At 69.0% G+C, this 115,343-nt stretch carries 91 protein-coding genes; 39 read left to right on the top strand and 52 right to left on the bottom strand.

All coding sequences use genetic code 11. The features are described from left to right. Window positions 1–109: 109 nt before the first annotated feature. The 7 genes from H623_RS0105260 to H623_RS0105230 form a co-directional block, all read right to left on the bottom strand. Entirely contained in the window at window positions 110–874 is a 765-nt protein-coding gene (locus H623_RS0105260; RefSeq protein WP_026939943.1) for an ABC transporter permease, read from the bottom strand. A 10-nt stretch (window positions 875–884) separates the two neighbouring features. After that, the gene (locus H623_RS17955) at window positions 885–1,760 is read right to left on the bottom strand and encodes an ABC transporter ATP-binding protein (protein WP_084485745.1); all 876 of its coding nucleotides are present in this window, start codon (window positions 1,758–1,760) and stop codon (window positions 885–887) included. Window positions 1,761–1,877: 117 nt separating this feature from the next. After that, window positions 1,878–2,726 carry a DUF4097 family beta strand repeat-containing protein gene (locus tag H623_RS0105250; protein ID WP_022899900.1) on the bottom strand — a complete coding sequence of 283 codons (849 nt, stop codon included), beginning with the start codon at window positions 2,724–2,726 and terminating at the stop codon, window positions 1,878–1,880. Window positions 2,727–2,858: 132 nt separating this feature from the next. Next, entirely contained in the window at window positions 2,859–3,377 is a 519-nt protein-coding gene (locus H623_RS0105245; RefSeq protein ID WP_022899899.1) for a toxin-antitoxin system HicB family antitoxin, read from the bottom strand. A 231-nt stretch (window positions 3,378–3,608) separates the two neighbouring features. Then, window positions 3,609–4,259 carry an amidase domain-containing protein gene (locus tag H623_RS17950; protein WP_084485653.1) on the bottom strand — a complete coding sequence of 217 codons (651 nt, stop codon included), beginning with the start codon at window positions 4,257–4,259 and terminating at the stop codon, window positions 3,609–3,611. A 120-nt stretch (window positions 4,260–4,379) separates the two neighbouring features. After that, entirely contained in the window at window positions 4,380–5,210 is an 831-nt protein-coding gene (locus H623_RS0105235) for a M15 family metallopeptidase (RefSeq protein WP_033371432.1), read from the bottom strand. A gap of 157 nt (window positions 5,211–5,367) precedes the next feature. Next, window positions 5,368–6,342: an amidase domain-containing protein gene (locus tag H623_RS0105230; protein ID WP_084485651.1), complete on the bottom strand. Its 975-nt coding sequence runs from the start codon at window positions 6,340–6,342 to the stop codon at window positions 5,368–5,370. 254 nt (window positions 6,343–6,596) lie between these two features. Here H623_RS0105230 and H623_RS17945 point away from each other — a divergent pair, with 254 nt between their 5' ends. Next, window positions 6,597–8,861 (top strand): MDR family MFS transporter, encoded by a 2,265-nt coding sequence (locus tag H623_RS17945; protein WP_022899895.1) that lies wholly within the window; start codon window positions 6,597–6,599, stop codon window positions 8,859–8,861. 75 nt (window positions 8,862–8,936) lie between these two features. After that, on the top strand, window positions 8,937–9,950 hold the full coding sequence (locus H623_RS0105220; protein ID WP_022899894.1) for a LacI family DNA-binding transcriptional regulator: 1,014 nt from the start codon (window positions 8,937–8,939) through the stop codon (window positions 9,948–9,950). 156 nt (window positions 9,951–10,106) lie between these two features. Here the strand turns inward: H623_RS0105220 and H623_RS0105215 are convergent, their stop codons facing one another. Continuing rightward, the gene (locus tag H623_RS0105215; RefSeq protein WP_051143118.1) at window positions 10,107–10,910 is read right to left on the bottom strand and encodes a DNA-methyltransferase; all 804 of its coding nucleotides are present in this window, start codon (window positions 10,908–10,910) and stop codon (window positions 10,107–10,109) included. A gap of 84 nt (window positions 10,911–10,994) precedes the next feature. Between H623_RS0105215 and H623_RS22315 the strand changes: the two genes are divergently transcribed. Further along, window positions 10,995–11,489 (top strand): GNAT family N-acetyltransferase, encoded by a 495-nt coding sequence (locus H623_RS22315; RefSeq protein ID WP_342664577.1) that lies wholly within the window; start codon window positions 10,995–10,997, stop codon window positions 11,487–11,489. An 83-nt stretch (window positions 11,490–11,572) separates the two neighbouring features. Here H623_RS22315 and H623_RS17940 read toward each other — a convergent pair whose 3' ends face one another. Further along, window positions 11,573–11,962 carry a hypothetical protein gene (locus tag H623_RS17940; RefSeq protein WP_022899891.1) on the bottom strand — a complete coding sequence of 130 codons (390 nt, stop codon included), beginning with the start codon at window positions 11,960–11,962 and terminating at the stop codon, window positions 11,573–11,575. A 102-nt stretch (window positions 11,963–12,064) separates the two neighbouring features. Here H623_RS17940 and H623_RS17935 point away from each other — a divergent pair, with 102 nt between their 5' ends. From H623_RS17935 to H623_RS0105190, 3 genes are read left to right on the top strand one after another with little or no spacing between them, the layout of a single operon-like run. Next, window positions 12,065–12,775: a TetR/AcrR family transcriptional regulator gene (locus tag H623_RS17935; protein ID WP_022899890.1), complete on the top strand. Its 711-nt coding sequence runs from the start codon at window positions 12,065–12,067 to the stop codon at window positions 12,773–12,775. Beyond that, window positions 12,772–15,009, top strand: a complete 2,238-nt coding sequence (gene bglX, locus H623_RS17930) for a beta-glucosidase BglX (RefSeq protein WP_022899889.1) — start codon at window positions 12,772–12,774, stop codon at window positions 15,007–15,009. Before H623_RS17935 ends, bglX begins: the two co-directional genes overlap by 4 nt. 39 nt (window positions 15,010–15,048) lie before the next feature. After that, window positions 15,049–15,858, top strand: a complete 810-nt coding sequence (locus H623_RS0105190) for a sugar phosphate isomerase/epimerase family protein (protein WP_022899888.1) — start codon at window positions 15,049–15,051, stop codon at window positions 15,856–15,858. A gap of 167 nt (window positions 15,859–16,025) precedes the next feature. Here the strand turns inward: H623_RS0105190 and lplAB are convergent, their stop codons facing one another. Beyond that, the gene (gene lplAB, locus H623_RS0105185) at window positions 16,026–17,075 is read right to left on the bottom strand and encodes a lipoate-protein ligase LplAB (RefSeq protein ID WP_022899887.1); all 1,050 of its coding nucleotides are present in this window, start codon (window positions 17,073–17,075) and stop codon (window positions 16,026–16,028) included. 194 nt (window positions 17,076–17,269) lie between these two features. Further along, window positions 17,270–18,115 (bottom strand): alpha/beta fold hydrolase, encoded by an 846-nt coding sequence (locus H623_RS0105180; RefSeq protein WP_026939941.1) that lies wholly within the window; start codon window positions 18,113–18,115, stop codon window positions 17,270–17,272. Window positions 18,116–18,208: 93 nt separating this feature from the next. Here H623_RS0105180 and H623_RS0105175 point away from each other — a divergent pair, with 93 nt between their 5' ends. The 4 genes from H623_RS0105175 to H623_RS17915 all read left to right on the top strand — a co-directional run bounded on the left by H623_RS0105175 (window position 18,209) and on the right by H623_RS17915 (window position 23,571). After that, complete coding sequence (locus tag H623_RS0105175; protein ID WP_022899885.1) at window positions 18,209–18,766, top strand: MarR family winged helix-turn-helix transcriptional regulator; 558 nt, start codon at window positions 18,209–18,211, stop codon at window positions 18,764–18,766. Further along, window positions 18,763–20,073: an MFS transporter gene (locus tag H623_RS17925; RefSeq protein ID WP_022899884.1), complete on the top strand. Its 1,311-nt coding sequence runs from the start codon at window positions 18,763–18,765 to the stop codon at window positions 20,071–20,073. Before H623_RS0105175 ends, H623_RS17925 begins: the two co-directional genes overlap by 4 nt. Window positions 20,074–20,292: 219 nt before the next feature. Continuing rightward, window positions 20,293–22,371: a DUF6807 family protein gene (locus H623_RS17920; RefSeq protein WP_245558899.1), complete on the top strand. Its 2,079-nt coding sequence runs from the start codon at window positions 20,293–20,295 to the stop codon at window positions 22,369–22,371. A gap of 30 nt (window positions 22,372–22,401) precedes the next feature. Beyond that, entirely contained in the window at window positions 22,402–23,571 is a 1,170-nt protein-coding gene (locus H623_RS17915; protein WP_022899882.1) for a M24 family metallopeptidase, read from the top strand. 51 nt (window positions 23,572–23,622) lie between these two features. Here H623_RS17915 and H623_RS0105155 read toward each other — a convergent pair whose 3' ends face one another. From H623_RS0105155 to H623_RS17905, 5 genes are read right to left on the bottom strand one after another with little or no spacing between them, the layout of a single operon-like run. Then, window positions 23,623–25,074, bottom strand: coding sequence for an aldehyde dehydrogenase (NADP(+)) (locus H623_RS0105155; RefSeq protein WP_026939939.1), 1,452 nt, complete (start codon window positions 25,072–25,074; stop codon window positions 23,623–23,625). After that, on the bottom strand, window positions 25,074–26,183 hold the full coding sequence (locus tag H623_RS17910; protein ID WP_022899880.1) for a mandelate racemase/muconate lactonizing enzyme family protein: 1,110 nt from the start codon (window positions 26,181–26,183) through the stop codon (window positions 25,074–25,076). The genes H623_RS0105155 and H623_RS17910 overlap by 1 nt, the downstream gene beginning before the upstream one ends. Further along, window positions 26,183–27,106 carry a 5-dehydro-4-deoxyglucarate dehydratase gene (locus H623_RS0105145; protein WP_022899879.1) on the bottom strand — a complete coding sequence of 308 codons (924 nt, stop codon included), beginning with the start codon at window positions 27,104–27,106 and terminating at the stop codon, window positions 26,183–26,185. The genes H623_RS17910 and H623_RS0105145 overlap by 1 nt, the downstream gene beginning before the upstream one ends. Further along, window positions 27,106–28,041, bottom strand: coding sequence for an NAD-dependent epimerase/dehydratase family protein (locus H623_RS0105140; protein WP_022899878.1), 936 nt, complete (start codon window positions 28,039–28,041; stop codon window positions 27,106–27,108). Before H623_RS0105140 ends, H623_RS0105145 begins: the two co-directional genes overlap by 1 nt. Continuing rightward, window positions 28,038–29,474 (bottom strand): Gfo/Idh/MocA family protein, encoded by a 1,437-nt coding sequence (locus tag H623_RS17905; RefSeq protein WP_022899877.1) that lies wholly within the window; start codon window positions 29,472–29,474, stop codon window positions 28,038–28,040. Before H623_RS17905 ends, H623_RS0105140 begins: the two co-directional genes overlap by 4 nt. Window positions 29,475–29,611: 137 nt before the next feature. Between H623_RS17905 and H623_RS0105130 the strand changes: the two genes are divergently transcribed. The 5 genes from H623_RS0105130 (at window position 29,612) to H623_RS17895 (ending at window position 35,142) form a co-directional block, all read left to right on the top strand. Then, the gene (locus H623_RS0105130; RefSeq protein ID WP_022899876.1) at window positions 29,612–30,634 is read left to right on the top strand and encodes a LacI family DNA-binding transcriptional regulator; all 1,023 of its coding nucleotides are present in this window, start codon (window positions 29,612–29,614) and stop codon (window positions 30,632–30,634) included. Window positions 30,635–30,674: 40 nt separating this feature from the next. Further along, window positions 30,675–31,550 (top strand): alpha/beta hydrolase, encoded by an 876-nt coding sequence (locus H623_RS0105125; protein ID WP_022899875.1) that lies wholly within the window; start codon window positions 30,675–30,677, stop codon window positions 31,548–31,550. A 45-nt stretch (window positions 31,551–31,595) separates the two neighbouring features. Further along, window positions 31,596–32,525, top strand: a complete 930-nt coding sequence (locus H623_RS0105120; protein WP_022899874.1) for a 2-hydroxyacid dehydrogenase — start codon at window positions 31,596–31,598, stop codon at window positions 32,523–32,525. A gap of 233 nt (window positions 32,526–32,758) precedes the next feature. After that, on the top strand, window positions 32,759–33,598 hold the full coding sequence (locus H623_RS17900; RefSeq protein ID WP_342664576.1) for a FadR/GntR family transcriptional regulator: 840 nt from the start codon (window positions 32,759–32,761) through the stop codon (window positions 33,596–33,598). A 182-nt stretch (window positions 33,599–33,780) separates the two neighbouring features. Further along, on the top strand, window positions 33,781–35,142 hold the full coding sequence (locus H623_RS17895; RefSeq protein ID WP_022899872.1) for an alpha-hydroxy acid oxidase: 1,362 nt from the start codon (window positions 33,781–33,783) through the stop codon (window positions 35,140–35,142). Window positions 35,143–35,229: 87 nt separating this feature from the next. On the opposite strand, the gene H623_RS0105105 is transcribed toward H623_RS17895, so the two are convergent. The 3 genes from H623_RS0105105 to H623_RS0105095 form a co-directional block, all read right to left on the bottom strand. After that, window positions 35,230–35,721, bottom strand: a complete 492-nt coding sequence (locus tag H623_RS0105105) for a hypothetical protein (protein WP_022899871.1) — start codon at window positions 35,719–35,721, stop codon at window positions 35,230–35,232. A gap of 146 nt (window positions 35,722–35,867) precedes the next feature. Next, window positions 35,868–36,830 (bottom strand): acetylxylan esterase, encoded by a 963-nt coding sequence (locus tag H623_RS0105100; RefSeq protein WP_022899870.1) that lies wholly within the window; start codon window positions 36,828–36,830, stop codon window positions 35,868–35,870. Window positions 36,831–36,926: 96 nt separating this feature from the next. Continuing rightward, window positions 36,927–38,228, bottom strand: a complete 1,302-nt coding sequence (locus tag H623_RS0105095; protein ID WP_026939936.1) for a UDP-glucose dehydrogenase family protein — start codon at window positions 38,226–38,228, stop codon at window positions 36,927–36,929. A 171-nt stretch (window positions 38,229–38,399) separates the two neighbouring features. Between H623_RS0105095 and H623_RS0105090 the strand changes: the two genes are divergently transcribed. Beyond that, window positions 38,400–39,287, top strand: coding sequence for a hypothetical protein (locus H623_RS0105090; protein WP_022899868.1), 888 nt, complete (start codon window positions 38,400–38,402; stop codon window positions 39,285–39,287). A gap of 117 nt (window positions 39,288–39,404) precedes the next feature. Here the strand turns inward: H623_RS0105090 and H623_RS0105085 are convergent, their stop codons facing one another. After that, window positions 39,405–40,880: a peptide MFS transporter gene (locus H623_RS0105085; protein WP_033371411.1), complete on the bottom strand. Its 1,476-nt coding sequence runs from the start codon at window positions 40,878–40,880 to the stop codon at window positions 39,405–39,407. A 351-nt stretch (window positions 40,881–41,231) separates the two neighbouring features. Between H623_RS0105085 and H623_RS17890 the strand changes: the two genes are divergently transcribed. Beyond that, on the top strand, window positions 41,232–42,149 hold the full coding sequence (locus H623_RS17890) for a PDDEXK family nuclease (protein WP_051143086.1): 918 nt from the start codon (window positions 41,232–41,234) through the stop codon (window positions 42,147–42,149). Between the two features lie 168 nt (window positions 42,150–42,317). On the opposite strand, the gene H623_RS0105070 is transcribed toward H623_RS17890, so the two are convergent. Then, complete coding sequence (locus H623_RS0105070) at window positions 42,318–44,591, bottom strand: glycoside hydrolase family 3 C-terminal domain-containing protein (protein ID WP_022899865.1); 2,274 nt, start codon at window positions 44,589–44,591, stop codon at window positions 42,318–42,320. 67 nt (window positions 44,592–44,658) lie between these two features. Between H623_RS0105070 and H623_RS0105065 the strand changes: the two genes are divergently transcribed. Further along, on the top strand, window positions 44,659–45,738 hold the full coding sequence (locus H623_RS0105065; RefSeq protein ID WP_026939935.1) for a DNA glycosylase AlkZ-like family protein: 1,080 nt from the start codon (window positions 44,659–44,661) through the stop codon (window positions 45,736–45,738). 44 nt (window positions 45,739–45,782) lie between these two features. On the opposite strand, the gene rocD is transcribed toward H623_RS0105065, so the two are convergent. Further along, window positions 45,783–47,069, bottom strand: coding sequence for an ornithine--oxo-acid transaminase (gene rocD / locus H623_RS0105060; RefSeq protein ID WP_022899863.1), 1,287 nt, complete (start codon window positions 47,067–47,069; stop codon window positions 45,783–45,785). Further along, on the bottom strand, window positions 47,042–47,905 hold the full coding sequence (gene ddaH, locus H623_RS0105055) for a dimethylargininase (protein ID WP_026939933.1): 864 nt from the start codon (window positions 47,903–47,905) through the stop codon (window positions 47,042–47,044). Before ddaH ends, rocD begins: the two co-directional genes overlap by 28 nt. Window positions 47,906–48,081: 176 nt before the next feature. Here ddaH and H623_RS0105050 point away from each other — a divergent pair, with 176 nt between their 5' ends. The 3 genes from H623_RS0105050 to H623_RS0105040 all read left to right on the top strand — a co-directional run bounded on the left by H623_RS0105050 (window position 48,082) and on the right by H623_RS0105040 (window position 50,831). After that, the gene (locus H623_RS0105050; protein ID WP_022899861.1) at window positions 48,082–48,519 is read left to right on the top strand and encodes an Lrp/AsnC family transcriptional regulator; all 438 of its coding nucleotides are present in this window, start codon (window positions 48,082–48,084) and stop codon (window positions 48,517–48,519) included. Window positions 48,520–48,600: 81 nt separating this feature from the next. Continuing rightward, window positions 48,601–49,323 carry a response regulator transcription factor gene (locus H623_RS17885; RefSeq protein ID WP_022899860.1) on the top strand — a complete coding sequence of 241 codons (723 nt, stop codon included), beginning with the start codon at window positions 48,601–48,603 and terminating at the stop codon, window positions 49,321–49,323. Continuing rightward, window positions 49,320–50,831, top strand: coding sequence for a sensor histidine kinase (locus H623_RS0105040; protein ID WP_022899859.1), 1,512 nt, complete (start codon window positions 49,320–49,322; stop codon window positions 50,829–50,831). The genes H623_RS17885 and H623_RS0105040 overlap by 4 nt, the downstream gene beginning before the upstream one ends. Window positions 50,832–50,986: 155 nt before the next feature. Here H623_RS0105040 and H623_RS0105035 read toward each other — a convergent pair whose 3' ends face one another. The 4 genes from H623_RS0105035 to H623_RS20885 all read right to left on the bottom strand — a co-directional run bounded on the left by H623_RS0105035 (window position 50,987) and on the right by H623_RS20885 (window position 59,514). Then, a complete protein-coding gene (locus H623_RS0105035; RefSeq protein WP_022899858.1) occupies window positions 50,987–51,580 on the bottom strand; it encodes a C40 family peptidase in 594 nt (197 codons plus the stop codon). A gap of 1,224 nt (window positions 51,581–52,804) precedes the next feature. Then, window positions 52,805–53,563 (bottom strand): C40 family peptidase, encoded by a 759-nt coding sequence (locus H623_RS21370; protein WP_022899857.1) that lies wholly within the window; start codon window positions 53,561–53,563, stop codon window positions 52,805–52,807. A 596-nt stretch (window positions 53,564–54,159) separates the two neighbouring features. Then, the gene (locus H623_RS0105025) at window positions 54,160–58,020 is read right to left on the bottom strand and encodes a proline dehydrogenase family protein (RefSeq protein ID WP_022899856.1); all 3,861 of its coding nucleotides are present in this window, start codon (window positions 58,018–58,020) and stop codon (window positions 54,160–54,162) included. A gap of 162 nt (window positions 58,021–58,182) precedes the next feature. Next, entirely contained in the window at window positions 58,183–59,514 is a 1,332-nt protein-coding gene (locus H623_RS20885) for an MFS transporter (RefSeq protein WP_051143085.1), read from the bottom strand. A gap of 238 nt (window positions 59,515–59,752) precedes the next feature. Here H623_RS20885 and H623_RS0105015 point away from each other — a divergent pair, with 238 nt between their 5' ends. Next, the gene (locus tag H623_RS0105015) at window positions 59,753–60,700 is read left to right on the top strand and encodes a GlxA family transcriptional regulator (RefSeq protein ID WP_022899854.1); all 948 of its coding nucleotides are present in this window, start codon (window positions 59,753–59,755) and stop codon (window positions 60,698–60,700) included. A gap of 382 nt (window positions 60,701–61,082) precedes the next feature. Here H623_RS0105015 and H623_RS0105010 read toward each other — a convergent pair whose 3' ends face one another. From H623_RS0105010 to H623_RS0104995, 4 genes are read right to left on the bottom strand one after another with little or no spacing between them, the layout of a single operon-like run. Continuing rightward, window positions 61,083–61,805, bottom strand: a complete 723-nt coding sequence (locus H623_RS0105010; protein ID WP_022899853.1) for an ABC transporter ATP-binding protein — start codon at window positions 61,803–61,805, stop codon at window positions 61,083–61,085. Next, window positions 61,802–62,872, bottom strand: a complete 1,071-nt coding sequence (locus H623_RS17875; RefSeq protein WP_084485645.1) for an ABC transporter ATP-binding protein — start codon at window positions 62,870–62,872, stop codon at window positions 61,802–61,804. Before H623_RS17875 ends, H623_RS0105010 begins: the two co-directional genes overlap by 4 nt. Beyond that, window positions 62,869–65,652 carry an ABC transporter permease gene (locus H623_RS0105000; RefSeq protein ID WP_022899851.1) on the bottom strand — a complete coding sequence of 928 codons (2,784 nt, stop codon included), beginning with the start codon at window positions 65,650–65,652 and terminating at the stop codon, window positions 62,869–62,871. The genes H623_RS17875 and H623_RS0105000 overlap by 4 nt, the downstream gene beginning before the upstream one ends. Next, window positions 65,649–68,570 carry an FtsX-like permease family protein gene (locus tag H623_RS0104995; protein ID WP_022899850.1) on the bottom strand — a complete coding sequence of 974 codons (2,922 nt, stop codon included), beginning with the start codon at window positions 68,568–68,570 and terminating at the stop codon, window positions 65,649–65,651. Before H623_RS0104995 ends, H623_RS0105000 begins: the two co-directional genes overlap by 4 nt. A gap of 346 nt (window positions 68,571–68,916) precedes the next feature. Here H623_RS0104995 and H623_RS0104990 point away from each other — a divergent pair, with 346 nt between their 5' ends. The 3 genes from H623_RS0104990 (at window position 68,917) to H623_RS0104980 (ending at window position 70,050) form a co-directional block, all read left to right on the top strand. Beyond that, entirely contained in the window at window positions 68,917–69,171 is a 255-nt protein-coding gene (locus H623_RS0104990; RefSeq protein ID WP_022899849.1) for a mycoredoxin, read from the top strand. A gap of 66 nt (window positions 69,172–69,237) precedes the next feature. Next, window positions 69,238–69,606 carry a nuclear transport factor 2 family protein gene (locus tag H623_RS0104985; RefSeq protein ID WP_022899848.1) on the top strand — a complete coding sequence of 123 codons (369 nt, stop codon included), beginning with the start codon at window positions 69,238–69,240 and terminating at the stop codon, window positions 69,604–69,606. Between the two features lie 51 nt (window positions 69,607–69,657). Further along, window positions 69,658–70,050, top strand: coding sequence for a VOC family protein (locus tag H623_RS0104980; RefSeq protein WP_022899847.1), 393 nt, complete (start codon window positions 69,658–69,660; stop codon window positions 70,048–70,050). Between the two features lie 15 nt (window positions 70,051–70,065). On the opposite strand, the gene H623_RS0104975 is transcribed toward H623_RS0104980, so the two are convergent. Continuing rightward, window positions 70,066–70,626, bottom strand: a complete 561-nt coding sequence (locus tag H623_RS0104975; protein ID WP_022899846.1) for a TetR family transcriptional regulator — start codon at window positions 70,624–70,626, stop codon at window positions 70,066–70,068. A gap of 241 nt (window positions 70,627–70,867) precedes the next feature. On the opposite strand from H623_RS0104975, the gene H623_RS0104970 reads away from it, so the two are divergent. Continuing rightward, window positions 70,868–71,779, top strand: coding sequence for an SDR family oxidoreductase (locus tag H623_RS0104970; protein WP_026939930.1), 912 nt, complete (start codon window positions 70,868–70,870; stop codon window positions 71,777–71,779). 156 nt (window positions 71,780–71,935) lie between these two features. After that, window positions 71,936–72,793: a siderophore-interacting protein gene (locus tag H623_RS0104965; RefSeq protein WP_022899844.1), complete on the top strand. Its 858-nt coding sequence runs from the start codon at window positions 71,936–71,938 to the stop codon at window positions 72,791–72,793. Between the two features lie 341 nt (window positions 72,794–73,134). On the opposite strand, the gene H623_RS0104960 is transcribed toward H623_RS0104965, so the two are convergent. Next, window positions 73,135–73,494, bottom strand: a complete 360-nt coding sequence (locus H623_RS0104960; protein ID WP_022899843.1) for a hypothetical protein — start codon at window positions 73,492–73,494, stop codon at window positions 73,135–73,137. An 806-nt stretch (window positions 73,495–74,300) separates the two neighbouring features. On the opposite strand from H623_RS0104960, the gene H623_RS0104955 reads away from it, so the two are divergent. Beyond that, window positions 74,301–75,704 carry an HNH endonuclease gene (locus tag H623_RS0104955; RefSeq protein ID WP_022899841.1) on the top strand — a complete coding sequence of 468 codons (1,404 nt, stop codon included), beginning with the start codon at window positions 74,301–74,303 and terminating at the stop codon, window positions 75,702–75,704. Window positions 75,705–75,858: 154 nt separating this feature from the next. Here the strand turns inward: H623_RS0104955 and H623_RS0104950 are convergent, their stop codons facing one another. The 7 genes from H623_RS0104950 to H623_RS17860 all read right to left on the bottom strand — a co-directional run bounded on the left by H623_RS0104950 (window position 75,859) and on the right by H623_RS17860 (window position 82,735). Then, window positions 75,859–76,704 (bottom strand): DNA-3-methyladenine glycosylase family protein, encoded by an 846-nt coding sequence (locus H623_RS0104950; RefSeq protein ID WP_245558898.1) that lies wholly within the window; start codon window positions 76,702–76,704, stop codon window positions 75,859–75,861. Window positions 76,705–76,922: 218 nt separating this feature from the next. Next, the gene (locus tag H623_RS21900) at window positions 76,923–77,108 is read right to left on the bottom strand and encodes a hypothetical protein (RefSeq protein WP_169514892.1); all 186 of its coding nucleotides are present in this window, start codon (window positions 77,106–77,108) and stop codon (window positions 76,923–76,925) included. Window positions 77,109–77,271: 163 nt separating this feature from the next. Next, window positions 77,272–78,978, bottom strand: a complete 1,707-nt coding sequence (locus H623_RS17865; protein ID WP_211217970.1) for an MFS transporter — start codon at window positions 78,976–78,978, stop codon at window positions 77,272–77,274. Next, entirely contained in the window at window positions 78,971–79,492 is a 522-nt protein-coding gene (locus tag H623_RS0104940; protein ID WP_022899838.1) for a MarR family winged helix-turn-helix transcriptional regulator, read from the bottom strand. The genes H623_RS17865 and H623_RS0104940 overlap by 8 nt, the downstream gene beginning before the upstream one ends. A gap of 275 nt (window positions 79,493–79,767) precedes the next feature. Beyond that, complete coding sequence (locus tag H623_RS0104935; RefSeq protein ID WP_022899837.1) at window positions 79,768–80,316, bottom strand: acyl-CoA thioesterase; 549 nt, start codon at window positions 80,314–80,316, stop codon at window positions 79,768–79,770. Between the two features lie 135 nt (window positions 80,317–80,451). Continuing rightward, window positions 80,452–81,594: a bifunctional 2-methylcitrate synthase/citrate synthase gene (locus H623_RS0104930; RefSeq protein WP_022899836.1), complete on the bottom strand. Its 1,143-nt coding sequence runs from the start codon at window positions 81,592–81,594 to the stop codon at window positions 80,452–80,454. A gap of 451 nt (window positions 81,595–82,045) precedes the next feature. Continuing rightward, entirely contained in the window at window positions 82,046–82,735 is a 690-nt protein-coding gene (locus H623_RS17860; RefSeq protein ID WP_022899835.1) for an IclR family transcriptional regulator, read from the bottom strand. Between the two features lie 127 nt (window positions 82,736–82,862). Here H623_RS17860 and H623_RS17855 point away from each other — a divergent pair, with 127 nt between their 5' ends. Continuing rightward, window positions 82,863–84,836, top strand: a complete 1,974-nt coding sequence (locus H623_RS17855) for an FAD-dependent monooxygenase (RefSeq protein ID WP_022899834.1) — start codon at window positions 82,863–82,865, stop codon at window positions 84,834–84,836. Between the two features lie 38 nt (window positions 84,837–84,874). Here the strand turns inward: H623_RS17855 and H623_RS0104915 are convergent, their stop codons facing one another. The 4 genes from H623_RS0104915 to H623_RS17850 all read right to left on the bottom strand — a co-directional run bounded on the left by H623_RS0104915 (window position 84,875) and on the right by H623_RS17850 (window position 89,712). Then, window positions 84,875–86,413 carry an MmgE/PrpD family protein gene (locus tag H623_RS0104915; RefSeq protein ID WP_022899833.1) on the bottom strand — a complete coding sequence of 513 codons (1,539 nt, stop codon included), beginning with the start codon at window positions 86,411–86,413 and terminating at the stop codon, window positions 84,875–84,877. 67 nt (window positions 86,414–86,480) lie between these two features. Continuing rightward, the gene (locus H623_RS0104910) at window positions 86,481–86,999 is read right to left on the bottom strand and encodes a YbhB/YbcL family Raf kinase inhibitor-like protein (protein WP_026939927.1); all 519 of its coding nucleotides are present in this window, start codon (window positions 86,997–86,999) and stop codon (window positions 86,481–86,483) included. A gap of 176 nt (window positions 87,000–87,175) precedes the next feature. Beyond that, window positions 87,176–87,934, bottom strand: a complete 759-nt coding sequence (locus H623_RS0104905) for a polyprenol monophosphomannose synthase (RefSeq protein ID WP_022899831.1) — start codon at window positions 87,932–87,934, stop codon at window positions 87,176–87,178. Further along, entirely contained in the window at window positions 87,931–89,712 is a 1,782-nt protein-coding gene (locus H623_RS17850; RefSeq protein ID WP_022899830.1) for a glycosyltransferase family 39 protein, read from the bottom strand. The genes H623_RS0104905 and H623_RS17850 overlap by 4 nt, the downstream gene beginning before the upstream one ends. A 178-nt stretch (window positions 89,713–89,890) precedes the next feature. Here H623_RS17850 and H623_RS0104895 point away from each other — a divergent pair, with 178 nt between their 5' ends. Beyond that, a complete protein-coding gene (locus tag H623_RS0104895; protein WP_022899829.1) occupies window positions 89,891–90,814 on the top strand; it encodes an aldose 1-epimerase family protein in 924 nt (307 codons plus the stop codon). A 109-nt stretch (window positions 90,815–90,923) separates the two neighbouring features. Here the strand turns inward: H623_RS0104895 and H623_RS17845 are convergent, their stop codons facing one another. Beyond that, window positions 90,924–92,486, bottom strand: a complete 1,563-nt coding sequence (locus H623_RS17845; RefSeq protein ID WP_084485732.1) for an LssY C-terminal domain-containing protein — start codon at window positions 92,484–92,486, stop codon at window positions 90,924–90,926. A 192-nt stretch (window positions 92,487–92,678) separates the two neighbouring features. Between H623_RS17845 and H623_RS0104880 the strand changes: the two genes are divergently transcribed. After that, window positions 92,679–93,125: a hypothetical protein gene (locus H623_RS0104880; RefSeq protein ID WP_033371352.1), complete on the top strand. Its 447-nt coding sequence runs from the start codon at window positions 92,679–92,681 to the stop codon at window positions 93,123–93,125. A 73-nt stretch (window positions 93,126–93,198) separates the two neighbouring features. On the opposite strand, the gene H623_RS21660 is transcribed toward H623_RS0104880, so the two are convergent. From H623_RS21660 to H623_RS22130, 6 genes are all read right to left on the bottom strand, one after another. Continuing rightward, window positions 93,199–93,489, bottom strand: coding sequence for a hypothetical protein (locus H623_RS21660; RefSeq protein WP_157560882.1), 291 nt, complete (start codon window positions 93,487–93,489; stop codon window positions 93,199–93,201). Between the two features lie 145 nt (window positions 93,490–93,634). Beyond that, the gene (locus H623_RS0104870; protein ID WP_022899825.1) at window positions 93,635–97,975 is read right to left on the bottom strand and encodes a DUF7507 domain-containing protein; all 4,341 of its coding nucleotides are present in this window, start codon (window positions 97,973–97,975) and stop codon (window positions 93,635–93,637) included. 455 nt (window positions 97,976–98,430) lie between these two features. Next, complete coding sequence (locus H623_RS0104865; RefSeq protein ID WP_022899824.1) at window positions 98,431–100,056, bottom strand: helix-turn-helix transcriptional regulator; 1,626 nt, start codon at window positions 100,054–100,056, stop codon at window positions 98,431–98,433. 92 nt (window positions 100,057–100,148) lie between these two features. Then, on the bottom strand, window positions 100,149–100,544 hold the full coding sequence (locus tag H623_RS0104860; protein WP_022899823.1) for a DUF1304 domain-containing protein: 396 nt from the start codon (window positions 100,542–100,544) through the stop codon (window positions 100,149–100,151). 91 nt (window positions 100,545–100,635) lie between these two features. Beyond that, the gene (locus tag H623_RS0104855; RefSeq protein WP_022899822.1) at window positions 100,636–101,682 is read right to left on the bottom strand and encodes an MDR family oxidoreductase; all 1,047 of its coding nucleotides are present in this window, start codon (window positions 101,680–101,682) and stop codon (window positions 100,636–100,638) included. Window positions 101,683–101,820: 138 nt separating this feature from the next. Next, a complete protein-coding gene (locus H623_RS22130) occupies window positions 101,821–102,360 on the bottom strand; it encodes a hypothetical protein (protein ID WP_245558897.1) in 540 nt (179 codons plus the stop codon). A 190-nt stretch (window positions 102,361–102,550) separates the two neighbouring features. On the opposite strand from H623_RS22130, the gene H623_RS17830 reads away from it, so the two are divergent. The 7 genes from H623_RS17830 to H623_RS0104815 all read left to right on the top strand — a co-directional run bounded on the left by H623_RS17830 (window position 102,551) and on the right by H623_RS0104815 (window position 111,389). Then, window positions 102,551–103,813, top strand: coding sequence for an ROK family transcriptional regulator (locus H623_RS17830; RefSeq protein ID WP_051143084.1), 1,263 nt, complete (start codon window positions 102,551–102,553; stop codon window positions 103,811–103,813). Then, a complete protein-coding gene (locus H623_RS0104840; protein ID WP_022899820.1) occupies window positions 103,810–104,907 on the top strand; it encodes a substrate-binding domain-containing protein in 1,098 nt (365 codons plus the stop codon). The genes H623_RS17830 and H623_RS0104840 overlap by 4 nt, the downstream gene beginning before the upstream one ends. Further along, window positions 104,904–105,731 carry an ATP-binding cassette domain-containing protein gene (locus H623_RS0104835; RefSeq protein ID WP_022899819.1) on the top strand — a complete coding sequence of 276 codons (828 nt, stop codon included), beginning with the start codon at window positions 104,904–104,906 and terminating at the stop codon, window positions 105,729–105,731. The genes H623_RS0104840 and H623_RS0104835 overlap by 4 nt, the downstream gene beginning before the upstream one ends. Continuing rightward, window positions 105,728–106,951: a sugar ABC transporter permease gene (locus H623_RS0104830; protein ID WP_022899818.1), complete on the top strand. Its 1,224-nt coding sequence runs from the start codon at window positions 105,728–105,730 to the stop codon at window positions 106,949–106,951. The genes H623_RS0104835 and H623_RS0104830 overlap by 4 nt, the downstream gene beginning before the upstream one ends. 382 nt (window positions 106,952–107,333) lie before the next feature. Beyond that, window positions 107,334–108,857 carry a multiple monosaccharide ABC transporter ATP-binding protein gene (mmsA, locus tag H623_RS0104825; protein WP_051143112.1) on the top strand — a complete coding sequence of 508 codons (1,524 nt, stop codon included), beginning with the start codon at window positions 107,334–107,336 and terminating at the stop codon, window positions 108,855–108,857. Then, window positions 108,854–110,173, top strand: coding sequence for a multiple monosaccharide ABC transporter permease (gene mmsB, locus H623_RS0104820; RefSeq protein ID WP_022899816.1), 1,320 nt, complete (start codon window positions 108,854–108,856; stop codon window positions 110,171–110,173). The genes mmsA and mmsB overlap by 4 nt, the downstream gene beginning before the upstream one ends. 103 nt (window positions 110,174–110,276) lie before the next feature. Then, window positions 110,277–111,389 (top strand): substrate-binding domain-containing protein, encoded by a 1,113-nt coding sequence (locus H623_RS0104815; protein ID WP_022899815.1) that lies wholly within the window; start codon window positions 110,277–110,279, stop codon window positions 111,387–111,389. Window positions 111,390–111,459: 70 nt separating this feature from the next. Here H623_RS0104815 and H623_RS17825 read toward each other — a convergent pair whose 3' ends face one another. Then, complete coding sequence (locus tag H623_RS17825; RefSeq protein ID WP_022899814.1) at window positions 111,460–113,571, bottom strand: phosphatase PAP2 family protein; 2,112 nt, start codon at window positions 113,569–113,571, stop codon at window positions 111,460–111,462. A gap of 447 nt (window positions 113,572–114,018) precedes the next feature. Here H623_RS17825 and H623_RS0104805 point away from each other — a divergent pair, with 447 nt between their 5' ends. Next, entirely contained in the window at window positions 114,019–115,287 is a 1,269-nt protein-coding gene (locus tag H623_RS0104805; protein ID WP_022899078.1) for an IS256 family transposase, read from the top strand. Window positions 115,288–115,343 lie beyond the last annotated feature (56 nt).

Raw genomic sequence — 115,343 nt, 5'->3', positions numbered from 1 at the left:
GCAGCGCCCTTCGACTCGCCCCGCTCGCTCAGGGAGCACAGGGAGCACAGGGAGCACAGGGAGCACCGCGCCCTTCGACTCGCTTCGCTCGCTCAGGGAGCACAACACGCTACGAAACCTTGCGGCGATAGATCACCTGGGCCACCGCGTACGCCACGACCAGAACACCCATGAGCCAGGCAAGCGCGATCCAGATGTCGCCACCCACGGGCTGCCCCGTGAGCAGCGCGCGGACCGAGTTCACGATCGGCGTCACCGGCTGGTACTGCGCGAACCACGCCACAGGCCCTGGCATGGATGCCGTGGGTACGAACGCCGAGCTGATGAACGGCAGGAAGATCAGCGGGTACGAGAACGCGCTCGCACCGTCCGGCGATTTGGCCACGAGCCCCGGAATCACCGCGATCCAGGTGAGCGCCAGCGTGAACAGCAGCAGGATGCCCGCCACCCCCAGCCAGTCGAGCACGTTCGCGCCCGACCGGAACCCCATAGCGAAAGCGACGCCCACCACGACCACCAGCGAGAGCGCGTTGGCGACGAGCGAGGTGAGCACGTGCGCCCAGAGTGTGGACGAGCGGGCGATCGGCATCGACTGGAACCGCTCGACGATGCCGCCCTGCATGTCTTGGAACAGTCGGTAGGCGGTGTACGAGATTCCGGTGGCGATGGTGATGAGCAGGATGCCGGGCAGCAGATAGTCGATGTAGGAGACATCCGTTCCCGTCTCGATGGCCCCGCCGAAGACGTAGACGAAGAGCAGCAGGAACGCGATCGGCATGACGCACGTCGTGATGATGGTGTCGAGGCTGCGCGTGACGTGCTTGAGCGAACGACCGGTCAATGTGGCCGTATCGCCGATGAAGTGGGTGGTCATGGTGGTCTCCTCAGTCATTCCGGCGCTCATGCGCCTCGGCGGCGTTGTCTGCGTGGTCAACGGCCGCGTCTTCGGCGGCGGCCTGGCCGGTCAGCGCGAGGAACACGTCCTCGAGCGTCGGCTGTTTCTCGACGTACTCGACCTTCGCCGGCGGCAGCAGGCCCTTGAGCTCGGCGAGCGTGCCGTTCACGAGGATGCGGCCCTGATGCAGGATCGCGATCCGATCTGCCAGGCGCTCCGCTTCGTCGAGATACTGCGTGGTGAGCAGCACGGTCGTGCCGCCCGCGGCGAGTCCGTCAATGGCGTTCCACACGTCGATGCGCGCCTGCGGGTCGAGCCCTGTGGTCGGCTCATCCAGGAAGATCACGGGCGGTTCGCCGATGAGGCTCATCGCGATGTCGAGCCGCCGCCGCATCCCGCCGGAATACGTCGAGGCCCTGCGGCCGCTCGCCTCCGCCAGCGAGAACCGCGCGAGCAGCTCATCCGCCACGGCGGCGGGGTGCGCGACATGCCGTAGCCGTGCCACGAGCATCAGGTTCTCGCGCCCGCTCAACAGTTCGTCGACCGCGGCGAACTGGCCGGTCAGGCTGATGGATGCCCGCGCCTTCGCCGCCTGCCGAGTCACGTCGAACCCGTCAACGCTCGCGCTTCCGGCGTCGGGCTTCAGCAGCGTGGCGAGGATCTTGACGAGCGTCGTCTTGCCCGCCCCGTTGGAGCCGAGCAGCGCGAAGATGCTGCCACGGGCGACGTCGAAGTCGACGCCGCGGAGCACCTGGACATCCTTGAACGACTTGGTGATGCTGCGAACCCGGATCGCGGGGCTTGGCGGAGCGAGCTGCCGCGTGGACGGGGCGACGGCATCCGGCGATGGTTGTGACGTGGTCATGAGAATCTCCTTGATTGCGGGCGCGACGAACATCGCCCTGCCGCGGGCGATCGCACCGTGGGTGGGGAATCGCCCGAGTGGCGGCGATCTGTGTGACGACCTGGGTGGCGGTCCGACTCAGGTCAGTGGGCGTCGGATCACGATCGACCCCCAGTTGTTGTGCGCGATGATCTGCGCGGTGCGGTCGGTGTCGGCGGGCGAGGCGACGGCGTCGAGCTCATTGGTCACCGGGCCGTGCTGCGACGACACGTCGAGCCAGGCCGCGACGCCCTCGGGAACGCCGATCTCGATGGGGCCGTAGCCGTTCTCCAGGTGCACCTCACCACCCTCGACGCGATCGATGCGGATGCCTGCGTATCCGCTTCGCACGTCGGCACGGTCTACAACGCGGTCGATCACGATGTCGCCGTGGCCGCCTTTGACGGTGAGGCTTCCGGTCACGGTTCCGAGCGTCGTGGAACCCGTGACGTTCTTGATCTCGGCGTCGCCGTCGAGCGTGCCGACGCGAATGGATCCCGCACCGGTGCCGATGGTCGCCTCCCCCACGGCATGGCCCACCGTGATCGAGCCGGCGCCGGTGTACAGGGCGAGCCGTCCCGTGGCATCCAAGCGGATGTCGCCGGCACCGACCCGGAACGAGCACCCGCCGATCCTGCCGTCCACGGTGAGGCTTCCGGCGGAGATCTTGCCGCGCAGGTCGCTGCCCGAAGGCAGCGAGATCTCGACGTCGATCTGGTGATCGCCGGGCCCGATGAACCGCCAGGTCTTGGTGGCCACCAACGAGAGCACGCCGGCCGCGAAGTCCACGCGCACGTCGCGCGCGGCGCGGAGATCGCCCGGGCGATCGGAGTCACCCGGCGCCACGCTGACCGTGGCTTCGTCGCGCTCCGAGGCCACGATGTGCACCCGTCCGACGGCGAGGTCGAGGTCGAGAGTGATGGGTTCCGGGGTCGCGAAAACAGGCATGATGACTCCTCGATGGGTGGGTGCCCGTCCGGTCGGACGGTATGGATGCCGGTGCGCTCAGCGCCGCCCGGCCTGCGTGTTCTGCGGCTCGGCTCGAGTCGCGGTGAACTGGACTGCGGAAGCGGCTGGTCCTCAGCGGACCCAGCCGGTGAGCCTGTCGTTGCGCGCCTCACGGGACGCGCGCCTGGACTTGGGAGGTTCGAGCGCCGCGGCGACGGCACGGACGAGCCAGGTGTTCACGGAGACGCCGTCGTGCGCGGCGGCATGCTCGACCCGTGCTTTGAGCTCGTCGGGCAGTCGGAGGGTGGTGCGGGTGGTGGCCCGGTCGTCGCCGTCGATGGCGGCAGAGGGAGCGGAGGCGGACACGACAGACTCCGTCGGCCCGTCTCCGCCATCCTCCGCCACCAGTGCCGGCGCCGTGACGACGAACTCCGGCTCATGTCCCCGCAGGCGCACGTCGACCGACCCTGGGGCGAGCTCGGTGGTGATCTCGCCGGCCGCGTCGGACAGCGCGTTGAGCAGCACGAGGCGCGCGGCGGCATCCAATGAAGCCGTCAGCCGCTGTGCGAGGTCGCGCGCTTGCTCGCCGCCCGCTGACGCGGCGGTGGCGAGTTGACGCTGAAGGTCGTCGACATACGTCGTGAGTTGCATGACACCACTATGACACCATCGTGGTGTCACGTCAAGGAATCCGCTCGCCGCCGTCCATAATTCGGGCTGAAGCCGCAGTTCCGCGTCGCTTTCGGCGATGCCGCGTGCGCCTCACGGTCCGGTCCTGAGTTATGAACATGGTTCTGCCCCCAGTCACGACCGACGACACGTCCGACAGGGACGGGTGGCGCCGCGACGGGCGGCCGCGCGGCATGCGGCGCCGCGCCCGGATCAGCTCGTGGGCGTCGCCGTCGAGGTGGCGGGCAGCGAGATGTGCCAGAAGTGTCCGGTGGCGTTGTCGTACTCCTTGTCGAGCACGTAGTCGAGGTCCCGGTACTTGGTGTCCTTGTTGTGCCCGGCCATCTTGATGTCGACGTGCTTCTTGCCGTCCACCGTGGTGTCGACCACCTTGCTGACGATCTCGACATGATCGAAGGAACCGTCGTCATCCCAGTCGAACATCACGATGTCGCCGACGGCGATCTTCGACCGCTTGTTCAACGGATATTCGGTGAGCCCGAGGCTCTTCGCGTTCGCCGTGAAGTAGTCGTTCATGGCCGGCACGTAGCCCCAGGCCGGGCTCCAGGATGCCGCCGCATCGTGGTTGTACCAGGTGTCGTTCATCTTCCAGCCGCGCGCGATGAGCGTCTGGCTCACGAAGTTGGCGCAGTCGCCGCCCACCGGGTTCAGGTCGCCATAGATCTTGGTGTTGTAATGGTTCCAGTGCTTCATCGCGTAGCTCAGCTGCTTCTGGATCGGCGCGGGCAGCGCGGGTTCGCCGGCGGAGCATCCGGTCAGCACGAGTGCTGTCGAGACCGACAAGACGGCCGCCGCCCACCACCCGCGCTTCATCCGCCCGCTCTTGCCTGCTCGCCCCGCCATGGGTTAAGACGCTAACGACGGATGCTGTGCCTCACCCCGGCCACGCCCGCGCTCGGTGTGATATTCAGTCGCTCCTCAGGTCGACGCTCGCGCAGCTTCGGCCCCCGGTTCGCTACGACTTCAGCCCGGATACGTCTCGCCGCCGGGAACGCCGAAGTACTCCTCGAGCGTGGTGACCCCCGTGTCGTGCAGTTCGGTGGCCAGCGGCAGCCCGATGTAGCGGAAATGCCAGGGCTCGTACGTGAAGCCCGTCACCGGCACCTTGTCGGAGGGGTAGCGCAGCAGAAAGCCGAAGCGCCAGGCGTTGGCGGCAAGCCACCGGCCCTCCGCAGTCTGGCCGAAACAGGCATTCAGCGTGCACTCGCCGGATGCCGCGCTGATGTCGACGGAGAGACCGGTCTGGTGTTCGCTGTGCCCGGGTCGCGCGGTGTCGGTGTCGGCATACGCCTGACCGTTGGCCGCCACGTCTTGGTCGTAGACGGAGACCTGCGTCTGATAGGAGCGGTAGCCGCTCTGCAGCGTAAGGCTCAACCCCGCCTCGGACTTCGCCGCGGCGAACATGGTGGCGAGAGGGCCGGAGACGATCTGGCGCACCGGCTGCCCGTTGATGTTCGGCACGGGCGGCTGCACGAGATCCGGCGGAACGTAGTCGACGGGATTCAGCGCTCGCGACTTGTTGACGACGACCCAGATACTGCGCGGGTCGTCGATCGAGTTCGCCGCCTTGTCGAACGTGGGCGTCGGCGTGGGCGACGGCGTCTGCACGGCGACGGCCACGGGCGCCGGCGAAGCCGTCGGTGACGGCCTGACGGCGATTCCCGACCGGGCCGAGGCTGCGTCCTCGTGCGGAAACACGGCGGCACCCAGCGCCCAGGCCCCCGAGCCGAGCACGAGCACCCCTGCGGTCAGAGCCGCGACGAGTGCGCCGACTCTGGCGCGATGGGATGCCACGCCCACCAGCGTAGAGTCCGCCGAGACCTGAGAAGCCCGCTCAGCGGCCCCCGTTCGGGGCAACACTGTTCGAGCGGCCCGTGGCTGTGATGGCCGGCGCTCTCAGCGCCGCCGCCCGTGAACTCGCCGCGGCATCGCCCGTGAATCGCCGCGCGTCCTACCTCGTGAGGTGCCAGAAGTGTCCGGTCGAACCCGGATGCTGCGTCGTGATCGTCGTGTCGAGGTCGCGGTACTCGTAGTCGTCGTTGTGGCTGGCCATCAGGATCTTGTACGCACCATCGACGACGTCGATCCGGTCCACGACCTGCGTGTGGTCGGGCGAGGTGTCATCGCCCCAGTAGAAGATGGCGATGTCGCCGAGCGCCACCTTCGATCGGTCCGCCTGGTCGAAGCTCACCTTCTCGAGCCCGAGCGCCGCCGCGTTGTCGGACAGATACTCGTCGAACGACGGCACGTAGCCCCACGCCGAGCTCCAGTCCGCCGCCGCGTCGTGGTTGTACCACTCGTCGTTCATGGTCCAGCCGCGTGCGATGAGGGTCTGGCTGACGAAATTGGCGCAGTCACCGCCCACCGGGTTCAGATCTCCGTACTGCGCCGTGTTGTAGTTCTGCCAGTGGGCGAGTGCGTACTGCATCTGGGCGCCGACGCCAGCAGTCGCGACGTACTGCAGGGCGTCCGGCTTCGTCGCGAGCACCTGGCCGCCACCCGAGAGAACGCTGACGCTCACCACCGCCGGCTGATAGTTCGTGGAAGCCGGAGCCGTCGCCACGATCTTGTCCGCCGAGACCCGCTTGGCCTCGACCGCTGTGTCTCCGAACGACACCGTCTTCACGTGCTGCAGACCGGTCCCCGTGATGGTGACGGGCTGGCCCGCCACGGATGCCTGTGCCGGCGACACCGACGCCACTCGCGCCCGCGCCGCCGTCGCCGTTCCGCTCGAACGCGAGGCGGTCTTCGCCAGGTCGGCGGAGCATCCCGCCAGCAGAAGGGCGGACGTGGCGACGAAGCCGCCGAGGGCCGCGCGGCGGGTCAGCCCGCCTTCGTGCACGGGCGGAACAGCCCCATCGACGGGCTCGTCGGCGGCGCGACGAAGGGAACGGGCGCGGGGCGGTGTGGCGTGGGACTGGAACATGACCGTGCAGAACCTACGTCATCACGCTTGGAATTCTCGGTGTACCTCGTAAGGGGGCGCCGCGGGAACACCGGAACCTGTACGTGCTCACATCGATCCGGCTCGGCTCGGTTGTTCCGATGTCGGTCCCGCGGTGTAAATTTGTGCACTCACCGCAACTTTCTCAATGGGGCCGACGTCAGCGGACTCGATTCGTTGCGCTCTTCTCGCCGTTCGGCCCATCACACGCACTTCCACTAGAACCCCGGGGACCTATGTCACAAGCCGCCACTCCCGCGCAGGCGCCCGCGACTCCCGCGCCGATCATGTCCCATCGCCAGATCATGTTCGTGATCTTCGGTCTGATGGCGGGCATGTTCCTCTCCGCACTCGATCAGACCGTCGTCGGGACCGCCATCCGCACGATCGGCGATGACCTGCACGGCCTCAGCCTGCAGGCCTGGGTGACCACCGCCTACCTGATCGTCTCCACGATCGCCACGCCCATCTACGGCAAGCTGTCCGACATCTTCGGACGGCGACCGCTGTTCATTCTCGCGATCGTCATCTTCGTGATCGGGTCGATCCTGTCGTCGTTCTCGACCTCGATGATCGAGCTCGCGTTCTTCCGCGCCGTGCAGGGCCTCGGTGCCGGCGGCCTGATGTCGATGCCGTTGGCCATCATGGGCGACATCCTCGCTCCGCGCGAGCGCGCCAAGTATCAGGGCTACTTCCTGGCCGTCTTCGGCATTTCGAGCGTCGCGGGCCCGCTGATCGGCGGCCTGTTCGCCGGAGCGAACCAGATCCTCTGGATCGCCGGCTGGCGCTGGGTGTTCCTGATCAACGTGCCGATCGGCATCATCGCCCTGTTCATCGTGCTGGCCTTCCTGCACATCCCGCACCACAACCACCACTCCGTGCGCATCGACTGGTGGGGTGCCGTCGGCGTGATCGTCGCCCTCGTGCCGCTGCTGCTCGTGGCGGAGCAGGGCCGCGACTGGGGCTGGGGCAGCGTCGCCTCGATCCTCTGCTACGTGATCGGCGCCGTCGGCGTGCTCGGCTTCATCATCGTCGAGATGCTGATGAAAGATGACGCGCTCATCCCGCTCAAGCTGTTCCGCTCGAACACGTTCTCGATGGCGACGATCATCGGCGTGCTCGTCGGTTTCGGGATGTTCGGGGCCATGCTGACCATCCCGCTCTACCTTCAGCTCGTGCTCGGTTCGACCCCGACCGAGAGCGGTCTTCAGCTGCTGCCGATGATCCTCGGTCTGATGATCGCCTCGATCGCGAGCGGGCAGATCATCGCCCGCACCGGCCACTATCGGCAGTTCCCGATTCTCGGCACCCTGCTGCTCGCGGGCGGATTCTTCTGGCTGACGTTCGTGAAGTACGACACGTCGTACTGGATCATCGCGTGCGCGATGCTTCTCATCGGTCTCGGTCTCGGCCAGATGATGCAGACGCTCACCATCGCGAGCCAGAACGCGGTCACGCTGCGCGACATGGGGGTCGCCACGAGCGCCTCCACGTTCTTCCGGCAGATCGGTGGAACGCTCGGCACCGCCGTGCTCATCTCACTGTTGTTCGCTGTGATGCCCACGAACATCCAGTCGTCGCTGAGCGACAAGCCGACGCTGACAGCCGCGCTGAACGCCGCCTTCGATCCTGCGGTGGCGGACGCGCCGGAGAACAAGGCGATCATGAAGACCGTCTACGACCCGATCGTCGACAACGTGACGAAGAACACGACGAATCAGCTGCAGACCAAGGTCGACTCGGCCAAGGCCGAGGGCAGCACCAAGGGCAAGGACGCCGCGATCGCGGCCGTGCAGAAGCAGGTCGACGCCGGACTCATCCCGCAGAACGAAGCCGCTGCGGCCAAGGCGTCGGCGGGCGAGGCGGGTGCCGCCGCAGGCGAGAAGGCCGCGCTCAAGGCGGCGACCGCCGGCATCGAGAAGGCTGTCCCCGTCGCCCGGGTCTCCGCCGACGGCACGGTCACGCTCGACTTCTCGAAGGCGAGCGAGCGCAGCGACTTCGTCGACACGCTGGTGCCGACCATCCAGAAGCAGCTGACGAAGTCGGGCGGCTCGACGAAGGTCGACTCGAGCACCATCAACGACACCTCGTTCCTGAAGAGCGCCGACGAGCGTCTGGCCAAGCCGTTCCTGGTGGGCTTCAACTCGTCCGCGGTCACCGTGTACTGGGTGGCGATGTTCGTGGTGCTGCTCGCGTTCGTGCTCACGCTGTTCTTCAAGACTCCACCGCTGCGGGCGAAGTCGGCGCTGCAGGAAGCCGCGGACGACGAGGCCATGCGGGCCGTGTCCGCTGCCGAGGAGACGGGTGCGCTGACGCTCCCGCGCGTCGCCGCCGACGACGATGACGACGAGACGACGACGGGTGCGGAGCCGCCCGTCGAGCACGGGAGGCACGCGGATGCGCAACACGGGCATCCGTCGACCCAGGACCATGACGATACGTCGGGCGAACGCGGCCATCATGGCCGCCACCTCGGCGGTGGCAAGGTCGCGACGCCGTAGCCGCGGGTCCGTGCCGGCCCGAGTCGCCAGGCGACCGCGAATAGCGATAAGTTCGCAGTCGGAGAGGGACAGTCCATGGGCGTGAAAGCCGCGGCACAGGCGCCGACGCTAGAGATGGTGGCCGCACGGGCCGGCGTCTCGCGCGCCACCGTGTCCCGCGTCGTCAACGGCTCGCCCAAGGTGAAGCCCGACCTGATCGCCGCGGTCAACCGGGCGATCGCGGAGCTGAACTACGTGCCCAACCGGGCCGCGCGATCGCTGGCGAGCCGGCGCACCGAGTCCATCGCACTGGTGATCCCCGAGTCCACCTCACGCGTGTTCACCGATCCGTTCTTCGCGCTCATCATCCAGGGCGTGGCCATGCACCTGGCGACGACGGACTACACACTGGGCATCGTGGTCGCCTCCGAGGCGAACCCCGACAAGACGAGGCGGTTCCTCACCGGCGGCAACGTCGACGGCGCGCTCGTGGTGTCGCACCACTCCGGCGACCACTCCTACGCCCGACTCGGCCACACCGTGCCCATCGTGTTCGGCGGCCGACCGCTGCACGACGACCATGACAGCTACTACGTCGACGTCGACAACATCGCCGGATCGCTCACGGCCACCCAGCACCTGATCGAGCGAGGTCGCACGCACATCGCGACCATCGCAGGCCCGGCCGACATGCCCGCCGGGTTCGACCGCGAGCTCGGCTGGCGCCGGGCCATGACGGAGGCAGGGCTCGACACCTCGCTCGTGGAGTGGGGCGACTTCTCGCCGGCATCCGGAGCCATGGCGATGCGGCGTCTGCTGGCGCGCAAGCTGCCGATCGACGCGGTCTTCGCCGCGAACGACCAAATGGCGCTCGGAGCGTACGCGGTCATCGCGGAACACGGTCTGAGCATCCCGAACGACATCGCCGTCGTCGGCTACGACGACGACGCGCTCGGCTCGGCCGCAGCGCCCGCGCTCACCACGATGCACCAGTCGATGACAGAGCTCGGCGCCACCATGGCCGAGAAGCTCGTGACCATGGTCGAGGGCGGGCCTGTCGATCACGCGACCATCCTCGAGACGCGCCTGATCGTGCGCGGCTCGAGCTGACGCGAGCGTTCCGCGCTACACGGCGCCGACGCAAACCCATCAAGTGCCGCTTCCGCTGCCGCACGATGCGGGTTCTGCCGACCGGTCGCGCAATTCGCGACAGCGCAGTCGTGGCAGTTCTCGCCAGGCCTGCATCGTTCAGGGAAGGTGGGGCGCTCAGCGGAAGGCGACAGACGGCATGCGCGCGAACCGTCTGCGCATCACGCCGATGGCATCCGGGTTGCTGTCCACGAGCACGAACCGGCGGCCCAGTGCCGCGGCGACCGCTCCCGTCGTACCGCTGCCGGCGAAGAAGTCGAGCACCCAGTCGCCCTCGCGGGTGGATGCCTGCACCATGCGCCGCAGAATCCCCTCCGGTTTCTGAGTCGGATACCCGGTCTTCTCGCGTCCAGCGGTCGCCACGATGGTGTGCCACCACACGTCGGTCGGCAGCTTGCCGCGCGACGCCTTCTCGGGCGTGACCAGCCCCGGCGCCATGTAGGGCTCTCGGTCGACGGCGGTCGAGTCGAAGTGATAGCCGCGCGGATTCTTCACGTAGACGAGGATCGTGTCGTGCTTCGCCGGCCAGCGATGCTTCGCCTTGCCGCCGTAGTCGTAGGCCCAGATGATCTCGTTGAGGAACGAGTCCCGGCCGAAGAGCGCATCGAGCAGCACCTTGGCGTAGTGCGCCTCGCGGTAGTCCAGGTGCAGGTAGAGGGTGCCGTCGTCGGCCAGCAGGCGCCACGCCTCGGCGAGCCGCGGCTCGAGGAACTCCCAGTAGTCGTCGAACCGGTCGTCGTAGTGCAGCAGATCGCCGCGGATGCGTCGGTAGCTGCGCCCTTGGAACCCCGCGGCCGACCCGCCCTCGTCGCTGCGCACGGCCGTCACGGTGCGGCGCTCCTGTCTCCGTCCGGTGTTGAACGGCGGGTCGAGGTAGACAAGGGTGAACGCCGCGTCGGGAAGCGATGGCAACACTGTCATGTTGTCGGCCCGGAAAACGGTGTCGGGGCCCTCCGGCGACCAGTCGAGGCGCGGCGCTCCGGGTGCCGCCTGCGCTTCCCCGGGGTGCGACGCGGGGAGCTCGCGCGGCGCATCCGCCTCCGCTCCGGCCCCGGCGACCGGGCTGTCACCGAACTCGGGCGATTCGGCGGTGGAGGAGTCGGACATGCGTCCATTCTGACCGCTCCGAGGAGTCCGGCCCGATGCGACCGGTCCGCGGCGACGCCGATCCGCCTCGCCTGCCCTGAGGAACAGGCGGTCTATGTTGAGGCCATGAGCGCACAGGTACGAGACGAATCGGATGCTTCCCGCTACGTCATCGAGATCGACGGCGCCGTCGTGGGTGCCGCGTACTACAACCGGTTCGACGATCACATCGTGTTCACACACACCGAGGTCGACGAAGGGCACCAGGGCGAGGGTCTCGCGGGAACGTTGGTCGAAGCGGCACTGAACGACGCGCGCACGGCGAACCTGCGGGTGGTGGCGCTGTGTCCGTATGTGCGGGGATGGCTGCAGCGGCATCCCGACTTTCAGAACCCGCAGGGAACGCCGGCCTGAGAAGCGGTCGCACTAACGTCGGCCGAGCATCGCTGTCATCGTTGCGTCGTACCCCATCGCCGTGTCTGCAAACTAGTCACGCCTCATAGCGTCCCGTCGCGCCGGCGGACCTCCGGGCGCGGCGACGTGCCACGGCGAGACGCGTCGACCGGCGAGGATGCGTCGACCGGCTGTGGCTTGCCGGAGGCGTCCAGATGGATGCGCACCGGCCCGTCCCCGAAGATGCCCTTGTCTCCATCACCGGGGATCGGAGCCGGGATCGGCAGCCTGGCCTGCTTGTCGAGTTCGAGCTGCGCCTCGTACTTGGCCGGCGCGAACACTTCGTCGCCGATCATGAGCACACTTCCGCCACCGCGCGAGCCGCCCTCCGGGGATGCGCGGCTCTTGTCACTGAGATCGATCCAGCCGAGCCTGTGGGCACCCCAGAGCAGCACGCCGACAGCGACGATCCCGCCGAGCACCCACCAACCCACGCGGACACTGTACACGAACGTCTAGGTATCTTCACAGGAACGGGGTGACCCGCAAACGCGAAACGCAAACACGATTCGGCTTTGGGGCTACGCTTCTGGGATATGCGCACGCGCGGGTCCTATGCCAAAGGGGTGGCCAAGCGGGAGGAGATCCTCTCCAAGGCGCTCGACGTCGTCGCCGAGTCCGGCTATCACGGACCCTCGGTGCGAGACCTCGCCGACGCCGTCGGCCTGAGCCAGGCCGGCCTCCTTCACTACTTCGACAGCAAAGAAGAGCTGTTCACGGCCATCCTGCGCACGCGCGACGAGCATGATCTGCAGATGCTCGACGACGGCGTGCTGCGGCCCCCTCGCGACGACGAGACTCCCCCGTCGTTCAACGCGGCCCGCGACGCCATGCTGCGCATCGTGCGCCACAACGCGCAGGTGCCGGGCGTGGTCGAGCTGTTCTCCCGGGTGGCGGTCGACGCAGCCGACCCGGGGCATCCCGCGCACGCGTTCTTCGCCGAGCGCAGCTCTGGCCTTCGCGACACGTTCGCGCAAGCCCTGCGCGCCGAGCAAGAGGCGGGCCGCATCGACGACCGCCTCGATCCGGATGCCCTCAGCCGGCTCGTGCAAGCCGTCGCCGACGGTCTGCAGCTGCAATGGCTGCTCGACCCGAAGGTCGACATGGCTACCACGCTGGAGGCCTTCTTCGATCTGATCGAGCCCGCTCCGAGATCGTCACCCGCATCGGCCGCAGAGGCGGACGTCCCGTCCGCAACACGGCGATCCGCGGACAGCACGACGAATTCCAGGAAGGAACCCGCATGAACACCTCACCCGCGACCTCCGCCCGCGTGACGGAACTCCTGGCGCAACTGACAGTGCCGGAGAAGGTCGGACAGCTGATCCAGTATTTCTACTTCGGCATCCCGGCTGCTCTGGCCGGCGAGGAGTCCGAGATCGCGCAGCAACCGCGCGCAGTCGAAGACGCCCTCGCCCGTGGTGCCGTGGGCTCGCTCCTGTTCGTGACCGACCCGGCGGAGAACAACCGCCTGCAGAAGCTGGCGATCGAGGGCAACCGGCACGGCATTCCCGTGCTGTTCGGCTTCGACGTGATCCACGGCCTGCGCACCATCTTCCCGGTGCCGATCGCGCTGGCCGCCAGCTGGGATGCCGGCACCATCGAGGAGGCGCAGGCCGTCGCCGCGCGGGAGGCACGCGCCGTGGGCATCCACTGGGCGTTCGCCCCCATGGTCGACATCGCCCGCGACCCGCGCTGGGGTCGCATGATCGAGGGCGCCGGCGAGGACCCGTTCCTCGGCTCGGTCGTGGCTGCCGCGCAGGTGCGCGGCTTTCAAGGCGACCACGTCGGTGCGCCGGGCCATCTGGTCGCGGGCCCCAAGCACTTCGCGGGTTACGGTGCCGCCCTCGGCGGCCGCGACTACGACGAGGTCGACCTCTCCGACCAGGAGTTCTGGAACACCTACCTGCCGCCCTTCGCGGCGGCGATCGATGCCGGGGCGGGCAACATCATGTCGGCATACATGGATCTCAACGGCGTGCCCGCCAGCGGCAACCACTGGCTGCTGACCGAGGTGCTCCGCGACGCGCTCGGCTTCGACGGTTTCGTCGTGACCGACGCCAACGCGGCCAAAGACCTCGAGACCCATCACTTCGCGTCCGACGCCGCCGACGCGGCGGTGCGTGCGCTCAACGCGGGCGTGGACATGGAGATGGCGATCGCGCAGCCCGCATTCGAGAACCTCGTCGCGGCCGTGGAGAACGGGCTGGTCGACACGGCCCGGCTCGACGACGCGGTGCGCCGCGTGCTCGAGATCAAGGAGAAGCTGGGCCTGTTCGACGATCCCTACGTGGATGCCGCGGCATCCGAGGCCGTGCTCGCCGACCCCGCGCACCGCGAGACCGCACGACGCGCCGCGGAGCGTTCCGCCGTACTGCTGCACAACGACGGTTCGGTGCTGCCGCTGGACGCCGACGCGCTCGGCACGGTCGCGGTGATCGGCCCGCTCGCCGACTCGAAGCGCGACACCATCGGCCCGTGGGTCTTCGACCACGATCTCGACGAGACCGTCACCGTGCTGGACGGCATCCGCGCGTTCGTCGGAGACCGGGCACAGGTCGTGCACGAGCAGGGCGTGGCGTATCCGAAGCGCACGTTCCCGTCGATGTTCGACATGTGGGGCGACACGAGTCCGACCTCGGCGCCGGACTTCGACGCGGAGGCCGCTCTGGAAGCCGCGGTGAACGCCGCCTCCGCTGCCGACGTCGCGATCCTCGTGCTCGGTGAGCAGCAGGACATGATCGGCGAGAACGCGTCGCGCTCCGACCTCTCACTGCCCGGCGACCAGCAGACGCTCCTCGAATCCGTCGCCGCGACCGGGACCCCGGTCGTGCTCGTGCTGATGAGCGGGCGCCCGCTCGATCTGCGCTGGGCCGCCTCGCACGCGCCGGCGATCCTCGAGGTCTGGTACCCGGGAACACGCGGCGGTGAGGCCGTCGCGAACCTCCTCTTCGGTGCAGCGGCGCCGTCCGGCAGGCTGCCGTTCACCTGGCCGCGCTCCGTCGGCCAGGTGCCCCTGCACCACGCCGTCACGCGCTCGCACGCACCGCAGGACCAGGTGCACCGCTACTGGAACGAGGAGAGCACACCGCTGTTCCCATTCGGTCATGGACTCACCTACACGAGCTTCAGCTACGGCGAGCCCCGGGTGGATGCCGAGCGCATCGGCCGCGACGGCACCGTGACGGTGTCCGTCGACGTGACCAACACCGGCGCCCGGGACGGCGTCGAGACGGTGCAGCTCTACCTCCACCAGCGGTTCGGAACCTCGTCGCGTCCGCTTCGGCAGCTGAAGGGCTTCCGGCAGGTGACCATCGGCGCTGGAGCGACGACCACCGTCGACATCGAGCTCGGCCCCGACCAGCGCCGCTACTGGAGCGCGGCGACGCGCGACTGGATGCTCGACGCGAGCACGTTCGACGTGTGGGTCGGAGCCGATGCGCACGCTGCGGCCCACACCGAGTTCACCGTCACCGACTGACACGACCCACTCGACACGACCCACGCAAGGAGCATCCTCATGTCCACTCCGTCCGTTCAGCTCTACTCCGTACGCGATGCCATCGACGAGAATCTCGACGCCGCCGTTGCGCGCGTGGCCGAGATCGGCCTGACCCAGGTCGAGCCCTACGCATTCCATCTGCGCACCGCCGAGTTCGCGCGTGCGTTCGCCGCGTCCGGCATCACCGCGCCGTCCGGCCACGCACCCGTCATCGACGCCGACGACCCGGCGGTCATCTTCGATGCCGCCGCCGAGCTCGGCATGACCACGGTGATCGACCCGTTCATCCCCACCGACCGCTGGCAGACCGCGGATGACGCGCGTCGCCTCGCCGAGGCCGTCAACGCTCTCGCCGAGCAGGCGGCGAACCGTGGCCTGCAGTTCGGCTACCACAACCACCAGTGGGAGTTCACGAAGAAGGTCGACGGCCGCCCGATCTACGAGCTGTTCGTCGAACAGCTCGAGCCGGGCGTCAAGTTGGAGGTGGACACGTTCTGGGCCACCGTCGGCGGCGCCGACACCCCGGCCGTGCTCCGCTCTCTCGGCGATCGCGACGCGGCCATCCACGTCAAGGACGGCCGGATCACCGGAGACATCGCCACCGTGCTGCCCAGCAGCGAGAGCGCGCTCGTCGTGCCGGAAGCGCTGAAGGCGGCCTTCGAGAACCAGACGCCGGCCGGACAGGGCGACATCGATGTGCAGGCGATTCTTCGGGCGGCGCCGCAGGCATTGCGTGTGATCGAGTTCGACGCCTACAAGGGTGACGTGTTCGACGGCATCGCGCAGTCGTTCGCCTGGCTGAACGAGAACGACACCGCCGCTTCCTGAAGGCTCGGGCGGCGGCCCGCCGCCACCCCATCGTCGTCGAGCCACCCCTTTGTCATCCGGCCTCCCCGGAATTCGCGTGAACAACCGGGTTGCCCGATGATTCGGGGCTGGCTCGGCCATTCTTCAGGCGGAGCGATGGCTGAGAGCGAGGATGCGCGTCGCGGCGCTCAGGGCACGCGGTAGAGCCAGTCGTCGGTCGCGAACTTCTCGGCCACCAGACGCTCGGCCTCGGCGTACTCCTCGTCGCTGATGTCGCCAGGGGTCGCGCCGTAGAGCTCGGTGAAGGTCTGCTTCATCGAAGCGATGATCTCGGCACGGGTCTTGCCGCTCTGCGCCTTCAGCGGGTCCACGCGCTTGGCCGCCGAGGTGATGCCCTTGTCGCTGATCTTCTCGCGGCCGATGCGCAGCACCTGCGTCATCTTCTCGCCGTCCATGTCGTAGCTCATCGTGACGTGATGCAGCACCGCCCCGTTCTTGAAGCGCTTCTGCGCGGCGCCGCCGATCTTGCCCTGCGGGCTCGCGATGTCGTTAAGGGGCTTGTACGTGGCATCCACTCCGAGAGAGCGCAGGGCGACGAGGGCCCAGTCGTCGAGGTAGGCGTAGCTGTCGGCGAAGCTCATGCCCGAGACGAGTTCGGCCGGCACATAGAGCGAGTAGGTGACGACGTTGCCCTTCTCCATCATCATGGCGCCGCCACCGGTGATGCGGCGCACCACGTCGAAGCCGTGCTCACGGGCGCCGTCCGGGTCCACTTCGTTCTTGACCGACTGGAAGCTGCCGATGACGACGGCGGACTCGTCCCATTCCCAGATGCGGAGCGTCGGACCGCGACGTCCGGCCGCCAGGGAGTTGCTGAGCACCTCATCGAGAGCCAGGTGCAACCGGGGCGGTACCGCCTTGGCGTGCACGATCTGCCAGTCGTAGTCGCGCCAGGTGGAGGCGTTCGACAGGGAGCGGCGCACGGCGACGGCGACCGCCTCCGGCGAGAAGCCGAGCAGGGCGGCATCCGCAGGGAGCGCACGGCGCACCGCTTCGGCGATGGCAGCCGAATCGGACTCGGCACTCAGGCCGGTCACGGCGGCGTCGATGGCCTCCAGCGCGGCGTCGGGTTCGAGGAAGAAATCGCCTGCGAGATGGAAATTCGCGATCGCGCCGTTCACCACGTCGAAATCGACGACGACGAGTTTGCCGCCGGGAACCTTGTACTCACCGTGCATGGCACCAGCCTATGGCGGGCGCCCGCTGAGCTCCGGCGGAGGTCGCGCTTCGGCCCCGGGACGCGGAGCACCGCTGAAACATGCCATTCGGGCCGAGACGTACCGCGAGGAGCTATGTCTCGGCCCGAATGGGATGTCTCAGCGACACGGCGCAGGGCACCGCAGGCGACCGCCGCCGCCGCCCGCGCCGGCCGCTACACGAGGTGCGGGAACCGGGCGTCCAGCCACCGCACGAGGTCGCCGATCACCTCGTCGCGGTTCGTCTCGTTGAACACCTCGTGCCTCGCGCCCGGATAGATGCGCAAGGTGGTGTCGGTGAAGCCGGAGCGCGCGCGGTAGGCCTGCACGAGCATCCGCGCGCTCGTCGCACCGCCGAGCGAGTCCTCCTCGCCGATCATGACCAGCAGCGGCAGCGGACGGATGCCCCGCGCCGGCCGCCCGTACAGCCGCAGCCCGTCGGCGACCCCGAACAGCTTCAGCACCTTGGCGTCGAACGTGAGCGGATCGGCGGCGAACTCGGCGGCGACTCGCTCGTCGCGGCTGAGCCACTCGTATCCGGTGTTGCCGAGGTGTTTGTGGTGCTTGTTCAGATCGCCCGCCTCCATGTGCCGCGGCGTGCGGTAGGCGGTGCCCGTGAGCACGAGTGCGTCGACCTCGTCGGAGTGCTCGTTGACGAGCATCTGCGCCATCAGCGACCCCCAGCTGTGCCCCAGCAGCACCACGGGGACACCGGGGTTCTCGTCCCGAATGGTGCGCGTAAGCATCCGGATGTCTTCCACGGCACCCCGCAGCCCGCCCGGTCCCAGCCGACCGAGCTTCGCGTGGTCGCCGTCCCACTGCTCGAGCCCGGTCTGCCCGTGACCGCGCTGATCGGCCGCGTAGACGGAATAGCCGGACTCGTTCAGCACCGTCACGAGCGGCTCGTACCGCGCGGCGTACTCGCCGAGCCCGTGCACGAGGTGGATGACGGCGCGCGGATGCTCCACCCGCCACACGTAGTAGGTGACCCGCACGCCCTGTTCATCGTCGAAGCTCGGCACGCGCCGATTCTCGCACGCGGCGGCGGCCATCGCCTGTTCCACATCGCAGTCGCCGGAACTAATTAGCGAGGCTAATTTGTTATGCTAAAGACCATGGCATCTTCGGCATCCGTCTCCGCATCCCCGATCCCGACGCCCGCCGACGACGCCGATACGCGAGGCGACGTGCGCGACGGCGGCGCACCAGCGGCCAAGGAGACGACGCAGTCGAATACCGGGCGCCCCAAGCGCGTGACCACGCACGAGCTGTCGACGAGCCTGCGCATCGCCTCGGCACGGCTGGCCCGCCGTCTGCGTGCGGAGAAGCCCGACGGCGATCTCAGCGACGGCCAGTACAGCGTGCTCGCGTTCGTCTGCCGTGAGGGAGCGCAGACGCTCGGTGCGCTCAGCGCCTACGAGCGCGTGACTCCCCCGTCGATGAACCGCACCGTGAACAAGCTCGAGGCGGCGGGATACGTCGTGCGGCAGGGCTCGGCGGACGACGGGCGCAAGGTGCTCTTCGTGCCCACGGATGCCGGCCGCGAGCTCGTGCGCGAGACCCGGCGTCGCCGAGACGCCTGGCTCGACCGCCGCATTGCGAAGCTGCCGACCGAGACGCGCGCGTTGCTGGCACAGGCATCCGATGTGATCCGCGAGCTGGCCGATTCATGAACGCGATGTTCCGCTCTCTGAGCTCGACGAACTACCGCATCTGGTTCGCCGGCGCTCTCATCTCGAACGTCGGAACCTGGATGCAACGCACGGCCCAGGACTGGATCGTGCTGACCCAGCTCACCCACAACGACGCGTTCGCCGTGGGCATCGTGATGGCGCTGCAGTTCGGCCCACAGCTCCTGCTGCTGCCGATCACCGGTCTCGCGGCGGACCACTTCGATCGGCGCAAGCTTCTGATGGCCACGCAGGGAGCGATGGGACTGCTCGGACTCGGTCTCGGCATCCTCACGGTGACCGGTCTGGTGCAGCTCTGGCACGTGTATCTGTTCGCCCTGCTGCTCGGCGTGGTCGCCGCCTTCGACTCGCCGGCCCGACAGACGTTCGTCGGCGACCTCGTCGGCACCAAGATGCTCGGGAACGCGGTCGCACTGAACTCGGCGTCGTTCAACGCGGCCCGGCTGATCGGCCCGGCGGTCGCGGGCTTGCTCACGGCGGCGGTCGGCGCGGGCTGGGTCTTCCTCATCAACGCGATCAGCTTCGCGGCGGTGCTCATCTCGTTGAACTTCATGCACCGTGAACAGCTGCACGTGATGAAGCATCCACCGAGGGCGCGCGGCAACCTCGTCGAGGGGTTCCGCTACGTGCGGCACCGTCCCGACCTGATCACGATCTTCATCATGGTCTTCCTGATCGGCACGTTCGGTCTGAACTTCCCCATCTTCGTGGCGAGCATGGCGAGCACCGTATTCCACAAGGGAGCCGGCGAGTACGGCATCCTGTCCTCCGTCATGGCGGTCGGATCCGTCGTGGGCGCCCTGCTCGCGGCGCGGCGCGAGACCCCGCGGGCGACGCTCCTCTCGGTGGCCGCGGTCATCTTCGCGATCGGCAGCATCGGGGCGGCGGCGGCACCGAGCTACTGGGTCTTCGGAGCGACGCTCGCGGTCGTGGGCGTGGCATCCCAGACGTTCAACACCACGGCGAACGGCGTGGTGCAGCTCTCCACTGATCCGGCGGTGCGCGGCAGGGTGATGGCCATCTACATGGCCATCTTCATGGGCGGCACGCCCATCGGCGCCCCGATCGTCGGGTGGGTGGCCGACGCGTTCGGGCCGCGGTGGGCTCTCGTGGTGGGCGGGGCATCCGGCATCGCGGCCGCCGCTGTCGGCGTCTACTACATGACCCGGTACCGCGGGATGCGCCTGGCCATCACCGAGCGACGCTTGCGCGTGACGTTCCGTCACCCGAGCCGCACGCTGGCCATCACAGAGATGGAGGGCGACGAGGCGGCGGCGCAGAAGGCGTAGCCGGTGCACAAGGCGCAGCCGGCGCAGAAGGCACAGGGAGCGCGGCCGCGCGACGCGGCGGTCCGCGTCGCAACGTCCGCTCATCGACCTTCGTATAGTCTTGGTCGAGAAAACGCTTTCCGGCATAATAGAACTCGGCTGCTCGCCGGAGCGGAGGTCGCGCCCCGAGAGCAGCCGTCGAACGATGCCGTTCCCGAACCGAAAAGCCAGGTGATGATCTTGTCTCCATCCCGCCCACGCCTGATCGTCACCGGAATCGGTGGCTACGGACGCATCCACCTCGCGAACGCCCAGCGCCTCGCGGCGGCGGGACGAGTGGAGATCGTGGCGCTGGTCGATCCGGCGATCGCGGAGAACGAGCGTGACGGCATCCCTCTGCACGCAACTCTGGAGCAAGCCCTCGCCGCGCACCCGGCCGACGTCGTGATCGTCGCCACGCCGCTCGACACCCATGCGACGCTGTGCGAGCAGGCGATGCGTGCGGGAGCCGATGTGCTGCTCGAGAAGCCTCCCGTGCCCACCGCAGACGAGTTCGAGCGCCTCCTTGTCGTGCAGCGCGAGACCGGCCGTGTCGTGCAGGTCGGCTTCCAGAGCCTCGGATCCGAGGCCACCCCGGCCCTCGCCGACGACCGCCTCGGGCTCGGCCGTGCACTCGCCGTGAGCGCGACAGGCCTCTGGAGCCGCCGGCTCTCGTACTGGAAACGCGCCCGCTGGGCCGGGCGGCGCTCGCTCGACGGCCGCTGGGTCGTCGACGGCGTGGCCACGAACCCGCTCGCGCACGCGGTGGCCACCGCGCTGCGCATCGCGGGCTACGACACGGCCGACTCGGTGGCGCACGTCGAGACCGATCTCTACCGCGTCAACGCTATCGACGCCGACGACACCTCCGTGATCCGCATCACCGGTGACGGCTTGCCCACCGTCACCTGTGCGCTCACGCTGTGCGCTCCGCCGCAGCTGCACGACGAGCCGAACAAGGGCGCGAGCGTCGTCATCACCGGAGAACGGGCATCCGCGTCGTTCTCGTATCAGACGGATGCCGTCACCATCGCCGACGAGACGACCAGCTTCGGCCGGGTGGATCTTCTGGAGAATCTACTGGCCCATCGCCGTGACGGCGTTCCGCTCATCGTGCCGCTCGAGTCCACGGGCGCCTTCGTGCGGGTCGTCGAGGCGATCAGACTCGCCCCGGAGCCGATGAAGATCGACCCGTCCGCGGTGACCTGGCACGACGAAGGCGACGACGCCTACCCGGTCGTGGAGGGCATCGAGGATGCCGTGCTCCGCGCAGCGCAGACCGGCTCGACCTTCACGGAATCAGGACTTCCCTGGGCGCACGACGGGCGCGACGGTGTGATCGCGACAGGCTCCGTTCGTGACATCGTCGTCGCGCAAGAGGTGGACGGGGTCGGCACCATCCCCTTCTCCAGCCCGCATCCGTACCTGCATCCGGTACGCACACTCGGCGGCGTGACGGTGACCGCCACGCATCCCGCCGACCACGACTGGCACACGGGGATCGGGTTCGCCGTGCAGGATGCCGGCGGCATCAATTTCTGGGGCGGCCGCACCTATGTGCGCGGCGAGGGATACCAGCGACTCGACGACCACGGCACGACCGACGTGACGGCTACCCGAGAGCTGGCCGACGGCGTCGAGCACGAGCTCGCCTGGCGCGGGCCCGACGGTGCACTCGTGCTCAACGAGAGGCGTCGTCTGCGCTGGGCCCCGTTCGCTCTGCCGCTGAAGAACACCGACGACGACGGCCCCTCCTCGGCCTGGCTGCTCGAGTTCGAGACGCGACTGGTTCCCGCATCCGACGGACTTCTGCTCGGCAGCCCCGGCAGCAAGGGCCGCGATCACGCCGGCTACGGCGGATTCTTCTGGCGGTTCCCGACGTGCTCCGACGTTCGCGTCTTCACGACGGATGCCTCCGGCGAAGACGCCGTCAACGGCTCGGTCGCTCCGTGGCTGGCCTGGGCGGCACGTTTCGACGCCGATCCCGAGCACCGGGGCGAGGCATCCATCGTGCTGACGCCCGCCGACGCCGAGACGGCGCGCGACCCCTGGTTCGTGCGCGTACGCGACTATCCCGGCATCGGGTCTGCGATCGCCTGGGATACGCCGACCGCGGTGCCCGAGCAGGGCTTGACCCGGCGCTTCCGCGCCGCCGTGATCGATGGATGCCTCGAGCCGGCCGATGCCACCGCCGCCGCCTCGGCCCTGGCCGGGCTGGCCACCGGTGCCGGCCCCGCCACCACCGACCGCGCTGCCGCCGCCACAGCCGACGCCTCCTGATCACTGGCGTCCCATCGAAACGAGCACCACATGACCCACACCCAGCTCGGCGCGGAGGCGACCACACTGCCCGCCGACCCCGCAACGCCCGCCGGCCCCGCAACGCCCGTCGACCCCGCAACGCCCGTCGGAACCGCCGACGAGCAGCGAGTCCACGACCGCGCAGTCAAGCGCGCGCGGGTGCGGGAGATCCTGGATGAGACGGGCGAGGCATCCGTTCTGCTCACGAGTGCTGCGGCAGTCGCCTGGTACCTGGACGGCGGGCGGCCGAACGTGAGCCTCGCGGCCGACCCGATCGTGGCGGTACACGTGAGCCAGGACGCGGAGGAGGTGCTCGTCACCTCGAACGAGTCCGCCCGGCTGGTCGCCGAGGAGCTGCCTGCCGGCGTCGTACTGCGGGAGCGCCCGTGGTACGAGCCGCTGCCACCGGCGGAAGGGTTGGGCGCGGTGCACGAGAGCCGCCTCGACGACAGGCTGCGAGCCGCCCGCGCGGAGCTGCTGCCGGGTGAGCTGGCTCGGTTCCGCACCCTGTGCTCCGACGCGGCGCACATCGTCACAAACACCCTGCTGGCAGCGGAACCGAGTTGGACGGAGCGGCGCGTCGCCGCGGAGCTGGCCGGCCGCCTGGTCGCGGCAGGGGCGGATCCGCTCGTGCTGATGGTCTCCGGAGAGTCGCGATCCGCCCTGCCCCATCCGCTGCCGACGGATGCCCCGCTCGGTCGCCGCGCACTGGTCGTGGCGTGTGCGCGCCGCGACGGCATGATCGCCAATCTGAGCCGGTGGGTGTCGTTCGGCGCTCTCACCGAGGGCGAAGCGGATGCCGAGCGGCGCATCCTTCAGGTCGAGTCCGACGTTTTCGAGGCCACTCGGCCCGGTGCCGAACTGCGCTCCGTTCTGGATGCCTTCGCCTCCGCCTACGCGACCCACGGCTTCGCGCCGGATCAGTGGCGCCGGCATCATCAGGGCGGGGCGGCGGGGTACGCGGGCCGCGACCCGCGCGCCGTACCGTCGACGACGGACATCGTGCGACTGGGCCAGGCGTTCACGTGGAACCCGTGGTCGCCCGGCGCGAAGGTCGAGGACACCGTGCTCGTCACCGGAACGGAGCAGGCGCGGCTGATCGAGCCGCTCACTGTCGACGAGCGCTGGCCGACGGCGCTCGTGAACGGCGTCGCCCGGCCCGTCACGCTGCAGCGCTGAGGTTGGCGGTGGTTCGCGCCTGCGCGAACCACCCACCCGATCGTGCTACCGCTACGCCACCTGCAGCACGCCGTCGACGCGACGCGGGATGCCCAGCGGGTTCTCCTCGCGCAACTCGGCGGGCAGCACCTCGGCCGGGGCATCCTGAAAAGCGATCGGCCGCTGGAACCGGCGCATCGCCGTCACGCCCACGGAGGTGTGCGCCGATGTGGTGGCCGGCCACGGTCCGCCGTGCTGCTGCGACCAGGTCACGGCCACGCCGGTCGGCCAGCCGGCGAACAGCAGTCGCCCGACCCGATCGGAGAGCACGCCCACCAGGCCGTTGATGTCGTCTTGCGGCTGCGCGTGCACGGTGCCGGTCAGACTGCCAGGCACCTGCTGCAGCGCGGTGACGAGCTCCTCGTCGCTGCCATAGCGCAGCAGCAGCGTGACGGGACCGAAGCACTCCTCGAAGTAGACCTCGGGATGCTCCGCCGCGACCGCCGCGTCGACGGCCAGCAGCACGGGCGTGTGCTCGTCGCCCGCGCCGTCCTGCTCCGCGCGACCGCTGAGCACCTCGACGCCGCCGGCTTCGGCGAGTGCGCCCAGGCCTGCTCCGAACGCGGACGCGATGCCGTCGGTGAGCATGCGGCCTCCGGAGGCTCCGTTGGCGCGCTGCGCGACGGCATCCTCGAATCCGCTGCCGGAAGGCACGAACACCAGGCCCGGCTTGGTGCAGTACTGCCCGACGCCGAGGGTGAACGAGCCGACGAGACCGGCTGCCAGCTCGTCGCCGCGTTCTTCCGCCGCGGCGCGCGTGACGACCACGGGGTTCACGCTGCCGAGTTCGCCGTAGAACGGGATGGGATCGGGACGGCCAGAGGCGAGGTCGTAGAGTGCCCGGCCGCCGGCCACCGATCCGGTGAAGCCCGCCGCCTTGATCGCGGGGTGCTGCACCAGTTGCTGGCCGGCCTGCCGCCCGTACACGATGCCGAAGATGCCCTCCGGTGCCCCCGCCTCGCGCAGAGCGTCACTCACGAGCTCGGCGGTGCGGGCGGAGAGCTGTTCGTGCGCGGAGTGCGCCTTGACGACCACGGGCGAGCCGACGGCGAGTGCCGAGGCAGTGTCGCCGCCGGCGACCGAGAACGCGAACGGGAAGTTGGAGGCCGAGAACACGGCGACGGGCCCGATCGAACGCAGAACGCGGCGAAGGTCCGGCCGAGGCGGAGTCGCCTCGGGCGCGGCGTGGTCGATGATCGCCTCGGCGTACGAGCCCTCTTCGATCGCATCGGCGAAGAGCCGCAGCTGGCCCGTGGTGCGGCCGACCTCGCCCGTGAGACGGCCCTCGCCGAGGTGAGTCTCCTCATCGGCGATCGCGACCAGCTCGTCGCGGTGCGCGTCAAGCTCATCGGCGACCGCGCGCAGCCAGCGCGCCCGTGTGGCGGCGGGAGCCGATGCCGTCTCTGCGGCCGCGCCGGCGGCCGCCTTCGCTGCGCGGTCGACGTCCTGTTCGGAGGAGTTCATCATTGTGTCGGATCCTTTGCGATTGCGTCCTGTACCGAGTCTTGCAGCACGATCCCGATTCCGGGGCGGCCGGTGATGGTCAGCTCGGTGCCGGCGATCGAGATCGGCGACGGTTCGGCGAGCATTCCCAGCCTGTCGAATCCGGCATCTTCGACCTCCTCGACCATCGTCTGCCGCTTCAGCGCGAGCGCGAGCTGCCCCGACAGTTCGGGCAGCAGGTGGGGATGGAGCTCCACGCCGGCGGCGTCGGCGACGTCGGCGATGCCGAGGAACGGCGTGATGCCGCCGACCCGCACGACGTTCGGCTGCACGATATCGGCTGCACCGCCCTCGATCGCCTCCCGGAACCGGTGGACGGTGTGCAGGTTCTCACCGAGCGCGACCGGCACGTCGATGCGCGACCGCAGCGCGGCACAGCCGAGCAGGTCATCGGCACGCAGCGGCTCCTCGATCCAGCGCAACGAGAAGCGGCTCAGCTCGCCGATCGCGCGCTCGGCTTCGTCGAGCGACCAGAGCTGGTTCGCGTCGATGGCGAGCTCGACGTGCGGACCGATCGCGTCTCGCACGGCGGCGACGCGGTCGACATCTTCTTTCAGCTCCCGTCCGCCGACCTTGATCTTCACCATCGGATAGCCGACGTCCGACCACCGCCGCGCCTGCGCGACGAGCTCATCGAGCGAGTAGTGCCGGTTGACACCACTGCCGTAGACCCCGACGGATGTCCGCACCCGGCCGAGCTGGTCGGCGAGCGTCTCGTCTGCGGCCCGGCCCGCGGCATCCCACAGCGCCAGGTCAAGACCCGCCATCGCGATGGTCGTGATGCCGCCGGAGCCCGCCTCGTTCAGGTGCTCCCAGAGCGGTGTCCACAGCTCGCGGGCATCCGCCTCGCGGCCGAGCACGAATTCACGAATGTCGTTCTCGAGCATCGCCTGCACGGAGCGCGCCCCGATCGACGGCGTCCAGCTCAGGCCGTGGCCGGTCACTCCGCTGGAGGTCTCCACGAGCACCTCGATGACGTGCCACTGCGTGACATCCAGGCCCCACGGCCTCGCCAGCGGTACGTCGATCAGCCGCGTGCGCAGCGCGGTGATGCGCCCGAGGCCCGCCATCAGGCCGCGCCGACCAGCTCGTCGCCGATGGCCAGAATGCGACGGAGCTCGGCGAGCTGCCGCTCGTCGGGGTCGATGAGCGGAGGCCGAACACCGCCGACCTCGAAGCCGTCCACACCCTGGCAGCCGAGGCGCACGCCGGCCTTCACGAGCGAGACCGCGAAGCCGGGCACCTCGTCGCGTAGGCGCACGAGAGGAAGGTAGAAGGCGTCCAGAATCTCGAGACGGCGTGCATCGTCACCGCTCGCGTACGCCTCGTAGAAGGCTTTCGCGACGCGCGGCGCCATGGCGAACGCCGCAGACGAGTAGAGCGGAACGCCGATCGCGCGGTACGCCTGCTGCGTCAACTCCGCGGTGGGAAGACCGTTGAAGAACGCGAAGTCGTCGCGACCCGTCGCCGCCACAGTGCGCACGAGCTGCTGCGCCACCCCGAGGTCTCCCACGCCGTCCTTGAAGCCGAGCACGCGCGAGTCGGAGGCGAGCCGCGCCGCGGCCGCCTCGTCGAGTTTCGCCGATCCGCGGTGGTACACGATGACCGGCAGCGAGGATGCCTGCAGCAGCGCCTCGACGTACGCGACCGTTCCCGACATCGGTCCCGCCACCAGGTACGGGGGCAGCACGAGCAGCGCGTCGGCGCCGGCGTCTTCGGCGCGCTTCGCGCACTCGATCGCATGCCCGAGCGGTCCGCCCGCACCGGCGACCACGGGCACGCTGCCGCCGACCGCACCGACCGCGGCGCCCACGACCTCGCCGGCCTCAGCGGCGCTCAGCGCGTGGAACTCACCGGTCCCGCAGGCGGGGAACACGCCGCCCGGGCCGTAAGGCAGGCGCGAGGCGACGTGCTCGGCGGTGCGTGCGACATCCACCGAACCATCGGCCGCGAAGGCCGTCACGGGAAAGAAAAGGACACCGTCGAAACGCATCAGGCACCTCCGGCCAGCGTGTGTGTGGAGACTTCGGAGAGCACGCTGCGCCAGTCGTGCTCGGGCTCCCAGCCGAGCAGGCGACGCGCCTTCTCGATCGAGAACGCCGGCTGCGTACCGGTCAGACCGGCGGCGAGCGACTCGGTGCCGGGGATGAACTGCGGCAACAGTTCCGCGAGCGGACGGCGGGCGAGCGCGTCGGCGGCACCGACCATGAAGGTCTGCGCGTTCGGAATGTCGCCGATCCCGGCGAGCAGCGTGTCGAGGAACACGCCCACGTCGCGGGCGTCGACATAGTTGAACAACGCGGGAGCCGAGAGCGCCGGGTCGTCCAGGCGCTCGAGGATGGTGTGCCCCTGCTGCGTCGGTGCCCCCTCCCACTCCTCCGGCGCGATCACGTAGCACGGCCGGAACGCCGCAAGCCGCACCCGGTCGCCGCACTGCGCCGCGAACATCTGCGCGGTGCGCTCGGCGACCAGCTTCGAAAGCGCGTAGGCGTTCCACGGGCGCGGCGCGACATCCTCATCGAGCGGCAGCCTTTCGGGAAGCCAACCCTCCGGCGCCCCGTAACCGAACACCGTCGGAGACGACGCGGTCACGATCTTGCGCACGCCGGCGTCCACGGCGGCCTGCATCACGTTGTACGCGAGCGAGGCGTTCGTGCGCAGAATGTGCTGCTCGGGCGCGCTGAACGGCACGGCAATGGCGGCGAGATGGATGACGGCATCCGGCTTCGTCTGTTCGAGAACAGCGGATGCCTGCGTCGCGTCGGTCAGGTCCGCCGCGATCTGCTGCGCGCTCGTCCCGGCGCCCGCCGACTCGGCGTTCGGCACCGTGAGGTCGACCTCGATGACCTCGTGGCCCCGCTGCCCGAGCACGGCCACGACGCTGCGGCCGAGGCGCCCGGAGCTGCCGGTGACGAGAATGCGGCTCACGCGCGCGCTCCCTCGTCGGCAGGGATCGCTCCGCCGGCTTCGGCAGGGGCCGCTTCGCCAGCAGGGACTTCGGCGGCAGGCACGGTTGCGGCGCCGGGGACCGCGCGCTCGACATCGATCCCGAGGTCGAGGTCCTCGACCTTCACCGGAAGCCCCGTCTGCAGCGAGCGATTGCCCGAGATGCCGACCGCGATCGCCCGCACCCCGTCCACGTAATCGGCAGCACGTCCCAGCGGGTCGTCGTGCGCTCCGACGAACACGTCGCGCAGCAGAATGGCGTCGCCGCCGCCGTGGCTGCCCTCCCCCTGCGGGATCTCGACCTCCTGCGCCGGCTCCCAGTGCCGCTGCAGCAGAATGCGCTCCCCTTGCGAACGCAGGCCTGCGGCGGCCGTCGTGTCGGCGACCGCCGACGGGTCGACGATGGTGTGCCCGTCGGCGTTCAGCCGCACTTCACCGCGCTCGATCACGTCGAGCTCAACCCGCCCCTGCGTGCCGTTGACCGCGATGCGGTAGCCCTCCCACGGCGAGTGGGCGTTGAGGGAATAGCTCATGCTCGCACCGCCGGCGTAATCGACGACCAGCGAGAGGTTGTCTTCGATGGTGATGCCGGGCGCGAAGACGCTCTGGTCGCGCCGGTAGCCGTCGTAGGACTCGTTGTCGTAGTAGAGCCGCTTCAGCTTCTCGTCGTGGCGCAGGTCGAGCGCGAACGGATCGGCGACGTCGTCGCTGGTGCCTCGCTCATAGCCGGCGACCCTGCCGTCGCGGCGGGCGTTGTCGGGGCCGTAGAAGCGCAGGCCGCCCGAGGCGAATACGCGGCGAGGCACGTCGCCGAGCCACCAGTTCACGAGGTCGAAGTGGTGGGATGCCTTGTGCACGAGCAGACCGCCCGAGTTCGCCTTGTCGCGGTGCCAGCGGCGGAAGTAGTCGGCGCCGTGCGCCGTATCGAGCAGCCACTCGAAGTGCACGGAGAGCGGCTTTCCGATCGCACCGGATGCGATCACCCGTTTGAACGCGCTGTTGCGGGGCGAGTACCGGTAATTGAAGGTCATCACGACGCTGCGGCCCGTCTCGCGCACCGCCTCCGCGATCTCGCGGCTGCCCTCCTCGTTCACCGTGAGGGGCTTCTCCACGACGACGTCTGCGCCTGCGCGCAGGGCCCTGGCGACATAGCGCGCATGCGTGAAGTCCGGTGAGGTGACGATCACCCGGTCGACACGCTCGCGCTCGATCGCCTTCTCGAGGTCGTCCGGCGCGTAGTGCACAGGATGCGCACGCTCACCGATCACTTCGTCGTAATAGTCCAGACGTCCCGGGTTCACGTCGACGGTCGCCACCAGTTCGGCGACATCGGCGTGGTCGCCGGTGATCGCCCCGATGTACATGCCCGCCCTCGAGCCGGTTCCGACGATCGCGTAGCGGCGTCGTTGCACCACGTTCGCCTCCTGTGGTCTCGACGATCGGCCCTGGAGAGCCGTCGTGCTGTAGGGTTGAGAAAACGCTTTCTCTCACCATACACGATAGTGTTTGCAACGTATTCGAGCGTCGACGACAGCCGGGACTAGGGGGTCACGTGGGCAAGGCCAAGACCGGCGTGGATCGCCGCACTCCGACGATCGCCGACGTGGCCGCGCGCGCTGAAGTCTCGCTCTCCACGGTGTCCCGCGTGATGAACGGCAGCACGACCGTCGACGCGGCACTCGCGGAACGCGTGCGAGAGGCGGCACTCGCTCTCGGCTACTCGGCCAGCCCGCTCGCCCGCAGCCTGGTGCTCGGCAAGACCCAGACGCTGGCAGTGGTCGTGCCCGACCTGGGCAACCCCACGTTCCAAGGCGCGCTGCGCGGCCTCAGCGACGGAGCATCCGAGAAGGGCTATCACGTGCTCGTCGCCGATTCCCACGAGAGGGCGGCCGACGAGCGCGAGCTTGCGATCGAGGCGCGTCGACGCTGCGACGGCATCGTGCTCTGCGCTCCGCGCATGCCGGCGGAAGAGCTGGACGAGATCCTGCCGCTGCTCGCGCCCGTCGTCGTGATCAACCGCGATCCGGGGCGGGCGGATGTGCCATCGGTCTTCGCGGACTACAGGTCCGGGCTGACCCAGATGCTCCAGCATGTCTATGACCTGGGACACCGGCACCTCGTCTATCTCGAGGGCAGCGAGAACGCGGCCTCGAACCGTAATCGGCTCGCAGCCATCCACGAGTTCGGGGCAACGCACGACGACGTGCGTATCGACGTCGTGCCGGGCGGGGTCGGGTTCGAAGACGGGTACAGTGCGGCGCAGAGCGTGGTCGGCACCGGGGCCACCGCCGCCATCGCCTTCAACGACCTGGCCGCGATGGGACTGCTCAACGCGCTCACCGAGCAAGGCGTTCGCGTGCCGCAGGATGTCTCGATCACCGGATTCGATGACATCCCGTTCGCGCGCTACACGACTCCGCCGCTGACCACGGCGGCCGTGCCGGTCGAAGAGCTCGGTGCGCAAGCCTGGGAGCGCGTCTGGGCGCTGCTGAACGGCCGAACGCCCGCGTACAATCTGTCGTTCGGACCGCTGGTGGTCGCACGCGGCTCGACGGGGCCGGCGCCGGCTGCCTGAACGAAGCACGGAACGCCAACGGCGGGCAGGATGGAGTGTCATGAGCACCCACGCCCCCGACATCGCCGTCGACGACCAGCTCCTCGACGGACCCCACGGCTCGCTCCGGATCCGGATATACCGCCCGTCAGCGCCGACCGGCCCCGGCCTTCTCTGGCTGCACGGCGGAGGTTTCGCCGCGGGCGACATCGACATGCCAGAGGGCGACAGCGTGGCGCGCGGCTTCGCGGCACGCGGCGTTACGGTCGCCTCGCTCGACTACCGACTGGCGCCCACGCCACCGGAGCGCGCCGAACTGCTCGGACGCGAAGCCGTGCCGGAAGGCGTGCACTACCCGGTGCCCGTAGACGAGGCCGTCTTCGCGTTCCGCTGGGCCCGGGACTCCTCGCTCGCGTCGGGTCCGTGGGCGATCGGCGGCGCCAGCGCCGGCGGCAACATCGCGACCGGTGCGGCCTTGCGGCTCTCGCACGAAGGAGACGCTCCGGCCCTCGCCGTGCTCGCCTATCCCACCCTGCTCGCCGTGCAGCCGTCACCGGACGCCGCCCTCCGCGCTGCGCTCGACGCCCGCCCCGAGGCCGACACGTTCGGCCCCCGCGCCGTCGCGCAGATGTACCAGAACTACCTTGGCGAACCGCTGGATGCCGCGCCCTCCCCGGACGCGCCGGTCTACGCCGTTCCCGGGCTCGCCGCCGCCGAGCAGCTCACAGGGTTCCCGCCGACGATCATGATCAACGACGAGACGGACGAGCTGCGGGTCTCCGGTGAGGCGTTCGCGGCATCCCTGCGCGCTGCCGGCGTCCACATCGACGTCTCGACCGAGCCGGGCACCACGCACGGCCACCTCAACCGGCCGGAAGAGCCCGGATGGGCCGCGTCACTCGAGCGATTCGCCGCGCGCGTCAACGCACTGGCGTGACCGACGGCGCGGAGCGGGTGCGGGCATCCGAATAGGCTCGATCGCGTGAGCATCGTCGTCAGCCTCCCCGGAACCGCTCTTCTCGACGCCTACAACGCGCTGCCCGGCGCTGCGCCCGAGGGCGTGGAGTTCGTCACGTGGGACCTGAAGTCCGCGCCGCCGCGTGACGAGTTCGACATCGTCGTGCCGCCGTACATGGGCGGGATCGGGGTGCTCGGCGCGCTCGGCCAGGTGAAGAGCCGCCTCGTGCAGAGCCAGTCGATCGGATACGACGGGGTCGATGCCATCATCCCCACGGGCATCACCTACGCCAACGCGGCCAGCGTGCACGAGACATCCACCGCTGAGCTCACGCTCGCGCTGATCCTGGCGTCGCAGCGCGGCATCCCCGAGTTCGTGCGCGCCGCCGAGCGCGGCGAGTGGGCGCCGGAGCGCCGGCCCAGCGTGGCCGACCGCCGCGTTCTGCTCATCGGGTACGGCGGCGTCGGCAAAGCGATCGACGAGCGCCTCGCCGCGTTCGAGGTGGAGGTCACGCGGGTCGCCACCCGCGCCCGCGACGAGGGCAACGTGCACGTGCACGGTATCGACGAACTGCCCGCGCTGCTGCCCGACGCCGAGATCGTCGTGATCGGAACACCGCTCACGGATGCCACGCGTCACCTCGTCGACGACGCCTTCCTCTCCGCGCTTCCCGACGGCGCGCTCGTCGTGAACATCGCCCGTGGCGCAGTCGCCGACACGGATGCCGTGCTGAAGCACGCCAGGGCCGGCCGGCTGCGGTTCGCGCTCGACGTGAGCGATCCCGAGCCGCTGCCGCAGGGGCATCCGCTCTTCACACTGCCGAACGTGCTCATCTCGCCGCACATCGGCGGCGCATCGACGGCGATGATGCCGCGCATGGCGCGGCTGCTTCGTCGGCAGATCGAGCGGATGCTCGCGGGCGAGCCGCCGCTCAACGTCGTGTTGCGCTCGTAGCCGCCAGGCTCTGCGCCGCGCGCTATGCCGGGTCGAAGTCATCTCGAACCGGCCGCCGAAACAGCAGATGTCGCCGAGAACAGCAGCGCTTGTGCTGTTCTCGACGAGAGAGCGTGGCCAGCGCTGTTTCCGGGACGGGCGCCGTGTCACCGGAGCGGGGTCTCTGCTGTTTTCGCGCTCGCAGGAATCCTCCCGCCGCAGTGGTCCGACCACACGTGTTAGCCTCGTGGACTGTGACGGGCATTGTGGTCGGACCACAGACGACGGCTGAGAGCGGCGACGCCTCCGCCGCGCCCTCGCGCGCGTGGCGCGTCGCGCTCGAGCACATCGAGTCGCAACTCCTCAGCGGCGACCTCAGGCCCGGCGAGCACCTTGCTCCCGAGCGCACGCTCGCCGCCGATCTGGGCGTGGCGCGCTCGTCGGTGCGTGAGGCGATCCGCGTGCTCGAGGTGCTCGGGCTCGTGCGCACCGCTACCGGCAGCGGTCCGAAGGCCGGCGCGATCATCGTCGCCTCGCCGGCCGGCGGCCTGAGCGAGGTCATGCGGCTGCACGTCGCCGCGCAGGGGTTCCCGGTGGCCGATGTCGTCGAGGCGCGCCTGGTGGTGGAGCCGGCGATCGCGGCTCACCTCGCCCGCGCCCACGGGCGCAAGGCGGGCGACGCGCCCGACCTCGGGCAGGCATCCGCTCTGCTCGACGCGATGGACGCCCTAGACCTCTCGCCCGCCGAGTTCCTCGCGCTGGACACGAGGTTCCACGTGGCGCTCGCGGAGGCGTCCGGAAACACCGTGCTCGCGGCGACCATGGCGGGGCTGCGCGACTCGATCGAGGGCTACGTGCTGCAGGCCGTGCCGAACCTCTCGTCATGGGCGGCGACCTCCGCTCGGCTGCGCGCCGAGCACCGCGGCATCGTGCGCGCGATCGAGGCAGGAAACGACACGGATGCCGCCGCTCGCGTGCACGCGCACGTCGCCGGCTATCACGCCGAGTCCCGCACCGCCGCCGTGGCGGCACCTGCGCCATCGGTTCCCAACTCAGGACGCGACGGCGCCGCTGATCCGGGAAGCGCACCATGACGCGGGCACACCGGCGGACCCGCGGCTCGCAGCCTGAATGATGAACCGTGACAACCCGCCACCCACCGCCGAACGCACCACGAACCCCGAGACCACCGGCATCTCAGACACCGCGAACCCAGACATCACCACCGCAGACCGCACCACCGCCCCAGACCGCACCACGAACCCAGGAGGAACACATGGTCGAGCGACAGCTCCCGAACGTGCGCGAACTCGCCACGCTGATGCAGTTCAAGAAGCCGCAGCTGAACGCGAAGAAGCGCCGGCTCGACAAGGCGCTCACCATCGGCGATCTTCGCGCGATCGCGAAGCGTCGCACACCGAAGGCGGCGTTCGACTACACCGATGGATCCGCCGAGGGCGAGATCAGCCTCTCGCGCGCCCGGCAGGCGTTCGAGGACGTGGAGTTCCATCCCGGGATCCTCAAGCCGGCGGTCGACGTCGACACGTCGGTCGAGATCTTGGGCGGGCCGTCAGCGTTGCCGTTCGGCATCGCTCCCACCGGGTTCACGCGGCTGATGCAGACCGAGGGCGAGGTCGCGGGAGCGAGCGCGGCGGCAGCGGCGGGCATCCCGTTCACGCTCTCCACGCTCGGCACCACGTCGATCGAGGGCGTCAAGGCGGCGAACCCGAACGGCCGCAACTGGTTCCAGCTCTACGTGATGCGCGACCGCGAGATCTCGTACGGGTTGGCCCGCCGCGCCGCCGACGCCGGATTCGACACGCTCATGTTCACCGTGGACACCCCCATCGCCGGAGCGCGTCTTCGCGACAAGCGCAACGGCTTCTCCATCCCGCCTCAGCTCACGCTCAACACCATCATCAACGCCATCCCGCGCCCGTGGTGGTGGATCGACTTTCTCACGACCCCGCCGCTCGAGTTCGCGTCGCTCTCCTCGACCGGGGGCACCGTCGGCGACCTGCTCGACGCGGCCATGGACCCGACCATCAGCTACGACGATCTCGCGACCATTCGGAGCATGTGGCCGGGCAAGATCATCATCAAGGGCGTGCAGAACGTCGAGGACTCCAAGCGCCTCATCGATCTCGGCGTCGACGGCATCGTGCTCTCCAACCACGGCGGCCGCCAGCTCGACCGGGCACCGGTGCCGTTCTGGCTGCTTCCGGATGTCGTGCGCGAGGTCGGCAAGGACGCCACGGTCATGGTCGACACCGGCATCATGAACGGCGCCGACATCGTGGCCTCCATCGCGCTCGGCGCGAAGTTCACGCTGATCGGCCGGGCCTACCTGTACGGTCTGATGGCCGGCGGTCGCGAGGGTGTCGACAAGACCATCGAGATCCTCTCCACCCAGCTGGTGCGCACCATGCGCCTGCTCGGCGTCTCCTCGCTCGAGGAGCTGAATCCGTCGCACGTCACGCAGCTCGCGCGTCTGCAGCCGGTGCACCGCGCAGCGACACAGGCAGCGGATGCCTCACCCGCCCGCCCGTCGGCCTCGCGTTCGCGCTCGACCGCGTCCCCGAAGACCGCCACCGCGAAGGTCGCCCCCGCGAAGAAGGCACCCGCGGCGAAGAAGTAGCGGCACCGCGAGACTCGCTCGGCACCGACGGGGGCTGCCCGCGCCGACGCCGGAGGGCGACCCGCTCGCCGACCAGGGGCGGCTCGCTCAACCGCCGAGACCGAGGTGCCCCCACACGGCGCGAGCACCGGCATCCCCGATCAGGACGACGTCGATCACCGATCCCACGGCGACGACGATCGCCGCGATCCCGATCAGCAGCCGGATGCCCAGCACGGCGGTCGGCGTCATGCGTGCGGCGAGTGCGTGCTCGGCGAACCGCGTCCAGCACCACACGGCCACCGCCACGATGAAGAGCGGGATCACCCAGCCGAGCAGAGTGTTCCCGAGATCCGCGTGCTGCTGCACCGCGGCCGTCACCGGGACCTCGGTCTCCAGCGCCTGGCCTGCGTTCACGGTGATCGGCGTCAGCACGAGAACGACGAGCGCGGCGAGCGGTGTCACGATCCCGAGTCGGCGCGCGGCTGCCGGCCACAGCCCGTGCAGCACGACGGCGAGGGCAGTCAGCGGCACGAGCACCACCACCGCGTGCACGAGCAGGATGTGCAGCGGCAGCCCGAGAAACGTGTACGTGTCCATCGCCGTGAAACGTACCCGAGCCGCTGAGGGATCCGCTGACGGATCGTTCGGCCCGGCTGAAGGGGCTGAGAGGTTGACGCCGACGCCGGCACCAGAACCGTAGCGCCGGTGCCAGAACCGTAGCGTCGGTGCCGACACCGCCGCGGTCAGAGCAGCCCGCGCACCACCTGCAGGAACCACAGCTCGTCTTCGAGACCGCCGCCCTCGTGGCCGTTGTAGGGCCAGACCTTGATCTCCTTCGAGGCGCCGGCGTAGGCGTTGAACGCGGCGAAGACCGTGGAAGGCGGGCAGGTGGCATCCATCAGCGCGGCCGACACCCACAGCGGAGCCTTGGCGCGCTTGGAGAAGTTGACCCCGTCGAAATAGCTCAGCACGTTGTGCACTGCCGCGACGCGGTCGCGGTGCACGGCCAGGTAGCTGCCGATCTCTTTGTAGGGGTGTGCGTCGGTGATGACGGATGCCCGCGGGAAGTCGCAGAGGAACGGCACGCGCGCGAACGCCCCGGCAAGGTCGGGCACGAGGCCGGCCACCGCGAGGGTGATGCCGCCGCCCTGGCTGCCTCCCGTCACGATCACGCGGCCGGAGTCGACGATGTCGAGCGAGCGAGCGGCCTCGACCGCACGCACGGCATCCGTGAACACGCGACGGTAGTAGTAGGTGTCGGGGCTCTCGATGCCGCGGGTCATGACGCCGGGGAACGCGGGACCGCTGCCTTCGGGGTCGGCCGTGTCACCGAGACCCCAGCCCGAACCCTGGCCGCGGATGTCCATGAACAGGTGCGCATAGCCCGCGGATGCCCACATCAGGTTCTCGAGAACGTGTCCGCGGCCGCCGCCGTAGCCCTGGTATTGCACCACAGTGGGCAGCGGGCCACTCGCACCGGCCGGCAGGCGCAGCCATGCCTTGATCGGCTGGCCGTGGAAGCCCGGGAACGTCACATCGAAGGTGTCGATCGTGGTCAGGCCGGTCTCGACGGGCGCCAGAACGACGTCGAGGGGAAAGGAGCGGGCGTCGTCGAGCGTCTTGGCCCAGAACTCGTCGAAGTCGTCGGGGTCGCGCTGGTCGCTGGTGTACTGAACAAGCTCGTGTTCGGGCAGATCGGTGAACATCGCACCAGCCTATTGACTGCACGCGAAGACATCCGACCATTCGTCACGTGCTGTCACGCGCACGCCGTCTCAGAGCACCGACGGCCCTGCCTCCAGTCAGCGACGCCCCATGCCGCGGTAACGCCACCCGGCGGCCGTCCACGCGTCGGGATCGAGCGCGTTGCGCCCATCGATGATCACGGCGCCCGCCACCGACTCCCACGTCGCCGCCGGGTCGAGACCGGTGTACTCGGGCCACTCGGTGACGAGGATCACGAGATCGGCTCCGCGCAGAGCATCCTCGAGGTTCTCCACGTAGTCGAGCTGCGGATGCCGTGCCCTCGCGTTCTCGATCCCCTTCGGGTCGGTCGCCACCACGTTCGCACCGAGTCCCTTGAGCGACACGGCCACGTCGAGCGCCGGGGAGTCGCGCACGTCGTCGGAGTGCGGTTTGAATGTGACGCCGAGCACGGCGATCTTGCGCCCCACGACCGATCCGCCGAGCTCGTCCACCGCGAGCTCGACGACGTGCTGACGGCGGCGCAGGTTGATCGCGTCGACCTCCTTGAGGAACGCGACCGACTCGCCACGGCCGAGTTCCTCGGCACGGGCGGTGAAGGCGCGGATGTCTTTGGGCAGGCACCCGCCGCCGAAACCGACGCCGGCACTCAGGAAGCGGCGGCCGATGCGCGCGTCGTGACCGATGGCATCCGCGAGCTGCGTCACGTCGGCGCCGGCGGCCTCCGCGATCTCGGACATGGCGTTGATGAACGAGATCTTGGTCGCGAGGAACGCGTTCGCCGACACCTTCACGAGCTCGGCCGTGGCGAAGTCGGTGACGATGCGGGGCGTGCCGAGCTCGAGCGCGTGGGCGAAGACGGTGTCGAGCACCGCGACGGATGCCTCGTCGCCGTTCTCGACGCCGTACACCAGCCGGTCGGGCTCGATGGTGTCGTGAACGGCGTAGCCCTCGCGCAGGAACTCCGGGTTCCATGCCAGGCGGGCACCGGTGGTGCGCACCCGCTCCGCGAGCTGCGCGGCCGTGCCGACGGGGACGGTGCTCTTGCCCACGACGGTGTCGCCCGGGCTCAGATGCGGGAAGAGCGAGTCGATCGCGGCGTTCACGTAGCGCAGGTCTGCGGCATGGCCGTCACGGGTCTGCGGTGTGCCGACGGCGACGAAGTGCACCTCGGCGGCTGCGGCGGCGGCCGGGTCGGTCGTGAACCTAAGACGCCCGGACGCGATCGAGGCGGTCAGCAGTTCGGCGAGCCCGGGCTCGAAGAACGGCGGTTCTCCGGCCGAGAGCCGCGCGACCTTCGCCCCGTCGACATCGATGCCGACCACGTCGTGCCCGAGCTTCGCCATCGCCGAGGCGTGCACGGCTCCGAGGTAGCCGCATCCGATCACGGAAATCTTCATGGTGTCCTCGCTCTGCATGCCACGTCCGACGGCGAAGCAGCAGATGCGGCGTCGACGGATCGTCCACGGACTCACCAACGTACAGCGCTCGGCTTCGCGTTCGTCCGGTGGCGCGGGCTCCGAACGTTCCTGTCCCCTCTGCGGGGCACGACAGACGTTAGGATTCCTCGCATGACGGCAGAGATCCCCGCGGGCTGGTACCCGAACCCGTGGAACGACGCGGAAGAGCTCTACTGGTCGGGAACCGAGTGGACCGGCATCTCGCGCGTCGTGCACCACGAGAGCCCTGCCGCGTTCGACGCGTCCGTGTCGGTGCCGTCGTCGGCATCGGACATCGAGGATGCCACCATCATGCGTCCCGCAAGCACCTCGCCGTTGCCCAGCGCCTCCGATCCGGCATACGGCGGCAGGGCCGCGGCGAGCGATGGCGCCCAGGTCATCGGTGCGCCGCCCGTCTCTTCGTCGTCGCAGGCCCCGTACGGGGCGCCGCAACCCGCGGTCGCCGAACAGTCGGCTCCTGATGCCACACGGTCGACCTCGTACGACCCGCCCCAGCCCTTCTATGCCGCCCCTGCGGCACCGTACGCCGCGCCCGGATACGGTGCGCCGTACGCGACACCGCAGGCAGCGCCGTCCGCCACGCCTGAGGCACCGCAGTCCACTCCCGCTCCGCCCGTCGGCTACACGATGCCGTTCGGGCAAGGCGGGGCGCCGGCCCAGACCCAGGGACAGACGCAGGGACAGGGACAATCGCCGGCGCCGGACGCGGCGAGCATCCGCTGGGCGCTCGGCAACTCCGCCCCAGGGCAGCCGGTCGGCAACCCGCGCGCGAAGTTCGGCCTGATCGCCATGATCATCGGCATCGTCGCCGTCGTGTTCGCCATCATCCCGGGGCTCAGCCTCGCGGCCTGGTTGCCCGCGTTCGTCGCAATAGGCCTCGGGATCGTCGGTTACCTCGGCGGTCGTCCGCGCACCTTCGCATTGGTCGGCATCGTCACCGGCGGTGTCGCGCTCGCGGTCGGTACCGGCGTCTCCATCTGGTTCCTCACCAGGCTCTAGCCGGCTGCCCGGCGGCGCTTCGCTCGGCGCCCGTCCATCCACCGGGCGCGGCGATCAGTACGCGCTGCGAACGTTGTCGGCGAGCGAGGGCATGCCGGTGGGCGTCGACGGCGCCGCCTAACGCACTCCGCGCATGATCCGCCGCAGCCACGGAGTCATCGCCCCGAGCACGATGCCGATCGCGATGGCGATCGCTCCCAGCACACCGAAATAGACGCCCTCCGTCTTCGTCGAGTAGAGCTCGGCGAGCTGCCCGCTCAACGCGGTGCCGAGGGCGACCGAGAGGAAGAACAGCGCCACCATCTGCGCGTGGAACCGTGCCGGCGCCAGCTTGGTCGACACCGAGAGTCCCACGGGTGACAGCAGCAGTTCCGCGATGGTGAAGACGAAAAGGATGCCCACCATCGCCAGCAGGGGAGTGCTGTTCGCGCCCCCGCCGGCGAACGGCAGGAACAACAGGAACGCGACGCCCATCACGGCCGTGCCGAGCGCGAACTTCATCGGGGTGGACGGCTGCCGCTCGCCCATCTTCGTCCAGATGGCAGCGAACACACCGCTCAGGATGATGATGAAGATCGGGTTGATCGACTGCACCCACGAGATCGGGAACTCCCAGCCGAACAGGTCGCGATCGAGGCGCTCGTCCGAATAGATCGTCACCACGGTGAACTGCTGCTGATAGAGGGACCAGAACGCCGCGCTCGCGATGAACAACGGGATGAACGCGAAGACTCGGCTGCGCTCGACATCCGTCAGCCTGCTGCTCAGGATGACCGCGAAGTACGCGACGGCCGCAGCGATGGTCACGATGATGACGACCAGGGACAGGTTGGTCGCGCTGATGACGCCGACCAGCACGAGCGCCACGATCACGACGACGCCAGCGCAGGCGATCCCGACCCAGAGCCCGTAGCGCGAACGCGGCAGCGGGTTCGGCACGATGCCGGCTTCCTTCGGCAGCCGCTTGCGGCCGAACGAGTACTGCACCAGGCCGATGGCCATGCCGAGTGCGGCGAGCCCGAATCCGTAGTGGAAGCCGATCGTCGACTGCAGCAGTCCGGTCAGGAGCGGACCGAAGAACGCGCCGAGGTTGATGCCCAGATAGAAGACGGAGAAACCGGCATCCCGTCGCGGGTCGTCGTCGGAATAGAGCGTGCCGACGACCGTCGTGGCGTTGGCCTTCAGCCCGCCCGAGCCCACCGCGATGAGGATGAGCCCCACTCCGAGGCCCGCGTAGCCGGGCAGGATCGCCAGCGACAGGTGACCGCACATGATGACGATCGCGCTGTAGAACAGCACGCGTTCCGAGCCCGCGAGACGATCGGCGACCCACGCGCCCAGGATGGTGGAGAGGTAGACGGCACCGCCGTACGCGCCCACGATCCCGGATGCCATGGGTTTCGGCATCGCGAGACCGCCGTCGGCCACCGAGAAATAGAGATAGAGCAGCAGGATGCCCTGCATGCCGTAGAAGGAGAACCGCTCCCACATCTCCACCCCGAAGATGTTGGCGAGCGACCTGGGCTGCCCCAGGAAGGTCTTCTCGTGCTTGTCACGCGTCGTGTCGGTCGGCGCCCCCGCGTCCGCACTCATGCCCACAGGCTAAACCCGTCCGCGACGGATGCCGCAGGCACCATCGCCCCCTGTTCGCCTCACTTCACCCGCTTCGCGTCGAGCCACCCCTTTGTCGTCGAACCCGCGTCCGGCTCGCTTCGGTCAGCCGCCACTTCCAGGTCGCCCCCCGGCCAAGGTCGAGATGCCGTTTCGCGGTCAAAAATCGCGAATTGTGGGACGGTATCGTGCATTCTTTGACTTTCAGCCGATCGACAGCCGATCGATCACCCGAAGGCGTCGATGGCTCACGGCGTCGAAGCGCAGGCGCCCGAGAGGCCGGCCTGTGGAGAGGCCGAGCGGGATGGCATCCCGAGACGCCACACTCTTCGCATGCCGCGACGCACCCGAATTCCGCCCACCCTGCGCGGGACGTCGTTCCATGTCTCGGAACGTGACTTCCACGAACTCTCGCCGGGCGAGCTGCGCTCTTCCGCCCTGGATGCGCCGTACCACGGGGTGCGCAGCGTCGGCCTCCGCTTTGACGATGCCTTCGACCGAGTGCGGATGTATGCACCCCGCTTGCGCAGTGATCAACTGTTCTGCGGCCCGACAGCCGCGCAGTTGCTGGGCATCCCGCTCCCGCTCGAGCTCGAGCGCTCGACGGTGATCCACGTCGCGACGGTGGGCGGAACCCGCCCGCGCACACGGGGAGTCATCGGGCACGTGATGCGAAGCGCGACGCCGTATGCGGTCGGCGAGGTGCTCGTCACCTCACCGGCGGAAACGTGGTGCCAGATCGCGGCGGTGCTCTCTCGAGAAGATCTGGTCGCGGCCGGCGACTATCTCATCTCTGGCCGGAGACTTCCGGGCAACAGGAGAACACCCCCGCTCAACACACGACAGGAGCTCGCGGTTGCGGGCGAACGATTTGGTCGTCAACCGGGGGCCGTGGCGATCCGGTGGGCGCTTCTCCGGATCCGCACCGGCGTCGATTCTCCGCGCGAATCGCAGTTGCGCCTGGTGATCTTGGCCGCGAGGCTGCCCGAGCCCGTCATCGGGTATGCCGTGACGGTGGCAGGCGGCTTGTCGTTGCATCCCGATCTCAGCTACCCGAAAGCCAAGATCGCTATCGAATACGAGGGCGACGGGCATCGCCAGAGTAAACGTCGATGGCGGTCGGATCTTCGTCGCATCACACTGCTCGAAGACGCAGGCTGGCGGGTGATCCGCGTGACGGACGACGACTTGCGCGACCCGACGGTGTTCATCGGGGTGCTTCACCGGGCTCTCCGCGAACGTCTGACCTGAGCCGCCGCCGATGGAGCCGTCAGGTCGGCCGAGTCGCCCGGATCACGAGCGGCACTCCGGTCGAAGTGCCGTTTCGAAGTCAAATAATGCAGAGGCGCGTCATTCATTTCGCACTTTTTGACTTCGAACCGGGACGGCGGTTTTGGGGGCCGACGACCGGCCGGCGGTCTAGCCCGCCGCGTTCGCCTGCGCGATCAAGCCGTCGACCATGTCGTCGGTGAGCCCGATGCCCGGGAAGCGGCCGATTCTGCGCAGCGGCATCGAGCCCATCATCGCGATCATCTCCTCGCTCTCGAACAGGGCCGCGGCCTCCGGGTTGTCGGCGGCCGCCTGCTGCACCAGCCCGGCGATCACTTGCTTGCCGGCCGGATGCCTCAGCCACTCCGCCAGCGACGACTGGCGGTCGAGCGGCGCCACGGCCTCGTGCACCCGCAACTCCACGCTGCCCGTCTCGCGGATGTCCCGCGAGCTCGCCCCGACCAGGATCTCCACCGGCCCGCTCTCCACGTGCCACCGCTTCAGCGTCGGGTGGAAGTAGGCGAAGTCGCGATAGGCGAGCGTGAGGTCGACCTCCTGGCTCTCCCCCGGCTCGAGCGTGACAACACGAAAGCCGCGCAGCTCCTTCGCGGGCCGGCGCACGTGCTCGCTCGGCGCGGCCACGTACACCTGCACCACCTCACGCCCGGTCACCGAGCCGGTGTTCGTGACGGTGACGGACACGTGGACGGCGAGGTCGGCATCCTCCGAATCCACGCTCATCGACAGGCCCGAGTACTCGAACGTCGTGTACGACAGGCCGTGCCCGAACGGGTAGTCGACCGGCAGCTCGCGCGCGTCGTACCAGCGGTAGCCGACGAACACGCCATCGCCGTACTCGAGGCGGCCGCCGCGTGCCGGGTAGTCGAGGAACGCGGAGTTGTCCTCGAGCTTCACCGGGATCGTCTCGGCGAGCCGGCCCGACGGGTTCGTGACGCCGAACAGGATGTCCGCGATCGCCGCACCGCCCGCCTGGCCGAGCAACCAGCCTTCGAGAATGGCGCGGGCGCCGCCCTCCCAGTCCGAGATGCGCACTGCCGAGCCGTTCGACAGCACCACCACGACGTTCGGGTTCGCCTGTGCGACCTGCGCCAGCAGTGCGACCTGGTTCGCCGGCAAATCGATGCGCTCGCGGTCGTATCCCTCCGACTCGGCCGCCGACGGGAGCCCGAGGAACACGACGACGACCTCCGCGTCGGATGCCACGGCCACCGCCTCGTGCGCCAGCTCGGCAGCATCTGCGCTCCCGTCGAGCGTGAAGCCCCGGGCGAACGTGACTCCCGCCGCCATGGACCGGATGCCGGTGAGCGCGTCGTCGAGTCGGGTCGGCTCGATCTGCGAGCTGCCCGCGCCCTGGTACCGGGGGTTCCGCGCGAACTCGCCGATCACCGCGATGCGCGACCCGGCGTTCAGCGGCAGGATGTCGTCCTCGTTCTTCAGCAGCACCGCCGCTCGCGACGCGGCCTCCTTCGCGAGCTCGTGGTGGGCATTGACCATGTCGTCGGGCACCTTGAGCGCGTGCGAGCCGTCGGCGACGAGGTGGGCGTGATCGAAGACGAGCCTCAGCACGTTGCGGACCGCGGCATCCAGAGCCGTCTCGTCCAGGGACCCGGAGCGCACCGCGGCGACGATCGCCTCCGGGCCTGCCTGCGACTCGGGCATCTCGAGGTCGAGGCCCGCGGCGACTCCGGCATCCCGGTCGTTCACCGCACCCCAGTCGGAGACGACGACGCCGTCGAAGCCCCACTCGTCGCGCAGCACCTCGGTGAGCAGCCAGTGGTCTTCGGTGGCGTACACGCCGTTGATCTTGTTGTAGGCGGCCATGACCGTGGCGGGTGAGGCATCCTTCACCGCGCGTTCGAAGCCGGCGAGGTAGATCTCGCGGAGCGTGCGCTCGTCCAGCTCGGCGCTCACCCGGAAGCGATCGGTCTCCTGGCTGTTGGCGGCGTAGTGCTTGAGCGACGTTCCAACACCCTGCGACTGGATGCCGCGGATCAGCGCCGCACCGAGCGAGCCGGCGATCAGCGGGTCCTCGGAGAAGTACTCGAAGTTGCGGCCGCACAGCGGGGAGCGCTTGATGTTGATGCCCGGACCGAGCAGCACCTGCACGTCGAGCGCGTTGGACTCCTCGCCGAGCGCCTCGCCGACGCGGGTGACGAGGTCGGCGTCCCACGTGGATGCCAGCCCGACCGCGGGCGGGAAGCAGGTGGCCGGGTAGCTGCCGCCGATGCCGTTCTCCTGCTCTGGCGGCTGCCGCCGCACACCGTGCGGCCCGTCGGCGAGCGTGATGGCCGGGATGCCCAGCCGCTCGATCGCACGCGTGTGCCAGAATCCGTCGCCCGTGACGAGCGCGGCCTTCTCTTCGAGTGTCAGTTGCGAAACCAGAGCGTCGACGTCGTTGGCCATGCGCCCATTGTTGCCCTCATCCCTGAACAAGCGCAGCCTGTCAGTGCTCGCGACTAGCCTCGGTCACGTGGTTCACGCCCTCACCCGCGACGAGGCGCGGCGCATCGCGGTGCGCGCCCAGCTGCTCGACGCCGAGCGGCCGAGCGATGTCGTCGAGGTGGCGGAGCAGCTGCTGGCCATCAAGATCGACCCGACCGCGGTGATCGCCCCGTGCCAGCACACCACGTTGTGGTCCCGCATCGGCTGGTCGTACGAGCCGGGCCAGCTGACGAAGGCCGTCGAGCTCGACCGGGCCATGTTCGAGCTCGACGGCACTTTTCGCCCGATGAGCATGCTTCCCCTCCTGATGCCCTCGATGCGCACGTGGCCGAAGCGCGCGAGCAGCAGGCAGTGGCTGGAGGCGAACACGAAGTTCCGCGCGGATGTCCTCGCCCGCCTCCGCGCGGAAGGCCCGCTGCTCGCCGCGCAGATCCCGGACACCGCCGAGGTCGCGCGCAACAACGACGGCGGCTGGTACGGACCCAATCAGGTTCCGCACATGCTCGACTTCCTCGCGCATCAGGGGGAGGTCGCGATCGTCGGGCGGGCGGGCCGCCACCGCATCTGGGATCTCGCCGAGCGGGTCTACCCGCAGGACGTTCCGGAATATACGGAAGACGAGGCATCCGTCATGCTCGCCGAGCGCCGGCTGCAGGCGGCCGGAATCGCGAAGCAGAAGTCGCCCTGGACGCCCGTCGGCCAGGCCGGCGAGCCGGCGAGTGTCGAAGGGTCGAGCTGGAAGTTCCGCGTCGACCCGCAGGCGATCGCGGCGCTCGACGACGAGAGCGACGGACGGGTCGCCATCCTGAATCCGTACGACGGCGCGCTCTTCGATCGGCCGCGGTTGCGCGAGATCTTCGACTTCGAGTACGTGCTCGAGCAGTTCAAGCCGAAGGCGCAGCGCAAGTACGGGTTCTTCGCGCACCCGATCCTGATCGGCGACATGTTCATGGGGCTGCTGGATGCCGCGGTCGACAGGGAGAACGCCGTGCTGCGGGTGAACGCCGTACACCAGCTCATCCCGTTCGAGCCCGAAGAGGACGAGATGGTGCGGGCCGAGATCGCCGACCTCGCCGAGTGGTTGGGCGTGCGCCTCGTGGATTTCTGAGCTGACACTGTGCTCACTGAGCGAGGGCAGGGGCGCAGGGCGCGTTACTCGGCGAGCGCGGCCGCGAGCTCGGTGACCGCCCAGTCGAGGTCGGCGGGCTCCACCACGAGCGGCGGTGCGAAGCGGATCGTCACGCCGTGCGTGTCCTTCACCAGGATGCCGCGGCGCATCAGCCGCTCGGAGAGCTCCCGTCCCGTACCGATCGCGGGGTCGACGTCGACGCCCGCCCACAGTCCGGCACCGCGCACGGCGGTGACGCCCCGTCCGATCAGCCGTTCGAGCGCGCCGCGCAGGCGCTCGCCCAGCTCGCGAGCGCGACGCTGCGGGTCGCCGGTGGCGAGCATCCGGATCACTTCGAGCCCGACGGCGCAGGCCAGCGGATTGCCGCCGAAGGTGGAGCCGTGCTCGCCCGGGCGGATCACCTCGAGGATGTCGCGGTCCGCGACCACAGCCGAGACGGGCATGATGCCGCCGCCGAGCGCCTTGCCGAGCAGGTACACATCGGGCACCACACCCCACAGCGAGCAGGCGAACGTCTCGCCGACGCGGCCCAGCCCGGACTGCACCTCGTCGGCGACGAGCAGCACGTCGTTCTCGGTGCAGAGCTGGCGCACCTCCGGCAGGAAGTCGTCCGGCGGCACGATCACGCCGGCCTCGCCCTGGATCGGCTCGACGAGCACGGCCACAGTGTTCTCGTCGATGGCCTCCGCCACGGCCGCGGCGTCGCCGTAGGCAACCGAACGGAAGCCCGGCGTGAACGGACCGAAGCCGTCGCGCGCATCCGGGTCGTCGCTGAACCCCACGATGGTGGTCGTGCGGCCGTGGAAGTTGCCGTGGAAGACGACGATGTTCGCCTCGTCGGGCGCCACGCCCTTCACTCGGTAACCCCATGCGCGTGCGACCTTGATGCCGGTTTCCACCGCCTCGGCGCCCGTGTTCATGGGCAGCACCATCTCCTTGCCGCACAACTCCGCCAGTTCGGTGACGAACGGCCCGAGCAGATCGTGGTGGAACGCCCGGCTGGTCAGCGTGATGCGATCCAGCTGCGCCTTCGCGGCCGCCACGAGTCGCGGGTTCGAATGGCCGAAGTTCACCGCAGAGTACGCGGCGAGGCAGTCCAGGTAGCGCGCGCCGTCGACGTCCGTCACCCAGGCGCCCTCGCCCGAGGCGATCACGACCGGCAGCGGTGCGTAGTTATGCGCAGCGTGCTCGTCTTCGAGTCGTAGCAGTCCCGGGGCGTTGGGCTCGCCCGCGGATGCCTCGGCCGGCACCCCGGCGGCGGTCCCGTCGAGTGCGCCCGATGTCAGCGGCGAAGTTCCAGAGTGCAGCATTTCACGCCGCCTCCTCCCAGGAGAAGTTCGGACAGGTCGACGCCGATCGGGTTGTAGCCGCGCTCGCGCAGCTGCTTCTCGAACCCGACAGCGCGCTTGGCGATGACGATGTTGTAACCGTCTGAGATGGAATTGAGCCCCAGGATGCCCGCATCCTCTTCGCTCACGATGATCGCGTCGGGGTAGAGCCGCTCGAGCGTGCGGCGGCTCTTCTCGTCGAACGCGGCGGGCACGTACGCGATGTTCGCGTGCTCGTCGTCCTTCAGCGGGTCGAGCACGGCCAGCGCGGTGTCGAGGTGGTAAAAGCGCGGGTCGACCAGTGTGAGGCTCACGACCTCGCGGTCGAAGACGCGACGCAGCTCGTCGTGGCTCTCGATGCTGCTGCGAAAACCGGTGCCGGCCAGAATGCGTGAGCCGACCAGCAGGATGTCGCCCTCGCCCTCGTTCACGCGCTCCGGCTCTACGACGCGGAAGTCGTGCTCGGCGAACCAGCGCATGAACGCCGGCCCCTCCGGTGCGCGCTGCGGGTAGGTGAAGAGTGCGCCGTACGCGACGCCGTCGATAGCGAAGCCCCCGTTCGCGGTATAGACCATGTCGGGGAGGCCGGCGATAGGGTCGATCAGGTGCACGTCGTGGCCGAGCCCCACGAAGGTCTCGTACAACGTGTTCCACTGCCGCACCGCGAGGTTTGTATCCGTCGGATCCTGCGGGTGCATCCACGGGTTGATCCGGTACGACACCGTGAAGTGTTCGGGCCGGCACATCAGATAGGTGCGGTGAGACGGCGCACGGTGAGGCGCGGCATCCGCCTGCACCGAAGCATCCGTCGCGCTCATCGCTGCGGAATCGGATGCCCGTTCCGCCGTTGCCGAGCGAAGGCGTGCGTCAGTGGAGTCGATAGCCGTCATGCTTTCCAGTCTCGCATCGGGATCTTGCGTGGTGTCTGCCACAGACCGCATGATTCGTGCGCAAATGGTCGCACTCACGCAATGTTTCCACCTAGAATGACCGCGTGGACAACCTGGATCGCAGCATCATCGACCTCCTGCGTGAGAACTCCCGCGCCTCCTACGGTGACATCGGCTCGCGTGTCGGACTGTCCGCCTCGGCGGTGAAGCGTCGCATCGACCGGCTCGTCGCCGACGGCGTGATCCGCTCGTTCACGGTGAACGTCGATCCGACGATCGACGGCATGAGCACCGAGGCGTACGTCGAGCTGTTCTGCCGGGGCACCGTCGCGCCGAGCGAGTTGCAGCGCATCCTTTCCGCCGTGCCCGAGGTGGCCGAGGCGTGCACCGTCTCGGGAAGCGCCGACGCGATGCTCCGCATTCGCTCCCGCGACATCCCGAGCCTCGAGGCCGCCCTCGAACGCGTGCGCGTCGCGCCCAGCGTCGACCACACGCGCAGCGCGATCGTGCTGTCGTGGCTCGTGCACCGGGATGCGGATTGACCGTGCCGTACGACCGCCTGCCTGAACGGATCCATAGGAGACGCTCTCGACCTGCTCAGCGGATTCTGTGACGATGGGGCCGTGGACGAAGTGACCGCACACCTTCTGGTGGTGGAGGACGACCCCGACATGGCCCGGCTGCTGCGACGCGGCCTGATCGCCGAGGGGTACGACGTGATCGCCGTGGACAACGGCGTGGATGCCCTGATCACCCTGCGCGACAACACCATCGACGCACTCGCGGTCGACGTGATGCTGCCGGGAATGAGCGGATTCGAGCTGTGCCGGCGGGTGCGCGAGTCCGGACGCACCATGCCGATCCTGCTGCTCACCGCGCGCGACGCGGTCGAGGACCGGGTCTTCGGGCTCGATTCCGGTGCCGACGACTACCTGACGAAGCCGTTCGCGTTCGCGGAGCTCGCCGCGCGGCTGCGCGCGCTGCTTCGACGCGATGCCTCGGCCAAGCCGACCCTGCGCGTCGGCAACCTCACGATCGACTCGCTCGAGCACAAGGCGAGCGTGAACGGCAAGCAGGTGGCGTTCAGCCCGCGCGAGTTCTCGCTCGTGCGCCTGCTGGCGACGCACGCCGGCGACATGGTGACGCGCAACGACATCCTCGACGAGATCTGGGGAGGCCACGAGCACATCGACCAGAACGTGCTCGACCAGTACGTCTCATACGTGCGGCGCAAGCTGGACGCGTCGACCACGGGCATCCGCATCGCCACCGTGCGCGGCCTGGGGTATCGGCTCGAGACGCTCGATGCGCCTGAGCACACCCTGTCGGCCGAACCGGGCCGGTGAACTGGCTGCGCTCCATCTCCGGCCGCCTCTCCATCACGGCCCGCATCACGGTGGGCAGTTTCGTGGTCGCCGTTCTGATCGGCGTGATCGCGGTGATCGGCATCCGGCTCGGCGTGAGCGCCATCCTCGATGACGCGACGGTGACGCTTCTGCGGCACGACGCGGAACCGTTCGAGCAGCAGCTGCGCAATCATCCGACCGACATCGACGCCGCGCCCGGCGAGGGCCAGTACGTGGCGATAGTCTCCCCCTCCGGCGACGTGCGCATGTCGAGCCTGCCGAAATCGTTGCGTCCCGACGGCCGCGTGGATTTCACGGGCGTCGAGGCGATCACGGAGGTCACCTCCGACGGCCGGCGCTACATCGTGCGCGCCTCGCCCGTGGCGACCTCGGCGGGCACGTTCCACGTCGTGAGTGCTCGCAACGAAGACGCCAACGCGCTCGTGCTCACCCGGCTCAGCGTGGCGCTGATCATCGGGGCCGCCGTGCTCGTGGCCTGCTTCACGCTGGCGTCGTTCATCCTGGCTCGCACGGCGCTGCGGCCGGTGAACGTGATGCGCCGGCAGGCCGACGAGCTCGCCCGGCGCCAGTCGCGCGCCGAGGCGAACTCGATGCGACGCGGCGATCCGCCCGGTGCTCGGGCGTCGGGCAGGGCCTCCGCTGCGATGGGTTACGGCGTGGCGGGTTCCGACGTCGGTCCGGCCGGTGAGCTGCTCGAGGTGCCGCCCGTGCGCGACGAGCTGGCCGCGCTGGCCGTGACGTTGAACGGTCTGATCGACGCGCTGCGGGCATCCGCCGACCGCGAGAAGCAGCTGGTGTCGGATGCCAGCCACGAGTTGCGCACGCCGCTGGCCGTGCTGCGAGGCGAGCTCGAGCTCGCGGAGCTGGATGCCGGCGACGCCGGCGCTCTGCTCGCGGACGTGCGGCAGGCCCAGCAGACGGTGCTGCGACTGTCGACGCTGGCCACGAATCTTCTGGAGCTCTCCCGCATCGATGCGCACGGCCACCGCGGATCCGCGACGTGGGCCGAGCTCGAGGGCGAGATCGCGGCGGCGATCGACCGCATGCGGCAGGCGTCGGCGATGCGCGGCATCCAGTGCGTGATCGACTTCGACGTCGCGGCCGACGTGCCCGCCGCCGACACCATCGCGCTCTCCGCGCAGGAGTTCGGCCGGGTGGTCGACAACCTCATCTCGAACTCGATCACGGCGATCGGCGTCGCCAAGGGCGCCGGAACGATAACGGCGCGGCTGGATCGCTCCGGCGACACCGTGAGGCTCACCATCGTCGACGACGGACCGGGTATGCCGGCGGACTTCGTGCCGATCGCGCTGGACCGCTTCACGCGCGTCGACGCCGCACGCAACACGACGACCGGCAGCGGGCTGGGCCTGGCGATCGTAGCGGCGCTGGTGGATGCCTCGCGCGGCGACATCCGCTTCTCGCCGAGCCCCACGGGCGGACTGACGGTCGTGGTGGAGTGGCCGGTCGGGTCGGCGACGGCGTAGCTCAGGCGCCGCGCTCGACCGCCGACTCGGTTGCACGGCTCAGTGTTTGCCTCGGTCGCGTGCCTCGGTGGCACGGTTGAGTCGCGTGCCTCAGTGGCACGGTTGAGTCGCGTGCCTCGGTGGCGCGGCTGAGTCGCGTGCCTCAGTCGCTCGGCTCAGTCGTTGAGAATCCGACCGAAGTGATAGCCGATGCCAGACCAGGTATCGAGTGACACGATGCGCACGGGGATGCCGTAGTCCGGAGCCTCGATGATCATGCCCGCGCCGAGGTAGAGCGCGACGTGCTCGTCGTCGTTGAAGAACACGAGGTCGCCGGGCTGGGCGTCGGCTTCGCCGATAGGGGTGGCGACCGCGTCTTGCGACGGCACGTAGTGCACGAGTGACACCCCCGCGGTCGCGTACGCGACCATGGTGAGGCCCGAGCAATCGATGCCGGAGTGGGATGCACCGCCGAGCTCATACGGGTCGCCCAGGTAGGTCAGCGCCTTCTCGACGATCCGCTCGCGAGCACCCCCGTTCTTGAAGGCCGCCGCGAGTGCCAGCGCGACGTTGGCGCCGTCCGGACCGGACTCCGCGGCGACGATGCCCGCGAGCGCGCCCGCGGCGTAGTTCTCGGTCTGCACGCTGTTGCCGGCGACCGAGGAAGAAACCGTGAGCTTCTGCGCGAGGATCTTCGAGTTGCTGGCGATCGTGTCCTTGAGCTGCTGCGGAGTGAGCGGCTCGGCGGCGTTCGCCGGCGCGGCGAACATGAGTCCGGGGATGAGGGCAACGGCGGCGCTCCCCGCGATGAGCGCCGGACGGCGAGACTTCGGCGCCCGGTGTGTGCGGGGGTGAGCGGATGCGCGGGGCTCGGCCGGCTGCTCTGCGCGCCGACTGAAGGCGGTGGCGCCGTCGGCCCGTCCGACGCTCGGCCGGACAGGCTCAGCATTCTGTGGAGCGGGCGCAACGCTCGGCGGCGTGGGCGCTCCACTCGGAGCCTGCACAGCGCTCGGGGCCCGCGGAGCAGCCGGCTGAGGTGTCGATGCCGACTCGGGCGAGAGCCTCGACCCCGTCCGAAGCGCGGCGTCGGGCGAAAGCGCAGCGTCGGGCGAAGGCCCAGCGGTCGACGGGCGCTCTGCCGTGAATGCTTCGCCGCGGGTGTGCGCCGCCTCGCGCAACGCGCGCCGAGACGGATACGGCCCCGAAGCCGAAGCCGAAGCCGGGGCCGAGGCATCGCGGTGCGGCTGCGCTTCACCGGAGGTGCGTTCTCGTTCGCGTTCGCGGGCGGCGCGGCGCGAGAGTGGTGCGGGCGCAGGCCCGGAGGTCGGAATTGCCGGCGGGGCCGCGGGCGCCGGCAGGGCCGCGGCCGCAGGCAGGACCGGGGTAGCACTGTCCACCACAGGAGCTGGCGCGCGAGTGCTCGCGGGGGCCGCGGGGCCCGGGGCGGCGGCACGCTGAGACGAGACGGGCGCGGCGGCACGCCGAGACGAGGCGGGCTGAGGCGCGGCGGACTCGGGAGAGGGTGTGGGGGCATCCTCGGAGAAGAGACTCGCGAAAGCGTCGAGGGCTTCATCGCCGGAGGAGTCGGGCACGCGATCGGCGTTCGACGCCGTGCCGCGGACCGATGCCGCGACCGCTGCTCTCCGACCCATGTGCTCCCAGCCTGACTACTCCGCACACGGGGTACGGGCAATGGACTACCGTGTCCCCCAAAATGCGGACGGCTGAGCCGACCGAGTTCCACGATAACGGAATGATCACTTTCCGCAACTGAGAGCGCTCGGAGGTTCGTGGTTTATGTCTCCACGGACGCCGAATCGCCGCCGAGCCTGCTGCTTCGCACCGACCTCGCAATTGACGCGAATTACGCATTCGCGACGAGCTCGTGGGCCAAAACCCATCGCCCGCTGTACAACGGGGACTGCACGCGTGCGCGCCGGCGGTTGCGCCGCCAACGTTGCACGCCACAGCGGATAGAGGCCGCGTCGACCGCCTCAGACGATGCGGGTGAAGTGGTAGCCCTCGCCCGACCAATCCGTCAGGGGGTCGAGCTCGACATCGCGACCTTCGGTCGGCGCATGCAGCACCATGCCATTGCCCATGTAGAGGCCGATGTGCTCTTCGCTGTCGAACACGACCAGGTCGCCCGGCTGGGCGGCGGACGCGGAGATCTGCGTGCCGACGGCATCCTGGGCGGGAACGTAATGCGCGAGGCTGATGCCCGCGGCCGCGTAGGCCACCATCGTGAGCCCTGAGCAGTCGATGCCGCTGTGCGAAGCACCGCCCAGAACGTAGGGCGTGCCGAGATAGGTCAGCGCCGTGGAAACGATCGCCGCGCGTGCGTTCGGGTTGTCGCTGGGGACGAGCAGGCTCGCCATCGCCGCTGTGACGCCGTACTTCTGCTGCAGGATGGCTCGCACGTCCACGGTCGCGAACGTGTCCGCGGTGACGGCGGGCGTCGCGACGTTCGCCGAGACATCCAGGTTCTGGACGTCACCGTGAGAGGCGGCGGCCAGGATCGCGGTGTGCAGAGCCGCGCGCTGCGCTTGCACCGTGGACTCGGTGCCGGACACGTGCTTGCTCGACGACACGTTCGTTGTCGCCGCCCGATGGGGCTCTGCGTGCGCCGCGTAGGACGGAAGAGCGGTCGTCAGGCTCGCGATGAGTCCGAACGAGGTGCCGGCGATGGCCAGCGTCAGGTGATGGCCCGTGCGGCGACGGCGTTGGGCGGCGAGGGCGTGACCACCGTGCACGCGCGGGATCCCCGGGGTCCGGGGTTCGGTGGCTCGGGGTTCGGTGGCTCGGGCTTCGGTGGTTCGGGCTTCGGGGTTCGGGGACTTGTCGTACGTCGAGAAGGGTAAGCGCATGAGTAATGACCTGCTGGGACAGTCCGCACGTACGTACGACCGCCCACGAACGTTCGGGGGCAAAAGAAAAGCCGGTCTCAGCCGGCCGCCGTCCACCGTAGGTCAATCGCCGCGAATGCTTGCCAGCGGTCGTTCAGGTTCTCCACTCCCGATCAGGCGCTATTTCGGGCACCCCTGAACACCCTCGAGAACAGGAGGCTGCCTCAGCCGGCCGCTCGCAGGCATCCGCGTTCTGCCGCATGCTGACGCGGATCTCGGTCGATCGAGCCCGTCTGGGATGCCCGCCACTAGTTGGTCAGTTGACCCACTCTTGCGCCCGTTGTGTGCGTACGTATCGACCGGGGTCGCCACCGACCCATTGCCAGGGAACGGTCAGCCGCTCTTGCGGCACGTGCCAGTTTCGCAGCGATTCCTGAGTGCCCGTTCCAACCGAGTGAGTGCCGTCGCGGAGCCGAGCACGGGCCGGGAAGAGGCGACGGCGCTCAGATCACGTCGTCGGTGAGGCGGGTGGGGCTGCCGAAGCGGTGATTCGTGATCGAGATCGCCTGCTCGCGCACGAACGGGAGCAGCTCGACCCGGCCCGAGGCGGTCACAGGACCCGAGTACACGGCCACGTCGATGCGATCGCCGAGCGCCCGGGCGAGCGACACGGGGTCGCCGCCGATGAGGCGGATGCGGTCGGACGCCTCGCCATCCGGATCCACTGCGGCACCGGAGGTCGCCACGCGCTGCAACCAGCCGGCATCCGACTCGACGACGTCGTCCGCGGCCACCTCGGCGAGCGCCTCGCGCAGCGGTCGCGGAAGCTGGGTAGGCGTGCTCACGTCGAAACGTCCGCGCACCAGTGCTGCGGCGGCGAGCACGCGAAGGAGCGCCGGAAGCCCAGCGCCCTCGGCGAGCCGGATGCTCACCTTCGTCGGTCGATACCGGAACAGGTTGCGCTCCACGCCGAGATTCGCATCGTCGTGCACCACCCCGAACTCGCTCGCCCACGCGATCGCGTCGCTGAGCGCGGAACGGCGCACCAGGTCGAACTCCTCATAGCTCATCGACGGCTGGCCCGACTCGATCAGCCGCGAGACGCGGGAGTCCAGACCACGCAGGTGGAGGCTCTTGCTGGACGCACCGGCATCCGGAGCCCACGACCCGAGCCCGAACAGGTAGTTCGGCCCGCCCGCCTTGTGTCCGGCGCCCACCGACGACCGTTTCCACCCGCCGAACGGCTGCCGCTGCACGATCGCGCCCGTGATGCCGCGGTTCACGTACAGGTTGCCCGCCTCGACGCTCGCCAGCCAGTACTCGATCTCGTCGGAATCCAGCGAATGGATGCCCGCCGTCAGCCCGTAGTCCACTCCGTTCTGCCACTCCACCGCCTGCTCGAGCGTGCGCGCGTGCATGACACCGAGCACAGGCCCGAAGAACTCCGTCTGGTGGAAGTACGAGCCCGGCTGCACGCCGGAGCGGATGCCCGGGGACCAGAGCCGCCCGGAATCGTCCAGCCTGCGCGGGGCCACCAGCCACTCCTCGCCGGGAGCGAGCTCGGTGAGCGCGGAGAGGAGCTTGCCCTCCGCCGGCTCGACGAGCGGTCCCATCCAGCTCACCGGCTGCTCGGGCCAGCCGACGTAGATGCTCTCCGCGGCGTCGGCGAGCTGGTCGAGGAACCGGCGCGACGTGCCCATCGACCCCACCAGGATGACCAGGCTCGCCGCGGAGCACTTCTGCCCGACGTTGCCGAACGCGCTCTTCACGATGTCGGCGACGGCGAGGTCGACGTCGGCACTCGGTGTGACGATGATGGCGTTCTTGCCGCTCGTCTCCGCGAGCAACGGCAGGTCGGGCCGCCAGCTCGTGAACAGCTTCGCCGTGTCGTACGCGCCGGTGAGAATCACACGATCGACGCGCGGATCCGCGATGAGCGCCTGCCCGAGCGGCCCCTCCTCCACGTCGGCCAGCGCCATCAGATCGCGCGGGATCCCCGCCTCCCAGAGGCACTCCGCGAGCACGGCCGCGCAGCGCCTGGCCTGCGGCGCCGGCTTCAGCACCACACCGCTGCCCGCGGCGAGCGGACCGAGCACGCTGCCCGCGGGAATCGAGACGGGGAAGTTCCACGGCGGCGCCGCCACGGTGAGCTTCGACGGCACGAACGTGGCGCCCTGCACGGTGTCCAGCTCGCGGGCGCGCGCCGCGTAGTAGTGCGCGAAGTCGACCGCCTCGCTGACCTCCGGATCGGCCTCCGCGATCGTCTTCCCGGTCTCGGACGCCATCACCTCGATCAGCCGGTCACGGTTGGCGGAGAGCGCCAAGCCGACCCGATCGAGAGCCGCGGCGCGCGCACTCCCGGGAATGGAGCCCCAGTGCGTTCCGGTGGCCTGCACGGTCGTCAGGAGCTGGTCGAGCATCCGTTCGTCGTCGACGCGCGCAGCGGCGATCGTCTCTTCGCCGAGCGTGGATGACGGCACGGATGCCAGAATGCGGCGCCCCCAGACCCGGTTCGGCGGAAGCGACGGGTCGGTGTCGGACTCGTTGCGGAACGTCTCGTCGGTGGCGCCCTCCCCCGCGGCCCCCGAGCGACCGAAGCGAGTCGAAGGGTCGACGACCGCGGCCGCCTCCCACTCGCCATCGGCTCGCTCAGGGAGCAGGGTGCCGGCATCGCCTCGCTCAGGGAGAAGGGTGTCGCCCTCGGAAAAGGGCGCCACCTCGGGATCGAGCACGACTCCCGTCGTGGGAAAGAGCGCGTTGTGCCGATGGCCGCGCTCGAGTCCTAGCACGACCGAGGTCAGGCCCTCCTGCTCGGCCTCGGCCGCCGGGTCGACCGGCGCCGGCCGCGGATGGAACAGCGTCGTCGGATCGGTCTCGACCCACTCGCGGGCACGGTCCTGTCTTCGGTTCGGGAGCGGCGCGAGGCCGCGGGGACCGGCATCCGCCTCGAATTCGGCGACCGAAGCGAGGAATCGCGCCTTCTCGCGTTCGAACAGGTCGGGCTGCTCCGCGAGCTCGAACGCGGCGGAGAGGAAGTCCTCGTCGGCGGCGTTCTCCTGTAGCCGGCGCATGAGGTAGGAGATGGCCACGTCGAACTGCTTGGGATGCACGACGGGCGCGTACAACAGGAGCCCGCCCACGGTCTGGGCGACGGCATCCGCTTGCTGTGCCGCCATGCCCAGCAGCATTTCGAAGTCGATGCGGTCGTCCACGCCACGGCTGCGCGCAAGCAGCCACGCGTGCGCGACGTCGAACAGGTTGTGCCCGGCGACGCCGATCTTCACGGCGTGCGTGTGCTCCACCGTGAGCGCCCAGTCGAGCACCCGCTTGTAGTTGGCGTCGGTGTGCACTTTGCCGTCGTAGGTGGCGAGCGGCCAGCCGTGCACCGCGGCATCCACGCGCTCCATCGGCAGGTTGGCGCCTTTGACGATGCGCACCTTGATGGGAGCGCCGCCGGCGGCCCTGCGGTTCTGGGCCCACTCTGTGAGGTCTTGGAGGGCATCCAGCGCGTCGGGCAGGTAGGCCTGCAGCACGATGCCGGCCTCGAGGCCGAGCAGCCGCTTGTCGCTCAGCAGGCGCTTGAACACCGCGATCGTCAGGTCGAGGTCGTGGTACTCCTCCATGTCGAGGTTGATGAACTTCGGTGTCGGCGACGACGCCGCATACAGGTAGAGCGGGAGCAGCCGCTGCACGACCCGCGCGACGGACTCGTCGAACGCCCACATCGACAGCTGGCTAGCCACGCTCGAGACCTTGATCGACACGTAGTCGACGTCGTCGCGCTCCAGCAGCTCGCGGGTGCCGGCGAGGCGGGCGTCCGCCTCGTTCTCGCCGAGCACGGCCTCACCGAGCAGATTGAGGTTGAGCCTGATGCGACCGCCGGATGCCCCGCCCGGCACCGCGATCCCGTCGCGAAGGTGCGCGATCGCGCCGCCCAGCCGCGCCGGGGACGCGTCGATGATGAGGTGGCCGACCATGGAACGCAGCACGCGGCGCGCGATCGGGATGACGATCCACGGGATCGCCGGGCCGATCAGCCCCCCGACCGAGATCGCGACGCGCTCGTACCAGGGCAGGAAGCGCGGAATCGAGCGCGCCAGCTCGTGCAGGCTCTTCGCCGCCACGTACACGTCTTGCGGGCGCGCGACGCCGTCGACGAATCCCACCGCGAAGTCGAGCCCCTTCGGATCGCGGAGCAGACCGGCCAGCCGCTCGGCCGCAGGATCGCGTTTGGATGCCTCGGGGATGGCATCCCGCGACGCCGACGCCTGCAACCACGCGCGCACGAGCTGGATCGCCTGCTGCGCGAGGTCGTCGTCGGGGGTTCGGGGGCTGCCGCTGCGGATGCCGTCGTCCTGCGCCATGCAGTCGAGACTATTCTCATCGCGCCGCGCCAAGGCACTGCCCGAGCCGCGTGCGGCGCAATGAAGCGAGCGCTGCCGACGCCGATCACGCAGGATCTTGTCGCGCGGCCGGCCGTGTGCGGCGACGCACGCCCTCATGCCGCCGCCCGGCGGCGCACGCCCTCATGCCGCAGCCCGGCGGACGGCGGCGATGCCGATCGATACCGCGACGGACAGCACGATCAGGGCGAGCCCGAGCATGCGCCAGCCGGGCACCGTGGCGAGGATGCCCGCACTCAGCGAGCCGACGACCTGGAACCCGTTCGTGATCACCTCGGCGATCGGCTGCACCCGGCCGCGCTCGGAGGGCCGGTACGCGTCGGTGATCAGGGCGCTCCCGCCGCTGTAGGCGAGGTTCCATCCGACGCCGACGGCGCACATCGCGGTGAGGAACGCCCACTGCGCCGTGCTGCAGGCTGCCGCGGCGCCCGCCAGGACGATGAGCATCGCGCCGGCGATGGTGACCGTGCGCTCTCCCAGCCGTCCGATCACGCGTGCGATCACGAAGCCCGGCGCGAACATGCCGATCATGTGCAGCTGCACGGCGAACGCGGCATCCGCTTCGCTGTGTCCCATCGCCATACCCGCGATCGGCCCGGCTGTCATCATCGACGTCATCGAGACAGCGGCGAAGGAGGTGGCGGCGACACCGGCGATGAGCACCGGCTGGCGCCAGAGCGTGCGGCGCGTTCGAGGCGAAGTCGCCGGGATGCCTGCGGGGATGCCTGCGGGGACGTTGCGCCTCGACCCTTCGACTCGCTGCGCGCGCTCCGGGAGCTCGAAGGCGGCATCACCTCGTCGGGACACATCGACTCGCTGGACTCGCCCACCGAGCTCGGACTCGGGGTTACGTGCGGCCTGACGGCCCAGTTCCCGCGGGAGCGCCGCGTTCCACGCGACCGCCAGCCCACCGAACAGCGCCACCAGCAGGTAGCTCGCCACGTAGACGACCGGGAGAAGGCCACCGACCCAGGTCGCGAGGAACGGGCCGAGCACCGCCGCGATGAGCCCGCCGGCGAGCACCGTGGTGACGGCACGGGCGCGCTGGCTGCCCGAGGCATCCGCCGCCGCGTAGCGGTAGTAGCCGGCGCCGGCGGAGTAGACGCCGACGAGCGCCGTGCCGACGCAGAACATCCAGAACACGTCGAGTTGCACCGCGAGCGCCGAGACGAGCCCGGCGACGACCGCCGCGCAGGCCGAGGCCGTGAACACGCTGCGGTAGCCGAACCGGCCGATCAGACGCGAGAGCAGAAAGGTCGACGCGACCGACGCGATCGGGATCAGGCTGAACGGCAGCGTCGCGAGAGCGGTGGACGGGGCCAGGCGCGCGCCGACGATGCCGGTGAGCGTGAGGTCGACCGAGCCGCCGAAGATGTAGAGCGCCTGTGCGGGGGCGAGGCGACGGGCGACACGCAGGTGCGGTGCGGCATCCGCTCGGGGCGTGGTGAGGGTCATGGTGCCACTCTGTTCGCCCCGAACCCTGCGCACGAGTGGCATGAATGCCCATCTGCGATAGATTTCTGCCATGATGTCTTGCGACGCGGGCGCCGGTGCGGCGCAGTCCCCGTTCATAACTCAGGCCGCGAGGGCCGCGTCGGGCTCGTCTGCGCCGACAAGTCACGGGGCTGCGAGTCGCTCCGATCGGGACTGCCTGAATCGGGAACGGAAAGGGCGGCGCACTGGCCCGAGTACGGTGCCGACCGAGCACCGCCACCGGGTCGCGGTGCTCGCGCTCGCGAGGGCGCTGCCCATGGAGATCGGGATGCCGTTCCAGATCTTCGACCGTCACGACCTGCCCTACGAGGTGGTGCTCTGCGGCCGTCGGCCCGGCCCGATCGACACGACGGCCGGGTGGTCCGTGAACGCGACGCGCGGGCTCGACGCCGTCGTGGCGGCCGACACCGTGATCGTGCCGGCGTTCCGCGACGCCACGGCCGGCATCCCGCGCGACGTGGCCGAGGCGCTCCGTGAGGCGCACCGGCGCGGGGCACGCATGGTCTCGATCTGCACCGGCGCCTTCGCCCTGGCCGAAGCCGGGCTGCTCGACGGGCGCCGCGCCACGACGCACTGGCAGTACACGGACGCCCTGGCCGAGCAGCACCCGCTCGTCACCGTCGACCCGGACGTGCTGTTCGTGGACGAGGGGGAGGTGATCACGTCGGCGGGCGTGGCCAGCGGCATCGACGTGTGTCTGCACATCCTGCGGGTCGACCACGGATCGGCCGTCGCGAACGCGGTAGCCAGGGACATCGTGGCGGCGCCGCACCGCGACGGCGGGCAGGCGCAGTACATCGAGCGGCCGGCGACGCCCGAGCCACGTTCAGCCGGGCTGGCCGCGACGCGCGCGTGGGCGCTCAGCCGGCTGGACCGCCCGCTTGCCGTGGGCGACCTCGCGAGGCACGCGAAGGCATCCGCCCGCACGTTCGCGCGCACCTTCGTCGCGGAGACGGGTACGACACCACTCAAGTGGCTGAACGCGGCGCGGATCGATCGCGCGCGGGAGCTGCTGGAGACGACCGACCTCGGCGTCGACCGGGTCGCCGAGCTGTGCGGGCTCGGCACCGCGGCGAATCTGCGCACGCACTTCCGCCGGGCGACCGGCGTGAGCCCGAGCGACTACCGCCGAACGTTCGCCGCCTGAGGAGGCAACCCGTTCGCCGCCTGAGGAGGCGACCCGTTCGACACTATTTCAGGACATATCGGATCAGATCCATATATAGGACGTCTGGCCTCACCCGTCCTGAAATAGTGGCGGGGCGTGGTGCGGCGGACGGACGTGGGTGAGCGCCGGCTGGGCGGGCGGACGCCAGTTGAGCGGGCGCGCGCCAGCTGGGCGGACGGGCGCCAGCTGGCCAGCTGGGCGGGCGGACGCCAGCTGGGCGGGCGGACGCCAGTTGAGCGGGCGGACGCCAGCTGAGCGGGCGAGCGCCAGCTGAGCGGACGGACGGGCGTGGGCGAGCGCCGGCGGACCGGCGTGAGCTGGCCAGCTGGACGAACGGGCGGCAGCCCGCCGGCGCGGCGCATCAGCCGACTGCGGCGCCCGCGTGCCGCGACACCACGCGGCCGTCGTGCAGCTCCAGCACGAGACTGGCCCGCTCGGCCATCGCGGGGTCGTGCGTCGTGACCACAGCCGCCATGCCGCGCTTGCGCACGAGTTCGACGAGCAGGTCCATGATCACGGCCGCGGTCATGCTGTCGAGCTGACCGGTCGGCTCGTCGGCGAACAGCACGTCGGGATCGGTGGCGAGCGCACGGGCGATGCCCACCCGTTGCTGTTGGCCGCCCGACATCTCCGGCGGGCGCTGCCCCGCATGCTCGGCGAGCCCGACGTCGGCCAGCAGGCGGGCGACGCGGTCCTCGCGCTCGGCTGCGGGCATCCGTTGCAGGCGCAGCGGCAGCTCGACGTTCTCAGCCGCTGAGAGCACGGGAATGAGCCCGAACCCCTGGAACACGAAGCCGATGCGGTCGCGGCGCACCCGCACCAGCTCCTCCTCGGGCGCACTGCTCAGCTCGACGTCGCCGAGCGTCACCGATCCACCGGTCGGCCGGTCGACGGCCGCGAGCATGTTGAGCAGAGTGGTCTTGCCCGACCCCGACCGACCCTTGATCACGAGCAGCTCCCCCTGCCGCAGCTCGAGATCGACTCCGGCGCACGCCTCGACGCGCGTCACGCCCTCGCCGAACACGCGGGTGAGAGCCTGCGCGCGCAGTATCGGCTCTGCGGATGCCTGTGCTTGCGTATTCACGGCTGCTCCTCTCCCTGCCTGGCGGGCCCTTCGACTCGCTCCGCCCGCTCAGGGAGCACAGAACGATCCGACACCCCCTCGGGCCCTTCGACTCGCTCCGCTCGCTCAGAGAGCTCGGCGGGAGCAGTCGCCGCGTGACGCCCGCCGGCGGCGGACTCCGGCGCCGCCCGCTGCGCCGAAGACACGCGAACATACGTCGGCTCCAGTTCCAGCCGCACCCGGTCGCGCAGTTCGAGCCGCGAGACGTACTCCGCCGGCAACTGCAGGCGACCCGACCGATCGATGACGGTGAACTCTTCTGCGGTGGCATGCTCGCCGCCCTCGCCGTGGCTGCGGAACACCTCCGTCGAGGTGCGTCCGTCGCGGATGAGCACCGTGCGGCGCACGTGCTCCGCGACCGTCGGGTCGTGGGTGACGATCAGCGTCGTGACGCCCAGCTCGCGATTCACGCGCCGCATCACCTCGAGCACCTCGACGCTCGTGGCGTCGTCCAGCTCACCGGTCGGCTCATCGGCCAGCAGCACCAGCGGGTCGTTCGCCAGGCTCACCGCGATCGCCACACGCTGCTGCTCGCCCCCGGAGAGCTCGGACGGACGTCGATCGGCCTTGCGCCCGATCTCCAGCAGGTCGAGCAGTTCGGCCGACCGTCGCTCCCGGTCCGGCGTGCCCGCCAGCCCCATCGCCATGGCGACGTTCTGCCTGGCCGTCAGGTAGGGAAGCAGGTTGCGCTCGGTCTGCTGCCAGATGAACCCGACTACGCGACGCCGGTACTCGAGCCGCTGAGCACGGGTCATTGTGACGAGCTCGCGTCCGGCCACCACTGCACGGCCGGCGGTCTGCTTGTCGAGGCCGGAGAGGATGCCGAGCAGCGTCGACTTGCCCGACCCGGATGCGCCGACGATCGCGACCAGTTCGCCGGCGTCCACCTGCAGGTTCAGTCCCTGCAGCGCCTGCACCTCGACCCCGTCGCCGGAGTAGATGCGCACCAGATCGGTGCAGCGGATGGCCGCTTCGGCTCGCGCAGCAGGCATCCGTTCGTCCCGGCCAGGGTGTGTCACCGTACTCATGCTTCCTCCTCCGCTCGGAGTGTCTGCGCCGTGTCCGCACGCCGGGCGTGCACCACTGCCACGGCCACCGCGATCGCGGCGCCCACGGCGAACACCGCGACGACGAGTCCGACCATCCACCACGACACCGCGAACTCCGGCCGTGCCAGTGCGCCCGTGACCGGCCGCAGATCGAGCGCCGCCAGCACGAGCGCGCTCAGCCCGATGCCGGTGGCCGCGCCGGCCACGATGGCGGTCGCCGTGAGCGGCGTGACCTCCCAGGCGACGAGCGCGGCCGACTGGCCCCGATCGAAGCCGAGGGTGCGCAGCACGCCGAGCAGCCGCGTGCGGGCAGCGCGGCCCATAGCCAGCGTGAGCAGCAGCGCCGCGACCGCCATCAGCACCGACAGCACCGCTCCGGCGAGCATCAGGTTCTGGATGCCCGGCAGCAGCGGCCCACCCCGCTGACGTTCCTGCGCCGCAGCGGTGGAATCCACAGTGGCATCGGATCCCACCACCGCGTTCACCCGCTTCGCCACCGCCGCGACGTCCACGCCGTCTGACGTGGAGATCAGCAGTGCCGCGACGTGTCCCTGCGTGCGCACGCCGGCCGGCACCGCAGATCGGTCCAGCAGCGCCCACGCCTGGTCGCTGAGGAACGGCGCCGCGTTCGGGGAGTCGTGCGCGACGACGCGCACCGGCACCCGGATCTCGTTCTCCCCGCTTTCGTCGGTGAACGAGAACTCGGTCGGGTGGGACGAAGAGGAGAAGCCGCCGATCACGGCGCGCGCCACCGCCGACGCACTCGACGCCCCGCTCGTCGACGGCACGGTGTCGGGGATCAGCCGTCGGTTCGCCGGGACTTGCGCCTGCACGGCGTTCACGGTGTGCAGATCGACGAGGTACGTCGCCGCGTTCTCGCCGCTGTCGGCCGTTCCGTATCCGACCGCGCGCAGGGCCGCGACACGCTCGACACCCGACACGTCCCGCACACGCTGCAGCTGTGCCGGAGTGAGGGAGCCGCTGACCGTGACGTTCGCGCCGACGCGGGCCAGGGCATCCTGGTCGGCACCGGACAAGACCGTCACCAGTGTGTTGCCGGCGAACACCGCCACCGCGACGCCGGTGAGCATGGCGAACAGCGGCCACAGCCGCCCGGAGCGACCACGACTCGCCGTGGCCAAGCCCACCTGGGCGACGGCGCCGCGCAGCGCGCGGGTGACGCGGCCGATCGCGCTCAGGAGGAGCGGATAGACGCGAAGAACGACGATGCACACCGCGAACACGATGAGCAGAGGCGTCGCCGCCAGGAGCGGGTCGATGCTGAGCGGCTCCGCCGGGGGTGCCGCGCCCCTCTGCACGAGCAGGACTGCGGCTGCTGCGGCGACGAGCAGCACGAGCAGTTCTACGGTCCATGAGAGCACGGGACGGCGGTGCGTGCGGCCCTTCGCCTCGGCCTGGGCTGTCGCCGCCACCGCGAGCGGCGGCAGCACCGCGCACGCGGTGATGAGCAGCAGAGCGGATGCTCCCGCCCCCGTCAGCGTCATCGCGACAGCCCCACCGACGATCGCCGCCGGCACTGTGACGATCGCGGCCTCCAGCGCCATGCCGCCGCGCACCCGGAGCTCGGAGCCGCCGCGGGCACGCATCAGCTCCAGCGAGCGCGACCGCCGCAGGGCCATCAACCGGGCGCCGGCGAAGAGCACCGCGATGGCCGCGCCGAGGGGCCCGACCGCCGCGATCGCGAGCAGCGTCGGCACGGAGCCGATGCGCCGCAGGATCGACTGCACAAGGTCGGTGAACTGTGTGCTGAGCCGCAGATCCACCGACGCAGTGCCGGCATTGATGCTCAATGGCGTGGCGACGAACGCTGTGACGCCGGCGGCGATGCCGGGGAGGTCGGTCACGTCGATCTCGTCTCGCAGGCCGAACCAGACCGACATGTAGGGGGAGCCGAGCGCTGTGGCCACGTGCGGCCAGGCATCCGGCGATGTCCAGACCACACCGTGGTAGAGCGTCGTGCGTGAGTTCGGGTCGGACGAGATGCCGACGCCGAGCTTCGGCCGCGCCGGGTCGAACCGCCAGAACTCCGTGCTCGCGTCGCGCGGCGACACCGTGCCGGTCAGGCGGAGCTTGAGTTCGGGCTGCTCGCCGAGGGATCCGCGCAGCGGAGACGCGTCGACCTCGTCGCGCTTGAGCGCGAGCACACGATCGGTTCCGACCTTCCAGTGAAGGCTGCGGGCAGCGGCGGTGCTCATCACCACCTCGAGCGTGCCGGCCGAATAGCCGCCGCTCGGCCAGCGCCCGGCGTCGAGCTTCGCGTCGGAGTGCAGGCCGCCGTCGGCCTCGACGGAGAAGCCGAGCGAGCTGCGCGGCGGGTCGGTCTTCACGGCAAGCGCGGGAATCCCGGTCACGCTCGGGCTCTGGCCGGTGCCGTCGGAGCGTCCCACGAACCGCCCGGCCGTGGCGACGCGGCGAAGCGCCGGCTGCATCCTCCGCTTCCCCTGTTCGAGCGCGGACGGCATGGCGTTCCACATCGTCGACACGGCCTGCTCCGGGTCCCCGAACATCCACGACACCGGAACGGTGCCCGTCATCGAGGTATCGCCGACGGGAGCCGTCTCGAGCCGATGCTGAGCGTCCGCGGATACCAGGGATGCCGTGACGGCCGGCCACGCGACCACGCCGGCGGTCGCCAGCACCACGACCACGGCGAGCGCGATCAGTCCGCCACGGAACGCGCGCATCGATCGCACCAGAAGGGTGCCCGGCCCCAGCCCCGGTTCGGTGCGGGCGCTCATGTCGTCGTCCTTCCCGGAACGGCGTGCACTGCGTCGCGACGTACCACCGCGGCGTAGCGCAGCACGATCAGCGCGAGCACCACGAGCAGGGCGAGCAGGCACGCACCGAGCCAGACCAGGTCGAACTCACCGTGCACCGGCAGCGACGGCGGAGCCGCGGGCACCGAGCTCTGCGCCAGCGTGTTGCCGGTGATGAGGGCGATCAGGATGCCTGCCACGAGCCCGCAGAGGAACGCGTACGCCGCGGCGAGCCCGGCTTCCGCACCCCTCCCGGTGGCCTGCTGGCGCGGCGCGAATCCGACGGCGCGCAGGATGACCGTCTCACCGCTGCGACGGCGCCAGAGCGCGGCGAGGCAGGCGGCGAGCGCGATGGCCGCCAGTGCGCAGCATCCATAGGAGCCCAGACTCAGCGCGGTGACCACCGGCGCGTTGAAGCGCGTCGCCAGCGCGGTGCCGGGCGTCACGGCCCGCGCTCCGTCGCCGGCCGCGCGGGCCGCCGCAGTCGCGATCTCGTGCCCGGAATGGTCGCCGGAGACATGACCGGGCACGTCATCGGGGTCGAGGCCCAGGAACACGGTGTCGACCGCCGGCAGGTCCTGGTCGATGCGGAGCATCGCCGAGGTCAGCTGCGGCAGGTCGACGAGCGCGGCCGTCGTGCTCTCGGTACCCGGGATGTGCGGCTGGATCGCCGCGACCCGCACCGGCATCGGTCCCTCGGGCAGATCGATCGTCGTGGTGCTTCCGACATGCAGGCCGGTCCGGGCGGCGGTGGCCGCGCTGAGCACAATGGGCACGATGGACGCCCCGCCGGCCGGGGCGAGACGCACCGTGAAGCTCGCGTCGGTCGAACCGAGGATGTGCGCCGAGAAGCCGATGCCGGCATCCTTGGCCTCGATCGACGTGCCCGCGGGCACATCGAAGACACCGTCCAGCGTCGTCCAACCGGCGCTCGGCGGCTCGACATCGCTGCCGCCCGCCGAGAGCGAGTCGACGGTCACCTTCGCGCTCGTCAGCGGGCTTCCGCCGAGGCCGTCGGACGGCGCCGGGAGGTCGACCGACGCATCGAGAGCAGAGAGTGTCCACGGCCCGCCGGCGGGGATGCGCACGGTGACGGATTGCGGTCCTCTCGAGGGATCGGCCGCTGCGGATGCCGAACCCGCGTCGCCTTCGCGCACGCTGAACGCGGAGCTCAGCACGGGAACCGCCTCACCCGTCGTGCTGGTCAGCCACGCGGTGAAGCGCCCGCTAGAGGCGACGGTGCCGACAGCAGACACACGCAGGGTGAGGGTGCGAGCCGTGCGAGACATCCGGATGCCGTTCGCCCGGCTCTGGGTGGAGCGGCTCCCGGTGGGGCGGTTCCCGTCGGCACCCGGTCGGCTTCCCTGCTCGAGCGCGTCCACCGCGGCCGCGGTGTCGAACATCGTCGGCGGCGGCGGGTCGAGACCGGAAAGCTTCGCGGCGGAGGTGGCGACGACGTCGAGCACGAGCGGCCCGATGCCGCCCTCGATCGTCGCGGCCGGAACCGCGCTGCGCACCCCCGCGGTCTTCTGCACGGCGGCGAGGGGCGCGGCACGGTCAGCCGCGAACTGGGCCGTGTCGAGGTCGAGGCGGGCATCCGCGCCCACGACGATTCGCGACGAGCCGGAGAGATACGCCTGCCAGGTGCCCTGGTAGCCGCCGGCGAACGTGGTGACGGCGACCGCGAGCGTGAGCAGAGCGACAGGCGCGGCGAACACCGCCGCATGCCGGGCGACCAGTCGCATCGGCAGCGCCGAGACCCCGGCGGAACGGTCGACGACCTGCTCGATGCCCCGCGACGCCGGCCCGAACGCGAGCACCGCCAGCACGGCCAGCGCGCAGAGTCCCGCAGCCGGCGCGATCACGGCGAGCGGGTCGCCCGCGGCACCCGTGCGTGCATCGGCGACGAATCGCCACAGCGAGAGCGCCGCCGCGGCGATCACCACGACCGTGAGGCCCGCCGACACGGCGAACCGGATGCGGCCCGACACCTGCCGCGGCTCGCCCGAGGTGCGAGCGGCCGCCACACCCTGGAACGCGACGACGATCGCGGATGCGCCGGCCACGACGGCCGCGCACGGCATCGCGATCGACGCGAGCGGCGGCATCCCGAGCGTGAGCGCGAGCCCGGCGACCACGACTGCGGCGCCGACCACCGCACCGACAACCGTCGCCACGAGGGCTTCGACCGTGTTCGCGGCGACGAGCGCGCGGATGCCCGCCCCGCGTGCCCGCATCAGTCGCGTCTCGTTGTCGCGCGCCTCCACGAGCAGCTGTGCGAGCAGGCAGAGGGCGATGACGGCGGCGACCACGAGGACCGCCGACGGGACGGGGAGCACGGCGGAGAAGGCATCCAGGGCGCGCTGCATGCTCACGACCGTCTTCTCACCTTGCCCGCTCAGGGAGACGGTGGTGCTGTCCACGCCGTCGACGGCGACGATCGCGCGGTGCATGCCGGCGAAGTCGCGATGCAGGGCGGGAAGATCCGCGGGGGTGAGGCGCGAGGCATCCGGTGTCACTCGCCAGGACTGCGTGCGAGCGGGGCCGCTCGTGCGGGCGATGTCGACGGGTACGCCGGCGAAGCGGTGCTCCAGCGCGACGCGCACGCTCGACGCCGCCGGTGACCGGGCGGAGTCGCCCGCGAAATGGGCGGTGCGCGAGACCATCGCAGCCGGGCCTGCCGCGATGGTGTGCTGCACGGCATCCATCGGCGCGCGTGCGGCGATGCCGACGAGGCAGCACATCAGCACGGCGATGACGAGCGCCGTGCCGGCGATAGCGCCGAGCAGCGCGGACTGCGCACGAGCGCGCGCCCATCGCAGCGCGAGCGTGCTTCCGCCGGCCGTTCGTGGGGCCGGGCGAGAGCCGGACGCGCGAGGGTCGGGGGCCCGCACCGGCATTCGGCCACTCTATTACGGGCGCGGGCGGGGCCCGCAGGGTCGTGCTCAAAGGCGCACCGGGACCCTGCACTATTTCAGACGATGTTGGAGTATTTCAGGCCATGTCGGGTCACATCGATATATCTGCCGTCTGATCCCAGATGTCCTGAAATAGTGCCGGGCGAACGGCGGCAGACGACGCCCGACTCCGACGCGGACCGGAACACGTGCTGGAATGCCGGAGACGCCGCGCCGGTTGTGATCTACGGAAGTCTCACCGGCGAGGCTCCGACGGACACCGCGCGGATGTCCACGGCACGCGGCGGGCATCCCGCAGACGTTCACCCCGACGAGAAGGAGCACATCGATGGCCGCCGAGGCACCGATCATGTACACGACGACGTGGTGCGGCTATTGCCGCAACCTCAAGAACCAGCTCTCGCGAGAGAACATCTCGTTCACCGAGGTCGACATCGAGACCGACCCGGATGCCGCTGCCACCGTCGAGCGCGTCAACGGCGGCAACCAGACGGTCCCCACCGTGCTCTTCTCCGACGGATCCGCGATGACGAATCCGTCAGCACGCGAGGTCGCCGAGAAGGTGGCGGCGCTCGCCGGCTGAAGCGAGCACACGGGCGGCTCGTCGATCAGCCGTCCGTAGCGTGGCGGCCATCCGTAGCATGGCGACATGACGCCGCTCCTGAAGTACATCGATGCCTGGATCGCGAACGATCCCGATCGCATCGCGGCTGCTGTGCATGTCCAATGCACGATCACGGAGTGCTACGGCCCCGTGTACCTCGGCCGCGAACGGGTGCGAGAGTGGGCGTCGACGTGGTTCGGGTCGGGTGGCGTGGTGCACCGATGGATCGTGACCGACCATTTCCGCCACGGCGACCGCGAGGCCGCTCAATGGCAGTTCGAGTGCACCTGGGACGGCAATCGCTCCGCTTTCGATGGGGCGACCGTGTGCCGGAACGACGGCGGCCTGGTACTCGAGTTGCGCGAATACCAGACGACCGCGCCGCTGTACGAGTGGAAGGGTTCCTGGCATTAGCGGTTCGGCGCCGCTCGCGCCTTTCGGGGTTCGACGCGCGAGAATCCCGGTATGGAAATCGGCCAAGTCGTACTCCACGTCGACGACCTTGCGAGGGCGACAGCGTTCTATGAGTCCTTCACCGGCACGCCGCCCGTCTTCCGGGTCGGGCCCGAAGGCCCCGTGTTCTTCCAGCTCGAGGGCGTGCGGCTGGTGCTCGACCCAACCGCCCCGTCGAGTGCGGTGTTCTCCGTGAAGGCCAGGGACATCCAGGCGACGACCGACCGCTTGCGTGCCGAAGGTGTGTCGATCGTGACGGAACCGCACGTGTATTTCGAGCGTGTGGATGCCGCGGCCGGCCCCGCCGAGACCGTCGAGTGGCAGGCGCTCCTGCGCGACACGGAGGGCAACCTGGTGGGCCTCATCGAGCACCAGCCGCCGGCCGTCGAGCCCGAAGAAGGCTGATCCGCTCGGGTTCGATCAGGCCTTCCGCACCGCTGCCTGCAACTCATCGGATGTCGCGCGCACGCATGCGCTGAAGGTCGCGGACTCGTCGACGACCCATCGCTGGAACGCGCGGTGGAACACCGCGACGCCCAGGTCCGCAGCGAGCGCGGCCTCGTGAGCGTCCACGCCCTGCTCCTCGAGCACGGCGGCTATCGCGACGCCCATCGTCGAGAGCTTGAGCAGTTCGCGCTCCATCAGGCCCGGCGTGGCGGTGACGACTCTGGCGCGCTGCGCCGACCACGACTTCCGCTCGTCGAAGAACTCCCCCATGCCGGCGAACGCCGAAACGACTCTGGTCAGGGGCATGGCATCCGTCGCGTTCTTCACGCCATCCACCACGCCATTCACGAGACGCTCGGATCCATCGAACAGCACCTCCCGCTTGTCGGCGAAGTAGCGGAAGAACGTGCGCTCGGTCACGCCGACGCGGTCGGCGATGTCCTGCACCGTCGTCTCATCGAATCCGCGCTCGACGTAGAGGTCGAGAGCGGCGCGCTGCAGCCGGCCGCGGGCATCCGGCTCCCACCTTCCCATGCGGTCAGTCTAAATGATGACAGAGACTGACATCAGTGTTATCGTCTCCGATGTCAGCAACTGACATCGCGGCGGCCGAGCCGGCGGAGCCGAGGTCGACGCACTGCCCGGCGGAGCCGAGATCGAGGCACCATCCGACGAAGCCGAGATCGACGCACCGTCCGACGAACCGCTCACCCCGCGGTCACCGCGAAAGAACCACCGACAGAAGAACCACCTCAACGAAAGAAGGAGAGTGCTCATGCGCGTCTTCATGACCGGGGCGTCCGGCTGGATCGGATCCGCCGTCGTCCCCCACTTGCTCGAAGCCGGCCACGAGGTCACTGGCCTCGCCCGATCGGATGCCTCCGCCTCCGCGCTCGAGACAGCCGGCGTCACCCCGTTGCTCGGCGGTCTCGACGATCTCGACGTGCTGCGCACGGGTGCAGGGTCGGCGGACGCCGTCATCCACCTCGGTTTCAAGCACGACTTCGATCACTTCGACGAGTCGGGCCGCACGGAGCGCGCTGCGCTCGAGGCGTTTCGCGAGGTGCTGCGCGGCAGCGGCCGCAAGTTCCTGTTCGCGTCGGGACTCGCCGGATTCCCGTCAGGACGACCCCTCACCGAGCACGACCAGTCGTCGTTCGTCGGGCCTGACAGCCCGCGCGGCGGCAGCGAGCGGTTCGCGATGGACTTCGTGGACGACGGCATCGCGCCGGTGAGTCTGCGGTTCTCGCCGACAGTGCACGGCGCCGGCGACCACGGCTTCACCTCAGTGCTCGTCCGCATCGCGCGCGAGCGGGGTGTCGCGGGCTACATCGGCGACGGGTCGACCCGCTGGGCTGCGGTGCACCGTCTCGACGCCGCACGCATGGTGGGCCTCGCGCTCGAGAAGGCGCCCGGTGGCACGATCACGCACGCGGTCGCGGAAGAAGGCATCCCGAGCAAACAGATCGCTGAGGCCATCGGCCGCGGGTTGGGCCTTCCGGCGGTCTCGATCTCGCCCGAGGATGCTCCGGCCCACTTCGGCTGGCTCGGTGCGTTCTTCGGCGCGGACGTTCACGCGACGAGCGCCCTCACGCGCGAACTGCTCGGCTGGCAGCCCACCGAGATCGGGCTGCTGCAGGACATCGCCGAGAACTACGTCTCGGGCGCCGAAGCGCCGGCCGCCTGAACGGATGGCCTCGCCTCACCGCCCTGGCGGAACGAGCTCCGAGGTCCCGGACGAGCTGCGGGCCGCCGAACCAGCGTGCGAATTCGGAGACTCGTGAGGGAGCGGAGCGACGCTCCACGCACCCACGGGCGCAGCCCACTGGCGTAGCGTCGTGGCATGGTTACCCGCGATCATCTGCGCCACGAGATGGCCATCCGCCGACTCACCGTTTCCCGCACCGAGCAGCTGACCCCGGCCATCGTGCGCATCACGCTGATCGGCGACGCGCTCGATGACTTCTCGGCGTCCGGGCCTACAGATCACGTGAAGGTGTTCTTCCCCGACCCGGCCACGCAGGTGCTGACGGTGCCCGAATTGCGGGCTGACGGCATCCACAGGCCGACCGACGGTGTGATCCTCTCGCGGGACTACACGCCGCGGCAGTTCAGGGCCGCGGCGTTCGGCGCCGCCGAACTCGACATCGACTTCGTGCTTCACGCGCCGGATGCCGCGCACGGCGACCCGACGGATCCCGCCGGCGGAGGTCCCGCGTCGGCCTGGGCCGCGCAGGCCAAGCCGGGCGACGAGATCGCCGTGGCCGGTCCGCGCGGGTCGAGGCTCGCACCGCAGGACGCGTCGGAAGCAGTGCTCATCGCCGACGAGACCGCCCTGCCCGCCTTCACTCGGTGGCTGGAACTGCTGCCCGCCTCGACGCGTATCACCGCGTTGCTCGACGTCGCGGACGAAGAGGTCGAGCCGTACCTGAGCGAGGAGCAGACGCGGCGGGCATCCGTCGAATGGCTGTACCGCATCGATGGTCCGGGCCAGCTCGCGGAAGCGGTGAGGTCGCTGGAATTCGAGCCCGAGACGTACGTGTGGGCGGCGGGTGAGGCATCCACGCTGGTCCCGATTCGGCGGTATCTCAAGAACGAGGTCGGGCTGCGGCCGGATCAGCTCGACGTGCAGGGCTACTGGCGCCGCGGCATCGTGAACCTCGACCACCACGCGCCGATCGACCCTTCGGACCCGGACTGACCGACGCCTGCGGTCGCCGCGCGCGATGCGGGCGCGGACTATGCGGATGCGGATCCACCGGACCCGGCGGCCGCGACGGGCCGAAGACGTGCCAGACGGACTCGGGGAGGGCGTCGGCGTCAGGACGTCGCATGGGCGGAGTTCGAATCCGCAGGGGCGGGCCAGGCAGAGGCCGGATCGTGAGAGGTCGGCTGGCAGACTTCGCCCAGGCAGACGTCGGACGCAGGCTTCGGCTGGGCAGAAGTCAGACGGCGGGCCTCGGCCGGGCAGAGGTCGAATGCCAGGCTTCTGCCGGGCAGAGGTAGGACGGCAGACCTCGGCCAGGTGGCGGGACGTGCGGATCAGAACGCGAACAGCTGACCGAGCACCACAAGCCCCACGACCAGGACTACGACGATCACCCCGAAGACCGTCAGCCACCGAGCCGACAGCTTCGCGACGCCGACCCCGACGAGGAACGGCAGCAGCACCAGAAGAAGCGCGAGCACCCACCAGAACAGCGAGAACCCGAAGGCCGACGCATTCGACAGGCGGTCGCCGAAGAGCTTGCGCGTGGCGGGATGCGTGGCATACGCGATCGCGGCTGACAGTGGAAAGCCGATGATCACGGCAGTGATGAGGCCGGCGAGCCAGCCCCACATGCCGCGTCCGATCTGCACGGTCTCCTCGCGCTGCGGACCCTGCCTGCTCTTCGAACTCATGCGAGCACGCTAGGCCACGGCCGGATGCTCGGTGCGGCCGACGCGGCATCCTCACCCGACGAGTGCGAGCGGGCGCGTTTCGGGGCGCGATGGGCAGGCGCGGCGGCGCTGACGTCGGGAGAGATGTTGCAGTGGGGAAGCGCAAACGGTGTTGCGACTTCGGAGTGTCGAGTCCGGAGTGCTGCCGATGCCGATCCCGGGACAGCGGCGGCGGGAGCGGGAGCGGGAGCGGGAGCGGGAGCGGGAGCGGGAGCGGCAGCGGCAGCGGCAGCGGCAGCGGCAGCGGCAGCGGCAGCGGCAGCGGCAGCGGCAGCGGCAGCGGCGCTTGTGCCGTACGGGTGCGACGACGTGTTCGGGGCCGCCGGGGTTGCCGGCGCTCGGGTGCGGTAAGCGTTCGGAGCCGCCGCAGTTCCCGGCGCTCACAGTAACGCTCGCAGTAAGGGGTGCGGCAAGCGTCCGGGGCCGCCACGGCTCCCGGCGCTCGTAGCGGGCGGCGGCGAGGGCTCGGGTCGCGCTGTTCCTGGTGCTCGCAGTATGGGGTGCGGCAAGCCTCCCAGGCCGCCGCGGTTCCCAGCGCTCGCAGTAAGGGGTGCGGCAGGCGCCCGGAGCCGCCGGAGGTCGCTCCAAGGCCGCGCTAAGGCACCGACCTGGACAGCCCCAAGACCACGGGACCCGAAGAACCGTTCGATACTGCTGCACTTGCCCGCGCCGCGTCTAACTCTCCGTCCCGCATCGATTCAGCACTGACTTCTCCAGAAATCGAAGATATCTTCTAATACATGCGCTATCCGCGCTAGAGTTGACGCATGAAGGTTCTACTCGATGCAGTGCAATCGGCGCTCGACGCCGCACGCGCCGTGTCGAGCGCTCCCGAGGCAGCGGGGATGCCGCCTGCGGAGTTGGTGGGCTTGGCCGAGGCGCTCGGTCTGCTGCGGCGGGCAGTCGATGCAGCGATGCTGCCGGTCGCAGCGGAGATCGCGCGACAATCGCGACCCGAGTTGGGTCGGGAGTCACTGGCCAAGAAGCGCGGGTTCCGCACTTCTGGGGTCATGATCTCCACGACGACGGGTACGAGCACCGGTGAGGCGGTGCGCATGGTCATGGTCGGCGAAGCCACCGCACCACGGGTCGAGGCGAACGGCGAGGTCTCTCCGCCGAAGCATCCGCACGTTGCCCAGGCTCTCAACGCAGGGACCATAGGAACCCTGGCCGCAGCAGCGATCGTCGGCATGCTCGACAAGGTGAAAGACCGCACCGATCCTGTTTCGCTCGATGAGATGGAATCCCGTCTCGTCGAGGCCGCGCCCGGGTTGAGCATCGATCAGCTGCACACCATCATCGCTCGCGCCGAGGCAGCGCTCGATCCCGACGGGATCGAGCCGAAAGAGAAGGAGCTGCGCGCCGATCGCGGGTTGACGGTGCATCAGGAGCGGAGCGGCATGGTCGCACTGTCTGGCAGATTCGACCCGGAAACCGCCGCACCGATCCTCGCGGCGGTAGAGGGCATCGTGTCGGGCATGCTACGGCGCCGAGAAGACGGGACGAGTGTTCTCGATTCCGACGAGCGCACAATCCGACAGATGCGCGCCGACGCCCTCTCCGAGCTGTGCCGGCACACCCTGGGCTGTGATGGCATTCCCACCGCAGCGAGCACGACAGTCGTCGTGCGGATGTCGCTGAACGACCTCCAATCCGGCACCGGTGTGGGAAGCATCGATGGAATCGGCCAGCCGGTCTCCGCAAGCACCATCCGCCGGATGGCGGCAGATGCTCAATTAATCCCCTGCGTTCTCGGGGGCGACAGCGAGATCCTCGACTGGGGTCGACGCAAACGGGAGTTCACCAGGGCTCAGAAGCTCGCGCTATCCGAACGTGACGGTGGATGCGCATTCTGCGGCTTGCCACCCTCCATGACGGCGGCCCATCACATCAGATGGTGGGCCAGGGATGCCGGCCCCACCGATCTCGACAACGGCGTACTTCTCTGCACCTCATGTCACCATCGCATCCATGACGACGGATGGGAAATCCGCATCGACAGCGGAGGAAGCGTGCCCCGCGCACAAGCCTCGGCTCGACCCAGCGTCACCCCTTCCCGCACGGCAGGATTCCGCACTCAGGCGAAGGTATGGTTCATCCCGCCGGCGTGGCTCGATGCTGAGCGAACTCCCCGGCTAGGAGGTCGTGCGCGATATGACCTCACAGCCTGAGCTGAGGCGGGCTCTGCTCGGACCCGACCTGGCTGCCGCGGCAAACGGCGATGCTTCCAACGACGACGCCACAAAACGTGACTCTGCAAAACGTGACGCTGCAAAACGTGACTCTGCCAATGACCACGGGCAAACGACGACACGACACACGCTGTCACCGCCACCGGTGGTCGGGGATGGTGGCTCGAGGGCCACGCCGCTCCGGACGTCGGCCGGAGGCGAGAATCAGCCGCACCACGCGCTGACGTTGACCGGCCCAGGGTTGCAGGAGCTCGAGCATTCCGTCGTCATCGGTTGCAGACCCGGTCAACGCGTAACCGACGACCGCGGGCAGACCGTAGTCGCCGACGCTGACCCGATCCGGATCTCCGTGCGAACGCTGCAACGTCTCGGCGGTCGTCCAGACGCCGATGCCGGGGAGGCTGCACAGTTTGGCCGCGGCATCGTCGGCGCCAACACCGTCGTCAACCCCAACACCAACACCAACACCAACACCAACACCAACACTGACTACACCCGTGCCGCTGCGACCCACCACACGGGCGGCGGATGCACCGCTGTCAGCAACGGCACGCTCCAGCGAGTCGGCGACACGCGACGCCGTGACGATCGTGCGCGATCGTGCCGGATCGATGCCGAGCCGATGCCACTCCCACGAGGGGATGCGCCGGAGCGTCTGGGCCGACGGGAAAACCCGCAGCTCGCGGGGCACGACGCCTTCGCCTGCGCCGGGCGCGAGCTCGCCGAACCACCGCACGAGCCGAGCCCACTCACGGTATGCCTCGGCACTCGTGACCTTCTGCTCGATGATCGTCGGCACAAGAGCCTCGAACAGGCGCCGCGTGCACGGCAGCCGCATGCCGGGGCGGCGGCGGCGCACCTCCACGAGAAACGGATGCCTGCCCACGTCGAGCGCGCTCCAATCGTCCCTCGCGCCGAGCAGCTCCGGTACACCGGCGATCGTCCACTCGGCGCCGGGCCCCCACGCTGCCGCGTCCACGCCGTCGGAGCGTTGGACGAGCCGCAGCGTCACCGGGCCGTGAGGTGTGCGGAAAGTGCGCCAGACACCGCTCGCGTCCCAGATCGTGGTTCGATCGTGAGGGCCGCGGCCGAGGATGCCCAGAGTCTGCCGCAGGTCGACCGGGTGTACGGGACGATACTCGCAGCGCAGCGGGCTCGGGGCAGACGACGAACCGATGTGTGCCGAGACAGGTGCGCCTACGGCACCGGCAGCGCCGCCAGAAGCGACAGACCCGCCGGAAGCGACAGCGCTGCCAGAAGCAACGGCGCTGCCGGAAGCAACAGGGCCGCCGGAAGCAACAGGGCCGCCGGAACCCACAGTGCCACCGGCATCGCCCTGACCGGCAGCACCGACAAGAACGGTCCTACCCCGATCGTCGTCACCGAGGAGAGTGTCGGGGCCGACGAGGGAGGTCATGCGATCCAGGCTACGGGCGCACCACCGACAACCCGCTCGCGACCACCTGGAGAGAACAACCCCGCCTTGCTGCATCGAGGTCAGCGCGCAGCACCAGCACAAACACCCGGGTCAGCAGCGGCGCCCGCGTCAGCGCGGAGTACGAGCACCCGCACCTGCACCTGCACCTGCGCCCGCACCTGCACCTGCACCTGCACGCTTCGGGATCCGCCGATCGAATACGGCCATCGCGATGAGCGCGACCCCGAGGCCTCCGACGACCCACGCCATGGCGTGGAAACCAGAGTCTGTCGCCTTCGCTCCGAATGCGAGCCCGATCAGGCTCGACGAGAAGATCGCCCCGATATACGCGAACGTGCGATAGAGCCCGGATGCCACGGCGATCTCATCCGCGCGCGTCTGCGTGTACAGAGACGCTTGGTTCGCGAATCCCGTGAACCCGTTCGCGACGCCGACCAGGAGGGTCATGCCGACGGCGATCAGCCAACCCGACTCGCTCGTGATGAAAAGACCGACGACGCCGGCTCCCAGGAGTCCGCCGCCGCCCGCCACGAGCGGCCAGCGAACCCACCCCCGGGTGGAGACCACCCGCGCGAGCACGATGCTCGCCGCCGACATCGGGAGCATGATCAGACCCGCCATTGCGGCGCTGAGGTGCATGCCGTCTTCGAGGAACTGCGGTGCCCCGTACATCATCGTGTACATGCCGAGCGCGGCGAGCGTCTGGCGCAGGTAGGTGCGTTGCAGGGGCGAGTTGCGGGCGAGCATCCGCACGTCGATCATCGGGCTCCTCGCGCGTCGCTCCCACAGGATGAGCAACGCCAACAGCACCGCGAAGACCGCGAGAAGCCACCAGATCGGTGTCGTCAGGTCGCCGAGAAAGACGAGCAGCGCTACGACGGTGCCGGCGAAGAACGCTATGCCCGGCAGATCGAGTGCTGCCAGGATGCCACGGTCTCCGCGCCGCTGGAGGCGAGCATCCGGAGGCACACCGAGCAGTGTGAACGCGAACGTGATCACCGCCACGGGCAGGTTGATCGCGAAGAGCGCGCGCCACCCCCACACGCCGACGAGGATGCCTCCCAGCGGCAGTCCGATCACCGCGCTCACCTGCGCAGCGATGGAGAAGTTGCCGAGCACGCGACTCGGAACACCGAAACCGGTGGTATCGGCGCGGCGACGCACCAGGGCCATCGCCGTCGGATAGGCGGCCGATGTCCCGACTCCGATGAGCGCTCGCGAGAGCAGGAGAAAGCCGAAGCTCGGCGCGAACGTGCCGACCACGCCCCCGGCGAAGAGCACGACGATGCCGGTGAGGAATGTGCGGCGGGGTCCGACCAGAGTCGAGATCTTGCCCATTGTCGGCTGCATGATCGCGCTGCAGAGGTAGAGCACGGAGATGAGCGTCGCCGCCGGTCCTGGTCCCAGGTGCATGTCGACGCCGATGCTCACGAGTCCGGTAGCGAGCGTGGCGCTGTTGATCGGATTCAGCGTCGAGCCGAGCAGGAGCGGTGCGGTGAAGCGCCAGCCGAAGGGTTTCGCGACGGGTGGCTTCGACGCCTGCTCCGGGCCCGGGGCCGATTCCGGTTGGGAAGGCACCCGCTCCGAAGGCGCGTGCTCTACCGGCACGCGCTCCGAAGGCACCCGCTCCGAAGGCACCCGCTCGATCGGCGCCTGCTCCACCGGCGCGCGCTCCGCCGCTGCCTGCTCCACCGACACCCGCTCGATCGGCGCCCGCTCGATCGGCGCCCGCTCGATCGGCACCCGCTCCACCGGCTCACCCCCAGAAGGATCGCGGGTGGAGGTCTCACGGCCGGCCGAATCGAACTCAGTCAACGCGATTGCCGATGACCTCGGTGAGCAACGCGATGCCTCGACGAAGCTCGGCCTCTTCGCGCGCCGACAACGTCGCTCGCACGGCTCGGACCAACCAATCCGTACGCGCGGCACGTCCCGCGAGCAGGCTCTCGTGCGCGTGGTCGGTCAACGACCACAGGTGCTGCCGTTTGTCGCCCGGATCAGGCTCCCGCTGCACGACGGATGCCTCGCTCAGCACCGAGAGGATCGCCGCCATCGACTGCGGCTTCATGCCCTCCGCGCGTGCGAGCGCCGACAGCGTCGCGGCGCCGTCCCGGTCCAGCCGCACGATCACGTTCTTCTGCGACGGCGTGAAGTCGCCGACGGTGCTCTGCTCCCGCAGGCGTCTGCTGAGCCTCACCGAGACTGCCCGGATGCTCTCGGCCAGCTCGATCGTGTCCGCTCGCGCGGTCCCGTCGCTCGGCGCGACGGCACTGCTCGTCGAGGGCGCGGCTGTGGGAAGGGCCGACGGCACGGACGCGGAAGATGTCACGGTGCCCAGTGTACGTCGTTTTCTTCAGCTCAACTGAACAGTTCGACTGAAGAGATGATGGCGCAGACGAATGAACAGGCGACTGGACAGATGGCTGCGCAGACGACTGAAGAGATGGCTCCGCAGGCGACTGGAGAGACAGCTCCGCAAACGACTGAACAGACAACTCCGCAGGCGACTGAACAGACAGCTCCGCAAACGACTGAACAGACAGCTGAAGAGACGATCGAACGATTCGACCGAACAGATGACTCAACGGTTCGAGCGGAAAGGCACTACTCCCAGACGCTCGGCGCCGCCGTGCGCGTCGACGGAAGCCGCACGTCATCGCCCCAGCGGATCAACCACTCCGGGAGCTCGAGGCCGACCGGGGTGCGGCCGACGGCATCCAAAAGCTCCGCGAGGGGAACCGTGCCACCGGCACGCTTGAGGAAACGGGCCTTGATGAACGCCTCGGCGTAGATCTCGCCGTCGACCACCGCACGATGCTGCACGTAGGCAGCCCTGTCGTCGAAGCCGATGATGCGCGACTCCACGGCGAACCGCTGCCACAGCTTCAGCGACTTGCGGAACGTGATGGTCTCAGACGCCACCACCGGATACCAGCCACGGTCCTCGAAGATCTGCCACACACCATTGCGCCGGAGCATGTCGAACCGGCCGACGTCGAAGATCGACAGGTACACCCCGTTGTTCATGTGCCGCAGCACGTCGAGGTCGGTCGGCAGCACCCGGAACCGGGTGCTCACGACGTCGTAATGGCCGGCCCGCTTGCCGAACCGAGAGAGCCAGACGTGCAGGATCGTGCGGAGCAGCATGTGCATTCCGCCAGGCTAGGCGCGCGGCTGGATGCCCGCCACGAGCCTGTGCACTGGCGACAAACCGAGCGTCCGCAGCGCCGCCACCTCGGTTCAGGTCGCGCAATGTCCGTTCGAATGGGCCTGCGTCCCCGACGACGACTACGACAGATGCCGCTCCGCGGGACCGCCGTACACCGACAGCGGCCGGATCAGAGCATTCGCGCTGAGCTGTTCGATCACGTGCGCGGTCCATCCGGTCACGCGCGCGGCCGCGAACAGCGGCGTGAACGTCTCGGTGTCGAAGCCCATCAGGTTGTAGGCCGGACCGCTCGGGTAGTCGAGGTTCGGCTTGATGCCTTTGCGGGCATCCATCGCCTGTTCCAGCGCCGTGTAGAGCTCGAGCACCTCGGGCCGGTCGTAGTGCTCGACGAGCGCGCCCAGGGATGCCCGCATCGTCGGCACGCGCGAGTCGCCGTTCTTGTACACGCGGTGTCCGAATCCCATGATCTTGCGCTTGCTCGCCAGCGCGTCGTCGAGCCACTGCTCGGCCTTGTCGGCGGTGCCGATCTCGTCGAACTCCACCATGACGGCCTCGTTCGCGCCGCCGTGAAGCGGGCCCTTCAGCGCACCGATGGCGCCGGTGATGGCGCTGTAGACATCCGAGAGCGTGGATGCGATCACTCGCGCTGTGAACGTCGACGCGTTGAACGAGTGCTCCGCGTAGAGCACCAGCGAGACGCGGAACGCGTCGACCACGACGTCGTCGGGCACCTCCCCGAACGTCATGTGCAGAAAGTTGCTCGCGTAGTCCAGGTCGTCGCGCGGCTCGACCAGCGGCAGCCCGTGGCGACGGCGCTGGTCGTACGCGACGATCGCAGGCAGCTGCGCCATGAGGTGCAACGCCTTCGGGTACACGACCTCGAACGGGTCGGCCAGCGCACCGAACTCCCCCTCCGGGTCATCGGCTCCGATCACGCTGACCGCGGTGCGCAGCACATCCATCGGATGCGCCGAGGTCGGGATGCCGTCGATCGCCGCACGCACGTTCGGTGCCAGCGCGCGCTGCGCGCGCTCCAGCGCTTCGAAGGCCTCGAGCTCGTCATCGCCGGGAAGCTCGCCGTTCCAGAGCAGGTAGGCGACCTCTTCGAACGAACACTTCGCCGCCAGCTCCTGCACCGGATACCCGCGGTACAACAGCGAATTCGTCTCGGGGTTCACGCTCGAGATCGCGGTCGTGTCGACGACCACTCCGGCGAGGCCCTTGCGGATTTCGACTGGGCTCTGCGTGTTCTGCTCGCTCATGGCGCTCCTTTGCTCCGGTCACGCCAGTCTGTCATTGCCCGAGGATGCGCGCTCTGCTCCGTGCGCACAACTCCGGCTCCGGCGTGTGGGCGGACGAGCCCCGACCTGTGTGGTGACGGCGGCCCTGCCGACCACGCACTCGTCGGAGCCTGAATTGTGCACAGGCGACGGCGCACAAAGGGGGCGGCGCACAAGGGGGCGGCACACAAGGAGGGGGCGCGCATGGCTATGCGCGAGGGGCGGCGCACAAGGGGGCGGCGCGCGAACGGCTATGCGCGAGGAGGCCGCACGCGAAGCGCAGCGCGCGAGGGGCAGCACGCGAAGCGCAGCGCACAAGGAGGCAGCACGCGAAGCGCAACGCGCGAGGAGGCAGCGCGCGGACGCAGCCTACGAGAGGCGCCCGCAGAACACGGCGCACAAGGCCGAACGCAGACAGCACTCAGACAGCGCGTCAGCCGAGCGCCCTCTCCACCCTCGCTGCAGCGGCGGTGAGGCACCGCGCGATGGCGTCGAGATCCCGCTCCCGCGTGATGTACACGACGGCGAGCGACGCCGGCCGCCGGTCGTGCGTGCGCAGCGGCACGGCCACCGACGACAGTCCCGCGATGATCTCGTCGTGGCTCAGCTCGAAGGCCTTCGGCGGATGCGACACCGGATCCAGCTGCGACCGGATCACCCGCCCCGGCGCACCCCGGTCGATCGCGTGACGGCTGCCGGGACGTTGCGCGACCGTCGCGTCCGGCCCATCGGGCTCCGCAGTCGACAGTGTCACCGCTGCCTCGCCGTCGTACCCCACCAGGAACGCCGTCATGCCGAGCTCGTTCGCGACCGCGGCGAGCGCCGGCGCGGCGGCCGCCTGCAGATCGCGTGCCACATTCCGCGCCAGGGAAGCCAGCTGCACCCCCAGTTCGAGCGCGCCGGATGCCGTTCTCGTCACGAACCCGTGCTCCTCCAGGGTGCGTACCAGCCGATACGCCATAGACCGATGGATGCCCAGAGCGGCCCCCAGCTCGGAAACCGTCAACGACGTCGACGCTTCACCGATCAGCTTCAGTGCGCTGAGGCCCCGCGCGAGCGTCTGCGACCCGGACACCGCACCGTTCGACGCCGCCATCGTTCTCCCACCGTTCTTGCGAACCACGTCCTCTGGTTTAGGATTGTATCGATATTTAGAGTCGTGTTTCAATTATCGAGACACCTGTGAGCATCGACGCGCGTTTTCATGACACCGGATCGCTCAAGACCGACTCGTTCAAGGAGGAACGACAGTGCAGATCCATCTCCGCGGCTATGAGTCGGGCGACCCCCGGGTGAAGCCGGCCGCAGGGCACGGCGTTGCGCGGCCCACGGACATCCCGGATGAGGTCGATGTCCTGATCGTGGGCACCGGTCCTGCCGCGGCTGTGGTGATGGCGCAGCTGTCGCGCTTCCCGTCCATCGACGCGCGCGCGATCGAGAAGCGCCCGGGACGGCTCGAGGTCGGCCAGGCCGACGGCATCCAGGCGCGTTCCGTGGAGACATTCCAGGCATTCGGCTTCGCGAACGAGGTCATCGACGAGGCGTACCGCAACGTCGAGATGTGCTTCTGGAAGCCGAGCCCCGACGACCCGAGCCGCATCGTGCGCGCTTCGCGTGCCCCCGACGATGCGACAGGCATCAGCGAGTTCCCGCACATCTACGTCAACCAGTCGCGAATCCTCGACTACTTCCTGCGCGACGCCGAGCGCGCGCCCGGGCGCATCGTCCCCGACTACGGCGTCGAGTTCCTCGACTGCACGATCGATCCGGATGCCGCCTATCCGGTCTCCGCGCGCATCCGCTACTGCGCCGGCCCGCGTTCCGGCGAGGAGCGCACGATCCACGCGAAGTACTTGGTCGGCGGCGACGGCGCGCACAGCAGCGTGCGGGCCTCGCTCGGGCACCGGTTGAGCGGGGAAGCGTCGATGCACGCCTGGGGCGTCATGGACATCCTGTCGAACACGGACTTTCCCGACATCCAGGTCAAGTGCTCGATCCAGTCGCACGAAGCGGGCAACATCCTGCTCATCCCTCGTGAGGGCGGATATCTGGTGCGCATGTACGTCGATCTCGGCGACGTCGACGAGTCCGACGGCGGCGCCGTGCGCGCCACTCCGGTGGAGGCGATGATCGCAAAGGCGAACCGCATCCTGCACCCGTACTCGCTGGACGTGAAGGCCGTCACCTGGTGGTCGGTGTACGAGGTGGCGCATCGCATCACCGACGGCTTCGACGACGTGCCCGACGCGGAGACCGGCACGAGGCATCCGCACGCCTTCATCATGGGGGATGCCTGTCACACCCACTCCGCGAAGGCCGGCCAGGGCATGAACGTCTCCATTCAGGACGGCTTCAACCTGGGCTGGAAGCTGGCCGCCGTGCTCGAGGGGCGCGCACCGGAAGAACTGCTCGACACCTACGCCGCCGAGCGGAAGGTCGTCGCACAAGACCTCATCGACTTCGACAAGGAGTGGTCGTCGCTGATGGCGAAGCCCGTCGACGAGTGGGACGACCCCGCCGAGCTCGAGAACTACTATGTGCGCACGATGGAGTTTCCCGCGGGCTTCATGACCGAGTACACCCCGTCACTGATCACCGCCGGCACCGAGCACCAGGATCTCGCGATCGGCTTCCCGGTGGGCAAGCGCTTCAAGTCCGCCGAGGTGATCCGCCGCGCCGACAACCGGTGGCGTCACCTCGGACACTTCCACGAGGCCGACGGCCGCTGGCGCCTCTACGTGTTCGCGGATGCCGCGGCACCGGCCATCGAGAAGACCCCGACCGCCGAGTTCGCGCGGTGGTGGGCGAACGACCCCGCGTCACCGCGAGTGCGGTACACGCCCGCCGGTGGTGACGACGACGCCGTGTTCGACACGAAGGTGATCTACCAGCAGGACTACACACTCGTGGAGCCGGCCGACGTGCCGGCCGCGTTCACGCCCAGCAAGGTGCCGTACGGCCTGCACGACATCAACCAGGTGTTCGCCTCAGGGCACGGCCGCGACGTCTTCCGCGACCGCGGCATCAGTGCCGAGGGCGCGATCGTCGTCGTGCGACCCGATCAGTACGTCGCCGCCGTGCTGCCCCTGAGCGCACGCGCGGAGCTCGCCGCCTTCTTCGACGCACACATGATCGAGCCGGAGCGCAAGCTCGCGGATGCCCCGAGCGAGTCCCCGAAGGAGACCGAGATCGCCGAGCGCGTGCGGTTGATCAGCACGGAATAGGCAATCCCTGGCCTCTGCACTCGCTCAGGGAGCAGTCGTCAGAACAGGCCGCGAGGACTCTCGACCGACGCGAGGAGCCCGTGGCGAGCGCTGAAGCTCAGCCCGGGCAGCTCCTCGGCGGTGAGTTCGGGGAGCCGCTGCGCGACATCCAGGAACCGTTCGATCTCGGATGCCTCCAGTGCGTCCGCCGCCAGCGTGCGGAACTTGTTCACGTAGTCCTCGCGACCGAACGGGCGTGCGCCGAGCGGGTGGGCATCCGCTACCGCGATCTCCTCGACGATCTTCGAGCCGTCGGCGAACGTGATCTCCACGCGGCCGCCGAACGCCTGCTCCTGCGGGTCGAGGGAGTGGTAACGGCGCGTCCACTCTTCGTCCTCCTGCGTGCTGACCTTGCGCCACAGTGCGACGGTGTCCTCGCGCGAGGCACGCTCGGGCGAGTAGGACTCGACGTGATCCCACGCGCCGTCCTGCAGGGCGACGGTGAAGATGTACGGAATCGAGTGGTCGAGCGTCTCGCGCGACGCGCTCGGATCGTACTTCTGCGGGTCGTTCGCGCCCGAGCCGATCACGAAGTGCGTGTGGTGAGAGGTGTGCAGCACGATGCTCGCGACGCGTTCCTGGTCGTCGAAGATGAGCGGGTAGTCGTTGTGCAGCTTGCGCGCCAGGTCGATCCAGGCCTGGGCCTGGTACTCGGCCGAGTGCTCCTTGGTGAAGGAGTCGAGGATGGCGCGCTTCGGCTCCCCGAGGTCGGGCAGCGTCACGTCGTACACCGCGTCGGGCCCGTCCAGCAACCACGCGATCACACCATCCTCCCCCTCGTAGATCGGGGTGGGACTGGTCTCTCCGCGCATGGCGCGGTCCACCGACTCGATCGCCATCTTGCCGGCGAACGCAGGAGCGAACGCCTTCCAGCTGGAGATCTCGCCCTTGCGCGACTGTCGGGTCGCGGTCGTGGTGTGCAGGGCCTGGCCGATCGACTGGAAGATGGTGTCGGCATCCAGCCCGAGAAGCGTGCCGATGCCGGCGGACGCGGACGGACCGAGGTGTGCGACGTGGTCGATCTTGTGGGCGTGCAGGCTGATCGCCCTGGCCAGGTCGATCTGGATCTCGTAACCCGTCGCGATGCCCCGCACCACGTCGCGGCCGGTGAGTTCGCGCTCGGTGCCGAGATGCTGCGCCACGGCGAGCACCGGCGGGATGTTGTCACCCGGGTGCGAGTACTCCGCCGCCAGGAACGTGTCGTGGTAGTCCAGCTCGCGCACGGCCACGCCGTTCGCCCAGGCCGCCCACTCGACGCTCACGCGGCGGGCGGCATCCGTACCGAACACGCTCGACCCGCTACCGCCCACGGAAACCGGATGCGCGAGCGCCTGCGAACGCGCCGCCGCCACGGGATGCCTGAGCAGCGACGCCGCCGCGACCGCCGCGTTGTCGATCACCCGGTTGACCACCATGTCGGCGACCTCGTCGGCGACCTCGACCTGATCGGCCGCCACCTCCGCGATCTTCCAGGCGAGTTGCTCGGCGCGGGGAAGATCTTCGTCGCTGCGGTGCGTGCGTACGTGGGTCGTGTTCACCCTGTCGAACCTACCCGGCGATGGCGGAGATGTCCCCGCGCACACACGCCCTTCGGGGCTCGTCCCCTTAGACCTCGTCCGCGTACGACGCGGTCGGCACCATGACCGCGCGCGCCAGCGTATGGAAGTGCAGGTTGAAGCCGAGCACCGCCGGAGTCGACTCGGCGTCGAGGTCGAGAGTGTCGACATCCACGGCGTGCACCACCACGTAATAGCGGTGTACTCCGGTGCCCTCCGGCGGCTCGGCGCCGGTGAACCCCACCTGGCGCAGCTCGTTCTTCAGCTGAACGGCGCCGGTGGGAAGCGCCCCGCCGCTGCCCGCACCCTGTTCGAGCGACGTCACCGACGGCGGAATGTCATAGACCGCCCAGTGCCAGAAGCCCGAGCCGGTCGGGGCATCCGGGTCGTGGATGGTCACCGCGAAGCTCTTCGTCTCGGCCGGAAAGCCGCTCCACGACAACTGCGGTGACGTGTTGCCCCCGCTGGCGCGGTGCAAGGAGACGATGGGATGCCCGTCCGCGACATCCTCGCTGGTCACGCTGAACGACGGAACGGCTCCGAACCGCTCGTACGGGTCTTCGGCCACGATGCCCTCCTGCCTGCCGGCGCGTGGATGCGCCGCCCTTCGCAACATACGCCGCGTGCCCGAGGCCGTCGATGCCCGGCGTGCCTCGACGTCGCCGCGCCATCGCGCGGCGACGACATTCTCAGCGTCTTAGCCGGACGTGCGGGCAATAGGCGTGCTCAGACGACGGGCAGCGCTCAGGATCGCGACTGCGCGGTCGTCGGCTCCTTCGTGAACAGTCGGCGCAACCGAGTGGGCACCGATGCCACGGCCCATCCGGTCACGCGCAGCATCGCCTCGGCGACGATGGCGCCCGACATCTTGGAGCGACCGCGTTCCCGCTCCGCGAACGTGATCGGCACCTCGCGAATGCGCAGGCCCGCCACACGCGCGCGCCACAACATGTCGATCTGAAAGCAATAGCCCTGGCTGAGCACCGCATCAAGATCGATGCGGGCGAGCGCGTCGGCGGTGAAGACGCGATAGCCGCCGGTGATGTCGCGCACCGGCAGGCCGAGCGCGAAGCGCGTGTAGCCGCTGCCGCCGCGCGACAGCGTGCGCCGCCAGAACGGCCAGCCGACCACGTCGCCGCCGGGCACCCAGCGCGAGCCGAGCACCACGTCGGCGGTGCTCAGACCGTCGAGCAGGCGCGGGAGCTGCTCCGGACTGTGCGAGCCGTCGGCATCCATCTCCACGACAACGTCGTGACCGTTGCTCAGCGCCCAGCGCATGCCGTCGCGGTAAGCGGCGCCGAGGCCTTCCTTGCCGCGGCGGTGCAGCACGTGCACCCGGTCGTCGGCGGCGGAAAGGGAGTCTGCGATGTCACCCGTTCCGTCCGGCGAAGCGTCGTCGACGACGAGCACGGTTGCCTCCGGCACCGCGTTCCTGACGCGACCCACGATCCAGGCGACGTTCTCCGCCTCGTTGTAGGTCGGGATGATGACGGCCACGTTCACGACGCTGCTCCTTCCTTGAAAAGGTAGACCACATCCCTGTGCAGGGCGTAGCTCGTGCTGAGCGAGAAGCCCAGTGTGCGCAACTCGGCCATACGCTCGTGAAGGCCGTTCGAGCTCACCACGCCCTCTTTGTCGACGCCGCGGTATTCCACGAGCCAGACCCGCCCGTCGCCTGAACGCAGATGGTGGGCGGCGGCAGGGATGCTCTCGGTCGCGTCCCACAGTCCCGCTCGGTCGGTGTACGGCACCGTGAGCGTGGCGTCGACGACGTTCGCGAACTGGGCGGGATACAGGTGCATCGCCAGACGCGGCCGACGCGAGGGCCGGGTCGTCTCATCGAACACGATGTCGTCGCCCGGCCGCGAATGCTGCTGGATGACGGCCGCGATCTCGGCCCAGTCGCTTCCGCCGTTCATGGCGTACGGCCCGCGTTGCGCGACATACCCGGGCGCGGCGATCGTCGCGATGAGCGCGACCGCCATGACGGAGGCGATCGACCCTGCTCGCCAGGCGGCCGTGTGCGCGTGCCACAGGAACGCGACGCGACGAAGGCCCTCGCTCATCCGCGCGCGCGTCCCGAGGTCGTCACCCTGGCGTGGACTCGAAGCCGCGGCCCAGCGCTCTCCGCCCCACCGCGCCGCGCCGTCGATCGCGACCGCCAGCAGCACCGCGAGTGCCGGCGTCGCGAACGACATGTAGCGCACCGTGTAAGCGGGAGTCACGGCGTTCACCGCCAGCAGCGCCAACGGCGGCAGAGCAAGCCAAGCGGCGGCGAGGGCGAGGAGCATCGCACGCTGGCTGGAGAGCGTCCGCTCCGTGCCGCGCGCACGACGCACGAGCGCCATGACACCCGCCGCGATCAGTCCGAGCAGCATGGCCCACGCCACGATCGCAAGAGCCCAGTCCTTGTCGAACCACTGCGTCACGAAGAAGGAATAGGGATCGATGTCAGGACGACGACCCAGGAACGCGATCTGCCGGCGCTCGGAGTACGCGACCACGACGAGCGGCGACGCGAGAACGACGCCGACGACGGAAGCGACGAGCCAGCGCGCCCAGATCGCGCGGTCAGCCACCGCCATCGGCGACGCGGGCCGGCGGTGCAGGAGCGCGCGCAGTCTCTCGCGGAGGTGTGAGCGAGACATCCACAGCAGAACGGCTGCAAAGGTCAGTGCGAGCAGAACGAGGTAGAGAAAGACGTAGATGCAGGCGGCGAACGCCACGGCGAAGCCCGACCACGACGCCCAGCGCGCGACACGACGCTCGACGAGCCGCAGGAACAGCGCGGCGAGCCACACGGCGCACGCCGTGCCGAGCGCGTACGACCTCGCCTCGATGCCCATGTAGGTGGTGCGCGGCAGCACCGCGAACACGGCGGCCGCGAGCACCGCGAGCCGCAGACCGCCGCGACGACTGACGAGGACGACGATGCCTGCCGCAGCGACCCCGACGGCGAGCGCGCTCGGGAACCGGCTGGCGAGCGGGCTCGCCCCGAAGATGTCGATCCACACGTGCATCAGCGCGTAATACGTGCCGTGCACGGCGTCGACGCTGCCCAGTTCGGTCACGAGCGACGGCAGCGAACGCTGGGCGGACATGACGGTGGCGGCCTCGTCACCCCAGAACGACGGGATCCACGAGCCGAGCATCGAGATGAGGAACGCGACGAAGCCCAGTGCCGACGCCGAGGCGAACGTGGAGGGCGCCGTGCCCGCTCGCGGTGTGCGGTGCGGCTCCACTCGCTCGAGGTGGACCGAACCGACTCCGATGCTCGTCATGACGCCCCCGATCCGCCTCGGTCGCGCTTGTGCCGACCGTCAAAGCCCAGACCAGCCCGGCATTCTGGACGTTCTCCCGTCTGGGGGCGTACGGGGCGTGAACCTCCTCTCAGCCCGGCGCCACCTGTGCGGGACTTCAGCGAGGAAGCGCTTTCGGCACGTCCGGCAGAATGGAGCGGTGAGCATTCCCCTCTCCGGAAACCAGATCGAACTCGCCCACGGCGCCTACAGCGCCACGATCGCGAGCGTCGGGGCGTCGCTGCGCTCCCTGACCTACGACGGCCGAGACCTCGTGCTGCCGTTCGAAGCCGACGAGGTACGACCGAATTACCGGGGCGTCACACTCGCCCCGTGGCCGAACCGCATCGTCGACGGCCGCTACACGTTCGACGGCGTCGAGCAGCTGGTGCCGATCAACGAGCACGCCAGGGGCAACGCGCTGCACGGCCTGGTGGCGTGGCAGGACTTCTCGGTGCGCGACCGCGGCGACGACTTCGTGGAGTTGGCCACGACCGTCCAGGCGCAGCAGGGATATCCGCACCGTCTCGACCTCACCGTGCTGTTCCGCTTGGGCGACGAGGGCCTGTACACCGCCGTGACCGCCCGCAACACAGGAGCGAATGACGCACCGTTCGGAACCGGCCCGCACCCCTACCTGGTGGCCGGCGCCGGCCACGCGGACGACTGGACGCTCACGCTGCCGGCAGCGCAGGTGCTGACCGTCACGCCCGACCGCCTGGTGCCGGTCTCGCTCGAGGATGTCTCCACCGAGCAGGCGGGCGCGTTCGACTTCCGCACACCGCGCGTCATCGGCGACGTGTTCATCGATCACGCGTTCACGGCGCTGTCGAGGGATGCCGGGGGCGTGGCATCCGTCGAGCTCCTCGCCACCGACGGTCGGGGTGTCTCCATGCGGTGGGACACCGCCTGCCCGTGGGTGCAGGTGCACACCGCGGACCAGCCGGATCCATCGCAGAGCCGTCTCGGCCTCGCCGTGGAGCCGATGACCTGCCCGCCTGCGGCGTTCAACTCGGGCACGGATCTCATCGTGCTGCAGCCCGGCGAGTCCACCACCGCGGGCTGGACGATCAGCGCGATCTGAAAGAGACCAGCGCTCTGATGATCAGCGCGCCCTGATAAGCCCATTCCGATCAGCCCATTCCGATCAGCGCGTTCCGATCAGCGCGCTCTCATCGGCGCGTCCGGGCCGCTCACGCCGCCGCGTTCGGATGCCGCTTCGCCCAACGACGCTCGAAGCGCAGGTACCTGATGCGCCGGGTCCACGCGCTCGCGCTCGGCGACGACAGCGCGAAGAGCACCAGGATGTCCAGCGGCAGACCCAGCAGATCCGCACGCAGATTCACCTGCGGCCCGCCGTTGAAATAGTCGACGGCCGCGGCGAGCACGGAGATCGCGCTGATCGTCATGGCGAACAGCCGCGCCCAGTTGCTGCCGCGGAACATCAGGGTGATGAGCCCGATCTGCACGAGCAGGCCGATGATCACGACGACGAGCGACGTGACCGCGATCCCGACCGCGAGGCTGCGGATCACCGACGCGGGAAGACCGGTGAGCTCGGCAGAGACCGACTTCAGGTTGGCTGTCCAGTGCAGCGAGATCGCGGTGACGTAGACGATTCCGGCGATCGCGCGCAGGGCGAGGAGCCCCGCGCCGAGGCCGATCGAGGCGGGCCGGCGATCCGCGGCAGCCTCGACGACGTCGGCATCGGCCGTGAACTTCGGCTTCGGCGCGACGCCCGTGAGGTCGACGATCGGCAGGTCGCCGTCGGTGATGATCGAGTCGCCACCGCCGTTGCGGGCGTGGTAGCCCGTCGAGAAGTCTTCGATCACGCCGAGCCGCACCGCGGCATCCGACTCCTTCACCGTGTCGACGACGTGATTGCGCTCGATGTCGGTGTTCGCGTCGATCTTGTGCGTGACCTGCATGGTGAACAACGAGAGACCGACGCGGCGGTCGAACGTGGCCGCACCCAGCCAGTCCGCGCGCGCGCCGCCCGGCAGGCGCCAATCGGAGGGGCAGCGCCAGAAGCGCACATGATGTCGCTTCGCCGGGTTTCCGCGCACTTCCTGCTGGAACGCGAAGTCCTGCTGGCGCCCGAACAGCAGCAGCGGGCTCACCGGCGCCTCGTCGTAGCTGCGGCGCAGCACGGTACTCGACACGATGCGCCAGCTCGAGCGGAACGTGACCGGATCAGCGGGCGTCCAACCGGCATCCGCCATGGCCGACTCGAGCTGCGCCTGGCTTCCCAGGACCGCGAGATTGATCGGGTCGCCGAGCAGGCCATCGCTCGTGCGGGCGCGCCCGATGAAGTAGTTCGGCACGTAGATGCGCGTCAGGATCGTGTGCAACCGCGGGAGCACCAGGTAGGCGAGCAGTGCCCAGAACAGCACGAAGAAGAGGATCAGCCACCAGCCCCAGCTGAAGCTCTCGGATGCCAGCAGCCAGGCGAGCCAGATCGCCGCCAGCAGGGCGAGCAGAAAGCACGCGTAGTCGATGAGCCTGCTGACGCGGAACCGAATGCGGCGTGCTGGACGCTTGAGAGGCTCGCCGGTCGCGTCGGCGGCCACTACGGGAGCACCGGGGACGCGGGCGGAAACCCCGGCGTCGCGGGCGAAAGCATCGGCGGCCGGTACGGGAGCATCGGCGGCCGCGGCGGGGAGAACGACGTCACCGGCATCATCCCTGCGCACGTCGAGCGCGGGCTCGCTCGCCGTGCGTGCGTCGTCGACGCGCTCGTCTCCCCCGGCCGGCATGCGCCCATGGTAGGCGTAGCGGGCCGGGACGGACTCGACCGGCGCGGGTGAGATCGGCTCGGCCACCGTGCCCGGAGCCGCGCGGCGAGTAGGCTCGCGCGTGTCACGCCGGTTCTCGTCGGAACGCTGATACGACTCGGGCGACACGATCGGGGCGCTTCGGGTGCGCCCGTTCTGCGAGGGGGATTCGATATGAGCACTGCAGCACCCGTGAGACGGCCGGGCGCGGTCACGGCCGCGTACGTCATCTGGCTGATCGGAGCGATCATCTCGCTCCTCGGCGCGATCTTCGCGCTCGTCATCGGTATCTTCGCGCTGACCATCGGTGCGGTCGCCGCGGGCCTCGGCGGGGCAGCGGCGGGAGCGATCATCCTGACGCTCGCGATCTTCGTGTTCATCATCGCGATCATCGAGCTGATCATCGTCAGCCGCATGCGCGCCGGACGCAACTGGGCTCGGGTGGTGCTCACCATTCTGGGGGCGCTGTCCATCGCGAGCACGATCGTGCAGTGGGCGCAGAACACGAGCAACGCGGGCACCGGCGTCGGCAGCGCGATCTCTGTCGCCATCGTGCTGCTCGCGATCATCCTGATGTACGTGCCGACCGCGAACGCGTACTTCGCCGCAGGCCGCCGCTAGGCGTACTCGGCGGTAAGGCGAGCCGAGGCGACGTCGAGGCGAGCCGCCCCTCAGACGAGCCGGCCGGGCGCGCTCAGCCGACCCCGGAGAGCACGCACATCGTCGGGACCGCCGGCCTGGAGGCGCCGGATGCCTTCCACGCGCGCGTCGCTCCTCCCGGCACGTCCAACTCGGTCTGCGCCGCGCCCAGCACGGTGGCGCTCTTCGACGTGAAGAACACCGTGATGCGGTACGCGCGTTCCTGGGACGACTGGTTGTGCACCGTTCCGCCCGCGCGCCACCCGTTCTTCGCCGGCGAGCACGATGTGAGCGCGACGTCTTTGCGGGCTGATGGATCGTTCGGCACCGAGCTCGGTATCGCCACGGCAGTGGTCCGCGTGGTTGCGTGCGCCGCGGTCGGCGTCGCCGTGTGCGGAGAGTTCGTGCGCGGCGACGAGCATGCGCCGAGCGACAGGAGAGCGAGGCCCGCGACCAGCGCTGCGCTCAGCAGTGCGGTCGCAGGCCGACGATCACTCCTCCGCATTCCGGCGTCGACGGCGCATCAGCACGATGGCGACGCCGAGCAGTGCGATGCCGCCGGCGGCAGAAGCCGGCGCGACCAGCGCGGACCCTGTGTCGGCCAGGCCGACGGCCGGTGTCGCTGGCGCATCGATCTCCACCTTGACGGTGTCGCTGTTGGACGCCACCGGAGCGGATGCCGCGGTACCGGTCGCGACGGCCGTGTCATCGAACGAGGGCAAGCGCAGGTCGGAGCCCGTCACCGTGTAGGTCGCGGTGCAGTCCACCGCGGCACCAGGCGCGAGTGAGGATGCACCGCTGGGGCACTGGATCGCGGAGAGCGTTCCGTTGGCGGTGTACGCCTTCGTCTGCACGGCCACACCGTGGACAGTGACATTGCCCTTGTTGACGATGTGGAAGGTGTAGACCACCCGCTGCCCGACGCCGGTGACCGTGTGGACATCGGTGGTGGTGTGGAGCGTCAGCAGGGCGCTCTGCACGATCGCGACCGAGGCTGTCGAGGCCGGGGAGACCACCGACTGCGGCTGCGCACCCGGGGCGGTTCCGATCGCTGTCGCCGTGTTCGTGATGACGCCCGCGTCGACATCATCCTGGGTCACCGTGTACGTGGCCGTGCAGGTCATGTCTGCGGTCGGTGCCAGTCGATCGGTCGGACACACGATGCTCGAGAGTGCTGCCGAGCCGGTGAACGCGCCCTCATCGATTCCCACTCCGCCGAGAGTGACGTTGCCGGTGTTCTCGACGAGGAAGTCGAAGGTCACATCGTCCCCCGCTTCGCCCACTGTCGCCGGCGAAGCCGACTTGGTCAACGTCAGCGCGGGATGCTGCTCGACCGTCACAGTGGCGTCCGACGGCGCGGAGATGATGGAGCCGTCCGACGGGTCGAGCGCGACAGCGCGTGCCGTGTTGGTGACCGTTCCGGCGTCGATGTCGCCCTGGGTGACCGCGTAGTCGGCGTGGCACGTGGTCTGGTCGCTGGGAAACAGCGTGGTGTCGTCGCAGCTGATCGCTCCGAGTTGCCCGGTGCCGCTGAACGACTCGTCGTCGATGTTCAGACCGTGCAGCGTCTGGTTTCCGGTGTTCTTCACCGTGAAGGTGTAGGTCACGGCGTCACCGGCGGCATCCACCGTCTTCGGTTGCACGGTCTTGTCGAGCGTGAGCGAGTTGGCGATCGCGACGTTCACGGCGACCTCGTTCGACAGGTTCACCAGGGCGCCGCCGGTCGGAGGTTGACTGGTCACCGTCGCCTGGTCCTTGATGACACCGTGATCGAGGTCCGCCTGGCGAGCCCGATACGTCGCCGTGAACTCGGCCACCTGGCCGGGAGCGAGCGATGTGCTCGCACCGGAGCAGGCTGCGGCCGGATTCGACAGCGACACGCAGGTGGCATCCGGCGGGACATCGCCCGCGGCGGCGTCGGTGAACGCATCGGTGACGTGCACTCCGGTGAGCGGGACCGCCGTGTTGTTCGTCACCTCGAACGTGTAGGTGATCGCGTCCCCGGCGCCGGAGATGCTCGCCGTGCTCGCCGACTTCACGATCTGCGGCTGCGATTGCGCCGTCTGCAGTCCGGTGAGCGATGACTCGGCGGCGCCGAGCATGTCGTCCCCGGCATAGACGTTCGTGCCGACGCTGTTCCAGGCCTTCGCTCCCTGCGCGGCGCTCGGTGTCGTGACGTCATAGGAGACGCTGAACGTGTTCGGCGCGCTCGAACCACTGACTCCGATCTCGCCGGAGTACATGATCCTCAGCGCCGTCGTGTTCGCGATGGGCGACGGGGCGGTGGTCGACCAGTCGTCCACGCATCCCGGGTCGGAGGCCAGCACCTCGGGCCGGCAGGGATTTGCCGCGGTCGAGTACGCCACGGTGACCCCCGACGGCAAGACGGCCACGTCGGAGAGAGAGACGGCGAATTGCGACCCGCGCGGCGTCGTCGAGGTCGCCTCCGTGTCGCCCACGCGCGGCAGCAGGTCGTACATCACCGGGTCGTGCAGGTTCGACTGCCCGGTGTTCGTGAAGGTCACCGTGTAGGTCGCCGTGCCCCCCGTCGGGCTCACGTCGCCCACACCACCTGATCCGATGGCCGTCGCATCGAGGTTTCCCTGCACGGTCTTGTCCACGCTGAAGGCGGGGTTGACGGGCGTCACCTTCAACGGCGCGGAGTAGCCGCAGTAGTTGCCGGCGATCGGCGTTCCGTTCGTGTCCAGCTGGTCATCCGCGGTCGGAGCCATGGGTGCGACCTGCACGTGCGCCGACGAGTAGTTGTCGAAGTAGCACATCGTGATCGGTCCGCCGTAACCGACGGTGACATCGTTCTGGTAGGTCCCCGCGCATCCGGCCTCGAGCGAGACGCTGATGGCGTTTCCGCCGCGAAGCTCGTAGTTGCCGGGAACCTGTGCGAGACCCGACGGAATGGCCCAGCTCAGGAGGGTGCGTCCCGTGCCGTTGTAGTCGGCCTGCTGCGTCGGCGTGACCACCGATGAAGTGTAGGTGTGCCCGTTGTTGCCCTTGAGCGTGAACGCCATGCTCGTGCCGGCGAAGCCGGTCGCACCCTTCGGCGCCAGGTAGTCGACATAGATCGCTTGCGACGGCGCACTCGCGATCTCGATACGGTCGGTCAGCGACGAGTTCGACGGATTGTTCAGCGAGACCGTCTCCACGCACGCCCCGCTGTACCGGCTGCTGAGTCCCGGATACACGATGGTGCCGCTCGGAGACTGCGGATCGACGACGAGGAGCGAGGCCGTGCTCGTGATGGGGTCGGAGACCGGTGAGGACCCGCCCGACTGGTACGGCACCGAAGTCAGCGTGTTGCCGAGCAGTGTGTCCGGGCTGACGCTCGACGACGCATAGCCCTTCACGCGGAAGGTCATGGTGGCCGCGGAGTTGTTCCCCTCCTCCATGAAGGCCGGGATGTCGATCTCGGAGACCACGGGAGAGGCCGGGATGCTCCAGCCGGTGCCTGCCGTGTAGGCCACGGTGCCGGTCGTGCCGTCTGCGTAGAGGAGCGTGATGGCATCGCCGGTCGTCGGCGTGAAGCCGCTCGCGGTGATCAGCACCGGGACGAACCCGGGCTGGGCGCACGCGGTGCCGGGCTCATTGCTCGCGGCCACTCCGCCCGACACGTCGTCGAGGCACGGCAACGGATCGCTGAGGTCGTAGCTGATGCCGGCGTTCACCGTCGCCGGGACGGTCTTCACAGCGAGATCGAATTCGGACGGCGATCCCGATGCATCCCAGTCGCCCGGATAGGTGTACGGATACGTGCGGTTGTCTCCGGAGAAGACATACTGTCCCGCGTTGCCGATCGTGCTCGTGAGTGCACTCTTGGTCGCGGTCGTCTGGATGTCCGTCACGGTGGTGCAGGCCGGTCCGGCCGAGGAGCTGTCGGCCACTCCGTCGAGGTATGTGAAGGTGGACGACGCGCTGTTGCAGACGGTGTCTCCCACGGTATCCGCCACGCCCGCGGTCGACGCCGTTCCCTGCACCGTGATCACTATCGCGTTGCTGACGTTGAGCGGCGGGTCGGCGCAGTCGGAGCCGTCGCCGTCATAGCTGAACGTGCCGCCGCTCGTTCCGACGGCCGGCGGTGTGATGGTTCCGTGCAGCCCGTTGCGCAGGGTGTACCCGGTGTAGGTGAAGTTCGCCGGAAGCGGGTCCGAGATATGGAGGGCCGACAACCCGATGTCGCCGACATAGTCGGCGTTCGCACCGCACAAGAAGGAGAGTGAGAAGGCGAAGCTTCCGCCGGTCAGCGCCCGGGCGGGTGCTGACTTCTGCAGGCTGTCGTTGTGCCCGGCCGTCACCGTCAGTACGACGGGATCGCCTGTGCTGCTGGCCGAGTTGCTGCTGGTCAGCGTCGGAGTGATCGTCGCCTGTGCACCGTTCAGCGTCGTGTATTCCGGCGCACGCACGGTGAACGCGCACTGGGAGGTTCCGGTTGGAATGGTGCCGTAGCCGAACGACACGACTCCCCCGGTCGCGGTCATGCTCGGACAGGTGCCCTGCGTGATCCAGGACGCGAAGTCGCTCACGGGACCGTCGCCGGTGATCGCGGTGCTCGGAAAACTGACGACCGTGTCGGTGCAGCCACCGGTCGTGCTGCACGACACGGTCAGCGTGTCGGTCACCGACACGTTGCTCTGCACGGTTGTCGCCGACGGCGAGATGGAAACGGATGCTCCGGCCGCGAACGCAGGTTCCCCGAACGTGAGCACACCGCCCGCGACGAGGGCCAGCACGGCCAGAGTGCCCGAGATCAGCCGAACCGGCCTGATCCACAGGCGCTCGATCACCGATCGATACTGCCGAGCATTGCCACGCGCGCTCATGCGCTTCCTTCCCCCACGATGGACGGCAGTCGCGCGAACATGGCGGACTCACCCTCCCCGCTCCTGCATCTGGCAGCTTCGAAGACAGACGGGACCGCGTGACACCCCGCATTAGGGGGGTAGCCCGGTCGGTCCGAGACTCGAGGGTGCACCGTTCGCCCGAGCCCCGATCCGCAGGAAATCAACGCAATAGCGCACACGGACATCCTTGGATCACCCACGGGTTACAGAGGATGAATCGGGGTGCACCGCCAGGCGGAATCCATCGATTTCGGGTGACGGCCGCGCGCCGCAGACGAGATCACCGTCGACAGGAGGTGAGATGACCGTCGATCCCGTGGCGCCATCCGCGGGAAACTCGGCGGGGCCCGACCTCAATGCGTCAAGCTCGGTCGCCGAGCACGGCCGCGCGGTTGCCCGGTGAGCAAGTCGATCGGAACAGGGACTCCGGTGCGCTAACCCGCGTCGAATCGGCGCTCCACCGGAGAGGCGTCGATCAGTCCGAGTTCGGTCGCTCGGCCGATGGCGTCGGCGCGGCTCGTGACCCCGAGCTTGCGATAGAGCCGATGCACGTGGCTCTTCACCGTGTTCGCCGAAAGGAAGAACTGCTGGGCGAGCACCGCCGGCGCTTTGCCGTCCGCCAGGCCCACCAGCACTCGCTTCTCCATCGTGCTCAGCCGGATCAGGTCGAGACTTGTCGGGTACACGTCGGGCAGCCGTGACAGGAACGGCTCGAGCTCACTCGATCGCGATCGTGCGGCGACGCGCAACAGATCGGAACGGGACACGGCGACCAGGCCCCGGGCGTTCCTGGTCACGCGTACGGTGCGGACGGCCTGGTCGAATGCGGCCTCCGCGCTCGCGAAATCGCCGAGTCTCTGATGGGCCGCGGCGCGGACGACGAGAAGCTGCAGCTGGGGTCCCGATGGCACGATTCCTTCGTCGAGAGCATGACGGGCGCGTCCGACCGCTGCTTCCAGGCGCCCGGTCAGCAGCTCGAGACGGGCGCGGCCGGCGACGAGCAGCGGATGGTCCGGGCTGTGTGACAACACCATGCTCGCCCGCTCTGTCGCGCCGACTGACAGCAGCAGGTCGACTTCGTCGGCCTCCAGGAGGAAGCGGGTGTGGATGTCTTCCCGGAGCCAGCGCGCGAATGCCTGCCGGTGCCGGCGCAGTCTCGCGAGCGCCGCCCGACGATCGCCCCAGAGCAGGTCATAGCGTGCTCTGACATGTTCGATGATCGAGGACCACCCGGGTTCGTGTGTGAGCGCGAGCCGTTGGTGGTCCAGGCCGCCGTTTCGAGCCAGCTCCCCCATCACTTCAGCGGCCGCAGGCTCGTCGAGGGTCGCCATGCTTCGCATCAGATCGACGATCGCCAGGCTCAAGCCGATCTGCGATCGGATCCAGTCCGAGTGATCGGTGAGATCCGCGATCGTGTTCCGCCAGTGCTCCGCCTCGGTCACATCGCCGAGGAGCGCGGCGATGAGGGCGAGCTTGGACGCGGCATCCGCGTGCACGTGTGCCCGCTGCGACATCGGGGACGTCGCCACGGCCTCCACGAACGAGGACCTGGCTTGTTCGGGTTCTGACCCGAGCAGACGGGTGATGCCGATCTGCAGGTGAGCCACGGGAGTCTGTTCGTTGATCTCCTCGGGCCGAGTGACGCTGCCTACGCGGATCAGCGTCTCTGCGAGGTCGGAGAAGAGAATCGCCTGGTGAAACGCACCCTGCAACCGGTGCGCGACCATCAGGACGATGGCCGTGCCGAGCGCCTCGCTCAGACCGGGCCCGCTCGCAAGCGCGATCAACTCGCGGTGTGCAGCGGGAAGCGGGCCCGGCGAGCTCGGAAGCTCGATGTCCACCTCGGACCACACCTGGCGGAAGCGGATGCTGCGTATCGCGATCCACCGCGGATCCGCGTCGCTGACCTGCGGCGGGACCTCGGCAAGCACCCGGTCGAGGTCGGCGATCGAGGACTCGAGCAGAGAACCCCAGAACCTGAAGAAGAGCCTCGAGACCTCGTCCCACCGTCGCCGATCCAAAGCCTCGCGAAGCGCGACCACCGCCTCGGCTGCGTGCATGCTCGCTCCCCGACGCGCCCCTGCCGTGTCCCGATACACGACGACACGACATTATCGCCGTCGGCGCCCGAAGCGGTCGCGGCTTGGCGCGCTTATGTCGTGATCGGGTCGCTCAGAAAGATCAGGACGATGCCGACCAGCGGCGGGATGCCCTGCAGCAGCGCCGCGCCGATGTAGCGTGCGCCGGTGCTCACCAGCACCACCGACGCGAGCACCATGCACGTGAGCGTGAAGAACACGAGCGTCAGGCCGACGGCGTGCTGGCCGATGCCATAGACCACGATGCCCACGAGCGCACCGATCGCCAGGAACAGGTTGTAGAAGCCCTGGTTGTAGGCCATCGGCTTCGTGGTGTCGGCCGACGCCTGATCGTCGAGGCCGAACCGTTTCCAGACGCCGGGCCTCGACCACAACACGCTCTCGAACACGAAGAACAGCACGTGCAGCACCGCTGCGAGCGCCACGACCAGTGTCGCGATCACGATCATGCGGTCAGCCTACGGGCGACGTGCCCCCGCGGCGCGGCGCAATCGCGCGAGTCCGCGCTGGCGGGCCGCAGATGGACGAACAGACGCGCGGTCAGCGACGCACGTCGACGACGGTGCGCCCGCGGATCTCTCCGGCGAGGATGCGATCAGCGGCACTCAGGGCATCCTCGAGTCCGATCGTGGTCGTCATCGTGTCGAGAAGGTGCACGTCGAGGTCGGAGGCCAGCCGCGACCACGCCTCGACGCGCAGCGTCCTCGGTGCTTCCACCGAGTTGATGCCGGCCAGCGTGACACCGCGCAGAATGAACGGCAGGACCGTCGTCGGCAGGTCGGCCCCGCCTGCGAGGCCGCACGCGGCGACCGTCGCGCCGTACGAGGCCTGCGCGATCACGTTCGCGAGCGTCGCGCCGCCGACGACGTCGATCGCGCCGGCCCAGCGCCCCTTCTGCAGCGGGCGTCCCGCGTCGGCGAAGTCCGCCCGGTTGAGCAGAGCAGTGGCACCGAGCTCGCGAAGATAGTCGCCCTCGCTCTCGGCACGTCCGGTGGATGCCGTCACCCGGTAACCGAGACGCGCCAGCACCGCCACGGCCACCGATCCGACCCCGCCTGCAGCACCGGTCACCAGCACGTCGCCGGAGTCCGGCGACACCCCGCCCCGCTCGAGCGCCAGCACGGCGAGCATGGCGGTGAAGCCCGCGGTGCCGATGGCGGCGGCGTGAAGCGGGCTGAAGGCATCCGGGATGCGTACCAGCGCTTCACCCCGCACGACCACCTTCTCGGCGAGGCCGCCGTTCCTGCTCTCGCCGAGCCCGTCGCCGTTCAGCACGACGCTCTCGCCCGGCGAGAACCGCGGATCGGCGGATGCTTCCACCCGGCCGACGGCGTCGATGCCCGGAATGAGGGGACTGCGTCGCAACACGCCTGGGCGCCCGGCGAGTGCGAGACCGTCCTTGTAGTTGAGCGCCGAGTAGTCGACATCGATCGTGACAGCACCCGAATCGCCCGCGCCCTCGTGATGCGCCACGTCGCCCGGCGCCTCCTCGAGCACGCGGTCGTCGAGCGTTCTCAATTGCGCCTCGTGCCGCACGACAGCACCCTTCTCAACCTGCTGTTCGACGTAGAGCGCACGGAACGACATGCGCTCAGCCTAGGTCGTGGTGCGATACCCGTGGTCGGGCGAGCGCACCGCGGCCCGGCGCGATTGCGGCGACCCGGCCGAGGTCGCCGCACGGCGGTCTGCTCAAGGAGGCGAAGCGGCAGAACCGCCGGGCGTCTGCTACGACCCGATGACCTCGTCCACGGGCCCATCGGAGCCGGGACGGATGTCGCGCAGCGCTTCGACGAGTTCCGAGGCGTGCTGCGTCGAGACGACAACGCGCGAGAAGCCGCCGGCCACTTCCTCCGGCTCGGCCGAGGTTTCGGCCGAGGGTTCGGCGGTTTCGGCCGAGGGTTCGGCCGCCGGCTCGACTGCCGGTTCGTCACCGTCGGATGCCTGTTCTCGCGCACCCGAGTCCCTGTCGACATCCCGCTGCTCCGGCTGCTCGATGTCGATGACGACCGCCGAACGTTGCTTGCCCTTGAGCACGAGGAAGTCCTTGCCGCCGTGGAACTTCCACGTCCCCACCGCCAACGTGAGCGGGATGCTGTTGCCCGGCGCCCGCACCCCGCGGATCCAGATCCATGGGTCGGCCGTGATGGCCACCGACCGGATGCTCTCGCGCGGCACCACGATGTCGTCGCGCCTCAGCGCCAGCACCTTCTCCGCACGGGTGAGGCGGATCACCAGACGATCGCGGTACACGTGGAAGTCGGCCATGCCTCTAGTCTGCCGGGTGCCGTGCGCACGGCGGGGAATGCGGCCGATCGCGTGCGAGACGTTACCGAACCGAAGCCTCGATCGACGATTCGGCTCCATGCCGTCCGCCGCGAGGAGCAGACAGATCACGGCGAGATGGTCGCGTTCGCACGCACGGGCATCCGATAGCCGCATACCGTATCGTGGTCTCGTGGAAGCCCACCGTCGCACGCCGGGGTCGCAGACTTCACTCCGTGAAGCCAATCGCGGCCGCATCGTCGATGCCGTGCGCAAATACGGCGGGCTGAGCCAGATCGAGTTGGCGGGACTCACCGGTCTCTCCCCCGCGACGGTGTCGAACATCGTCAAGGAGCTCGCCGGCGCCGGCGTCCTGAACACGACGCCCGGCACGCGAAGCGGCCGACGCGCGCAGAACGTCACGCTCGCGCACGGCCTCGGGCTCGTGGCCGGCGTGCACTTCTCGACGAGACACCTGCGCATCGCGGTGTCCGACGTGGCCTACACCGTCGTCGCGGAGACGCACATGCCGCTGGCCAAAGACCATAGGGCCGACAACGAGCTCGACCGGGTCACGATGCTCCTCGACGACATGCTCGAGTCGGTCGGCGCCGCCATGATCGACCTGTTGGCGGTGGGTGTGGCCATCCCCGCTGCGTTCGATCAGCGCACCGGCATGATCGCGCGTCGCGGCGTGCTGCGCGGATGGGACGGCGTCGAGGTGGCCGATGTCATCCAGCGCCGGCTCAAGCGCCCGGTCTTCGTCGATACGGATGCGAATGCCTCCGCGCTCGGCGAGCTCCGGCTCGGAGCCGCGCGCGGCAAGGACGACGTCGTGTTCGTCGACGTGGGCGACCGCATCGGGGCCGGACTGGTGCTGAACGGCCGCGTGTACTCGGGGCACGGTGGCATGGCGGGCGAGCTCGGGCACACGGTCATCCAGGAAGACGGACCGCTCTGCGAGTGCGGGAACCGCGGATGCGTACAGGCGATCGCGGGCGGAGAGGCGCTGATCCAGCGGCTTCAGTCGTCGGGGCGCGGCGCCAAGCTCCAGGACGTGATAGTTCGGGCCATGACAGGCGAATCGGATTCCGTACGGGCCATCGCCGATGCCGGCACCGCCATCGGCATCGCGACCGCGAATCTGTGCAACCTGCTCGACCCGGAACGCATCGTGGTCGGCGGTGAGCTCGCGCGTTCCGGCGAACTCCTGCTCGGCCCGATGCGGCGCGAGGTGGAGCGCGCCATCGTGGCCGGAACCCGCTTCGCGCCCGAGATCGTGCAGGGGCAGCTCGGCGTCAACGCGTCTGCCATGGGCGCGGTCGCGCTCGCAGTGGACCGCATCTCGATCCAGCCCGAAGACGCGACAGCCGCCGAACCCGGTGTCTCAGCGGGCGTGGCGAGCAGCGTCCTTGCCGCCGAACGTTCCACCGCACGGGAGGTAGCCGCGGAATGAAGGCGCTTCGGGCGGGCGCACTGCTCGTGGCCATCGCCTGCGTCTGCGCTCTTGTCGGCTGTGCCAATGGCGTCGCGCCGGGCGGCACAGGACAATCGGCGAGCGACCCCGCACACGCACAGATCGGGCTCCTCCTTCCCGACTCCACCAACACGAGATACGAGTCCGCCGACCGGCCGGCGTTCGAGGCGCGCATCCACGCCCGATGCCCGGGGTGCACTGTCGCCTATCAGAACGCATCCGCCGATGCGGCACGCCAACAACAGCAGGCGGAGTCGCTTCTGGCGCAAGGCGTCTCGGTGCTGGTTCTGGATGCTGTCGACGGCGAGGCCGCGGCATCCATCGTCAACGAGTCGGTCTCCAAGGGGGTGCCGGTGATCGCGTACGATCGCATGATCGACGACCCGAATCTCTCGTTCTTCGTCTCCGCGGACAACCGACGCGTCGGCTCCTTGCAGGCGAAAGCCCTGGTCAACCGACTGCAGCAACTCGGTGCACCCGCCGGGTCGGGCATTCTCATGGTCAACGGCTCGCCGACCGACAACAACGCGCATCTGTACAAGAAGGCGGCTCACTCCGTGCTGGACCGATCGGGATACAAGGTGCTCGCCGAGTACGACGCCCCGGACTGGGCCGGAGCGGAGGCGCAGAGCTGGGTGGCCGGTCAGATCACGCACTTCGGCAGCGAGATCAAGGGCGTCTACGCCGCCAACGACGGCCTCGCCCAGGGGGTCATCGCCGCGCTCCAGGCGGGCGGCGTCGATCCCGTGCCGCCCGTGACCGGCCAGGACGCCGAGGTGGCGGCGGTGCAGCGCATTCTCGCCGGAACCCAGTACATGACCGTCTACAAGCCGATTCGTCGCCAGGCGCAGATCGCGGCCGACGCTGCCCTGAAGCTCGCGAAAGGCGCCTCCCCGCACGGCACGAGCACCACGAAGGCCACGGGGCACCCGGTGCCGAGCGTCATCCTGACCCCCGTCTCCGTCACGGTGCAGAACGTGAAGCGCGTCGTCATCGACAGCGGCTTCCACACCGCCGCACAGATCTGCACACCGCCGTACGCCTCGTACTGCAAGGAGTACGGCATCACATGAGCTACTCATTCGGTGAGGGAGCGCCGTACAACAGTGCAGGCGGAGACCCGCGCGGTCCCGTGGTCAGCATGCGGGGCATCAGCAAATCCTTCGGCCACGTGCAGGCGTTGCGCAATGTCGACCTCGATCTGTATCCCGGCGAGGTCGTCGCGCTCGTCGGCGACAACGGTGCGGGCAAGTCGACTCTCGTGAAGATCCTCGCCGGAGTGCATCCGCAGGATGCCGGAACCGTCACGTTCGAGGGACGGCAGGTCTCGATACCATCGCCGGCGGCATCCCGTGAACTCGGCATCGCCACTGTGTTCCAGGACCTCGCGCTGTGCGACAACCTCGACGTGGTCGCGAACCTGTTCCTCGGGCGCGAGGTCGGCGGGGCCGTGCTCGACGAGGAGACGATGGAGCGGCGCTCCTGGGAACTGCTGCGGCAGTTGTCGGCGCGCATCCCCTCGGTGCGAATGCGCGCCGCCACGCTCTCCGGCGGGCAGCGCCAGACCGTCGCGATCGCGCGTTCACTGATCGGCGACCCCCGCGTCGTGATCCTCGACGAGCCGACGGCCGCGCTGGGCATCGCGCAGACCGCCGAGGTTCTCAACCTCATCGAGCTGCTGCGCGAACGCGGGCACTGCGTCGTGCTGATCAGTCACAACATGGCCGACGTGCAGGCCGTCGCCGACCGCGTGATCGTGCTGCGACTCGGGAGAGTCAACGGACGATTCCGGGCTCCGGCCATGAGCTACGAAGACATCATCGCCTCCATCACCGGGGTCCTGAACCTCGAGGAGGGCACTCCGGAGGACGACATCGGCGAGAGAGGATCACTGTGAGCCTCGGCCACCAGCAAGTCGACGACGGAACCGCGGACAGCCTGCGCGATGCGTTCACCGGCCTCGTCGCGCGGCTGCGCAGCGGCGACCTCGGCTCGCTGCCCGTCGTCGCGGGTCTCGTCGTGCTCGCCGTGCTGTTCCAGCTGCTCAATCCGCGCTTTCTCGCACCCGGCAATCTCGTCAACCTCACACTCCAGGCGGCACCGCTCGGGGTCATCGCGCTCGGCACCGTGGTCGTCCTGCTGGTTGCCCAGATCGATCTCTCCGTCGGCTCGGTAAGCGGTCTCGCCAGTGCGATCGTCGGTGTCTGCGCGATGCGGCTGGAGTGGCCGATGACGGTCGGAGTACTGGTCGCGATCGCCGCCGGGGTCGTCATCGGCGCCTTCTACGGGTTCCTGCTCAACAGGTTCGGCGTGCCCAGTTTCATCATCACCCTCGCCGGCCTGCTGGCCTTCCTCGGGGTGCAGCTGGCGCTCCTCGGCGCAGACGGCTCGATCAACATCCCGTTCTCGAACCCACTGGTTCAATTCGCGAACGCATGGTTCCTTCCGCCGTGGGCCGCGTATGTGCTGGTCGGTGTGGGCATGGCGCTCATGCTCGGCTCCGATCTCGCACACCGCCGACGCCGGATTCTCGCGCAGCTGCCCGTCTCGCATCCGTCACTGCCCATCGCGAAGGCCGTCGCTCTCACAGTCGCGTTGTGCGTTGCGGTGTGGTACCTCTCGATCGACCGTGGAACTGGCGCCATGCCGGTGCTGTTCGTACTGCTGGTCGTCGTCATGTCCGGCATGCTGCATCGCACCCGATGGGGCCGGTCGGTCTTCGCCGTCGGTGGGAACGTGGATGCCGCGCGCCGGGCCGGCATCCCGGTGGGGCGCACGCTCGTCACCGCGTTCATGCTCTGCTCCGCTCTCGCCGCGCTCGGCGGCGTGCTCGCGGCGGCGCGACTCGGGTCGGCGACGACATCATCGGGTGCCGCCGACACGAACCTGAACGCCATCGCCGCGGCGATCATCGGCGGCACAAGCCTGTTCGGCGGACGAGGGAGCGCCTGGGCCGCCGTGCTGGGCGTTCTCGTCATCTCCGTGATCTCGAGCGGCCTCACACTGCTCAACCTCGACTCCTCGGTGCGGTACGTCATCACCGGGGCCGTGCTCGTCCTGGCCGTGATCGCGGACTCCGTGTCCCGCCGTTCGCGGCTGAGCCACGGTCGCGGGTGAGCCACGGTCGCGGCTGACCCACTACCGGGTGTGCGGCTACCTCCATGTCGCGCTCGAGGCCTGACTCGGAACAGCTTCCGCTAGCTGAAGCCAGCCATCGCTCGCCCCCGCGCTGACGGGCTCTGCTGCGCCTTCCGTCGGTGGAAGAAACGCTGAATTCAACGTTTTGGTATCGGCGTCGTCATCGGTGATGACTTGCGTTCACAACATGAACACAAGTGTGTTAGCGTGGCCTCTCGCCGGCCCACCCGAGCCGGCCCCCGCGGCCGAAACGACCGCGGGACGACGGACGATGGCGTCGAGCCCAGGTCTGAAACCTGCCGTGGATGCCTCGTCCAGCACAGTGAGAGGACCATCCGTGGCGAACGCCCCCATTCTGGAGATGCGCGAGATCACCAAGCGCTTCCCCGGCGTGCTCGCACTCTCGGACGTGTCGATGACGGTGACTCGCGGCGAGATCCATGCGATCTGCGGCGAGAACGGCGCGGGCAAGTCAACCCTGATGAAAGTGTTGTCCGGCGTCTATCCCTACGGCACCTACGAGGGCGAGATCATCTTCGAAGGCGACGAAGTCCGCTTCTCGAACACGAAGCAGAGCGAGAACGCCGGAATCGCGATCATCCATCAGGAGCTCGCGCTCATCCCCGAGCTCTCGATCACCGAGAATCTGTTCCTCGGCAATGAGCCGGGCCGATTCGGCGTGATCGACTGGGACTACGCGCAGTCGCGCGCGGCCGAGCTGCTCGACCTGGTCGGCTTGAAAGAAGACCCGGACACCCAGATCAAGACTCTCGGCGTCGGCAAGCAGCAGCTGATCGAGATCGCCAAGGCCCTGCACAAGGACGTCAAGCTGCTCATCCTCGACGAGCCGACCGCGGCGTTGAACGAGAGCGAGTCGCAGCACCTGCTCGACCTGATCGCCGGCTTCAAGAAGTCCGGCATGACGTCGATCATGATCTCGCACAAGCTCAACGAGATCGAGCAGATCGCGGACTCGATCACGATCATCCGCGACGGCCGCACGGTCGAGACGCTCAACGTGGCCACCGACGGAGTGAACGAGGACCGCATCATCCGCGGCATGGTCGGCCGATCGCTGGAGAACCGCTTCCCCGACCGCACGCCGCGCATCGGCGAGAAGTTCTTCGAGGTGCGCGACTGGACCGTGCAGCATCCTCTCGACCCGGACCGCCTGGTGTGCAAGAACGAGAACTTCTTCGTGCGCCGCGGTGAGGTGGTGGGCTTCGCCGGCCTGATGGGCGCCGGTCGCACGGAGCTGGCGATGAGCGTGTTCGGGCGCAGCTACGGCACGTACCTGGGCGGCACGATCCACAAGGACGGCCGCGAGATCAAGGTCGCCAACGTGCACGACGCGATCAGCAACGGCATCGGGTATGTGAGCGAGGACCGCAAGGTGCTCGGTCTCAACCTGCTGGACTCCATCAAGCGCGCGACGGTGTCGGCGGGGCTCGGCAAGATCTCCAGCGGCGGCGTCGTCGACGCGCTGCAGGAGTACGCCGTCGCGGAGGACTACCGAAAGCGCCTGCGCATCAAGGCGAACTCCGTCGAAGACGGCGTCGGCAAACTCTCCGGAGGAAACCAGCAGAAGGTCGTCCTCGCCAAGTGGATGTTCACGGATCCCGACGTGCTGATCCTCGACGAGCCCACCCGCGGCATCGACGTCGGCGCCAAGTACGAGATCTACACGATCATCAACGAACTCGCGGCCCAGGGCAAAGGAGTCGTCCTGATCTCCTCCGAGCTCCCCGAGCTTCTCGGCATGTCCGACCGCATCTACACGATCTTCGAGGGACAGATCACCAACGTGCTGTCCGCCGAAGAAGCGAACCCTGAATCCCTCATGGTCAGCATGACCTCCACCAGAAAGACCGGACCCGCGGCATGAGCAAGTTCACCGAAGGCGTTCGCACCCTCACCGGGGGTCGCGGAATCAGCCAGTACAGCATGATCATCGCGCTCGTGGTGATCATCGTCCTCTTCGACATCATCACGGGCGGTCTGACCCTGGACCCCACCAACGTGATCAACATGGTGCAGCAGTACTCCTACATCCTGATCCTCGCGATCGGCATGGTGATGCTCATCATTGCGGGCCACATCGACCTGTCCGTCGGATCCGTCGCCGCCTTCGTCGGCATCGTCGTCGCGCAGTCGATGGCGGTGTGGCACTTTCCACCGGCGCTGGCGATGCTGCTCGGCCTCGTCACCGGGGCGCTCGTCGGCGCCTGGCAGGGCTTCTGGGTCGCGTTCGTGCGTGTCCCCGCGTTCATCGTGACCTTGGCGGGCATGCTGATCTTCCGCGGCCTCAACCAGGTGATCGGCAGCTCGACGGCGGTCCCGACTCCCGACTCGTACAACTGGATCGGTAACGGCTTCCTGCCGGACTTCGGCCCTGACTTCGGCTACAGCAACCCGACCCTGATCCTCGGCCTGATCGTGCTCGTCGCGCTGATCTGGTCGGAGATCCGCGGCCGCCGCAAGCGCATCCGCATGCACGCGGGGGTCGCACCGATGTGGGTCACCGTCGTGAAGATCGTCATTCTGGGCGGGGTCACGGTGTTCGCCACCTACCTGTTCTCCACCGGCCGGGTGGGCACCAGCTTCCCGGTGGTCGGCATCATCGCCGGCGTGCTCATCCTCATCTACACGTTCGTCACCTCGAACACCGTCTTCGGCCGTCACATCTACGCCCTCGGCGGCAACTCGAGCGCCGCGGTGCTCTCGGGTGTGAAGTCGCGCCGGGTGAACTTCCTGCTCATGGTGAACATGTCGGTCCTGGCGGCGGTCGCGGGCATGGTCTTCATCGGCAACGCGCAGGCATCCGGTCCCTTCGACGGCACGAACTGGGAGCTGGATGCCATCGCCGCGGTCTTCGTCGGCGGCGCCGCCATCTTCGGCGGCATCGGCACGGTGCCCGGATCGATCATCGGTGCGTTCGTGATGGCGTTCCTTTCCAACGGCCTCTCGCTCATGGGAATCGACAGTTCGTGGGTGTCGGTCATCCGCGGCCTCGTGCTCGTCGCCGCCGTCGCCTTCGACGTCTACAACAAGACCCAGGGCCGACCGTCGTTCATCGGTTTCCTCTTCAAGGGCTCCGGACGCAAGAAGCCCACGACCACCGAAGAGGCGATCGAGGCTCAGCCTCAGGGCATCGACAAGCCGCTGGGCGACAAGGTCGACGAAAGGCTTCCCCTCTCCTGAGGCTTCCGCTGTCCTGAGGCACCACGAGGGACAGCAATACACCGCGGTCCATTCCGGGCCGCACTGCAATCCGCAACATCAACCCACAACACGAAGGAACAACATGCGCAAGAAATTGCTCATCGGCCTCACTGCCGTGGCCCTCGCGGGTCTCGCGCTGACAGGCTGCTCATCCCGCGGCGACTCGAGCTCGGCGGACTCCGCGATCAAGAAGGGCGACACCGTCGGCGTCGCGCTCCCGGCCAAGACCTCGCAGAACTGGGTGCTGGCGAAGGCATCGTTCCAGAAGGCGCTCAAGGACGCCGGGTTCAAGGCCGACGTGCAGTACGCATCCGCGTCGAACACGGTGGCCGACCAGCAGAACCAGATCCAGTCGATGGTGACGAAGGGCGACAAGGTCATCATCATCGCGGCGCAGGACGGCAGCCAGCTGAGCACGCAGGCCGCGCAGGCGAAGAAGTCGGGCGCGACCGTGATCGCGTGGGACCGCAACATCCTGAACACCAAGAACGTCGACTTCTACGTCGCCTTCAACAACTACAAGGTCGGCCAGCTCCAGGCTCAGGCGCTGCTGGACGGCATGAAGGCCAAGAAGGCGAACGGCCCGTACAACATCGAGATCTTCGCCGGAGCGAACACGGACGCGAACGCCACGGTGTTCTACAACGGTGCGATGAGCGTGCTGAAGCCGCTGATCGACAAGGGCGAGCTCAAGGTGCCGTCGGGCCAGACCTCGTTCCAGCAGGTGCAGACCGACAACTGGGACCCGAAGAACTCCCAGACCCGTATGACGAACATCATCACCAAGACGTACTCGAACGGCACGCAGCTCGACGGAGTTCTGTCGCCGAACGACACGCTCGGCCGTTCGATCATCACCGCCGCGCAGCAGGCAGGCCTCGCCGTCCCGATCGTCACCGGTCAGGACTCCGAGACGGCGTCGATCCCGCTCATCATGAAGGGCGTTCAGTACTCGACGATCTACAAGAACACCGACGAGGAAGCCAAGGGCGCGGTCGATCTGATCACCGACCTGGCCAATGGCAAGAAGAAGCCCGCCGGTGTCGACTACAAGGACAAGACCAACGCCTACAACGGCAAGATCACCGTTCCTTACAAGGCGCTGACGCCGATCCTGGTCACCAAGGACAACGCCGTCGAGGCGTACTCCAACAACCCGACCCTCGAGAAGCTGGCGAAGGACAACCAGCAGTAGTCTCGACCGTCACAGCGAAGGGCCGTCCGCGTCAGCGGGCGGCCCTTCGTCATGGCTGGTGCGACTCAGCTCAGCGGTGCGACGTTCCGCACCGGTGCTTCGCCTTGGTCACGACCAAGGTCGTGGACGCGAGCGAGGCACCACGCGCATCCGCAACGGTCAGCGTGTGGGATCCGGCCGAGGTCGATGCGGGCACGGCGACGCGCGTGGAGGCGTGGCCGCGGGCATCCGCGCGCAGTGTTCCGAGCGTGTGTCCGTCGAGACCGATCCTCGCCGCGGCGTGCGCCGCCAGGCCGGCAGCCGAGACGGTCGTCGTGCAACCCGCGGGCACCGGATGCTTGCTCACGCTCACCGAGACGGTGCCGTGCTGGTGCGCGGCGTTCACGAGGTGCAGCGCTCCACCGCGCTCGACGATCTTGGCGCTGTAGCCCGCAGGCGCGCCCGTGATCGTGATGTCGCGCGCCGACAGCGACGACTTCAGGTCCCGCGCCGTGAGCAGCACCACGTCGTCACCGAGCTGAACGCCCGGCGCGATGTCGACCGCGAGCTTGCCGTTGAGGATCGCGCGACCGGAAACCTGCAGCGCCGGCGCGGCGGAGTCGACCGAGAGCTTCACTGTGGATGCCCCGGACTCGGTGAGCGAACCGTCCACCTTCACCGCGTCTGACGTGTTCTCGGCGAGAGTGCCGTGCGTGACGCGCACCGATCCGGTGCCCAGCGCGGACGCCGAGTCGGCCACCACGGTGCCGCCCGCCACGGTGGTGCCGCCGCGGTAGGTGTTCGATCCGGCCAGCGTGAGCTCACCGCTGCCCTTCTTGGTCAGCGAGCCCTTGCCCGAGATGTCGTTCTGCCAGGTGTCGGCGGCGGAAAGGCCGCCGTCGGCCCTGTTCATCGAGACTGTGACGGCGGAGTCGAGAGCGCCGTACCCGCTTGCGGCCGAGAACAGGTCGAGGCGACCCCAACCCTCCTCATCGTCGAGCAGCGGGTATCCGGACGGCAGCGCCGTCGTGCGCAGCACCTCGCGGATCTGCGTGTCGCTCAGGTACGGGTACCTGGTCTCGAGCAGCGCCTCGGCGCCCTTCGGCACGGTCGCCGGGATGTTCGTGGCGCCGATCTGCTCGAAACCATACGTGAGACGCTGGCGGTACTCGGCGTGATCCGTGGCGTAGTCACCGTAGGCGTCGTTCCCTGTCGGCGTCGCCTCGGCGAGTACCTGCTCGGCCTGCGCGTGGGCGCTCTTCTTCAGTGCGGCGTTGTCGGGATCGTTCAGGATCGCGGCGGCGAGCGCGGTCGCCAACACCCGACCGGCCATCACGTCGAGCGTGGAGTGCATGCCGGCCTGGATTCGGCTGTTGCCGATCTCGGACGCGTTGGTCAGCAGCTGCTGGTAGCGCTGCGGATACGCGTATGCGAAGGCGATGTCGGCGAGGTAGGCCGCGTTGGTGTGGCCGCTCGGGAATCCGCCGTCGGTCTCGGGGGTCGGCGACTTCTCCGGCTCGAGCTGCGGCACCACCTTCACCTGGTCGGACCAGCGCCACGGCCGCATGTACTGGTAGAAGTTCTTCGACGGGTTGCCCGACGAGTAGTTGCCGCGCAGGGTGTCGACGAGGGTGACGACCTCGCCCAGCGCCGAGTCCTCGTCGGCCCACACGCCGTTCGCGTTGCCGGCGTCGTCGTACTTCACCGTCGTGGCGTCGGCGGGGATATCGTCGCCGATCGTCGTGCCGGCGTCGGATGCCGTACGCACGGCATCCGCGTACGGCCCGAACCCGTTGATCGCCGAGTAGCTCTGGTTTCGACGGTCGGTGAGGTAGGCCTCCTTCGACTCGGCGGGTGTGAGCGACTTCGTGATGTCGATGGAGTGCTGGATGTTCTCATCCAGCACGGCCGCGTTCAGCTTGGTGCCGTTGTCCCAGCTGGTGCCCGGCTGCCAGAGGTCGGAGAACCTGTCGAGGAGCCGGATCGCCGCGTTGGTCTCAGCCGTGGTGTTCGTCGACTGGTTCGTCTTGTACTGGTCCACGAAGTGCCAGCCGTCCGAGCCGGACGTGTGCGCCGAGGCTCCGGACGCAGGCAGCGCGGCGGCGAGCAGCGCGAAGGCCGCAGCAGCTCCCGTCGCCGCGGTGACGCGTCGGCGTCTGCGCCGCCGTCTCGTGTGGTCGGGGGAAGGGGATTCGAGCTTCATCGCGTCATGCGTCCTTTCGCTGGCCGGTATGGATGCCGATCGTCGGCGCAGACACGTCGGCACCCTCCCCGAGGGCGCACGAAAGCACCGGTGGGGTGCATCGGGCGCGTCCGGCGCACCGGGATCGGCACGATCGGATGCCCCCGCGCTCTGTCCCTTGTTGAGGGGGCACTCCGATCGTTTGTCCTGACAATATCGGGCTGCGAATGTCAGGACAATAGTTCGGGCCAAGATATTTATCAGTGTGATGGTTAAATCGGCGCGGTCCCAGCTGTGCCGCCCACGCGCCGCCCCCTAGTCGTCGCTCCATGCGCACGATTCAGGACGGCGATGGGTGCGTCTCGTAGCGTGGTGTCACTTCCCGCGGGGTTCTCGTCGTCGTTGACGTAGGAGGGCCATCGTGGGATGACCAGTTGTTTCCGGCAAGAAGCAAAGCGAGATCCCACGATGACCGATAACCAGTCTGCCTTGACGACCCTGATCGGCGAAGTCCTCGCCGATCCCGACCTGGCCCACTCGGACGTGTTCCGGCGGATGCTGCAGGCCGGCCTGCAGGACCTGATCAACGCGGAAGCGACCGCACGGATCGGAGCCGCCCCGCACGAGCGCACCCCGGAGCGGACAACGCGCCGCAACGGCACCAGGCCGAAGACCCTCGCGACCCCGGCCGGCGAAGTCGACCTTCAGATCCCGAAGTTGCGGGAGGGGTCGTTCTTCCCGTCGCTGCTGTCGCCGCGCCGGCGGGTCGATAAGGCCCTCTACGCGGTGATCTGCCAAGCGTGGATCGACGGTGTCTCCACCCGCAAGGTCGAGCAGCTGGTCCGGGCTCTGGGCAACGACACCGGCATCAGCCGGTCCACGGTCTCGCGGATCTGCTCCGAGATCGACGAGGCGGTTCAGGAGTTCCTGCACCGCCGGATCGACCACACCTGGTTCCCGTATCTGTTCCTGGACGCCACCTACCTCGACGTGCGCCACCGCGGCCGCGTCGTCTCCCAGGCCCTCGTCGTGGCCACCGGCGTCTCCGGCGAAGGTCGGCGGGAGATCCTTGGCATGGCACTGGGCGACGCGGAGACCACCGACTTCTGGACCGAGTTCCTCCGCGGCCTGCGTGACCGGGGGTTGAAGGTTCCCACCAACGCCGACCCGCTCGGCGTCGCCCTGGTCACTTCCGACGCGCACGCCGGCCTCAAGGCCGCGGTCAAGGCGATCCTGCCCGGATCGAGCTGGCAGAGATGCCGGGTGCATTTCGCGCGGAACGTGACCCAGCGGCTCGGCTCGGCACGGTCAAAGCCCGTCAACGCGCTGATCTCGACGATCTTCGCGCAGACCACCCGCGAAGCGGTGACGGCCCAGTACCACCAAGTCGCCGACAGCCTCCGCGGCTCGTTCCCCGAGATCGCGGCCATGCTCGAGAACGCCGAGCCAGACCTGACCGCGTTCGCGACGTTGCCCCGTGAGCACTGGCAGAAGGTCTGGTCGAACAACCCGATCGAGCGCCTGAACAGGGAGATCAAACGTCGCGCCGACGTGGTCCAGATCTTCCCCGACCGCGACTCCGTCACCCGTCTTATCGGAGCCGTCCTCCAAGAGCAGCACGAGGAATGGCAATACGGGGAACGCCGCTACTTCTCCGAGACCTCAATGCGAGCACTGATCCACGTCCTCCACGAGACCACCGAGCCCGCCCACCCCGAACTGCTCCTCACCGCCTAACCATCACCCACCCACAGGAAACAACAGCAGTAACACCACATCACGGGACTTGACCA

The organism is Humibacter albus DSM 18994, from assembly GCF_000421825.1.
In the GTDB taxonomy this organism is placed as follows: Bacteria; Actinomycetota; Actinomycetes; order Actinomycetales; family Microbacteriaceae; genus Humibacter; species Humibacter albus.
This window is presented reverse-complemented; position numbering and strand designations above follow the sequence as displayed.

What these genes read in the sequence shown, in the direction of transcription:
- H623_RS17935 (WP_022899890.1), top strand. Translation starts at nt 12,065, where the DNA reads ATGCGCACGCGCGGGTCCTATGCCAAAGGGGTGGCCAAGCGGGAGGAG.
- H623_RS0104995 (WP_022899850.1), bottom strand. Translation starts at nt 68,570, where the DNA reads ATGCCGGTGCGGGCCCCCGACCCTCGCGCGTCCGGCTCTCGCCCGGCC.
- H623_RS0104955 (WP_022899841.1), top strand. Translation starts at nt 74,301, where the DNA reads ATGAAGGTTCTACTCGATGCAGTGCAATCGGCGCTCGACGCCGCACGC.
- bglX (WP_022899889.1), top strand. Translation starts at nt 12,772, where the DNA reads ATGAACACCTCACCCGCGACCTCCGCCCGCGTGACGGAACTCCTGGCG.
- H623_RS0105025 (WP_022899856.1), bottom strand. Translation starts at nt 58,020, where the DNA reads ATGGCGCAGGACGACGGCATCCGCAGCGGCAGCCCCCGAACCCCCGAC.
- H623_RS0105175 (WP_022899885.1), top strand. Translation starts at nt 18,209, where the DNA reads ATGGCATCTTCGGCATCCGTCTCCGCATCCCCGATCCCGACGCCCGCC.
- H623_RS17845 (WP_084485732.1), bottom strand. Translation starts at nt 92,486, where the DNA reads ATGCCGGCCGGGGGAGACGAGCGCGTCGACGACGCACGCACGGCGAGC.
- H623_RS0105035 (WP_022899858.1), bottom strand. Translation starts at nt 51,580, where the DNA reads ATGTTCGCCGCGCCGGCGAACGCCGCCGAGCCGCTCACTCCGCAGCAG.
- H623_RS17925 (WP_022899884.1), top strand. Translation starts at nt 18,763, where the DNA reads ATGAACGCGATGTTCCGCTCTCTGAGCTCGACGAACTACCGCATCTGG.
- H623_RS0104870 (WP_022899825.1), bottom strand. Translation starts at nt 97,975, where the DNA reads ATGAGCGCGCGTGGCAATGCTCGGCAGTATCGATCGGTGATCGAGCGC.
- H623_RS0104840 (WP_022899820.1), top strand. Translation starts at nt 103,810, where the DNA reads ATGAAGGCGCTTCGGGCGGGCGCACTGCTCGTGGCCATCGCCTGCGTC.
- ddaH (WP_026939933.1), bottom strand. Translation starts at nt 47,905, where the DNA reads ATGAGCGCGACGGATGCTTCGGTGCAGGCGGATGCCGCGCCTCACCGT.
- H623_RS0104860 (WP_022899823.1), bottom strand. Translation starts at nt 100,544, where the DNA reads ATGATCGTGATCGCGACACTGGTCGTGGCGCTCGCAGCGGTGCTGCAC.
- rocD (WP_022899863.1), bottom strand. Translation starts at nt 47,069, where the DNA reads ATGCTGCACTCTGGAACTTCGCCGCTGACATCGGGCGCACTCGACGGG.
- H623_RS17915 (WP_022899882.1), top strand. Translation starts at nt 22,402, where the DNA reads ATGACCCACACCCAGCTCGGCGCGGAGGCGACCACACTGCCCGCCGAC.
- H623_RS0105090 (WP_022899868.1), top strand. Translation starts at nt 38,400, where the DNA reads ATGACGGCAGAGATCCCCGCGGGCTGGTACCCGAACCCGTGGAACGAC.
- H623_RS0105100 (WP_022899870.1), bottom strand. Translation starts at nt 36,830, where the DNA reads ATGTTCACCGATCTGCCCGAACACGAGCTTGTTCAGTACACCAGCGAC.
- H623_RS17850 (WP_022899830.1), bottom strand. Translation starts at nt 89,712, where the DNA reads ATGACGAGCATCGGAGTCGGTTCGGTCCACCTCGAGCGAGTGGAGCCG.
- H623_RS17910 (WP_022899880.1), bottom strand. Translation starts at nt 26,183, where the DNA reads ATGGCGGGCCTCGGGCGCATCACCGCGCTGCGCACGCGGCTGATCGAC.
- H623_RS17875 (WP_084485645.1), bottom strand. Translation starts at nt 62,872, where the DNA reads ATGAGTACGGTGACACACCCTGGCCGGGACGAACGGATGCCTGCTGCG.
- H623_RS17890 (WP_051143086.1), top strand. Translation starts at nt 41,232, where the DNA reads ATGCCGCGACGCACCCGAATTCCGCCCACCCTGCGCGGGACGTCGTTC.
- H623_RS0105000 (WP_022899851.1), bottom strand. Translation starts at nt 65,652, where the DNA reads ATGAGCGCCCGCACCGAACCGGGGCTGGGGCCGGGCACCCTTCTGGTG.
- H623_RS0105260 (WP_026939943.1), bottom strand. Translation starts at nt 874, where the DNA reads ATGACCACCCACTTCATCGGCGATACGGCCACATTGACCGGTCGTTCG.
- H623_RS0105220 (WP_022899894.1), top strand. Translation starts at nt 8,937, where the DNA reads ATGGGCGTGAAAGCCGCGGCACAGGCGCCGACGCTAGAGATGGTGGCC.
- H623_RS0104805 (WP_022899078.1), top strand. Translation starts at nt 114,019, where the DNA reads ATGACCGATAACCAGTCTGCCTTGACGACCCTGATCGGCGAAGTCCTC.
- H623_RS0105250 (WP_022899900.1), bottom strand. Translation starts at nt 2,726, where the DNA reads ATGCCTGTTTTCGCGACCCCGGAACCCATCACTCTCGACCTCGACCTC.
- H623_RS20885 (WP_051143085.1), bottom strand. Translation starts at nt 59,514, where the DNA reads ATGACCCTCACCACGCCCCGAGCGGATGCCGCACCGCACCTGCGTGTC.
- H623_RS0104880 (WP_033371352.1), top strand. Translation starts at nt 92,679, where the DNA reads ATGAGCACTGCAGCACCCGTGAGACGGCCGGGCGCGGTCACGGCCGCG.
- H623_RS0105145 (WP_022899879.1), bottom strand. Translation starts at nt 27,106, where the DNA reads ATGCGTTTCGACGGTGTCCTTTTCTTTCCCGTGACGGCCTTCGCGGCC.
- H623_RS0104990 (WP_022899849.1), top strand. Translation starts at nt 68,917, where the DNA reads ATGGCCGCCGAGGCACCGATCATGTACACGACGACGTGGTGCGGCTAT.
- H623_RS0105095 (WP_026939936.1), bottom strand. Translation starts at nt 38,228, where the DNA reads ATGAAGATTTCCGTGATCGGATGCGGCTACCTCGGAGCCGTGCACGCC.
- H623_RS0105155 (WP_026939939.1), bottom strand. Translation starts at nt 25,074, where the DNA reads ATGAACTCCTCCGAACAGGACGTCGACCGCGCAGCGAAGGCGGCCGCC.
- H623_RS0105105 (WP_022899871.1), bottom strand. Translation starts at nt 35,721, where the DNA reads ATGGACACGTACACGTTTCTCGGGCTGCCGCTGCACATCCTGCTCGTG.
- H623_RS0105215 (WP_051143118.1), bottom strand. Translation starts at nt 10,910, where the DNA reads ATGACAGTGTTGCCATCGCTTCCCGACGCGGCGTTCACCCTTGTCTAC.
- H623_RS0104815 (WP_022899815.1), top strand. Translation starts at nt 110,277, where the DNA reads ATGCGCAAGAAATTGCTCATCGGCCTCACTGCCGTGGCCCTCGCGGGT.
- H623_RS0104965 (WP_022899844.1), top strand. Translation starts at nt 71,936, where the DNA reads ATGGTTACCCGCGATCATCTGCGCCACGAGATGGCCATCCGCCGACTC.
- H623_RS0105085 (WP_033371411.1), bottom strand. Translation starts at nt 40,880, where the DNA reads ATGAGTGCGGACGCGGGGGCGCCGACCGACACGACGCGTGACAAGCAC.
- H623_RS17950 (WP_084485653.1), bottom strand. Translation starts at nt 4,259, where the DNA reads ATGGCGGGGCGAGCAGGCAAGAGCGGGCGGATGAAGCGCGGGTGGTGG.
- H623_RS17895 (WP_022899872.1), top strand. Translation starts at nt 33,781, where the DNA reads ATGGTCGAGCGACAGCTCCCGAACGTGCGCGAACTCGCCACGCTGATG.
- mmsA (WP_051143112.1), top strand. Translation starts at nt 107,334, where the DNA reads ATGCGCGAGATCACCAAGCGCTTCCCCGGCGTGCTCGCACTCTCGGAC.
- H623_RS0105125 (WP_022899875.1), top strand. Translation starts at nt 30,675, where the DNA reads ATGAGCACCCACGCCCCCGACATCGCCGTCGACGACCAGCTCCTCGAC.
- mmsB (WP_022899816.1), top strand. Translation starts at nt 108,854, where the DNA reads ATGAGCAAGTTCACCGAAGGCGTTCGCACCCTCACCGGGGGTCGCGGA.
- H623_RS17945 (WP_022899895.1), top strand. Translation starts at nt 6,597, where the DNA reads ATGTCACAAGCCGCCACTCCCGCGCAGGCGCCCGCGACTCCCGCGCCG.
- H623_RS0104975 (WP_022899846.1), bottom strand. Translation starts at nt 70,626, where the DNA reads ATGGGAAGGTGGGAGCCGGATGCCCGCGGCCGGCTGCAGCGCGCCGCT.
- H623_RS0104935 (WP_022899837.1), bottom strand. Translation starts at nt 80,316, where the DNA reads ATGCACATGCTGCTCCGCACGATCCTGCACGTCTGGCTCTCTCGGTTC.
- H623_RS22130 (WP_245558897.1), bottom strand. Translation starts at nt 102,360, where the DNA reads ATGGCCGACTTCCACGTGTACCGCGATCGTCTGGTGATCCGCCTCACC.
- H623_RS0104930 (WP_022899836.1), bottom strand. Translation starts at nt 81,594, where the DNA reads ATGAGCGAGCAGAACACGCAGAGCCCAGTCGAAATCCGCAAGGGCCTC.
- H623_RS0104985 (WP_022899848.1), top strand. Translation starts at nt 69,238, where the DNA reads ATGACGCCGCTCCTGAAGTACATCGATGCCTGGATCGCGAACGATCCC.
- H623_RS0105245 (WP_022899899.1), bottom strand. Translation starts at nt 3,377, where the DNA reads ATGCAACTCACGACGTATGTCGACGACCTTCAGCGTCAACTCGCCACC.
- H623_RS0104865 (WP_022899824.1), bottom strand. Translation starts at nt 100,056, where the DNA reads ATGCACGCAGCCGAGGCGGTGGTCGCGCTTCGCGAGGCTTTGGATCGG.
- H623_RS0104960 (WP_022899843.1), bottom strand. Translation starts at nt 73,494, where the DNA reads ATGAGTTCGAAGAGCAGGCAGGGTCCGCAGCGCGAGGAGACCGTGCAG.
- H623_RS0105230 (WP_084485651.1), bottom strand. Translation starts at nt 6,342, where the DNA reads ATGTTCCAGTCCCACGCCACACCGCCCCGCGCCCGTTCCCTTCGTCGC.
- H623_RS0104970 (WP_026939930.1), top strand. Translation starts at nt 70,868, where the DNA reads ATGCGCGTCTTCATGACCGGGGCGTCCGGCTGGATCGGATCCGCCGTC.
- H623_RS17955 (WP_084485745.1), bottom strand. Translation starts at nt 1,760, where the DNA reads ATGACCACGTCACAACCATCGCCGGATGCCGTCGCCCCGTCCACGCGG.
- H623_RS0104980 (WP_022899847.1), top strand. Translation starts at nt 69,658, where the DNA reads ATGGAAATCGGCCAAGTCGTACTCCACGTCGACGACCTTGCGAGGGCG.
- H623_RS0105070 (WP_022899865.1), bottom strand. Translation starts at nt 44,591, where the DNA reads ATGGCCAACGACGTCGACGCTCTGGTTTCGCAACTGACACTCGAAGAG.
- H623_RS0104835 (WP_022899819.1), top strand. Translation starts at nt 104,904, where the DNA reads ATGAGCTACTCATTCGGTGAGGGAGCGCCGTACAACAGTGCAGGCGGA.
- lplAB (WP_022899887.1), bottom strand. Translation starts at nt 17,075, where the DNA reads ATGCACGGTGAGTACAAGGTTCCCGGCGGCAAACTCGTCGTCGTCGAT.
- H623_RS17825 (WP_022899814.1), bottom strand. Translation starts at nt 113,571, where the DNA reads ATGAAGCTCGAATCCCCTTCCCCCGACCACACGAGACGGCGGCGCAGA.
- H623_RS0104855 (WP_022899822.1), bottom strand. Translation starts at nt 101,682, where the DNA reads ATGTCGTTCCGTGCGCTCTACGTCGAACAGCAGGTTGAGAAGGGTGCT.
- H623_RS0105190 (WP_022899888.1), top strand. Translation starts at nt 15,049, where the DNA reads ATGTCCACTCCGTCCGTTCAGCTCTACTCCGTACGCGATGCCATCGAC.